The organism is Burkholderia sp. AU45274, assembly GCF_030482505.1.
GTDB lineage: Bacteria > Pseudomonadota > Gammaproteobacteria > Burkholderiales > Burkholderiaceae > Burkholderia.
The window spans coordinates 54,173-165,513 of the sequence record NZ_JAUJQE010000005.1 but is presented as its reverse complement, the minus strand read 5'-3'; the positions used below and the strand labels follow the sequence as shown (position 1 = coordinate 165,513).

At 67.8% G+C, this 111,341-nt stretch carries 105 protein-coding genes (2 of these 105 running past the window's edge); 54 read left to right on the top strand and 51 right to left on the bottom strand.

From position 1 onward, the window contains the following. The 5 genes from QZM35_RS19800 to QZM35_RS19780 all read left to right on the top strand — a co-directional run. Positions 1-442: the end of a sugar ABC transporter substrate-binding protein gene (locus QZM35_RS19800; RefSeq protein ID WP_089426208.1), read on the top strand. It extends 884 nt beyond the left edge of the window; 442 of the gene's 1,326 nt are visible here — the last part of the coding sequence; its start codon lies beyond the left edge, outside the window; its stop codon occupies positions 440-442. A 99-nt stretch (positions 443-541) separates the two neighbouring features. Continuing rightward, complete coding sequence (locus QZM35_RS19795) at positions 542-1,495, top strand: carbohydrate ABC transporter permease (RefSeq protein ID WP_301776660.1); 954 nt, start codon at positions 542-544, stop codon at positions 1,493-1,495. Next, on the top strand, positions 1,492-2,343 hold the full coding sequence (locus tag QZM35_RS19790) for a carbohydrate ABC transporter permease (RefSeq protein WP_011353034.1): 852 nt from the start codon (positions 1,492-1,494) through the stop codon (positions 2,341-2,343). Before QZM35_RS19795 ends, QZM35_RS19790 begins: the two co-directional genes overlap by 4 nt. After that, a complete protein-coding gene (locus QZM35_RS19785) occupies positions 2,340-3,026 on the top strand; it encodes an HAD family phosphatase (RefSeq protein ID WP_301776659.1) in 687 nt (228 codons plus the stop codon). The genes QZM35_RS19790 and QZM35_RS19785 overlap by 4 nt, the downstream gene beginning before the upstream one ends. Before the next feature lie 62 nt (positions 3,027-3,088). After that, complete coding sequence (locus QZM35_RS19780; RefSeq protein ID WP_301776658.1) at positions 3,089-4,201, top strand: ABC transporter ATP-binding protein; 1,113 nt, start codon at positions 3,089-3,091, stop codon at positions 4,199-4,201. Between the two features lie 26 nt (positions 4,202-4,227). Here the strand turns inward: QZM35_RS19780 and QZM35_RS19775 are convergent, their stop codons facing one another. Continuing rightward, a complete protein-coding gene (locus QZM35_RS19775) occupies positions 4,228-5,112 on the bottom strand; it encodes a LysR family transcriptional regulator (RefSeq protein ID WP_301776657.1) in 885 nt (294 codons plus the stop codon). Between the two features lie 113 nt (positions 5,113-5,225). Here QZM35_RS19775 and QZM35_RS19770 point away from each other — a divergent pair, with 113 nt between their 5' ends. Both QZM35_RS19770 and QZM35_RS19765 read left to right on the top strand, forming a co-directional pair. Continuing rightward, complete coding sequence (locus QZM35_RS19770; protein WP_301776656.1) at positions 5,226-6,422, top strand: serine hydrolase; 1,197 nt, start codon at positions 5,226-5,228, stop codon at positions 6,420-6,422. After that, positions 6,419-7,654 carry an MFS transporter gene (locus tag QZM35_RS19765; protein WP_301776655.1) on the top strand — a complete coding sequence of 412 codons (1,236 nt, stop codon included), beginning with the start codon at positions 6,419-6,421 and terminating at the stop codon, positions 7,652-7,654. Before QZM35_RS19770 ends, QZM35_RS19765 begins: the two co-directional genes overlap by 4 nt. Positions 7,655-7,697: 43 nt before the next feature. Here QZM35_RS19765 and QZM35_RS19760 read toward each other — a convergent pair whose 3' ends face one another. From QZM35_RS19760 to QZM35_RS19745, 4 genes are all read right to left on the bottom strand, one after another. After that, positions 7,698-8,711, bottom strand: a complete 1,014-nt coding sequence (locus QZM35_RS19760) for a sugar-binding transcriptional regulator (protein WP_089426201.1) — start codon at positions 8,709-8,711, stop codon at positions 7,698-7,700. 65 nt (positions 8,712-8,776) lie between these two features. Next, on the bottom strand, positions 8,777-10,258 hold the full coding sequence (xylB, locus tag QZM35_RS19755; RefSeq protein ID WP_226273118.1) for a xylulokinase: 1,482 nt from the start codon (positions 10,256-10,258) through the stop codon (positions 8,777-8,779). 83 nt (positions 10,259-10,341) lie between these two features. Further along, positions 10,342-11,736, bottom strand: a complete 1,395-nt coding sequence (gene dalD, locus QZM35_RS19750; protein WP_089426199.1) for a D-arabinitol 4-dehydrogenase — start codon at positions 11,734-11,736, stop codon at positions 10,342-10,344. A 187-nt stretch (positions 11,737-11,923) separates the two neighbouring features. Further along, the gene (locus QZM35_RS19745; protein WP_301776654.1) at positions 11,924-12,835 is read right to left on the bottom strand and encodes a LysR family transcriptional regulator; all 912 of its coding nucleotides are present in this window, start codon (positions 12,833-12,835) and stop codon (positions 11,924-11,926) included. 99 nt (positions 12,836-12,934) lie between these two features. Between QZM35_RS19745 and mdlC the strand changes: the two genes are divergently transcribed. From mdlC to QZM35_RS19725, 4 genes are all read left to right on the top strand, one after another. Then, a complete protein-coding gene (gene mdlC, locus QZM35_RS19740) occupies positions 12,935-14,542 on the top strand; it encodes a benzoylformate decarboxylase (RefSeq protein ID WP_301776653.1) in 1,608 nt (535 codons plus the stop codon). Positions 14,543-14,580: 38 nt separating this feature from the next. After that, positions 14,581-16,032 (top strand): aldehyde dehydrogenase, encoded by a 1,452-nt coding sequence (locus QZM35_RS19735; RefSeq protein WP_089426196.1) that lies wholly within the window; start codon positions 14,581-14,583, stop codon positions 16,030-16,032. 14 nt (positions 16,033-16,046) lie between these two features. Beyond that, positions 16,047-16,991 (top strand): ketopantoate reductase family protein, encoded by a 945-nt coding sequence (locus tag QZM35_RS19730; RefSeq protein WP_301776652.1) that lies wholly within the window; start codon positions 16,047-16,049, stop codon positions 16,989-16,991. 266 nt (positions 16,992-17,257) lie between these two features. Next, positions 17,258-18,655 (top strand): MFS transporter, encoded by a 1,398-nt coding sequence (locus QZM35_RS19725; protein WP_089431621.1) that lies wholly within the window; start codon positions 17,258-17,260, stop codon positions 18,653-18,655. A gap of 35 nt (positions 18,656-18,690) precedes the next feature. Here the strand turns inward: QZM35_RS19725 and kynA are convergent, their stop codons facing one another. The 3 genes from kynA to kynB all read right to left on the bottom strand — a co-directional run bounded on the left by kynA (position 18,691) and on the right by kynB (position 21,622). Continuing rightward, positions 18,691-19,623, bottom strand: coding sequence for a tryptophan 2,3-dioxygenase (gene kynA / locus QZM35_RS19720; protein WP_301776759.1), 933 nt, complete (start codon positions 19,621-19,623; stop codon positions 18,691-18,693). Between the two features lie 78 nt (positions 19,624-19,701). Beyond that, the gene (gene kynU, locus QZM35_RS19715; protein WP_174975993.1) at positions 19,702-20,952 is read right to left on the bottom strand and encodes a kynureninase; all 1,251 of its coding nucleotides are present in this window, start codon (positions 20,950-20,952) and stop codon (positions 19,702-19,704) included. A 28-nt stretch (positions 20,953-20,980) separates the two neighbouring features. After that, the gene (gene kynB / locus QZM35_RS19710) at positions 20,981-21,622 is read right to left on the bottom strand and encodes an arylformamidase (protein ID WP_089426192.1); all 642 of its coding nucleotides are present in this window, start codon (positions 21,620-21,622) and stop codon (positions 20,981-20,983) included. Between the two features lie 130 nt (positions 21,623-21,752). Between kynB and QZM35_RS19705 the strand changes: the two genes are divergently transcribed. Beyond that, complete coding sequence (locus tag QZM35_RS19705; protein WP_006477992.1) at positions 21,753-22,253, top strand: Lrp/AsnC family transcriptional regulator; 501 nt, start codon at positions 21,753-21,755, stop codon at positions 22,251-22,253. Here QZM35_RS19705 and QZM35_RS19700 read toward each other — a convergent pair. The 3 genes from QZM35_RS19700 to QZM35_RS19690 all read right to left on the bottom strand — a co-directional run bounded on the left by QZM35_RS19700 (position 22,240) and on the right by QZM35_RS19690 (position 25,122). Further along, on the bottom strand, positions 22,240-22,749 hold the full coding sequence (locus QZM35_RS19700; protein WP_089426191.1) for a flavin reductase family protein: 510 nt from the start codon (positions 22,747-22,749) through the stop codon (positions 22,240-22,242). The two genes, QZM35_RS19705 and QZM35_RS19700, sit on opposite strands and share 14 nt — an antisense overlap. A gap of 304 nt (positions 22,750-23,053) precedes the next feature. Then, positions 23,054-23,719: a hypothetical protein gene (locus QZM35_RS19695; RefSeq protein WP_089426190.1), complete on the bottom strand. Its 666-nt coding sequence runs from the start codon at positions 23,717-23,719 to the stop codon at positions 23,054-23,056. Then, complete coding sequence (locus QZM35_RS19690) at positions 23,716-25,122, bottom strand: selenium-binding protein SBP56-related protein (RefSeq protein WP_089426189.1); 1,407 nt, start codon at positions 25,120-25,122, stop codon at positions 23,716-23,718. The genes QZM35_RS19695 and QZM35_RS19690 overlap by 4 nt, the downstream gene beginning before the upstream one ends. A 580-nt stretch (positions 25,123-25,702) precedes the next feature. Here QZM35_RS19690 and msrA point away from each other — a divergent pair. Continuing rightward, positions 25,703-26,263, top strand: a complete 561-nt coding sequence (msrA, locus tag QZM35_RS19685) for a peptide-methionine (S)-S-oxide reductase MsrA (protein ID WP_089426188.1) — start codon at positions 25,703-25,705, stop codon at positions 26,261-26,263. 53 nt (positions 26,264-26,316) lie between these two features. Here the strand turns inward: msrA and QZM35_RS19680 are convergent, their stop codons facing one another. From QZM35_RS19680 to pdxH, 3 genes are all read right to left on the bottom strand, one after another. Then, positions 26,317-27,612 (bottom strand): DUF72 domain-containing protein, encoded by a 1,296-nt coding sequence (locus tag QZM35_RS19680; protein WP_301776651.1) that lies wholly within the window; start codon positions 27,610-27,612, stop codon positions 26,317-26,319. A gap of 23 nt (positions 27,613-27,635) precedes the next feature. Continuing rightward, positions 27,636-28,856 (bottom strand): cyclopropane-fatty-acyl-phospholipid synthase family protein, encoded by a 1,221-nt coding sequence (locus tag QZM35_RS19675; protein WP_089426186.1) that lies wholly within the window; start codon positions 28,854-28,856, stop codon positions 27,636-27,638. A 120-nt stretch (positions 28,857-28,976) separates the two neighbouring features. Beyond that, on the bottom strand, positions 28,977-29,621 hold the full coding sequence (gene pdxH, locus QZM35_RS19670; protein ID WP_089426185.1) for a pyridoxamine 5'-phosphate oxidase: 645 nt from the start codon (positions 29,619-29,621) through the stop codon (positions 28,977-28,979). Positions 29,622-29,749: 128 nt separating this feature from the next. Here pdxH and QZM35_RS19665 point away from each other — a divergent pair, with 128 nt between their 5' ends. After that, entirely contained in the window at positions 29,750-30,607 is an 858-nt protein-coding gene (locus QZM35_RS19665; protein ID WP_039368313.1) for a ThiF family adenylyltransferase, read from the top strand. 113 nt (positions 30,608-30,720) lie between these two features. Here QZM35_RS19665 and trxA read toward each other — a convergent pair whose 3' ends face one another. Next, positions 30,721-31,569 (bottom strand): thioredoxin, encoded by an 849-nt coding sequence (gene trxA, locus QZM35_RS19660; RefSeq protein ID WP_301776650.1) that lies wholly within the window; start codon positions 31,567-31,569, stop codon positions 30,721-30,723. Between the two features lie 52 nt (positions 31,570-31,621). Beyond that, the gene (locus tag QZM35_RS19655; protein ID WP_174975973.1) at positions 31,622-32,503 is read right to left on the bottom strand and encodes a pirin family protein; all 882 of its coding nucleotides are present in this window, start codon (positions 32,501-32,503) and stop codon (positions 31,622-31,624) included. 246 nt (positions 32,504-32,749) lie between these two features. Here QZM35_RS19655 and QZM35_RS19650 point away from each other — a divergent pair, with 246 nt between their 5' ends. Then, positions 32,750-33,628: an EamA family transporter gene (locus tag QZM35_RS19650; protein ID WP_179254846.1), complete on the top strand. Its 879-nt coding sequence runs from the start codon at positions 32,750-32,752 to the stop codon at positions 33,626-33,628. A 54-nt stretch (positions 33,629-33,682) separates the two neighbouring features. On the opposite strand, the gene QZM35_RS19645 is transcribed toward QZM35_RS19650, so the two are convergent. Further along, positions 33,683-35,203, bottom strand: coding sequence for an N-acetylmuramoyl-L-alanine amidase (locus QZM35_RS19645; RefSeq protein ID WP_089426182.1), 1,521 nt, complete (start codon positions 35,201-35,203; stop codon positions 33,683-33,685). Beyond that, the gene (gene tsaE, locus QZM35_RS19640) at positions 35,185-35,739 is read right to left on the bottom strand and encodes a tRNA (adenosine(37)-N6)-threonylcarbamoyltransferase complex ATPase subunit type 1 TsaE (protein WP_089426181.1); all 555 of its coding nucleotides are present in this window, start codon (positions 35,737-35,739) and stop codon (positions 35,185-35,187) included. Before tsaE ends, QZM35_RS19645 begins: the two co-directional genes overlap by 19 nt. Positions 35,740-35,756: 17 nt before the next feature. Between tsaE and queG the strand changes: the two genes are divergently transcribed. The 3 genes from queG to xerD all read left to right on the top strand — a co-directional run bounded on the left by queG (position 35,757) and on the right by xerD (position 38,474). Then, positions 35,757-36,992: a tRNA epoxyqueuosine(34) reductase QueG gene (gene queG / locus QZM35_RS19635; protein ID WP_301776649.1), complete on the top strand. Its 1,236-nt coding sequence runs from the start codon at positions 35,757-35,759 to the stop codon at positions 36,990-36,992. Positions 36,993-37,056: 64 nt separating this feature from the next. After that, positions 37,057-37,524, top strand: a complete 468-nt coding sequence (locus QZM35_RS19630) for a methylated-DNA--[protein]-cysteine S-methyltransferase (RefSeq protein WP_089426179.1) — start codon at positions 37,057-37,059, stop codon at positions 37,522-37,524. After that, a complete protein-coding gene (gene xerD / locus QZM35_RS19625; RefSeq protein ID WP_089426178.1) occupies positions 37,524-38,474 on the top strand; it encodes a site-specific tyrosine recombinase XerD in 951 nt (316 codons plus the stop codon). Before QZM35_RS19630 ends, xerD begins: the two co-directional genes overlap by 1 nt. Positions 38,475-38,522: 48 nt before the next feature. Here the strand turns inward: xerD and QZM35_RS19620 are convergent, their stop codons facing one another. Then, on the bottom strand, positions 38,523-40,085 hold the full coding sequence (locus QZM35_RS19620; protein ID WP_089426177.1) for a class I adenylate-forming enzyme family protein: 1,563 nt from the start codon (positions 40,083-40,085) through the stop codon (positions 38,523-38,525). A 245-nt stretch (positions 40,086-40,330) separates the two neighbouring features. On the opposite strand from QZM35_RS19620, the gene ybaK reads away from it, so the two are divergent. Then, positions 40,331-40,822, top strand: coding sequence for a Cys-tRNA(Pro) deacylase (gene ybaK / locus QZM35_RS19615; RefSeq protein ID WP_011353000.1), 492 nt, complete (start codon positions 40,331-40,333; stop codon positions 40,820-40,822). 108 nt (positions 40,823-40,930) lie between these two features. Continuing rightward, positions 40,931-41,569: a glycerol-3-phosphate 1-O-acyltransferase PlsY gene (gene plsY, locus QZM35_RS19610; RefSeq protein WP_089431613.1), complete on the top strand. Its 639-nt coding sequence runs from the start codon at positions 40,931-40,933 to the stop codon at positions 41,567-41,569. Positions 41,570-41,648: 79 nt separating this feature from the next. On the opposite strand, the gene QZM35_RS19605 is transcribed toward plsY, so the two are convergent. After that, positions 41,649-42,134 (bottom strand): YajQ family cyclic di-GMP-binding protein, encoded by a 486-nt coding sequence (locus QZM35_RS19605; protein ID WP_039368282.1) that lies wholly within the window; start codon positions 42,132-42,134, stop codon positions 41,649-41,651. Positions 42,135-42,271: 137 nt separating this feature from the next. Between QZM35_RS19605 and murB the strand changes: the two genes are divergently transcribed. Continuing rightward, positions 42,272-43,321 (top strand): UDP-N-acetylmuramate dehydrogenase, encoded by a 1,050-nt coding sequence (gene murB, locus QZM35_RS19600; protein ID WP_301776648.1) that lies wholly within the window; start codon positions 42,272-42,274, stop codon positions 43,319-43,321. Positions 43,322-43,412: 91 nt separating this feature from the next. Here murB and argF read toward each other — a convergent pair whose 3' ends face one another. Continuing rightward, positions 43,413-44,342 carry an ornithine carbamoyltransferase gene (gene argF, locus QZM35_RS19595; RefSeq protein WP_089426174.1) on the bottom strand — a complete coding sequence of 310 codons (930 nt, stop codon included), beginning with the start codon at positions 44,340-44,342 and terminating at the stop codon, positions 43,413-43,415. A 413-nt stretch (positions 44,343-44,755) separates the two neighbouring features. Between argF and QZM35_RS19590 the strand changes: the two genes are divergently transcribed. Beyond that, positions 44,756-45,076 (top strand): DUF3579 domain-containing protein, encoded by a 321-nt coding sequence (locus QZM35_RS19590; protein ID WP_089426173.1) that lies wholly within the window; start codon positions 44,756-44,758, stop codon positions 45,074-45,076. A 156-nt stretch (positions 45,077-45,232) separates the two neighbouring features. Here QZM35_RS19590 and rpsT read toward each other — a convergent pair whose 3' ends face one another. Further along, positions 45,233-45,505 (bottom strand): 30S ribosomal protein S20, encoded by a 273-nt coding sequence (gene rpsT, locus QZM35_RS19585; RefSeq protein WP_039368270.1) that lies wholly within the window; start codon positions 45,503-45,505, stop codon positions 45,233-45,235. Between the two features lie 304 nt (positions 45,506-45,809). On the opposite strand from rpsT, the gene murJ reads away from it, so the two are divergent. Together murJ and QZM35_RS19575 are read left to right on the top strand one after the other, a co-directional pair. After that, complete coding sequence (gene murJ / locus QZM35_RS19580) at positions 45,810-47,360, top strand: murein biosynthesis integral membrane protein MurJ (protein ID WP_046544567.1); 1,551 nt, start codon at positions 45,810-45,812, stop codon at positions 47,358-47,360. An 8-nt stretch (positions 47,361-47,368) separates the two neighbouring features. After that, positions 47,369-48,211 (top strand): SirB1 family protein, encoded by an 843-nt coding sequence (locus tag QZM35_RS19575; RefSeq protein WP_089426643.1) that lies wholly within the window; start codon positions 47,369-47,371, stop codon positions 48,209-48,211. A gap of 63 nt (positions 48,212-48,274) precedes the next feature. On the opposite strand, the gene QZM35_RS19570 is transcribed toward QZM35_RS19575, so the two are convergent. The 5 genes from QZM35_RS19570 to lpxK form a co-directional block, all read right to left on the bottom strand. Next, positions 48,275-49,033, bottom strand: a complete 759-nt coding sequence (locus QZM35_RS19570; protein ID WP_226207154.1) for an SDR family NAD(P)-dependent oxidoreductase — start codon at positions 49,031-49,033, stop codon at positions 48,275-48,277. Positions 49,034-49,327: 294 nt separating this feature from the next. Next, a complete protein-coding gene (adk, locus tag QZM35_RS19565) occupies positions 49,328-49,990 on the bottom strand; it encodes an adenylate kinase (protein ID WP_011352990.1) in 663 nt (220 codons plus the stop codon). 208 nt (positions 49,991-50,198) lie between these two features. Then, positions 50,199-50,984, bottom strand: coding sequence for a 3-deoxy-manno-octulosonate cytidylyltransferase (gene kdsB / locus QZM35_RS19560; protein ID WP_089426171.1), 786 nt, complete (start codon positions 50,982-50,984; stop codon positions 50,199-50,201). Between the two features lie 110 nt (positions 50,985-51,094). Further along, entirely contained in the window at positions 51,095-51,289 is a 195-nt protein-coding gene (locus tag QZM35_RS19555) for a Trm112 family protein (RefSeq protein WP_010090898.1), read from the bottom strand. Further along, on the bottom strand, positions 51,270-52,298 hold the full coding sequence (gene lpxK, locus QZM35_RS19550; protein WP_089426170.1) for a tetraacyldisaccharide 4'-kinase: 1,029 nt from the start codon (positions 52,296-52,298) through the stop codon (positions 51,270-51,272). Before lpxK ends, QZM35_RS19555 begins: the two co-directional genes overlap by 20 nt. A 450-nt stretch (positions 52,299-52,748) precedes the next feature. Here lpxK and xseA point away from each other — a divergent pair, with 450 nt between their 5' ends. Together xseA and sodB are read left to right on the top strand one after the other, a co-directional pair. Next, the gene (xseA, locus tag QZM35_RS19545) at positions 52,749-54,131 is read left to right on the top strand and encodes an exodeoxyribonuclease VII large subunit (RefSeq protein WP_046544571.1); all 1,383 of its coding nucleotides are present in this window, start codon (positions 52,749-52,751) and stop codon (positions 54,129-54,131) included. A 227-nt stretch (positions 54,132-54,358) separates the two neighbouring features. After that, complete coding sequence (gene sodB / locus QZM35_RS19540) at positions 54,359-54,937, top strand: superoxide dismutase [Fe] (RefSeq protein WP_011352986.1); 579 nt, start codon at positions 54,359-54,361, stop codon at positions 54,935-54,937. 106 nt (positions 54,938-55,043) lie between these two features. On the opposite strand, the gene chrA is transcribed toward sodB, so the two are convergent. Both chrA and QZM35_RS19530 read right to left on the bottom strand, forming a co-directional pair. Next, positions 55,044-56,255 carry a chromate efflux transporter gene (chrA, locus tag QZM35_RS19535; RefSeq protein WP_089426169.1) on the bottom strand — a complete coding sequence of 404 codons (1,212 nt, stop codon included), beginning with the start codon at positions 56,253-56,255 and terminating at the stop codon, positions 55,044-55,046. A gap of 86 nt (positions 56,256-56,341) precedes the next feature. Next, the gene (locus QZM35_RS19530) at positions 56,342-57,049 is read right to left on the bottom strand and encodes a Crp/Fnr family transcriptional regulator (RefSeq protein WP_089426642.1); all 708 of its coding nucleotides are present in this window, start codon (positions 57,047-57,049) and stop codon (positions 56,342-56,344) included. An 81-nt stretch (positions 57,050-57,130) separates the two neighbouring features. Here QZM35_RS19530 and QZM35_RS19525 point away from each other — a divergent pair, with 81 nt between their 5' ends. From QZM35_RS19525 to QZM35_RS19515, 3 genes are all read left to right on the top strand, one after another. Further along, positions 57,131-57,655 (top strand): DUF962 domain-containing protein, encoded by a 525-nt coding sequence (locus QZM35_RS19525; protein WP_089426168.1) that lies wholly within the window; start codon positions 57,131-57,133, stop codon positions 57,653-57,655. Beyond that, positions 57,648-58,694, top strand: coding sequence for a 2-dehydropantoate 2-reductase (locus QZM35_RS19520; RefSeq protein WP_089426167.1), 1,047 nt, complete (start codon positions 57,648-57,650; stop codon positions 58,692-58,694). Before QZM35_RS19525 ends, QZM35_RS19520 begins: the two co-directional genes overlap by 8 nt. 101 nt (positions 58,695-58,795) lie before the next feature. After that, positions 58,796-59,401 (top strand): methyltransferase domain-containing protein, encoded by a 606-nt coding sequence (locus QZM35_RS19515; protein ID WP_089426166.1) that lies wholly within the window; start codon positions 58,796-58,798, stop codon positions 59,399-59,401. 22 nt (positions 59,402-59,423) lie between these two features. Here the strand turns inward: QZM35_RS19515 and QZM35_RS19510 are convergent, their stop codons facing one another. Together QZM35_RS19510 and mdtD are read right to left on the bottom strand one after the other, a co-directional pair. Further along, positions 59,424-60,698: an EAL domain-containing protein gene (locus QZM35_RS19510; protein ID WP_089426165.1), complete on the bottom strand. Its 1,275-nt coding sequence runs from the start codon at positions 60,696-60,698 to the stop codon at positions 59,424-59,426. A 192-nt stretch (positions 60,699-60,890) separates the two neighbouring features. Continuing rightward, positions 60,891-62,327: a multidrug transporter subunit MdtD gene (gene mdtD / locus QZM35_RS19505; protein WP_301776647.1), complete on the bottom strand. Its 1,437-nt coding sequence runs from the start codon at positions 62,325-62,327 to the stop codon at positions 60,891-60,893. A gap of 220 nt (positions 62,328-62,547) precedes the next feature. Here mdtD and QZM35_RS19500 point away from each other — a divergent pair, with 220 nt between their 5' ends. Continuing rightward, positions 62,548-62,871 (top strand): DUF2917 domain-containing protein, encoded by a 324-nt coding sequence (locus QZM35_RS19500; protein ID WP_089426163.1) that lies wholly within the window; start codon positions 62,548-62,550, stop codon positions 62,869-62,871. A 459-nt stretch (positions 62,872-63,330) separates the two neighbouring features. Further along, the gene (locus QZM35_RS19495; RefSeq protein WP_301776646.1) at positions 63,331-64,722 is read left to right on the top strand and encodes a CoA transferase; all 1,392 of its coding nucleotides are present in this window, start codon (positions 63,331-63,333) and stop codon (positions 64,720-64,722) included. Between the two features lie 21 nt (positions 64,723-64,743). Here QZM35_RS19495 and QZM35_RS19490 read toward each other — a convergent pair whose 3' ends face one another. Further along, complete coding sequence (locus tag QZM35_RS19490; RefSeq protein WP_011352976.1) at positions 64,744-65,490, bottom strand: GntR family transcriptional regulator; 747 nt, start codon at positions 65,488-65,490, stop codon at positions 64,744-64,746. A gap of 166 nt (positions 65,491-65,656) precedes the next feature. Here QZM35_RS19490 and QZM35_RS19485 point away from each other — a divergent pair, with 166 nt between their 5' ends. Beyond that, positions 65,657-66,502: an aldo/keto reductase gene (locus tag QZM35_RS19485; RefSeq protein ID WP_089426160.1), complete on the top strand. Its 846-nt coding sequence runs from the start codon at positions 65,657-65,659 to the stop codon at positions 66,500-66,502. 26 nt (positions 66,503-66,528) lie between these two features. Here the strand turns inward: QZM35_RS19485 and QZM35_RS38185 are convergent, their stop codons facing one another. The 6 genes from QZM35_RS38185 to QZM35_RS19455 all read right to left on the bottom strand — a co-directional run bounded on the left by QZM35_RS38185 (position 66,529) and on the right by QZM35_RS19455 (position 73,886). Continuing rightward, the gene (locus QZM35_RS38185; protein ID WP_367620793.1) at positions 66,529-68,355 is read right to left on the bottom strand and encodes a hypothetical protein; all 1,827 of its coding nucleotides are present in this window, start codon (positions 68,353-68,355) and stop codon (positions 66,529-66,531) included. Between the two features lie 289 nt (positions 68,356-68,644). After that, positions 68,645-69,655 carry a HoxN/HupN/NixA family nickel/cobalt transporter gene (locus tag QZM35_RS19475; RefSeq protein WP_174941971.1) on the bottom strand — a complete coding sequence of 337 codons (1,011 nt, stop codon included), beginning with the start codon at positions 69,653-69,655 and terminating at the stop codon, positions 68,645-68,647. Positions 69,656-69,820: 165 nt separating this feature from the next. Beyond that, positions 69,821-71,932 (bottom strand): elongation factor G, encoded by a 2,112-nt coding sequence (gene fusA / locus QZM35_RS19470; RefSeq protein ID WP_089426158.1) that lies wholly within the window; start codon positions 71,930-71,932, stop codon positions 69,821-69,823. Positions 71,933-72,146: 214 nt separating this feature from the next. Next, positions 72,147-72,647 (bottom strand): DUF192 domain-containing protein, encoded by a 501-nt coding sequence (locus tag QZM35_RS19465; protein ID WP_089426157.1) that lies wholly within the window; start codon positions 72,645-72,647, stop codon positions 72,147-72,149. 163 nt (positions 72,648-72,810) lie between these two features. Beyond that, positions 72,811-73,026 carry a hypothetical protein gene (locus QZM35_RS19460; protein ID WP_011352970.1) on the bottom strand — a complete coding sequence of 72 codons (216 nt, stop codon included), beginning with the start codon at positions 73,024-73,026 and terminating at the stop codon, positions 72,811-72,813. Between the two features lie 281 nt (positions 73,027-73,307). Continuing rightward, positions 73,308-73,886 (bottom strand): pseudouridine synthase, encoded by a 579-nt coding sequence (locus QZM35_RS19455; RefSeq protein WP_301776644.1) that lies wholly within the window; start codon positions 73,884-73,886, stop codon positions 73,308-73,310. A gap of 277 nt (positions 73,887-74,163) precedes the next feature. On the opposite strand from QZM35_RS19455, the gene icd reads away from it, so the two are divergent. Both icd and QZM35_RS19445 read left to right on the top strand, forming a co-directional pair. Further along, the gene (icd, locus tag QZM35_RS19450; protein WP_006478026.1) at positions 74,164-75,420 is read left to right on the top strand and encodes an NADP-dependent isocitrate dehydrogenase; all 1,257 of its coding nucleotides are present in this window, start codon (positions 74,164-74,166) and stop codon (positions 75,418-75,420) included. A 282-nt stretch (positions 75,421-75,702) separates the two neighbouring features. Then, positions 75,703-77,931: an NADP-dependent isocitrate dehydrogenase gene (locus tag QZM35_RS19445; RefSeq protein ID WP_089431605.1), complete on the top strand. Its 2,229-nt coding sequence runs from the start codon at positions 75,703-75,705 to the stop codon at positions 77,929-77,931. 122 nt (positions 77,932-78,053) lie between these two features. Here QZM35_RS19445 and QZM35_RS19440 read toward each other — a convergent pair whose 3' ends face one another. After that, complete coding sequence (locus QZM35_RS19440) at positions 78,054-78,278, bottom strand: hypothetical protein (protein WP_089426154.1); 225 nt, start codon at positions 78,276-78,278, stop codon at positions 78,054-78,056. 668 nt (positions 78,279-78,946) lie between these two features. Between QZM35_RS19440 and QZM35_RS19435 the strand changes: the two genes are divergently transcribed. Then, positions 78,947-80,539 carry a multicopper oxidase family protein gene (locus QZM35_RS19435; RefSeq protein ID WP_301776643.1) on the top strand — a complete coding sequence of 531 codons (1,593 nt, stop codon included), beginning with the start codon at positions 78,947-78,949 and terminating at the stop codon, positions 80,537-80,539. Between the two features lie 184 nt (positions 80,540-80,723). Here the strand turns inward: QZM35_RS19435 and QZM35_RS19430 are convergent, their stop codons facing one another. Next, positions 80,724-80,927 carry a cold-shock protein gene (locus QZM35_RS19430; RefSeq protein ID WP_006478030.1) on the bottom strand — a complete coding sequence of 68 codons (204 nt, stop codon included), beginning with the start codon at positions 80,925-80,927 and terminating at the stop codon, positions 80,724-80,726. Between the two features lie 545 nt (positions 80,928-81,472). Here QZM35_RS19430 and clpS point away from each other — a divergent pair. From clpS to QZM35_RS19410, 4 genes are all read left to right on the top strand, one after another. Then, positions 81,473-81,787 carry an ATP-dependent Clp protease adapter ClpS gene (clpS, locus tag QZM35_RS19425; protein WP_006398529.1) on the top strand — a complete coding sequence of 105 codons (315 nt, stop codon included), beginning with the start codon at positions 81,473-81,475 and terminating at the stop codon, positions 81,785-81,787. Beyond that, positions 81,784-84,084: an ATP-dependent Clp protease ATP-binding subunit ClpA gene (gene clpA / locus QZM35_RS19420; RefSeq protein WP_089426153.1), complete on the top strand. Its 2,301-nt coding sequence runs from the start codon at positions 81,784-81,786 to the stop codon at positions 84,082-84,084. The genes clpS and clpA overlap by 4 nt, the downstream gene beginning before the upstream one ends. A 104-nt stretch (positions 84,085-84,188) precedes the next feature. Beyond that, positions 84,189-85,568 carry an amino acid permease gene (locus QZM35_RS19415; protein WP_089431881.1) on the top strand — a complete coding sequence of 460 codons (1,380 nt, stop codon included), beginning with the start codon at positions 84,189-84,191 and terminating at the stop codon, positions 85,566-85,568. A 135-nt stretch (positions 85,569-85,703) separates the two neighbouring features. Continuing rightward, the gene (locus QZM35_RS19410) at positions 85,704-86,474 is read left to right on the top strand and encodes a hypothetical protein (RefSeq protein ID WP_089431604.1); all 771 of its coding nucleotides are present in this window, start codon (positions 85,704-85,706) and stop codon (positions 86,472-86,474) included. Between the two features lie 51 nt (positions 86,475-86,525). Here QZM35_RS19410 and dut read toward each other — a convergent pair whose 3' ends face one another. From dut to QZM35_RS19385, 5 genes are all read right to left on the bottom strand, one after another. Continuing rightward, the gene (gene dut, locus QZM35_RS19405) at positions 86,526-86,972 is read right to left on the bottom strand and encodes a dUTP diphosphatase (RefSeq protein WP_057926079.1); all 447 of its coding nucleotides are present in this window, start codon (positions 86,970-86,972) and stop codon (positions 86,526-86,528) included. A 55-nt stretch (positions 86,973-87,027) separates the two neighbouring features. Further along, entirely contained in the window at positions 87,028-88,239 is a 1,212-nt protein-coding gene (gene coaBC / locus QZM35_RS19400) for a bifunctional phosphopantothenoylcysteine decarboxylase/phosphopantothenate--cysteine ligase CoaBC (RefSeq protein WP_089426151.1), read from the bottom strand. 67 nt (positions 88,240-88,306) lie between these two features. Then, a complete protein-coding gene (lspA, locus tag QZM35_RS19395) occupies positions 88,307-88,807 on the bottom strand; it encodes a signal peptidase II (protein ID WP_069248662.1) in 501 nt (166 codons plus the stop codon). 2 nt (positions 88,808-88,809) lie between these two features. Beyond that, positions 88,810-91,647, bottom strand: a complete 2,838-nt coding sequence (gene ileS, locus QZM35_RS19390; RefSeq protein ID WP_089431603.1) for an isoleucine--tRNA ligase — start codon at positions 91,645-91,647, stop codon at positions 88,810-88,812. A gap of 104 nt (positions 91,648-91,751) precedes the next feature. Next, complete coding sequence (locus tag QZM35_RS19385; protein WP_089431602.1) at positions 91,752-92,744, bottom strand: bifunctional riboflavin kinase/FAD synthetase; 993 nt, start codon at positions 92,742-92,744, stop codon at positions 91,752-91,754. 123 nt (positions 92,745-92,867) lie between these two features. On the opposite strand from QZM35_RS19385, the gene purN reads away from it, so the two are divergent. From purN to nadC, 6 genes are all read left to right on the top strand, one after another. Continuing rightward, positions 92,868-93,530: a phosphoribosylglycinamide formyltransferase gene (purN, locus tag QZM35_RS19380; protein WP_039368183.1), complete on the top strand. Its 663-nt coding sequence runs from the start codon at positions 92,868-92,870 to the stop codon at positions 93,528-93,530. Beyond that, positions 93,527-94,792: an RsmB/NOP family class I SAM-dependent RNA methyltransferase gene (locus QZM35_RS19375; protein ID WP_011352957.1), complete on the top strand. Its 1,266-nt coding sequence runs from the start codon at positions 93,527-93,529 to the stop codon at positions 94,790-94,792. The genes purN and QZM35_RS19375 overlap by 4 nt, the downstream gene beginning before the upstream one ends. An 18-nt stretch (positions 94,793-94,810) precedes the next feature. After that, a complete protein-coding gene (locus QZM35_RS19370) occupies positions 94,811-96,175 on the top strand; it encodes a mechanosensitive ion channel family protein (RefSeq protein ID WP_089431601.1) in 1,365 nt (454 codons plus the stop codon). 221 nt (positions 96,176-96,396) lie between these two features. Then, positions 96,397-97,590, top strand: a complete 1,194-nt coding sequence (locus QZM35_RS19365) for an acyl-CoA desaturase (RefSeq protein WP_089426146.1) — start codon at positions 96,397-96,399, stop codon at positions 97,588-97,590. 255 nt (positions 97,591-97,845) lie between these two features. Further along, positions 97,846-98,982 (top strand): quinolinate synthase NadA, encoded by a 1,137-nt coding sequence (gene nadA, locus QZM35_RS19360; protein WP_301776642.1) that lies wholly within the window; start codon positions 97,846-97,848, stop codon positions 98,980-98,982. Beyond that, positions 98,982-99,947 (top strand): carboxylating nicotinate-nucleotide diphosphorylase, encoded by a 966-nt coding sequence (gene nadC, locus QZM35_RS19355; RefSeq protein WP_301776641.1) that lies wholly within the window; start codon positions 98,982-98,984, stop codon positions 99,945-99,947. Before nadA ends, nadC begins: the two co-directional genes overlap by 1 nt. A gap of 91 nt (positions 99,948-100,038) precedes the next feature. Here nadC and nadB read toward each other — a convergent pair whose 3' ends face one another. The 4 genes from nadB to radC all read right to left on the bottom strand — a co-directional run bounded on the left by nadB (position 100,039) and on the right by radC (position 103,215). Further along, positions 100,039-101,625 carry an L-aspartate oxidase gene (gene nadB, locus QZM35_RS19350; RefSeq protein WP_046544591.1) on the bottom strand — a complete coding sequence of 529 codons (1,587 nt, stop codon included), beginning with the start codon at positions 101,623-101,625 and terminating at the stop codon, positions 100,039-100,041. A gap of 160 nt (positions 101,626-101,785) precedes the next feature. Continuing rightward, positions 101,786-101,953, bottom strand: coding sequence for a 50S ribosomal protein L33 (gene rpmG / locus QZM35_RS19345; RefSeq protein ID WP_006478046.1), 168 nt, complete (start codon positions 101,951-101,953; stop codon positions 101,786-101,788). A gap of 17 nt (positions 101,954-101,970) precedes the next feature. Continuing rightward, positions 101,971-102,204 carry a 50S ribosomal protein L28 gene (gene rpmB / locus QZM35_RS19340; protein ID WP_004186391.1) on the bottom strand — a complete coding sequence of 78 codons (234 nt, stop codon included), beginning with the start codon at positions 102,202-102,204 and terminating at the stop codon, positions 101,971-101,973. A gap of 237 nt (positions 102,205-102,441) precedes the next feature. Then, positions 102,442-103,215, bottom strand: a complete 774-nt coding sequence (gene radC, locus QZM35_RS19335) for a DNA repair protein RadC (protein WP_089431600.1) — start codon at positions 103,213-103,215, stop codon at positions 102,442-102,444. Between radC and QZM35_RS19330 the strand changes: the two genes are divergently transcribed. The 9 genes from QZM35_RS19330 to QZM35_RS19290 all read left to right on the top strand — a co-directional run bounded on the left by QZM35_RS19330 (position 103,214) and on the right by QZM35_RS19290 (position 110,547). Beyond that, on the top strand, positions 103,214-103,339 hold the full coding sequence (locus QZM35_RS19330) for a hypothetical protein (RefSeq protein WP_256093565.1): 126 nt from the start codon (positions 103,214-103,216) through the stop codon (positions 103,337-103,339). The genes radC and QZM35_RS19330 overlap by 2 nt on opposite strands. Before the next feature lie 11 nt (positions 103,340-103,350). Then, positions 103,351-103,806 (top strand): peptidylprolyl isomerase, encoded by a 456-nt coding sequence (locus QZM35_RS19325; protein ID WP_046544593.1) that lies wholly within the window; start codon positions 103,351-103,353, stop codon positions 103,804-103,806. 2 nt (positions 103,807-103,808) lie between these two features. Continuing rightward, complete coding sequence (ispH, locus tag QZM35_RS19320) at positions 103,809-104,789, top strand: 4-hydroxy-3-methylbut-2-enyl diphosphate reductase (RefSeq protein ID WP_011352949.1); 981 nt, start codon at positions 103,809-103,811, stop codon at positions 104,787-104,789. 203 nt (positions 104,790-104,992) lie between these two features. Continuing rightward, positions 104,993-105,736 (top strand): amino acid-binding protein, encoded by a 744-nt coding sequence (locus QZM35_RS19315; RefSeq protein WP_174975958.1) that lies wholly within the window; start codon positions 104,993-104,995, stop codon positions 105,734-105,736. Positions 105,737-105,947: 211 nt separating this feature from the next. After that, positions 105,948-106,898, top strand: coding sequence for a branched-chain amino acid ABC transporter permease (locus QZM35_RS19310; protein ID WP_006488946.1), 951 nt, complete (start codon positions 105,948-105,950; stop codon positions 106,896-106,898). 18 nt (positions 106,899-106,916) lie between these two features. Next, positions 106,917-108,086 carry an ABC transporter ATP-binding protein gene (locus QZM35_RS19305; RefSeq protein ID WP_046544596.1) on the top strand — a complete coding sequence of 390 codons (1,170 nt, stop codon included), beginning with the start codon at positions 106,917-106,919 and terminating at the stop codon, positions 108,084-108,086. Positions 108,087-108,109: 23 nt separating this feature from the next. After that, the gene (locus tag QZM35_RS19300; protein ID WP_069248652.1) at positions 108,110-108,886 is read left to right on the top strand and encodes an ABC transporter ATP-binding protein; all 777 of its coding nucleotides are present in this window, start codon (positions 108,110-108,112) and stop codon (positions 108,884-108,886) included. Next, positions 108,886-109,602, top strand: a complete 717-nt coding sequence (locus QZM35_RS19295) for an ABC transporter ATP-binding protein (protein ID WP_089426143.1) — start codon at positions 108,886-108,888, stop codon at positions 109,600-109,602. The genes QZM35_RS19300 and QZM35_RS19295 overlap by 1 nt, the downstream gene beginning before the upstream one ends. 273 nt (positions 109,603-109,875) lie before the next feature. Continuing rightward, entirely contained in the window at positions 109,876-110,547 is a 672-nt protein-coding gene (locus QZM35_RS19290; RefSeq protein ID WP_069248650.1) for a DUF2278 family protein, read from the top strand. Between the two features lie 24 nt (positions 110,548-110,571). Here the strand turns inward: QZM35_RS19290 and QZM35_RS19285 are convergent, their stop codons facing one another. Then, positions 110,572-111,027: a GNAT family acetyltransferase gene (locus QZM35_RS19285; RefSeq protein WP_089426142.1), complete on the bottom strand. Its 456-nt coding sequence runs from the start codon at positions 111,025-111,027 to the stop codon at positions 110,572-110,574. Positions 111,028-111,040: 13 nt separating this feature from the next. Next, a protein-coding gene (locus QZM35_RS19280) for an acetylornithine transaminase (RefSeq protein ID WP_069248649.1) crosses the window boundary here: on the bottom strand, positions 111,041-111,341 show its 3' end. The gene runs 884 nt beyond the window's last position; only the last 301 of its 1,185 coding nucleotides appear in the window; the start codon falls outside the window, past its right edge; the stop codon is at positions 111,041-111,043.

The following is a 111,341-nucleotide window of genomic DNA, read 5'->3' as shown; positions in this document are numbered from 1 at the left end:
GCCGAAGGGCTCGCACTGGCTGTGGGCGTGGGCGCTGGCCGTGCCGAAGACGTCGAAGCAGCAGGACGCCGCACGCAAGTTCATCGCGTGGGCGACGTCGAAGCAGTACATCGAGATGGTCGGCAAGGACGAGGGCTGGGCGTCGGTGCCGCCGGGCACGCGCACGTCGACGTATCAGCGCCCCGAGTACAAGGCTGCCGCGCCGTTCTCGGACTTCGTGCTGAAGGCGATCGAGACGGCCGACCCGAACGATCCGTCGCTGAAGAAGGTGCCGTACACGGGCGTGCAGTACGTCGGGATTCCTGAATTCCAGTCGTTTGGCACGGTGGTCGGCCAGTCGATCGCGGGTGCGGTCGCGGGCCAGATGTCGGTCGACCAGGCGCTTGCCGCCGGGCAGGCCGCCGCCGACCGCGCGGTGCGGCAGGCCGGCTACAAGAAGTAACGCGGCCCGCACCGTGCGCGGTGGCGCACGGTGCGTGTCGTCGAAGCTGACAGGCGGGCAGGCCTTCGCGCCCGCGCATCAACCGGAGGGACTCCGATCATGCGTCACCTGCGTCTTCCCCTGAGCCACGCTCACGCGCCGTCGGTCGGCGACGCGTCGTCACCGCCCGGCGCGCCGCGCCGCGCGCGCGGCGGCGCGAGCTGGCTCGTCTCGCCGTCCGTCGCGGTGCTGCTGCTGTGGATGTCGATTCCGCTCGCGATGACGATCTGGTATTCGTTCTCGCGCTACAACCTGCTGAACCCGGACGTGAAGGGTTTCGCGGGCATCGACAACTACCGCTTCCTCGCGACCGATCCGTCGTTCCTGCCCGCGATCTGGCACACGCTCGTGCTGATCGGCGCGGTGCTCGCGATCACGGTGATCGGCGGCGTGCTGATGGCCGTGCTGTTCGACCGCAAGTTCTACGGGCAGGGCGTCGCACGCCTGCTCGCGATCGCGCCGTTCTTCGTGATGCCGACGGTGTCCGCGCTGATCTGGAAGAACATGATCCTGCACCCCGTGTACGGGCTCGTCGCGAACGCGATGCGCGCGCTCGGGATGACGCCGGTCGACTGGTTCGCCGATTACCCGCTCACCGCGGTGATCATCATCGTCGCGTGGCAGTGGCTGCCATTCGCGTTCCTGATCCTGTTCACCGCGATCCAGTCGCTCGACCAGGAGCAGAAGGAGGCGGCACGGATCGACGGCGCGGGCCCGATCGCGATGTTCTTCTACATCACGCTGCCGCACCTGAAGCGGGCGATCGCCGTGGTCGTGATGATGGAGACGATCTTCCTGCTGTCGATCTTCGCGGAGATCTACACGACGACCGGCGGCGGCCCCGGCGACGCGACGACCAACCTGTCGTACCTGATCTACGCGCTCGGCCTGCAGCAGTTCGACGTCGGCCTCGCGTCCGCGGGCGGCATCATCGCCGTGGTGGTCGCGAACGTCGTGTCGTTCTTCCTCGTGCGGATGCTCGCGCGCAACCTGAAGGGAGAGTACGACAAATGAGCGACCTGACCTTCGAGGGCCGGCGCGTGCCGGCCGTGTTCGACCTCGTGCGGCGCGCGCTGCCCGGCACGCTCGCGTGGCTGATCGCGCTGCTGCTGTTCTTCCCGATCTTCTGGATGGCGATCACCGCGTTCAAGACCGAGCAGCAGGCGTATGCGTCGACGCTGTTCTTCATCCCGACGCTCGACAGCTTCCGCGAGGTGTTCGCGCGCAGCAACTACTTCGCGTTCGCGTGGAATTCGGTGCTGATCTCGGCGGGCGTCACGGTGATCTCGCTGCTGTTCGCGGTGCCGGCCGCGTACGCGATGGCGTTCTTCCCGAACCACCGCACGCAGAAGGTGCTGCTGTGGATGCTGTCGACCAAGATGATGCCGTCGGTCGGCGTGCTGGTGCCGATCTATCTGCTGTGGAAGAACGCTGGGCTGCTCGATACCGTGTCGGGCCTCGTGATCGTCTACACGCTGATCAACCTGCCGATCGCGGTGTGGATGACCTTCACGTACTTCAACGAGATCCCGAAGGACATCCTCGAAGCCGGGCGGATCGACGGCGCGTCGACGTGGCAGGAGATCGTGTACCTGCTGATGCCGATGGCGCTGCCGGGGCTCGCGTCCACCGCGCTGCTGCTCGTGATCCTGTCGTGGAACGAGGCGTTCTGGAGCATCAACCTGTCGAGCTCGAATGCGGCGCCGCTGACCGTGTTCATCGCGTCGTACTCGAGCCCCGAGGGGCTGTTCTGGGCGAAGCTGTCCGCGGCGTCGCTGCTCGCGGTCGCGCCGATCCTGATCGTCGGCTGGCTGTCGCAGAAGCAGCTCGTGCGCGGGCTCACGTTCGGAGCCGTCAAATGACCGCGACGAACGTCCTGATCTGCGATTGCGACGGCGTGCTGATCGACAGCGAGGCGGTGGCGGCCGACGTGCTCGTGCGCGAACTCGATGCCCGCTGGCCGGGCGCGGATGCGCGGCCGGCCGTGATGCCGCTGCTCGGGCTGCGCATCGAGCGCGTGCTGGCCGGCGCATGCGACGCGCTCGGCCGCACGCTGTCGAACGACGACGTCGTCGAGATCCGCGCCGCGGTCGAGGCGGCGGCCGTCAACGCGCCGATGGTCGACGGCATCGATACGGCGCTGGCCGCGATCGAACTGACGACGGCCTGCGCGAGCAACAGCTACCGCGCGTACGTCGAGGCGGCGCTGACCCGCACGGGCCTCGCGCGCTTCTTCGGCGGCCGGCTGTTCTGCGCGGACGCCGTCGCGCGGCCGAAGCCGGCGCCCGACGTGTATCTCGCGGCGGCGCGCACGCTCGGCGTCGCGCCGGCCCGGTGCCTCGTGGTCGAGGACAGCGTGACCGGCATCACCGCGGCCGCCGCGGCCGGCATGACCGTGCTCGGCTTCGTCGGCGGCGGGCATGCGTCGGCCGCGCAGATCGACGCGTTGCGCGGGATCGGCGCGCGTCACGTCTTCGACGACATGCACGAGCTGCCCGGGTACGTCGCGCGCTGGCAGGCGACCGGTGCGGTGCTGCCGAACTAGCCACCACGAATGATTGCGCGCCGCGTTCGACGCGGCGCATCACGAACGAACGGAGACAGATCATGGCAAGCGTGCTCCTGCGCAACATCGCGAAGCGCTACGACGACACCGAAGTGCTGCGCAACGTGAACCTCGACATCGCCGACGGCGAATTCGTCGTGTTCGTCGGCCCGAGCGGCTGCGGCAAATCCACGCTGATGCGGATGATCGCCGGCCTCGAGGATATTTCGAGCGGCGACCTGCTGATCGACGGCGCGAAGGTCAACGACGTGCCGAGCGCGAAGCGCGGCATCGCGATGGTGTTCCAGTCGTATGCGCTGTACCCGCACATGACGCTGTACGACAACATGGCGTTCGGCCTGAAGCTCGCGGGCGCGAAGAAGCCGGAGATCGACCAGGCGGTGAAGCAGGCCGCGAAGATCCTGCACATCGACCATCTGCTCGACCGCAAGCCGAAGCAGCTGTCGGGCGGCCAGCGGCAGCGCGTCGCGATCGGCCGCGCGATCACGCGCAAGCCGAAGGTGTTCCTGTTCGACGAGCCGCTGTCGAACCTCGACGCGGCGCTGCGCGTGAAGATGCGGCTGGAGTTCGCGCGGCTGCACGACGAGCTGAAGACGACGATGATCTACGTGACGCACGACCAGGTCGAGGCGATGACGCTCGCCGACAAGATCGTCGTGCTGTCGGGCGGCGCGGTGCAGCAGGTCGGCACACCGAACGAGCTGTACCACGCGCCGGCGAACCAGTTCGTCGCGGGCTTCATCGGCTCGCCGAAGATGAACTTCCTGAAGGGCACCGTCGAATCGGTCGACGCGGGCGGCGTGCTCGTGCGTTTCGACAGCGGCGAGACGCAGCGCGTCGCGGTCGAAGCAGCGGGCTTGCAGCGCGGCGCCGCGGTGACGGTCGGCGTGCGGCCCGAGCACCTGCTGGTCGATGCGGCGGCGGCGGCGGGCGTCGCCGCGCGGACGATGGCCGTCGAGTCGCTCGGTGACGCCGCGTATCTGTATGCGGAGTCAGCTGTCGCGCCGGACGGGCTGATCGCGCGGATTCCGCCGCTCGACACGTACCGCACCGGCGACGCGCTGCGCGTGCATGCGCAGGCCGAGCACTGCCATCTGTTCGACGAAAACGGGCAGGCGTTCCGGCGGCTGAGCGTGCACGCGAAGGCGGCGTGACGCGCCGGCACGTGCGCCTGCGGTGCTCAGAGGCGCAGGTGCTCGGCCACGTAGTCGACGAACGCGCGCAGCTTCGGCGTCGGATGGCGGCCTGACGGCCACAGTACGTAGAACGGCGTGCGGCTCTCGACGTGTTCGTCGAGCACCGGGCGCAGCGTGCCGTCGGCCAGCGCGTCGTGTACGAAAAACTCGGGCAGGCAGGCGATGCCGAGCCCGCGCAGCGCGAAGCACAGCCGTGTTTCCGCGTTGTTGCTGACCATCGATACCGGCACCTCCGGCGGCGTGCCGGCGCGCGGCGCGCGCAACGGCCAGGTCTCGAGCCGGCCGCTGCTGGGGAAGCGGTAGTGCAGGCAGCGGTGCCGCACGAGATCGGCCGGCGTGCGCGGCGTGCCATGCCGCTCGAGATAGCCGGGCGACGCGACGAGGTGCTGGCGGAAATGGCCGAGCAGCCGCGACGACAGCCGCGAATCCGACGGCTGGCCGGTGCGCAGCACCGCGTCGAACCCTTCGTCGATCACGTCGACGAGCCGGTCGCTGAAATCGATGTCGAGCTCGATCTCCGGATACGCGGCCATGAAATCGGCGAGCATCGGCAGCAGTAGCGTGCCGATCGTCGGCAGGCTTACGCGCATCCGCCCGCGCGGCGCTTCGGCGCTGTGCGTCAGTTCCTGCTCGGCCGCATCGATCTCCGCGATCACGCGCCGGCACCGTTCGAGAAAGCGCGCGCCTTCGGCCGTCAGCGTGATGCTGCGCGTGCTGCGGTGAAACAGCCGCACGTTCAGGCGTGCTTCCAGGCGCGCGATGCGCTTGCCGATCGCCGACGCCGACAGCCCGAGCGCGCGGCCGGCCGCGACGAAGCTGCGCGTTTCCGCGACCTGAACGAATACGACGAAACCGCCCAGATTTTCCATGCAGGTTCCCGATTGCGGACATCGATGTCCGGAGTGTCCGGAACTCTACCCCGGTTTTTCTTCACGCGTCGGCTCCCTACGATGGGCGTTCCTTCATCGTTCGAGGTCACGCCATGTCATCCCTGCCTGTCACCACCCACCGCGGAGAACCGGACGCCGCGCTGCGCGCGCGGCTCGACGCCGTGCTCGATCGCGCGCTGGCCGACGCGCGCGTGGTCGGCGCGGTCGTGCTGGTCGCCCGCGACGGCGAATTGCGTTATGCACGCGCGGCCGGGCTGGCCGATCGGGAAGCCGGCACGCCGATGCGCGAGGACACGGTGTTCCGGCTCGCGTCGGTGTCGAAGCCGATCGTGACGGCCGCCGCGATGCGGCTGGTTGCGGCAGGCCGCATCGGGCTCGACGAGCCGGTCGCGCGCTGGTTGCCGGCGTTCACGCCGACGCTCGCACGCGGCGCGCCGGTGAACATCACGTTGCGGCATCTGCTGTCGCATACGGCCGGCCTCGGCTATCGCTTCCTCGAAGCGGACGGCGACGGCCCGTATGCGCGTGCAGGCGTATCCGACGGGATGGATCGCGCGAGCCTGTCGCTCGCCGAGAACGTGCGGCGCATCGCCGGCGTGCCGCTGCAGTTCGCACCCGGCACGTCGTGGGGCTACTCGCTCGCGACCGACGTGGCGGGGGCGCTGATCGAAGCGGTCGACGGCCGCCCGCTCGCGCAGGCGGTGGCCGCGCTCGTCACGACGCCGCTCGGGATGACCGATACCGGATTCGTCGCGCCCGACGCCGCGCACGTCGCGACGCCTTACGTGAGCACGCCGGGCGCGCCGCGCCGGATGGCCGACGACGATCTCGTGCCGGTGTTCGACGGCACGGTCGGCATCCGCTTCGAGCCGGCGCGTGCGTTCGATGCCGCCGCGTGGCCGTCGGGCGGCGCGGGCATGGTCGGCACCGCGCACGATTGCCTGACGCTGCTCGATACGCTGCGCACGGGCCTCGACGGCTGGCTCGCACCGCGCTGGATCGACGAGATGGCGCGGGTGCAGCCGGGCGCGCACGACTTGCCGGATGCGCCGGGATTCGGTTTCGGGCTCGGCTTTTCGGTGCTGCGCGATCCGGCGGCCGCGCAGTCGCCGGAGTCGGTCGGCACCTGGCGCTGGGGCGGCGCGTACGGGCATGCGTGGTTCGTCGACCGTGCGGCCGGGCTGACGGTCGTCGCGCTGACCAATACGTTGTACGAAGGGATGTACGGGCGCATCGTCACCGACGTGCGCGATGCGGTGTATGGCGTCGACGACCGGAGCGCGGCATGAGCGAATGCGTATCCGTTTCCGCGTCCTCCGCCGGCCGGGCTGCCGATTCCGCAGCCGGCTCGTCTGCACCGGGCCGCGCGCGCCTGCCCGTCGCGAACCTGCTCGCGCTTGCCACCGCCGGCTTCATCACGGTGCTCACCGAAGCCCTGCCCGCCGGCCTGCTGCCGCTGATGAGCGTCGACCTGCACGTGACCGAGGCGCTGATCGGCCAACTGGTGACCGTCTATGCGCTCGGCTCGATCGTCGCGGCGATTCCGCTCGTCGCCGCGACACGTGCGATGCGCCGGCGCGGCCTGCTGCTCGCGGCGCTCGCCGGGTTCGTCGTGTCGAATGCGGTGACGGCCGCGTCGCCGTACTACGCGCTCACGCTGGCCGCGCGCTTCGTCGCCGGGATGTCGGCCGGGCTGCTGTGGGCGCTGCTGGCGGGCTACGCGAGCCGGCTGGTCGAGCCGTCGCTGCGCGGCCGGGCGATCGCGGTCGCGATGCTCGGCATACCGGCAGCAATGTCGATCGGCATTCCGGCCGGCACCGCGCTCGGCGCGATGTTCGGCTGGCGTGTCGCGTTCGCCGGGATCACGGTCGCGGCGCTGGCGCTGATCGGCTGGATTCGCCTACGCGTGCCCGACTATCCGGGGCAGCAGGCCGGCGCGCGCGAGCCGGTGCTCGGCGTGATGACGCTGCCCGGCGTGCGGCCGGTGCTGACCGTGATGTTCGCGTACGTGCTGGCGCACAACATGCTGTACACGTACGTCGCGCCGTTTCTCGCCGGCGTGCGGATGGGCGCGCAGGTCGATGCGGTGCTGCTGGTGTTCGGTCTCGCGTCGCTGGTCGGCATCGCGCTGACGGGCGCGTGGATCGGCGCCGCGCAGCGACGCCTGACGCTTGCCAGCATCGCGCTGTTCGCGGTCGCGGCGGCGATGCTCGGTGCCGGTTCCGGGATGGCGATCGTCTATGCGGGCGTCGCGTTGTGGGGGCTCGCGTTCGGCGGTGCGCCGACGCTGTTCCAGACCGCCGCCGCGAATGCGGCGGGGGAGGCGGCCGACGTCGCGCAGTCGATGCTCGTGACGGTGTGGAACCTCGCGATCGCGGGCGGCGGCATCGCGGGCGGGATGCTGCTCGGTGCAGCGGGCGCCGGCGCGATTCCGTGGGTGCTCGTCGCGCTCTTGGCGGCTGCGTGGGTCGGCGCGTGGCGTGCGCGCCGGCATGCGTTTCCGGCGCCGCACGCGGCTTGAGCGCTCGACAGCCGCGCGCGGTGGGCCGTGCGCGGCTTCGGCGTCAGGCCGCTTTCGCGGCGAGCGCGGCGCGCGCGCACGCTTCGTCGGTGACGAGCCCCGACAGCCAGCCGCCGCGCAGCGCGGCAATCACCGCGTCGTGTTTCTTCGGGCCGCCGGCGAACGCGATCGTCGGCAGCTTCGGCGGCGTCGCGAGCGCGACGCTCGTCACGCGTGCGCTCGTCGACACGGCGATCTGCGTGCCCTGCGCGTCGATCGGCACGCCGAGCAGCTCGGCCACCGCGCCGAGCGCGGTCATCTCGTCGCGCTCCTGTTCGGTGATGAAGCCGTCTTCATAGAGCGGGCAGTGCGGGCCGATGTTGCCGATCCCGACGAATGCGACATCGGCCTTGCCCGACAGCGCCTCGACGATCCGGTACAGCCGGTGATTGCACCACTGCGCGCGCTCGGCGTCGCTGTCGGCGAACAGCGGCGCGGGCAGCAGGAAGTGCTTGCTGCCGGTTTTCTCGGAGATGTACTGCGCGACGTCGTAGCGGTTCGACGAGCCGTCGGCCGCGATCGCGCCGACCATCGACACGAGCCGGTGCTGCGGGCGGTCGATCTGCGCGATCTGCGCGACCGCGGCCTTCAGCGTCCGGCCGCTGCTGACCGCGATCACCATCGGACGCGTTTCGTTCAGGTAGCGTTCCATCACCTGCGCGCCGGCGACCGCGAGCTTGCGGTCGATCGCGTCGGGCGCATCGGCATCGACGGGCACGACTTCGCACATCGCGAGGCCGTAGCGCTTCGACAGCTGCGCGCCGAGATCGAGGCAGTCGGCGAGCTGGTGGTCGACGCGCACGCGGATCAGGTTCTTCTCGACCGCAAACGCGACGAGACGCTGCGCGACCGGGCGCGACACCTGCAGCTTTTCCGCGATTTCGTTCTGCGTGTCGCCCGCGACGTAATAGAGCCACGCGGCACGCGTGGCGAGATCGAGTTTTTCTGAGGACTTGGACACGATAGCGATTCGGTTCGGATCGGGGGGCCGCCCCGCGGGCCGGTCGGTGGGCCGCATGGCGGCATCCACTGTACCGCATGTCGCGCACGCGGCCGATGGCCGCCACGCGTGACGTGCGGCGCTTATGCAAGCCGTGCGCGCGACGGTTCGTACAGCGGCTGCACGTGACGGTACAGCGCGCGGAACGCATCGAGGCGTTCGCGCAGCAGCGCATGGCGGGCCGCATCCGGCGCGTATTCGGCGCGCACCGGCGGCTTGGTCAGCACCGCATGCGGATCGCCGCCGACGGCCAGCCAGCCGAGCCGCGCCGCGCCGAGCGCCGCGCCGGTTTCGCCGCCGCCGTGCTGGCGCGTGCGCACGTTCAGCGCATCGGCGATCAACTGCGCCCAGAACGCGCTGCGCGCGCCGCCGCCGATCAGCGACAGCTGGTCGGTTTCGACGCCGGCCGCGTGCAGCGCGTCGAGACCGTCGGCGAGGCCGAGCGTCACGCCTTCGAGCACCGCGTAGCCGAGATGCGCGCGTTCGGTCGCATGTGTCATCCCGAAGAACACGCCTTGCGCGTACGGGTCGTTGTGCGGCGTGCGCTCGCCGGACAGGTAAGGCAGGAACAGCGGGGCCGTCGCGAGCGCGTCGGCGTCGAGCGTTTCGATTTCCGCGAGCAGCGCGGGCTCGTCGGTGCCGGTCAGCTTGCAGACCCAGCGCAGGCAGCTCGCGGCCGACAGCACGACGCTCATCAATTGCCAGCGATCGGGAATCGCATGGCAGAACGCATGCACGGCCGACGCGGGGTTCGGCATGAAGCGATCACCGACCACGCTCAGCACGCCGGACGTGCCGAGCGACACGAAGCCGTCGCCTGCATGGATCGCGCCGATGCCGAGCGCGCTCGTCGCGTTGTCGCCGCCGCCGCCGGCCACCACGACGGCCTCCGACAGCCCGAGTTCGCGTGCGATGTCCGCGCGCAGCGTGCCGGATGGCGCGTTGCCTTCGACGATGCGCGGCATCTGCTCACGCGTCATCCCGCACGCGGCGAGCAGCGCATCGGACCAGTCGCGGCGCGCGACGTCGAGCCACAGCGTGCCGGCGGCGTCCGACGGATCGGACACCTTCGCGCCGGTCAGCCGGAACCTCAGGTAGTCCTTCGGCATCAGCACGCAGGCGGTTGCCGCGAACACGTCGGGTTCGTGCTTCGCGACCCACAGCAGTTTCGGCGCGGTGAAGCCCGGCATCGCGAGGTTGCCTGCCAGTGCGTGGAGATCGGGCGCGCGTTCGGTGAGCAGCGCGCATTCGTCGGCGCTGCGCATGTCGTTCCACAGGATCGCGGGGCGCAGCACGCGATCGTCGCGGCCGAGCAGCACGGCGCCGTGCATCTGGCCCGACAGGCCGATGCCGCGCACGGCCGCGAACGCGTCGCGGTGCCGTTCGCGCAACGCCGCGAGCGCGGCGAGCGTGCCTTGCCACCAGTCGTCCGGATGCTGTTCGGCCCAGCGCGGATGCGGCCGCGACACGGTGAACGGCGAGCCGGCGGTGCCGACGACCGTGCCGTCCGGGGCGAGCAGCAGCACCTTCACTTCCGAGGTGCCGAGGTCGATGCCGAGATACATGAGCGATCCGTTCCGTCAGTGGGGAGTCGCTACTTTAGCCGCGCGGCCGCGCCCGTGCCAAGGCAGGTTCGCCCGGATGCACGTCAGCGTGCCGCGAGCCATGTGTCGACACGCGAGAGTCCGCCGCGCAAGGCCTCGAACAGTGCGGCGTTGCCGGCGAGCGAGCCCCACAGCTGCCGGTTCGCGCACAGCGCGACGACCGGGTCGTCGGCCTGGACGATCGCGCGCGCGGCGCTTTCGTCCATCACGCCGTCCTGGTACGCGTACGGCAGCGCGCCGCGCGCCCAGCGCTCGAGAAAGCGCAGGAACAGCGCGGGCAGCACGGCGGTGGCGACCGGCGCCGCGCCGCGTGCGAACGATTCGACGAGCGTCGGCGCGATGAAGCCGGGAATCTTCGAGAAGCCGTCGGCCGCGACGCGCTGGTTCGTGTCGAGCACGTACGGGTTGCCGAAGCGTTCGAGCACGACGTCGCGGTAGCGCGCGAGATCGAGCGGGCTCGGCGTGAGGCAGGGGATCACGTCCTGCGTCACGTAGTCGTGCGCGAAGCGGCGGATCGCCGCGTCATGCGTGCCTTCGTGGATATACGTATGGCCCGCGAGCGTGCCGGCCCACGCGATGCAGCTGTGCGTCGCGTTGAGGATGCGGATCTTCGCTTCCTCGTACGGGTGCACGTCGTCGACGAGTTCGGCGCCGGCCACTTCCCACTTCGGCCGGCCGGCCGCGAAGCGGTCCTCGATCACCCACTGGATGAACGATTCGCCCATCACCGGGCATGCGTCGTCGAAGCCGGTGGCCGCCAGCACACGCTCGCGCACGTCGGCGGTCGGGCGCGGCGTGATGCGGTCGACCATCGCGCTCGGTGTCGCGACGTTCGTATCGAACCAGGCGAGCAGGTCGGCCTGGCCGCGCCGCTCGAGGAATTCGCGCATCCCCGCGCGAAAGCGCGCGCCGTTGTTGCGCAGGTTGTCGCAGCTCTGCAGCGTGAGCGGGCCCGCGCCGCGCTTCACGCGTTCGGCGAGCAGCGCCGCGAGCGCGCCGTACAGCGTCGTGCGCGCGCCCTGCAGGTCGGCCGCGAGATCGGCGTTCGCGAGGTCGAGCCGGTTGTGTTCGTCGAGGTAGTAGCCGCCTTCGGTCACGGTAAACGACACGATCCGGCAGGCCGGGTCGGCGCCGGCGTCGATCAGCGCGGCGAGGTCGATCGACCACGGCAGCACGCGCGTGATCGCGCGGATCGTCTCGTACGCGCGCTCGCCTTGCGGCGTGACGGTTTCGAGCGTGTAGGCGCCGTGCTGCGCGGCGAGTGCGTCCATCGTCGCGTGCATGTCGTCGCGGATGTTGCCGACGGTCAGCGACCAGCGCTCCTCGGCCGGGACGGCCGCGTTCACGCGATGCAGATACCACGCCTGGTGCGCGCGGTGAAACGAGCCCGCGCCGATGTGCAGCAGCACGGGCGTGCGGGCGGAGGGCGATGCGCTCATCCGGTGTCTCCTTTTCGTGCCTGACAGTCCTGCCGAATACGATCATTTGCTCTTTGTGTGAGCGAATGATCGTATTCGGGCGAGCGAAAGTCAAGGCGGGGAAACGGCATTTCGATGGTGCGCTGCGGCGGCGTGCGGGCAGCAGGGTGGGGAGGCCGCGAACGGGCGGCCGGTGCGGAAAGCGCTGTCAGCGTCCTTCGCGCGTCAACGCGACGAGTTCCTCGAGCAGCTTGCCCGCTGGCCCCGGCAGGATGCCGTGGCGGCGCCGGAACGCGGTGAGCGTGCGCACCGCGACGACCTCGCGCACCGGCAGCGTGTCGATCGTGCCGGCGCGCTGCTCGGCGCCGTACATCGGCTCGGCCATCCAGCTCAGGAAGCCGGCATGCGCGACGAGGCTCTTCAATGTAGTAACCGAGCGCGTCTCGACCGCGATGTCGGGCAGCGCCAGCCCGTGCGCGTCGAAGGTCGCGCGCATGTGGTCGAACGGCGCGGTGCCGCGCGGCGGAATCGCCCAGCGCGCGTGCAGCGTGTCGGCGAGCGTCGGCGCGCGGCCGAGCGCGCGCAGCGGATGGTGCTGCGCCGCAACGATGTGGCTGCGATCCTCCCAGCGACACTCGGGAATCGCGACGATCTCGTCGGTATCGGGCCCGTGCGCGGACAGCGCGAGATCGATCTCGTGCTTGTTCAGCCCTTCCGCGAGCCGGTCCCACACGCCTTCGATGATCTCGACGCGCAGGTTCGGCCAGCGGTCGAGCACGCGGCCGACCGCGACCGGCAGCACGAGGCTCGCGATGCTGCCCACCGTGCCGACCTTGATCGTGCCCTTCGCAAACCCGCGCATCGCATCGAGCTCCTCGCGTGCGTGCTCGGCCTCGTGCTGCAGCAGCGTCGCATGCGGCAGCAGCGCCTCGCCGAACGCGGTGAGCTGCACACCCTTCGAGTGGCGCTCGAACAAGGGCGCGCCGACCTGGTCCTCGAGTCGCTTCAGGATCCGGCTCAGCGCCGGCTGCGTCACGTGCAGCGCGTCGGCCGCGCGGCCGAGGCTGCCGCACGCGACGATCGTCGTGAAGGCGCGCAATTGTCGGAGATCGAAAGTCATGTCGGAACGGTATGGCTTATCGCAAAAAATACAGTATCTGAGAATGGCTCGCGCTTCGATACTGTGGAAACCGCCAAGCCATCGAGGAGACGCCCGAGCATGTCCGGCCATACGCCCCCTTCCGCCGCACCGATCACCGTTCGCGATGCGGTGATCGACCTGTTTCGCCAGTTCGGCATCGACCGCGTGTTCGGCAACCCCGGCTCGACCGAGCTGCCGATGTTCCGCGACTTCCCGGACGATTTCCGCTACGTGCTCGGCTTGCATGAAGCTGTCGTGGTCGGGATGGCCGACGGCCACGCGCAGGCGACCGGCAATGCGGCGGTCGTCAACCTGCATTCGGCGGCGGGTGTGGGCAACGCGATGGGCAATCTCTTCACCGCCTTCAAGAACCGCACGCCGCTGATCGTCACCGCGGGCCAGCAGGCGCGCGCGATCCTGCCGTTCGACCCGTTCCTCGGCGCGACGCAGGCCGCCGAGCTGCCGAAGCCGTACGTGAAGTGGAGCATCGAGCCCGCACGCGCGCAGGACGTGCCGGCCGCGATCGCACGTGCGTACCGCATCGCGATGCAGGAACCGCGCGGCCCCGTGTTCGTGTCGATCCCGGTCGACGACTGGGATCAGCCGGCCGAGCTGCTGCCGCGCCGCGACGTCAGCCGTGTCGTGCGGCCCGATCCGGATGCGCTCGCGCGGCTCGGCGATGCGCTCGACGCCGCGCGGCGTCCCGCGTTCGTGGTCGGGGCAGCCGTCGATCGCGCCGGTGCGTGGGACGACGTCGTGCGGCTCGCCGAGCGGCACCGTGCGCGTGTGTACGTCGCGCCGATGTCGGGGCGCTGCAGTTTCCCCGAGGACCATCCGCTGTTCGCCGGCTTCCTGCCCGCGATCCGCGAGAAGATCGTCGCGCGGCTCGACGGGCACGATCTCGTGTTCGCGTTCGGCGCGCCCGCGTTCACCTATCACATCGAGGGCTTCGGCCCGCACGTGCCGCCGGGCGCGACGCTCGTGCAGCTCGTCGACGATCCGGGCCTCGCCGCGTGGACGCCGTCGGGCGATGCGGTCGTCGGCAACCTGCGGCTCGCCGCGCGCGACCTGCTCGCGCGCCCGGCGCCGCCCGAGCGGCCGATGCCCGCGCCGCGGCCGCCGCGTGCGCGCGTCGAACCGCCGGCCGCCGGCGAGCGCATGTCGGTCGCGTTCGCGCTGCAGACGCTCGCCGACGTGCGCGCCGCACACGACATCGTCGTCGAGGAAGCACCGAGCGCGCGGCCCGTGATGCAGGAACACCTGCCGTTCACGCACAGCGGCACGTTCTACACGATGGACAGCGGCGGGCTCGGCTACGGGATGCCGGCCGCCGTCGGCGTCGCGCTCGCGCAGCCGGGCCGGCGCGTGATCGGGCTGATCGGCGACGGGTCGAGCCTGTATTCGATCCAGGCGTTGTGGAGCGCCGCGCAGCTGAAGCTGCCGATCACGTTCGTGATCCTGAACAACCGGCGCTACGCGGCGCTGCAGGATTTCGCGCCGGTGTTCGGCTTCGGCCCGGACGATCCCGTGCAGGGCACCGATCTGCCGAACCTGGATTTCGTCGCGCTCGCGCAAGGGATGGGCTGCCGGGGCGTACGCGTGTCCGATGCCACGCGCCTGCGTGACACGATAACCGACGCGCTGCGTGTGGCGGCGCCGGTCGTCGTCGAAGTCGAGATTGTCTGAATGACGTGATGCGCAGTGCGCGTCCTGCCGGAGATTCCATGCAAACCGTATCGATGCTGATCGGCGGCGAACGCCGTCACTCATCCAGCGGCGCGACCTTCGCGCGCCGCAACCCGCTTGATGGCGAAGTCGCGTCCGAAGCACCCGCGTGTACCGTCGACGATGCGCGCGCGGCGGCCGACGCGGCCGCCCGCGCGTTTCCCGGCTGGGCCGCGCTCGGTCCCGGCGCCCGCCGCGCGCTGCTGCTGAAGGCGGCCACCGCGCTCGAAGCGAAGCACGAGCAGTTCGTCGCCGCGATGGCGGCGGAGACGGGCGCGTCCGCGCTGTGGGCCGGCTTCAACGTGCAGCTTGCCGCGAGCGGGCTCGTCGAGGCCGCGTCGCTGACCACGCAGATCAGTGGCGAGCTGATTCCGTCCGACGTGCCCGGGTCGCTCGCGATGGGCGTGCGGCAGCCGGCCGGCGTCGTGCTCGGCATCGCGCCGTGGAATGCGCCGGTGATCCTCGCGACGCGCGCGCTCGCGCTGCCGCTCGCGTGCGGCAACACCGTCGTGCTGAAGGGCTCGGAGCTGTGTCCCGTCACGCACGGGCTGATCGTCGAGGCGCTGCAGGAGGCCGGGTTGCCGCCGGGCGTCGTCAATTTCGTGACGAACGCGCCCGAGGATGCGGGCACGATCGTCGATGCATTGATCGCGCATCCGGCCGTGCGCCGAGTGAATTTCACGGGCTCGACGCGCGTCGGCCGGATCGTCGCCGAAGCCTGTGCGCGCCACCTGAAGCCGTCGGTGCTGGAGCTCGGCGGCAAGGCGCCGTTCGTCGTGCTCGACGATGCCGATCTCGACGCGGCGGTCGCGGCGGCCGCGTTCGGCGCGTTCGCGAATTCCGGGCAGATCTGCATGTCGACCGAACGCATCGTCGTCGACGCGTCGATTGCCGATGCGTTCGTCGCGAAGCTTGCCGACAAGGCCGCGTCGCTGCCGCTCGGCGATCCGCGCCAGGGGCCCGTCGTGCTCGGTTCGCTGATCGACATGAAGGCCGTCGAGCGCTGCAACGCGCTGATCGACGATGCGCTCGCGCACGGCGCGACGCTCGTGTGCGGCGGCAAGGCCGACAGCACGCTGTTCCCGGCCACGCTGCTCGACCATGTGACGCCGGCGATGCGCATCTATGCGGAGGAGTCGTTCGGGCCGGTGAAAGGCATCGTGCGCGTCGATGGCGAGGACGCCGCGATCCGCTGCGCGAACGACAACGCGTTCGGGCTGTCGTCGGCCGTGTTCAGCCGCGATGTCGCGCGTGCGATGCGCGTCGCGGCCCGCATCGAATCGGGCATCTGCCACGTGAACGGTCCGACCGTGCACGACGAGGCGCAGATGCCGTTCGGCGGCGTGAAGGACAGCGGCTTCGGCCACTTCGGCGGCAAGGCCGGCATCGCGGCGTTCACGGACCTGCGCTGGATCACGGTGCAGACCGCACCGCGCCACTATCCGTTCTGACGAGGCCGACGACGATGAGGATTGCGATTCTGGGCGCCGGCGCGATGGGCTCGCTGTTCGGCGGGCGGCTGGCCGAAAGCGGCGAGGCCGTCACGCTGATCGACGTGAACGATGCGCATCTCGATGCGATTCGCCGCGACGGGTTGCGCATCGATGACGATCGTGGTGAGCGGCGTATCCGGACGTTGCAGGCCGTGCGGCCGGAAGCGGCGAATGCGGCTGCGGCCGCATCGCCCGATACACCGTTCGACCTGCTGATCGTTTTCACGAAATCGTTGCATACGCGTGCCGCACTCGACGGCGTGCGCGCGCTGCTCGAGCGGGACACGCACGTGCTGACGCTGCAGAACGGGCTCGGCAATGTCGAGACGCTGAATGCGTTCGTGCCGCTCGAACGCATCCTGGTCGGCGTGACGACGTGGCCGGCCGACGCGGCGGGGCCGGCGCACGTGCGCTCGCACGGCGCGGGCGCGATCCGCATGATGACGGCCGACGGCGCGGCACGCCCGTTCGCGGCGACGGTGGCCGATACGCTGTCGCGCGCGGGGCTCGCGTGCACGCTGGACGCCGACGTGTGGGCCGCGATCTGGGAGAAGGTCGCGTTCAACGCGGCGCTCAACACGCTGTGCGCGGCGACCAACTGCACGGTCGACCAGCTCGGCAACCATCACGACGGGCCGCGGCTTGCCCTCGCGATTGCAGCCGAGGTGGCCGCCGTCGCCCGCGCGAAGGGCATCGCGGTCGACGGCGAGCGCATCGCGCGCAATGTCGAGCACGCGATCCACGCGCATCGCGGCCATCGCCCGTCGATGCTGCAGGACGTGCTCGCGGGCCGCCGCACGGAAATCGACGCGATCAGCGGCAAGGTCGTCGCGGCCGCGCGCGAAGCGGGCGTCGCGGTGCCGCATGCGGAGACGCTGCTCGCGCTGGTCCGGCTGATCGACGCGCGGGTGAACTGAGCATCAGGCGGGCGGCGCGGCTTGCGCCGCACGACGAGACGAGCGCGTCGCGCGCAGGCGACGGCGCCGGATCGGGACAGGTTGGACGAGACACCGGAGGCGGCGCCGATGCGTCGACGCCGGCCGCCTGCGCAGCACGAGATCCGGGCACGCGCCACCGCGCCAGCCCGGGCAACCGGAGACGCCATGAACGCCATCGAATGCCGTTGTCTTGCCGCGCGCTGCTTGCGCATGTTGCCGCCTGAGCGCGGCGCACGGGAGGTCGCATGAGCACGCGCGACGGATTGTTGCCTGCGTCCGTCGACATCGGCGCGACGCTCGACGACGGGCCGTTCACGACGATGCAGCGCTGCGTGGTGCTGCTCGCCGCGCTCGCGATCGTGCTCGACGGCTTCGACGGCCAGCTGATCGGCTTCGCGATTCCGGTGTTGATCCGCGAATGGGGCATCACGCGCGGCGCGTTCGCGCCGGCGGTGGCGGCCGGGCTGATCGGGATGGGCATCGGCAGTGCGTGCGCGGGGATCGTCGCCGATCGCTTCGGCCGCCGTCAGGCCGTGATCGGCAGCGTGTTCCTGTTCGGCATCGCGACCTGCGCGATCGGCTTCGCACCGGACGTCACGGCGATCGCGGTGCTGCGCTTCGTCGCAGGCCTCGGGATCGGCGGCGCGTTGCCGACGGCCACGACGATGACGGCCGAATACACGCCCGCGCGGCGTCGCACGATGATGGTGACCGCGACGATCGTCTGCGTGCCGCTCGGCGGGATGTTGGCCGGCCTGTTCGCGCACGAGGTGCTGCCGCGCTACGGCTGGCGCGGGCTGTTCTTCGCGGGCGGCGCGTTGCCGCTCGTGCTCGGCTTCGTGCTCGTGCATGCGTTGCCCGAATCGCCGCGCTATCTCGCGCGGCGCCCCGCGCGCTGGCCGGAACTCGGCGCGCTGCTCGCGCGGATGGAGCGGCCCGTCGTGCCGGGCACCGTCTTCACCGACCTGAGGGACGCCCGCGCGGCGGGCGGCCGCGGCGGCTTCGGCGCGCTGTTCGCGAGCGGCCAGGCGCGCGACACGATCGCGCTGTGGTGTGCGTTCTTCATGTGCCTGCTTGCCGTGTATGCGGCGTTCAGCTGGCTGCCGACGATGCTGGCGGCGAGCGGGCTGAGCGTGTCGGTGGCGGGGACGGGGCTCACCGCGTACAACCTCGGCGGCGTGATCGGCGCGCTGTTGTGCGCATGGACGATCGCGCATGCCGGGTCGCGCTGGCCGCTCGTGCTGTGCAGTGTCGGCGGCGCGGCGAGTGCGGTGTGGCTGATGGGTGTCGATGCGAGCCGCCACACGGGCTGGCTGATCGTCGGGCTCGGCCTGCACGGGTTGTTCGTCAACGCGGTGCAGTCGACGATGTATGCGCTCTGCGCGTACATCTACCCGACGGCCGTGCGCGCGACGGGCACCGCGAGCGCGCTCGCGTTCGGCCGGCTCGGCGCGATCCTCAGCGCGTTCGCGGGCGCGGTCGTGATCACCACGGGCGGCGCCACGGCCTATCTGACGATGCTGGCGATTGCGATGGGGGTGGTCTGCGTCGCGCTGCTCGTCGTGCGACGGCACATTCCGCGACTGTCGCGTGCGGCCGTGCAGCCGCGCGAAGGGGAGGAGCTGGCCCGCACGTCGTCGTGACGGCGGGCGGGCCGGGGGCGCGTCGCGCGTTAGCGTTACAGCGTGGTGCGCACGTGCCAGAGCTCGGGGAACAGCACGACGTCGAGCATCTTGCGCAGGTACGGCGCGCCGCTGGTGCCGCCGGTGCCCTGCTTGAAGCCGATGATGCGCTCGACGGTCGTCACATGACGGAAGCGCCACTGGCGGAACGCATCCTCGAGATCGACGAGTTCCTCGGCCATCTCGTAGAGCTCCCAGTGCTGCTGCGGATGACGGTACACCTCGAGCCACGCGGCTTCGACCGTCTCGTCGTGCCGGGTCGGCTGCGTCCAGTCGCGTTCGAGCCGCTCGGCCGCGATCGGGAAGCCCCGCCGCGCGAGCAGGCGCACGACTTCGTCGTAGAACGACGGCGCTTCGAGCGTCGCACGCACCTGTTCGAGGATGTCGGGCCGGTGCGCATGCGGCTGCAGCATCTGCACGTTCTTGTTGCCGAGCAGGAATTCGAGTTGTCGGTACTGGTACGACTGGAAACCCGACGACTGCCCGAGATACGGCCGCATCGCCGAATACTCGGACGGCGTCATCGTCGACAGCACGTTCCAGGCCTGCACGAGTTGCTCGAGAATCCGCGACACGCGGGCGAGCATCTTGAACGCCGGCGGCAGCGCGTCGGTGCGCACCGCGTCGAGGGCGCCGCGCAGCTCGAACAGCGCGAGCTTCATCCACAGCTCGCTCGTCTGATGCTGGATGATGAACAGCATCTCGTTGTGATCGGGCGACAGCGGATGCTGCGCGTCGAGGATCGAATTCAGCGACAGGTAGTCGCCGTAACTCATCGACTTCGAGAAATCGAGCTGCGCGTTGTGCCAGCCGGCATCGCCGGGCACGTGCGACGCTTCGTGCGCGGCCGGGGCTGCTTGGGCCGAATGCGCGGCGCGTGCGCCCGAGAACGGGCAGCGCGCCGGCGCGTCGTCGCCGGGTGGCTGCATATGACCAGAATTCACGACTTTCTCCAGATTTGAATGACGGGGCGCGGCGCGCGGCTCGCGCGCGCCGGGCAAGGCCGATCAGGTCACCGCGCCGCGTTCGGCGAACTCGCGCGCCTTCCACGCGTCGGTGGCGAGGATGTCGCGCAGCGTCTCGACGGCATCCCACACGTCGGCGAAGCGCGTATAGAGCGGCGTGAAGCCGAAGCGCAGCACGTACGGCTCGCGATAGTCGCCGATCACGCCGCGCGCGATCAGCGCCTGCATCACCTCGTAGCCGTGCGGATGCTCGAAGCTCGCCTGCGAGCCGCGCTGGTGATGCGCGCGCGGCGTGACGAGTTTCAGCGACAGGCCCGCGCAACGCGCTTCGACGAGCGCGATGAACGCATCGGTCAGCGCGAGCGACTTGCGGCGGATCGCGTGCATGTCGGTCTGCAGGAACACGTCGAGCCCGCATTCGACCATCGACATCGACACGATCGGCTGCGTGCCGCACAGGAAGCGCGCGATGCCCGGATCGGGCGCGAAGCCCGGCTGCATCGCGAACGGTGCGCGGTGGCCCCACCAGCCGGACAGCGGCTGCGAGAAGTGCGCGTGATGGCGCTGCGGCACCCATACGAAGGCGGGCGAACCGGGGCCGCCGTTCAGGTACTTGTACGTGCAGCCGACCGCGCCGTCCGCGCGCGCGCCGTTCAGGTCGACCGGCACCGCGCCGGCCGAGTGCGCGAGATCCCACAGCATCAGGCCACCCGCGTCGTGCACGAGCTGCGTGACGGCCGGCATGTCGTGCATGTAGCCGGTGCGGTAGTTCACGTGCGTGATCATCGCGACGGCCGTGTCCGCGCCGAGCGCGCCGGGCAGGTCGGCCGGGTCGTCGATCAGGCGCAGTTCGTAGTCGCCGCCGAGCTGCTCGATCAGCCCCTGCGCGATATACAGGTCGGTCGGGAAGTTCGAGCGCTCCGACACGATCACTCGGCGCTCCGGCGCGCGCTCGGCCTGGTGGCGCACCATCGCCGACAGCAGCTTGAACAGGTTGATCGAGATCGTGTCGGTCACGACCGTCTCGTCGGGCACGCCGCCGATCAGCGTCGCGAGCTTGTCGCCGAGACGGCGCGGCAGCGCGAACCAGCCGGCCGTGTTCCAGCTGCGGATCAGGCCTTCACCCCATTCGGCGCCGATCACCTGCTGCGCACGGGCGGCCGATGCGCGCGGCTGTGCGCCGAGCGAGTTGCCGTCGAGGTAGATCACGCCGTCGGGCAGGGAGAACTGGTCGCGCAGCGGGGCGAGCGGATCGTCGCGGTCGAGCGCGAGCGCATCTTCACGGGTCTTGATCATGATGTGGGGTTGTCAGTCGGGGTAATCAGGAAGCACGCGCGGGCAGCGCGCGCAGCACCGCGCGCACGGGGCTCGCGTCGAGCGTCGCGAACTTCAGCGGCAGTGCGATCAGTTCATAGTCGCCGGGCGGCACGTCGTCGAGCACGATGCCTTCCAGGATCGCCATCCGGTGCGCGCGCACGCGGTGATGCGCATCCATCGTCTTCGATTCCTGCGGGTCGAGCGACGGCGTGTCGATGCCGATCAGCTTCACGCCATGCGCGGCGAGCAGGTCGACGGTCTCGGGCGCGACCGCGCAGAAGTGGCTGTCCCACTCATCGACGCTGGCGCGCGCACAGGTGCGCAGCAGCACGCGCGGCGGTACGCCGTCGAGCGCGGCCGCGACATCGGCCGGCTGCACGACCGGCGATGCGCCGATGCAATGGATCACGCGGCACGGGCCGAGGTAGGTGTCGAGCGGCACGGCGCCGATCGGCGCGCCGTCGGCGTCGTAGTGCAGCGGCGCGTCGCAGTGCGCGCCCGTGTGCGGCGACAGCGTCAGGCGCGCGACGTTGACCGGCGAACCGGCCTCCATCCGCCACACGCGTTCGACGGAAACCGGCGTATCGCCCGGCCACACGGGGGTGGCGGGGCTGACGGGCGGCGAGATGTCCCAGAGGGTGTCCATGGCATGACGATTCGGTGAGTCGATCCTTCGAATGATAGGTGGACGCTCGCAGAAAGTGCTTGCGAAATAAACATGGACAATCCGCCGGATTGGCAGATAATTCGACTCAGAGGGAAAACGGGGACCAAAAATGCACGCGATCACGCTCGATGCCACCGACTGCCGGATTCTGGCGGTACTGCAGGAAGAGGGCAGAATCAGCAATCTCGACCTGGCGGAACGGATTTCGCTTTCGCCGTCCGCCTGTCTGCGCCGCATGCGCCTGCTCGAGGAGCAGGGCGTGATCGAGCACTATCGCGCGTGCCTGAGCCGCGAGAAGCTCGGCTTCGAGCTCGAGGCGTTCGTTCAGGTGTCGATGCGCAACGAAGAGAATCAATGGCACGAGCGCTTCGCGGAAGCGCTGCGCGAATGGCCGGAGGTGGTCGGCGCGTTCGTCGTGACGGGCGAGAGCCACTACCTGCTGCGCGTGCTCGCGCACAACCTCAAGCACTATTCGGATTTCGTGCTGAACCGGCTCTACAAGGCGCCGGGCGTGATGGACATCCGTTCCAACATCGTGCTGCAGACGCTGAAGGATGAAGCCGGCGCGCCGGTCGGGCTGGCGCGCACGGGGGCGATCAAAGCGGTGTAAGGCCGTGGAAGCCGCCGCCGTGGAACACGAGCGGCGGTGCCGTGTCCGATTCCATGCGCACGCCGCAGCGCTCCACTTCGCCGACGAAGATCACGTGGTCGCCTTCATCGTAGCGGCTGCGGTTGTGGCATTCGAACCACGCGAGCGCGCCGTCGAGCACGGGCATCCCCGAGTTGCCGGCCGCATGCGCGATCCCTTCGAAGCGGTCACCCTTGTAGGTCGAGAAGCGCTTGCACAGGTCGAGCTGCGAGGCCGCGAGCACGTTCACCACGTAATGGCTGTTGCCGCGAAACACGGGCGTCGACGCCGATTTGTGCGCGAGGCTCCACAGCACGAGCGGCGGATCGAGCGAGACCGAGTTGAACGAGCTGGCGGTGATGCCGATCAGCTGGCCGGACGGCGCGCGCGTCGTGATCACCGTCACGCCTGTGGCGAACTGGCCGAGGGCTTGCCGGAAGGCGGCCGAGTCGAAATCCGGGGGATTGGCGTGACTCATCGCGCGGCCATCCGGAACGAGACGGGCGGGCGCGGCGCGACGCGGGTGGGGCGGGCACGGCGGACGAAAGGCGACAAGGCGGTCGAGGGGGAAGGGGTGCGCATGGCCCGATTTTAGCGGAATCGGGGCCGCCGGGCCCGGCCGGACGGCGCATTGCGGGGGCAGGGTGACGTAGCGAACACTGCGGCGCGCGGCCGGATGCGCGATGGCACGCTGCCGGCACGGCCGTTCCGTCGCGTTTTTTGTGCGGGGCCGCCGCTCCGCCCGGCACCTCTGCTCGACATCGGCCGCAGGTCCCCCCGCACTATCGCGTCGCCGCCAGCCCCAGCGACAACGCGCCCGTCACGATCAGGCTCGACGCCCACACCGCGTCGAGATTGAACCAGCTTCGCGATACGAACTTCAGCCCGAGATAGCGGTACACGAGCCACGCGAGCCCGCCGCCGGCGCCGATCATCGCGATGGCATGCACGGCCGCGACGACGAGCGCCATTCCGAGATGCGCATCGACGAGCGTGGCCGCCGCGCGATGGCCGGCGTCCTGGTCGAGCCCGCACAGCCCGAGGTAGATCGGTACCAGCATCAGCCCCGCGCCATGCGCGATCGCGACCGCGAACGACCACAGGCCGAGCCGGGCAGGCGGAATCCGCGCAAGCGCCCGCGGATGCCGGCGCCGGATCAGCAGCACGGCGCCGAAGCCGATCACGAGCGCGCTCGCGCCGATCCGGATCGCCGTCTGCCACGCAAGCAGCGCGGCGAGCAGCCCGAACGGCAGCATCACCGCGAACACGGCGAGCGCATGGCCGAGCGCGAGATAGCCGAGCGCCGCGACGAGCGCGCCGCCGCGGCGCGTCATCAGCGCGTTCGACACCGCGAGCGGCCAGCCCATCGCGGGGTTGAGCCCGTGATACACCCCGCTCGCGAGCACGGCCGCCCACAGCGCGAACGGGGCGTGAAAGCCGGCGTTCAACGCTTGACCGACGGATAGCAGAACGAGTCGGTCGAGCAGTCGCCGCCTTCGAGCCGGATCTGGTGCGCGCGATAGCCGTCGGGGAACTCGACCCAGTAATCGTCGGCGAGCGTCAGCCCGCCTTCCGGCCCCACGTGCGCGAGCACCTGCGCGCCCGGCACGCCGTCCGGATAAAACTGGTCGTCCCACGTCGAATACAGCGAGTTGGTCCAGTACACGCGCTTTCCGTCGCGGCTGATCTCGACCATCTGCGGGCCGCCCGCGAACGTGCGGCCGTTCGAGTGCGGCGCGCGGCGTGCGATGCCGCCGATGCGGACCGACCCCGCGAGCACCGGGTTGTGCGGGTCCGACACGTCGTACTGGCGCATCTCGCCGGTGCCCCAGCAGGACACGTAGAGGAACCGGTCGTCGAGCGACAGGTCGATGTCGGTCACGAGCGGCGGCACCGCGCCGAATCCCTTGAGCAGCGGCGGCAGTTCGTCGGCCGCGGCCGGCTCGGCCGGGATCGTCGCGGTTTTCTTCACATGGAACTTGCCGCCTTCGCGCCACCAGGTCCAGATCGAGCCTTCGAGATTCGTCGTGTCGACCACGACGCCGACGAACCCGTATTCGCGCGCCGGGTCGTGCGCGGGCCGCACCTCGAGCGCCATCTGGTGCTGCGCGCCGAGATCGATCGTCTGCACGTTGCGCCGTGCGCGCAGGTCCCAGAAATGCAGCCGGTGCCCGTATTTGTTCGCGAGCAGGTCCTCCGGCACGATTCCGTTCTCGAATTGCGGCGGCAGCGCCCATTCGCTCGACACCATGTAGTCGCGCGGCAGGTTCCACCAGAAGTCGTAATGCTTGTCCTGCGGGCCGCGATCGATCTCCCAGCGGCCGAGGACGTCGAAGGTTTCGCAATCCATGATGAAGATGCCGGGCGCGCCGTCGGTGCCGTCCTTGCCTGCGCCGCCGAGCGTGCTCACGTAGATGCCCTCGGGCCCGCAGTGCACGGTGTGCGGCCGCGAATAGCCGGTCTTCGAGAAGATCTCGTCGGGCTCGATGATCTTGTGGATGCGCGCCTGCGTCGGATGCGGCTTCGTGTCGATCACGTAGATGCGCGACGAGCGCAGGCCGGGGATGATCAGGAAGCGGCGTTCGAGGAATGCATGGCCGGTCAGCGGCGACAGCGACGACGAACACGCATTCCAGCCGAAGTGGTGAAACTCGTCGCCGGTGTTCGGCATCGTCACCGTGTGCACGATTTTTCCGTAGGTCGACGAGCCAGGCTTGACGTCGATCACGGCGAGCGCGTCGGGTCTGGAAAAATCGGGGCTCAGCAACAACGTATAGGCAAACTCCTCCGCCGGTGCCTGCATCGCAAGCTCGGGTGAAGCGTGAAACGTCGGGTCAGGCCGCATGCTCATGGTGATGCCCTCTCGATGGTGTCGGATCGGGGTCGCACGGCCGTTCGTTGCGGGCGTGCGAGTCGGGGTTGCCGCACGGCGCGCATCACGCCGGCGGGAGCGATCGGCAGGCGGACGCACGCGTCGATGAGCGTGCGACGCCGTGCATCAGATCGTGAAAGCGGAAAGAAGCGGTGTGCCGGATCGCCGCGCGCGGAGCGAGACGGATGCATGGCAAGGAGGTGATGCAATCGAAGCCGCGGCCCGCGACGCGGCGACGGCCGGACGCGTGACGCGGGCGAGGTCTGTTAAGGCATGCATAGCGAAGTTCCGGCAGATGATGTTTGCATCAGGGTCGGGCATGCATCGGGCACATTGCGCGAGCCAGCGGGTTTGCCGCCGCGCTCGCGCGTGCCTAAGTGTAGTCGAGAAAACGGGCGGCCGGTCGCGCGCGACACCCGTGCAATCTGTCAGGTTCGCGCGCGAGTGAGATACTTGCCGACGTGCCGTTGCGACCCGCACGCGGGTGGGCAGCGGCGAGACGGAACGGTGGCGCCGGCGCATGCGTGCCGGCTGCCGACATCAACGAGGGACTGATTTCATGGTGAACGAGATGCTTGAAACCGCGACATTGGGAGGCGGGTGTTTCTGGTGCACGGAGGCGGTGTTTCTCGACGTCGACGGCGTGACGGCCGTCCAGTCGGGCTATGCGGGCGGCCATACGCGCAATCCCGGCTATCGCGACATCTGCGAAGGCGATACGGGCCACGCGGAAGTCGTCAACGTGACGTTCGATCCGGCGCGCATCGGCTATCGTGAGATCCTCGAGATCTTCTTTGCAACGCACGATCCGACCCAGCTGAACCGGCAGGGCAACGACGTCGGTACGCAGTACCGTTCGGTCGTGTTCACGCATTCGGACGCGCAGCGCGACACGGCGCTCGACGTGATCCGCGAGCTGGAGCGCGAGCAGGTGTTCGGGCAGCCGATCGTCACGCAGGTCGTGCCGCTCGACGACAACTACTGGCCGGCCGAGGATTATCACCAGAACTATTACGCGCGCAACCCGGGGCAGGGCTACTGCTCGGTCGTGATCGGGCCGAAGCTCGCGAAATTCCGGAAGAAGTTCTCGCACCGTCTGAAGTCGCTGCGCGGCGCGTAAGCGTCGTGACCGCGGCCGGCGCAAGTCGGTATCTAGCCGGTATCAAGCGGGTATCAAGCCGCCTCGTTGCGCCACTGCGCGCACGCGGCGGCGATCTCGCGCGCAAGCGCGATGCACGACAGCGGCGCGGAGCCTTCCGCCTTGTTGTTGATCGTGATGATCACCGGCTGCCCGGCCAGCGCATAGCGCGCGGCCAGTTCGGCAAGCGCCGAGCGCGTGGCCGGATCCTCGTCGACGAGCTTGTCGAACGGCTCGTACTTCGCTTTCGCCTGTTCATACTTGAAGCCGCCGTGCAGGCTCCAGCGCACGATCAGCGGGCCCGGCGCGTCGCCGTCGAGCAGCGCGAGCGCGGCCGCCTGGCGCAGCGGGTCGGGCATCCGCGCGTGCAGGCCGACGCAGTAGCGCACGCCGAGCGCGGCGAGCGCGCGGATGAAGCGCGGCGTGAGCAGGCTCGCGTCGCGAATCTCGATCGCATAGCGGGTGCCGTCGGCTTCCGCCGGCAGCGGCGGCAACGCCGCAAAGAACGCGGCCAGCCGGTCGATCAGTTCGGCCGGCCGGGCAAGCAGCGTGTCGGGCAACGGCGAGAACTGGAACACGAGCACCCCGGCTTTCCGGCCGAGCCCTTCGACGCACGGCTGCACGAATTCCCGGGTGGCGAGATCCGCGTCGAGGAAGGTCGGGTTCGGTCCCGACGGTTCGCCGCGCCGGCCGCGGATCACCGCATCGGTCACGGAAGCCGGCGCCTTCACGACGAAGCGGAAATCGTCGGGCACCTGCTGCGCATAGCGCAGGTAGTCGGCCACCGATAGCGGGCCGTAGAACGACCGGTCGAGGCTCACGCTCTTCAGCAGCGGATGCGCGCCGTACGCTTCGAGCCCTTCGCGCGAGAGTTTCGTCTGAGCGAAATCGCCGTCGTAGACGATGCCGTCCCAGCCGGGGAAGTACCACGACGACGTGCCGAGCCGGACGTTCGGCGGCAGGCCGGCCGCCGCATCGGCCACATCCGGTGTGATCGGCGCGGGCAGCACGCCGCGCCGGCGCCGGCCCTTCTTCGGCGGCTCGGCTGGCAGGGACGGCTCGTCCCACAGCAGGCCGGAAGCGGCGGGCGGTGTTTCGTCTGAAGAACGGGGGTGGGTGCGGGTGCGCGGTGCCGGCTGCGCGTCGTCAGGCGCGCCCGGGTTCACATGTTCGTCGGCGTCGGCAGGCGGGCCATCGTTCTCGGGCGACGCGCGTGCAGCATCGGCCGGCACGCCGAACAGGTCGAATTGCCCGTCGGCGTGCGGCGTGTTCGCGTCGTCGTGCTGCTGTCGTTCCGGCGGCGCCTTGCGCCGCGTCCTGCCGTCACCCATGCATGCCCAGCGTGAAGCGCCGCCTAGCGCGGCAGCGTGTGTTCGTACATATAGCGCCGCGACCACGGCAGCGTCTTCGCGCTCTGCCCGGCCTTGCGGCACACGATCTGGAAGATCGACACGTCGTCGTGCTCGAACGCATACGCGCAGCCGGCGAGGTATACGCGCCAGATGCGGAATTTTTCGTCGTCGACGAGTTGTCGCGCGGCGTCGGCCTTCGCCTCGAAGTTTTCCGTCCAGATATCGAGCGTGCGCGCATAGTGCCGGCGCAGGCTTTCGACGTCAATCGCTTCGAGCCCGCCGCGCTGCGCGGCTTCCAGCGCGAGGCTGATGTGCGGCAGCTCGCCGTCCGGGAACACGTAGCGATCGATGAACTCGCCGCCGCCGAGCGCCGTCTCGCCGCTTTCCGCGTCGGTCGACGTGATCCCGTGGTTCATCGCGATGCCGTCGTCGGCGAGCAGGTCATGGATCCGCGAGAAATAGAGCGGCAGGTTCTTGCGCCCGACGTGCTCGAACATCCCGACGCTCGTGATGCGATCGAATTGCCCGTCGATCTCGCGGTAGTCCTGCAGCCGGATCTCGATCTTGTCTTCCAGCCCGGCGGCCTTCACGCGCGCGGTCGCGAGGTCGAACTGGTTCTGCGACAGCGTGACGCCGAGGCACTGCGCGCCGAACTTCTGCGCGGCGCGCAGCACGAGCGCACCCCAGCCGCAGCCGATGTCGAGCAGCCGCTGGCCGGGCTGAAGCCGGATCTTGGTGAGGATGTGGTCGATCTTCTTGATCTGCGCGGTGGCGAGATCCTCGTCGCCGTTCTCGAAGTATGCGCACGAGTACACCATGTTCTCGTCGAGCCACAGCTGGTAGAACTCGTTCGAGACGTCGTAGTGATACTGGATCGCCTTCTTGTCGGTGCTCTTCGAGTGATTGAAGTAGCGCTTCACGCGCGCCAGCTTGCTCGCGCTCGTCACCGTGCTGCGCGCGAGCGAGTAGCCGATGTTGATGATGTCCGACAGCTTGCCTTCGATGTCGATCTTGCCCTTCACGTACGCCTCGCCGAGATTGTCGAGGCTCGGTTCGAGCAGGAGCGGCAACGCCGACGCGCTGTTGACCTTCAGCGTGACCTGCGGCGCGCTGAAGGTGCCGAAATCGAGTTGATCGCCGTTCCACAGCACGAGGCGCGCCGGTATGTTCGCTTTCGCCCGTACTTCGTCCGCCCACTGTGCCAGCTTCTTTTCCCAGAACATTTGGATTCTCCGTTTGTTCGTTGAATCGAATACAGCCAAGTATCTTGACCGGCCCCGCCGCTTGCGAGGCGGGCGCCCGAATGCAACACGAGACACGACCGGCGTGCGCCGGCGCAGCGCTTACGGCGACAGGCGCGAAATCGACCAGCCCGTCGACGTGCCGGCGTCGCGCGTGTAGAGCAGGCGGTCGTGCAGCCGCGACGGGCGGCCCTGCCAGAACTCGATCGAGTCGGGCACGAGACGGTAGCCGCCCCAGTGCGGCGGGCGCGGCGGGTTGTCGCCGTAGCGTTCGCTGACGGCCTTTTCCTGCGCTTCGAGCGTCGCGCGGCTGTCGATCGCCGCACTCTGTTGCGACGCCCATGCGCCGATGCGCGAGCCGAGCGGGCGCGACGCGAAATAGCGGTCACTTTCTTCTGCGCTGGTTTTCTCGATCCGGCCTTCGATGCGCACCTGGCGCTCGAGCTCGATCCAGTAGAACAGCAGCGCGGCCTCTGGGTGCGCGGCAAGATCGCGCCCCTTGCGGCTTTCGTAATTGGTGAAGAAGACGAACCCGCGTTCGTCGACGCCCTTGATGAGCACGATGCGTGCCGATGGCCGGCCGTCGGCGCCGACGGTCGCGAGCGTCATCGTGTTCGGCTCGGGCAGCTTGGCGGCGAGCGCCTCCTTGAACCAGCGGTCGAACTGGACGAAGGGGTCGTGGGCGACGTCGGCCTCGTCGAGCGAAGCACGTGAGTAATTGATGCGGAGATCGGCGAGAGTCGTCATGTTATGCAAACGCTTCAATCTGGAACCATTGTAGCCAACGCGCAAGAAACGTGCGTGCACAGTGGCGCGTGCGAGCGGGGAGTTCAGGCAAAATAGAAGGCTGCACGACTTACGTTTTCCTTGCTGCCATGTCCGTCGCCGACGCTGCCCCGCCCAGTTCCTCTGATCTTACCCCGACCCCGGAAATCCAGCTTGACGTGGATCGCGCGCGGCGTTTCGGCGGTGTTGCGCGCCTGTACGGCGCGCCGGCCGCCGCCGCGTTCGAGCGCGCGCACGTCGCGGTGATCGGGATCGGCGGCGTCGGCTCGTGGGTGGCCGAGGCGCTCGCGCGCAACGCGGTCGGCACGCTGACGCTGATCGATCTCGACAACGTCGCCGAAAGCAATACGAACCGGCAGATCCACGCGCTCGACGGCAATTACGGCAAGCCGAAGGTCGACGCGATGGCCGAGCGGATCGCGCTGATCGATCCCGCGTGCCGCGTGAACCGGATCGAGGATTTCGTCGAGCCCGACAACTTCGACGCGCTGCTCGGCGGCGGCTTCGACTACGTGATCGATGCGATCGACAGCGTGCGCACGAAGGTCGCGCTGATCGCATGGTGCGTCGCGAAGCGCCAGCCGCTCGTCGTGGTCGGCGGCGCGGGCGGCCAGCTCGACCCGACGCGCATCCGGATCGACGATCTCGCGCTGACGATCCAGGATCCGCTGCTGTCGAAGGTGCGCGCGCAGTTGCGCAAGCAGCACGGCTTTCCGCGCGGGCCGAAGGCACGTTTCAAGGTCAGCGCCGTGTATTCGGACGAGCCGCTGATCTATCCGGAAGCGGCCGCCTGCGACCTCGAGGACGGCGCCGAGCCGTCCGCGGCCGCGCACGTCGCGGGGCTCAACTGTGCAGGGTTCGGTTCGAGCGTGTGCGTGACCGCGAGCTTCGGCTTCGCGGCCGCCGCGCATGCGCTGCGCGCGATCGCGGCGCAGGCCGCCGGCTGAGCCGCTGCGAATCGCGGTCGTCGAGGCATGGCGGCGCGTGACGCGCGCCGTCGGCCGTCATGCGGGGCGATCCCGCAGCCGGGCCGTTGCGGCCCGGCCGGTCATCCATCCGTTCAGTTGAGCGCCATGCTCAGCCTGCGCCGCCACCCGGCGACGAGGTCCGGGCGATCGCCGGCCAGTTCGAACACCGAGATCAGCGTGCGGCGGCCGAGATCGTCGCCGTACGCGCGGTCGCGCGTGACGATTTCCAGCAACTGCTCCACCGCGCCTTCGTACGCGCGCCGCGCGATCAGGCTCTGCGCGAGGTCGAAGCGCGCGTCGAGGTCGGCCGGGTTCGCCGCGATGCGCGCTTCGAGCGCGTCGGTCGGCGGCAGGTCGGCCGTCGCGTCGAGTGCGTCGAAACGGGTCTTGATCGCCTGGTAGCGCGGATCGCCGTTCTGCACGGTTTGCGGCGACAGGCGTTCGGTCTCGGCGCGTGCGGCGTCGACCTGGTTGTTCGCGAGCAGCAGTTCGATCAGATCGAGGCGGGCGTCGTCGAAGCCCGGGTTCAGCGCGAGCGCCGCTTCGAGGTGCGTGAGCGCGTCGTCGTAGCGCGACTCGGCCATCGCATACTGCGCGGCACGCCGTTCGGCTTCCTCGGGCGCCGGCAGGAGCCGGTCGAGGAAGGCGCGCAGCTGGCCTTCGGGCAGCACGCCGACGAACTGGTCGACCGGGCGCCCGTCGGCGAACGCGATCACGTGCGGGATGCTGCGCGTCTGGAAGTGCGCGGCGAGTTCCTGGTTCTCGTCGACGTTGACCTTCACGAGCTTCCAGCGGCCTTCATAGTCGCCTTCGAGCTTTTCCAGCAGCGGGCCGAGCGTCTTGCAGGGGCCGCACCACGGCGCCCAGAAGTCGACCAGCACGGGTGCGTCCAGCGACGCCTCGATGACGTCTTTCTCGAATGTGGCAAGCGTGGTGTCCATGTCGTTCTCTTCCGTTCGAATGTCGTCAGGATGGGGGCGGCGCGCCCCTTTTTCAACGCGGCTTCGACTCGGGCAGCGGAATCCACTCCGTCTCGCCCGGCACCTTGCCCATTTCCTGGCGCGTCCAGGCTTCTTTCGCGCGCTCGATCGCTTCGCGGCTGCTGGCGACGAAATTCCATTCGATGAAGCGCTCGCCGTCGATCTTGTCGCCGCCGAGCAGCATCGCACGCGCGCCGCTGCCGCTCGTCAGCGTGACCGCGGCGCCGGGCGCGAGCACGGCCATCTGCTCGGCCGGCACCGGCGTGCCGTCGATCGCGAGCTCGCCGTCGACCACGTAGACCGCGCGCTCCTCGTGCGACGCGTCGAGTGCGAGACGGCCACCGGCCGCGAATTCGGCCGCGACGTACAGCGTGCGCGAGAACGTCGTGACCGGCGAGCGCAGCCCGAACGCATCGCCGGCGATCACCGTCAGCGCGACGCCGTCTTCGTCACGCTTCGGCAGCGTGTCGGCCGCATGGTGCTCGAACGACGGCTCGGTCGTCTCGTGCGCGCGCGGCAGCGCGACCCAGGTCTGGATCCCGTGCACGGTGTGGCCGTGTTCGCGCTGCGCGTCGGGCGTGCGTTCGGAGTGGACGATCCCGCGGCCGGCCGTCATCCAGTTCACGTCGCCCGGCACGATCTCCTGCAGCGAGCCGAGGCTGTCGCGGTGCAGGATCGCGCCGTCGAACAGGTAGGTGACGGTGGCGAGGCCGATATGCGGGTGCGGGCGTACGTCGAGGCCCGTGCCGGGCGGCAGCGCGGCGGGCCCCATGTGATCGAAGAAGATGAACGGGCCGACGAGGCGGGCGGCGAGTGCGGGCAGCGTGCGGCGCACCTGCAGGTTGCCGATGTCGCGCACGTGCGGCTTCAGCAGGGCTTTGATCGGAGCGGTCATGACGGATCCTGTGGGGCGGCGGGGGATGCCGGTCATTGTACTGGCCTCCGCCGCCGATTCCATGCGCGCCGCGCGGGTATCGGGCCGGGGGCTGAAACCCGGTAGACTGACCGGCTTCCCAGAGGAAAACACCGGGCCGCGCCGGGCTTTCCGCCTCGAAGGCAGTCTTCTCGGGGCGCCCGGCGCAAAGCGACAGGGCCTGAGCGCACCGTGCACGACCATTCGACAATCGAGGAGACGCCGATGATGGCCCCGAAGGACTTGCTGCTTGCGCTGGTCGTGATCCTGGCGTGGGGCGTGAACTTCGTCGTGATCAAGGTCGGCCTGCACGGCATGCCGCCGATGCTGCTCGGCGCGCTGCGCTTCACGCTCGCGGCCGTGCCCGCGGTGTTCTTCGTGCGCCGGCCGCAGATTCCATGGCGTCTGCTGGTGCTGTACGGCGCGACGATCCAGCTCGGCCAGTTCGTGTTCCTGTTCACCGGCATGTACGTCGGCATGCCGGCCGGCCTCGCGTCGCTCGTGCTGCAGTCGCAGGCATTCTTCACGCTCGTGTTCGCGATGCTGTTCCTCGGCGAGCGGCTGCGCGTGCAGAACCTGCTCGGGCTCGCGATCGCCGCGGGCGGGCTCGTCGTGATCGCGGCGCAGGGCGGCCGCGCGATGACGCTCGCGGGCTTCCTGCTGACGATCTGCTCGGCCGCGATGTGGGCGTTCGGCAACATCGTCACGAAGAAGGTCGGCCGTGCGAACCTCGTGTCGCTCGTCGTGTGGGCCAGCCTCGTGCCGCCCGTGCCGTTCTTCCTGCTGTCGCTGTGGTTCGAAGGGCCGCAGCGGATCGCGACCGCGCTCGCCGGGCTGAACGGTGCGTCGATCTTCGCGGTCGTCTATCTCGCGTTCGTCGCGACGCTGCTCGGCTACGGGCTGTGGAGCCGCCTGCTGTCGCGCTATCCGGCCGCGCAGGTCGCGCAGTTCTCGCTGCTGGTGCCGATCGTCGGTCTCGCGTCGTCGGCGCTGCTGCTCGACGAGCATCTGACGCGCACGCAGCTGATCGGCACCGCGCTCGTGATGGGCGGGCTCGCGGTGAACGTGTTCGGCGGGAAACTGATGCGCCGCTTCGCGGCGTCGTGACGCGCCGGCACGCGCTGCGTGCCGGCGGCGGGGCGGGGTGGCCGGGTACGGGCGTCAGGCCATCCGGCTCTTCGCGAGCGGCGGATTCGCGGCGAAATAACGCTTGATGCCGCGGAAGATCGCGTCGGCCATCTGGTCGCGATAGCCGTCGTCGTTCAGCCGGCTCTCTTCTTCCGGGTTGCTGATGAAGGCCGTCTCGACGAGGATCGACGGAATGTCGGGCGCCTTCAGCACCGCGAACCCGGCCTGCTCGACCGAGCCCTTGTGCAGCTTGTTGATGCCGCCGACTTCCTTCAGCACGTAGTTGCCGTAGCGCAGCGAATCGCGGATCTGCGCGGTCGTCGACATGTCGAACAGCGCGCGGTTCACGGCCGCGTCCGCCGTCTTGATGTTGATGCCGCCGATCAGGTCGGACGAGTTCTCCTTGTTCGCCATCCAGCGCGCCGCGGCGCTCGTCGCGCCGTGGTCGGACAGCGCGAACACCGACGAGCCGCGCGCGGACGGCGTCGTGAATGCATCGGCGTGGATCGACACGAACAGGTCGGCGCCCACGCGGCGCGCTTTCTGCACGCGCACGTTCAGCGGCACGAAGAAGTCGGCGTCGCGCGTCATCATCGCGCGCATGTTCGGCGCGCCGTCGATCTTCGCGCGCAGCTTCTTCGCGATGTCGAGCGCGATGTGCTTCTCGTACGTGCCGCCGCCGCCGATCGCGCCCGGATCCTCGCCGCCATGGCCCGGATCGATCGCCACCGTCAGCAGGCGGACGGTGCTGCCCTTGCCGGATTTCGGTGCGGTGAACTTGTAGGTGTCGCCATCGTCGTCGCTGTCGTCGCGGCGTGCGATGACGGGCGGCGGCTTGACGGCCGGCTTCGCGGGCGTCGAAGGCGTGGCGGGTGGCGTGTGCGGCGTGGCCGGCGTGTTCTGCGCGAAGCGCTGGAAGAACGCGTCGCTGTTGTCACCCGCGGCGGGCGGCGGGGTACCCGGGCCGGCCAGCGTGGACGGCGGCTGCATCTGCTGCGCGCGCGCGTTGTCGTTGAGCGCCTGTTCCTTGCGTTCCGTCTGCGCGATCAGGTCGGACAGCGGATCGGGCGCGACGGCCGGATACAGGTCGAACACGAGCCGGTACTTATAGGTGCCGACCGGCGGCAGCGTGAACACCTGCGGCTTCACCGAACCTTTCAGGTCGAATACCATCCGCACGACGTGCGGCTGATACTGGCCGACACGCACCGACTGGATCTGCGGATCGTTCGGCGCGATCTTCGACACGAGGTCGCGCAGCGCCTGGTCGAGGTCGAGGCCGGTCAGGTCGACGACGAGACGGTCGGGACCCTGCAGCAGCTGTTGGCTATTCTGCAGCGGCTGGTCGGATTCGATCGTGACGCGCGTGTAATCGCGAGCGGGCCACACGCGCACGCCGAGCACCGACGACGCGCGCGCGAGCCGCGGGGCGACGAGACCGAGCACCAGCGTCGACGCGCCCGCGCACAGGATCTGGCGGCGGCGCCAGTTGTGCGTCGCGGTGGCCGCCGATTCGATCGAGCGGAACGGTTTGATCAACATCTTTCGAGACATGCCTTTCCTGAAGCGCTGTACGCCCGGACGGTGAGGGCGCGGCCGTCGCCGTCCACGTCGAGCGAGAAAACCAGATCGGGTACGCCGAGCAGCGTGCCTGCCTGTTGTGGCCATTCGACGAGGCAGATCGCGCTGGAATTGAAATATTCGCGAAAGCCTGCGTCGGACCATTCGGCCGGATCGTTGAAACGATACAGATCGAAGTGATAGACCTCGAGTTCCCCATCGTCGCGTTCGAGCGCGTACGGCTCGACGAGCGTATAGGTCGGGCTGCGCACGCGCCCCGTGTGGCCGAGGCCACGCAGGATCGCGCGGACGAGGGACGTCTTGCCCGCGCCGAGATCGCCGACCAGCTGGATCTGCAGCCCGTCGAACGCATGCGCGCGGGCAAGCTCGGTGCGCGCCGCGTCGAGCGCGTGCGCGAAGCGGGTGCCGAAGGCCTCGGTCGCCGCTTCGTCGGCGAGCGCGATCACGCGCTCCGCGAGCGGGGCGGGCAGCATGGCGTCGTGAGGCGGATGGCTGGGCGTGGCTGGCATTCTCGTAAAATAGTGCGATGAACCGATTACCGGAACTCGCCGCATCCGACAGACCTTCGACTCGTGCCGAAGGCGCGGCACCGTGCGCGCTCGACGATGCGGCGTTGACTGCGCTCGCCGCGCGCATCAGGGCGTGGGGGCGCGAATTGGGTTTCGGGGCGATCGGCATCAGCGATACCGATCTCTCGGATGCCGAAGCAGGCCTCGCCGCCTGGCTGGAAGCCGGATACCACGGCGAAATGGATTATATGGCGAAACATGGGATGAAACGCGCGCGTCCGGCCGAACTTGTGGCCGGTACGCGACGCGTGATCTCCGCCCGGCTCGCCTATCTGCCGGCCCAAACGCTCGCCGCCGACGCGGCTGAAAGCGAGCCGGGCGCGCTCGCACTGCACGACTGGCGTGCGCGCGAACGGGCGCGGCTCGACGATCCGCAGGCGGCCGTCGTGTCGATCTACGCACGCGGGCGCGACTATCACAAGGTGCTGCGCAACCGCCTGCAGACGCTCGCCGAGCGCATCGAGCAGGAGATCGGCGCGTTCGGCTACCGCGTGTTCACCGATTCGGCGCCCGTGCTCGAGGTCGAGCTCGCGCAGAAGGCGGGCGTCGGCTGGCGCGGCAAGCACACGCTGCTGCTGCAGCGCGATGCGGGCTCGCTGTTTTTCCTCGGCGAGATCTACGTCGACGTTCCGCTGCCGACCGATGCGCACACTTCCCCCGACACCGCGCCCGAGACGCCCGGCGCACACTGCGGCAGTTGCACGCGCTGCATCGACGCCTGCCCGACCGGCGCGATCGTCGAGCCGTACCGCGTCGACGCGCGCCGCTGCATCTCGTATCTGACGATCGAACTGAAAGGCAGCATCCCCGAGCCGCTGCGGCCGATGATCGGCAATCGCGTGTACGGCTGCGACGACTGCCAGCTCGTGTGCCCGTGGAACAAGTTCGCGCAGGCCGCGCCCGTCGCCGATTTCGACGTGCGGCACGGCCTCGATCGCGCGACGCTCGTCGAGCTGTTTGCATGGGACGCGGACGCGTTCGATACGCAGATGCAGGGCAGTGCGATCCGGCGCATCGGCTACGAAAGCTGGCTGCGCAATCTCGCGGTCGGGCTCGGCAATGCGCTGCGCGCGGACGCGGGCCGGCTCACGCCGCAGGCGCGCGACGCGATCGTCGCCGCGTTGCGCGCGCGGGCCGACGACCCGTCGCCGGTCGTGCGCGAGCATGTCGAATGGGCGCTGCGTGCTGCGTGAAGGCGGCGTAAAGTGTCGTCGGCGCGCGGTGGTGCCGCGCGCATCCATCGGTCAGGAGAGGGCCATGTTCAATGCAGTCATCGACGCGCCGTTCGGCAAGGTCGGCATCCGCACGGATGCCGCGGTGGTGCGCGAGATCGTCTATCTGCCCGAATCGGTGAAGTCGGTCGATCCGGATTCGCCGCTCGCGCAGCGTGCGGTCAAGCAGATCGAACGTTATTTCGAGCGCGCGTCGGCGCGCTTCGACCTGCCGCTCGCCGAAGTCGGCAGCGCGTTCCAGCACCGCGTGTGGGACGTGATCAGCGATATTCCGCCCGGCACGGTGCTGACCTACGGCCAGGTCGCGAAGCGGATCGGCAGCGCGCCGCGCGCGGTGGGCCAGGCATGCGGCGCGAACTACTTCCCGCTCGTGATTCCGTGTCATCGCGTCGTCGCGGCGGGCGGACTCGGCGGCTTCGCGAACCACGACGACAACGGTTATTACCAGAAAGTGAAGCGCTGGCTGCTGGCGCACGAAGGCGTGCCGTACTGATGAGTGAATCGCTGATGTCCCCCGAAGTCGACGGCGATGCCGTCGAGGCGTCCCCCGCGCTGCTCGCGAGCCGCGCGTCGATCGACGTGTTTTGCGATGCGCTGTGGCTCGAGCACGGGCTGGCGCGCAACACGCTCGATGCGTACCGGCGCGATCTGGTGCTGTTTTCACAATGGCTGGCCGAGACGCACGACGCGTCGCTCGATTCCGCCGACGAAGCGATGGTGACGGGCTACATCGCCGCGCGCAGCGACGGCAAGGCAACGTCGTCGAACCGGCGGCTGTCCGTGTTCCGGCGCTATTACGGCTGGGCCGTGCGCGAGCATCGCGCGAGCGCCGACCCGACGCTGCGGATCACGTCCGCGAAGCAGGCGGCCCGGTTTCCGTCGACGTTGTCGGAGGCGCAGGTCGAGGCGCTGCTCGGTGCGCCCGACATCGGCACGCCGCTCGGCCTGCGCGATCGTACGATGCTCGAGCTGATGTATGCGAGCGGGCTGCGCGTGAGCGAGCTCGTGACGCTGAAGACCGTCGAGGTCGGGCTCAACGAGGGCGTCGTGCGCGTGATGGGCAAGGGCTCGAAGGAGCGGCTCGTGCCGTTCGGCGAAGTCGCGCAAGGGTGGATCGAGCGCTACCTGCGCGAGGCGCGGCCGGCGCTGCTCGGTGCGCGCGCGGCCGACGCGCTGTTCGTGACCGCGCGCGGCGACGGGATGACGCGCCAGCAGTTCTGGAACATCATCAAGCGCCACGCACAGCACGCGGACGTACGCGCGCACCTGTCGCCGCATACGCTGCGGCACGCGTTCGCGACGCACCTGCTGAACCATGGCGCCGACCTGCGCGTCGTGCAACTGCTGCTCGGCCACAGCGATATCTCGACCACGCAGATCTATACGCACGTTGCACGCGAGCGCTTGAAGACGCTGCATGCGCAACACCACCCGCGCGGTTAGCGCATCCGGTGCGGAGCAGGCAGTGTCACGCGCCGCGGCCGGTTCAAGTCAGACCAGCTCGCGCAACTTGTGCTTCAGGACCTTGCCCGTCGATGCGGCCGGCAGCGCGTCGAGTACGCGGATGTGTGCGGGGCGTTTGTAAGGCGCGAGCCGCTCCGCACACCAGGCGTGCAACGCCGCTTCGTCGGCCGTCGCGCCGGGCACTAGTTCGACGAACGCGAGCACTTCCTCGTTGCCTTCGACCGCGCGGCCGATGACGGCCGCCTGCACGACGTCCGGATGCGCGTTCAGCACCTGCTCGACTTCGACCGGATAGACGTTGAAGCCCGACCGGATGATCAGTTCCTTGCTGCGGCCCGCGATCGTTACCGCACCGTCCGCCTCCTGCCGCGCGAGATCGCCGGTGCTCAGCCAGCCGTCCGGCGACACGGCCGCGTGCGTGGCGTCCGCGTTGCGGTAGTAGCCGAGCATCACGTTCGGCCCGCGCACGCGGATCTCGCCGACTTCGCCCGGCGGCACGTCGGTGCCGTCCGGCGCGACGATCCGCATCTCCACGCCGGGAATCGGCACGCCGACCGAGCTGTCGGTGCGCGGTGCGTCGAGCGGCGTCTGCGTGATCGTCGGGCTGCTTTCGGTCATCCCGTAGCCGTTGTGCAGCGGCACGCCGTACAGGCGCTCGACGCGCGCCTTCAGGTTCGCGTCGAGCGGCGAGCCGCCCGAATACGCGAAGCGCAGGCGCGGCGCGCACCACGCATGGCCGTGCGTGTGCAGGTGTTCGAGCAGCTTCGCGTGCATCGCGGGCACGCCCTGGAAGATCGTGACGCCTTCGTCGGCGAGCGCGACGCGCACGGCTTCCGGCGAGAAGCGCGGCGCGAGCCGCAGCGTCGCGCCCGCGTACAGGCTGCCGAGGCAGACCGACGCGAGCCCGTACACGTGCGATACGGGCAGCACCGTGTAGACGACGTCGTCGGGCGACACGCGGCGCAGCGTGCTCGACGTCGCCGCGATGAACAGCAGGTTGCGATGCGACAGCATCACGCCCTTCGGCGTGCCGGTCGTGCCGGTCGTGTAGATCAGCGCCGCGCATTGCGCGGCACCGTCGGCGGCGACCGGTTCGCCCGGCGCGCTCGCGTCGACGTGGTACGACCATGCACCGACGTCGACCGGCAGCGTGCCGGCGGGTGTCGCACCGTGCCGTTCGGCATGCGTGCGCGCGTCGGGCGAGGCGTCGGTGGTGAACGCGATCAGCTTCGGCCGCGCGTGCGCGGCGATCGCGTCGAGCTCGCTGGCGGACAAGCGCGCGTTCGACACGAGCGCCCACGCGTCGAGGCGGGCGGCCGCGAACAGCAGCACGATCTGCGCGACGCAGTTTTCGGCGACGATCATCACGCGGTCGCCGCCTTGCACGCCGAGGTCGGCGAGCAGCGCGGCGGCGGCATCGACGGCCCGCGACAGGTCGCCGTACGACAGGCGGCGCGCGTCCTCGATCAGCGCCGGATGCGCGGGCGCCAGCGCGGCCCAGCGTGCGGGCACGTCGGCGATGCGGCGCGGCAGCGCGGCGAGCAGTGCGTCGACGTCGAGCGGCTCGGATGAACGGAGGGACGAGGACATGGCGTCTCCAGAAAAGGGGCGGGCGGCGGCCGACGAGGTTGGCGAACGATCGTGCCATGACGGCGCGCGCGCCACAATCGGCCATTCGGGCAATAGCGCTTCGCGATGTCCGCAATGATGATGGACGGAATCGTTGCGGCGACGCAGCAGGCCGCCCGGCGAAAAACGGGCCGCGAGTATACCGTCGGTGGGGGCGCGCGGGCGTGATCGCGCGCGCGCCGGTCGTTCACCCTTAAAATGCCGCCATGAGCAAATCCAGGCATGTGTCCGAAACCCCCGCGACCCAGTTGCTGCGCCGCCACGGCGTTGCGTTCGGCGAGCATCCGTACGACTACGTCGAGCACGGCGGCACCGGCGAATCGGCGCGCCAGCTCGGCGTCGACGAGCACAGCGTCGTGAAGACGCTCGTGATGGAAGACGAGCACGCGAAGCCGCTGATCGTGCTGATGCACGGCGACCGCACGGTGTCGACGAAGAACCTCGCGCGGCAGATCGGCGCGAAGCGCGTCGAACCGTGCAAGCCCGAGGTCGCGAACCGCCATTCGGGCTATCTCGTCGGCGGCACGTCGCCGTTCGGCACGCGCAAGGCGATGCCCGTCTACGTCGAGGCGACCATCCTCGAGCTGCCGACGATCTACCTGAACGGCGGGCGTCGCGGCTACCTCGTCAGCCTCGCGCCGGCCGTGCTTACGTCACTGCTCGGCGCGCAGCCCGTGCAGTGCGCCAGTGTCGACTGAGGGTTTCACCTTCGTGGCAGGCGGCGCGCGTTCGGTAGAATGGGCGCCGTTTCGGCGTGCCGCGCGCAGCCGTCCCTTTACCGATACGTTGAAAGAAGAGTCCTCCGCATGCAGATCCTGCTCGCCGCCCTCGTTGCCTACCTGATCGGTTCGGTGTCATTCGCCGTCGTCGTCAGTGGCGCGATGGGCCTGGCCGACCCGCGTTCGTACGGGTCGAAGAATCCCGGCGCGACCAACGTGCTGCGCAGCGGCAACAAGAAGGCCGCGATCCTGACGCTCGTCGGCGATGCATTCAAGGGCTGGATTGCCGTCTGGCTCGCCCGGCGCTTCGGCCTGCCGGACGTCGCGGTCGCATGGGTCGCGATCGCCGTGTTCCTCGGCCACCTCTATCCGGTGTTCTTCCGCTTCCAGGGCGGCAAGGGCGTCGCGACCGCGGCCGGCGTGCTGCTCGCGGTGCACCCGGTGCTCGGGCTCGCGACCGCGCTGACCTGGCTGATCGTCGCGTTCTTCTTCCGCTATTCGTCGCTCGCGGCGCTGGTGGCGGCCGTGTTCGCGCCGGTGTTCGACGTGTTCCTGTTCGGCACGAGCCACAACCCGGTCGCATGGGCCGTGCTCGCGATGAGCGTGCTGCTCGTGTGGCGTCACCGCGGCAACATTGCGAAGCTGCTCGCGGGGCAGGAGAGCCGGATCGGCGACAAGAAGAAGGCGGCCGCGGATGGCGGCGCGCAGGACGGCGGGAAGGCCTGAGGAAGCGCGGCGCCTGGCCGCAGCCGGGCGCGCCGCGTGTGCGGGGCCCGGCGGGGTGACGTGACGGATCGCCCGGCGATCAGTCGCGGAAGTTGTTGAAGTCGAGCGGCGTGTCGGTCACGTCCTTGCGCAGCATCGCGATCACGCTCTGCAGGTCGTCGCGCTTGGTGCCGTTCACGCGCACGGCGTCGCCCTGGATGCTCGCCTGCACCTTGATCTTGCTGTCCTTCACGAGGCGCACGATCTTCTTCGCGAGATCGCCGGTCACGCCTTTCTTCACGGTGACGATCTGCTTGACCTTGTCGCCGCCGATCTTCTCGACCTTGCCGTAGTCGAGGAAGCGCACGTCGACGTTGCGCTTGGCCAGCTTGCCGATCAGCACGTCCTTGACCTGGCCGAGCTTGAAATCGTCATCGGCGAACAGCGTCAGCTCGCGTTCCTTCTGCTCGACGCGCGCGTCGGAGCCCTTGAAGTCGAAGCGCGTCGAAATTTCCTTGTTCGACTGCTCGATGGCGTTCTTCACTTCGATCATGTTCGCTTCGGAAACGACGTCGAACGATGGCATGGCATTCCTCCCTTGAGATGCGGGCACCCGGCTCGCGCGCGGGCACTCGCTATAATTGCGGACTGTTTGCCATTTTACCGATGCCCCTCCGTTTGCCCAAGGCCGGCCATGCGCCGCCCGGGCGGACGTGACCGCGAATGCCGATGCCTTCTGACGATTCCGCCCTGTCGCTGCTTCCCGACTATCCGCTCGCCGCGCACAACACGTTCGGCATCGCCGCGACCGCGCGCTTTGCCGCGCGCATCACGCATGCGTCGCAGTTCGAGGCGCTCCATCGCGACCCGCGCGTCGCGAACCTGCCGCAACTCGTGCTCGGCGGCGGCAGCAACGTCGTGTTCACGCGCGACTTCGACGGCGTCGTGCTGCTCGACGAGATCGCGGGCCGCCGCGTCGTGCGCGAGGACGACGACGCGTGGTACGTCGAGGCCGGCGGCGGCGAGAACTGGCACGCATTCGTCGCATGGACGCTCGAGCACGGGATGGCGGGCCTCGAGAACCTCTCGTTGATTCCGGGCACCGTCGGCGCCGCGCCGATCCAGAACATCGGCGCATACGGCCTCGAGATGAAGGCGTATTTCGACTCGCTGGTCGCGGTCGAGCTGGCGACGGGGCGCAGCGAGCGTTTCGACGCCGCGCGCTGCGCGTTCGGCTATCGCGACAGCTTCTTCAAGCGGGAAGGGCGCGGCCGGTTCGCGATCGTGTCGGTGACGTTCCGGTTGCCGAAGCAGTGGGCACCGCGGCTCGGCTACGCGGACGTCACGCGCGAACTCGACGCCCGAGGCATTGCATCCGATGCGGCCACGGCGCGCGACGTGTTCGACGCGGTCGTCGCGATCCGCCGCGCGAAGCTGCCCGATCCGCTCGTCCTCGGCAACGCGGGCAGTTTCTTCAAGAATCCGGTGATCGATGCCGCGCAGTTCGATGTGCTGCGCGCCCGCGCGCCGGAAGTCGTGTCATATCCGCAGCCGGACGGGCAGGTCAAGCTCGCGGCTGGCTGGCTGATCGACCGCTGCGGCTGGAAGGGGCGCGCGCTGGGCGCGGCGGCCGTGCACGACCGCCAGGCGCTCGTGCTCGTCAATCGCGGCGGCGCGACGGGGGGCGACGTGCTCGCGCTGGCGCAGGCGATCCAGGCCGACGTGCGCGCCCGTTTCGGCGTCGAACTCGAGCCCGAACCGGTCTGCCTGTAACGCGGGTTCAGCACCGCTTTTCCCGCGCCCAAACAAAAAGCGCCGATCGTCGATCGGCGCTTTTTTCATGAGCTGGCGGGTTGCCGGCGCGTCAGTGCTTGAGGCGGCCGAGCAGCAGGAATTCCATCAGCGCCTTCTGCACGTGCAGGCGGTTTTCCGCTTCATCCCACACGACGCTCTGCGGGCCGTCGATCACGCCGGCCGTCACTTCCTCGCCGCGGTGCGCGGGCAGGCAGTGCATGAAGAGGGCGTCCGGGTTCGCGTGCCCCATCATTTCCTCGTCGACGCACCAGTCGGCGAACGCCTGCTTGCGGGCCTCGTTCTCGGCCTCGAAGCCCATGCTCGTCCACACGTCGGTGGTGACGAGGTCGGCGCCCTTGCATGCTTCGTTCGGATCGTCGAACACCTCGTAGAACGGCGCGCTGTCGGGCGACACGAGCTTCATGTCGAGCGCGTAGCCGGGCGGCGTGGACAGGCGCAGCTTGAAGCCGAGGATCTGCGCGGCTTCGATCCACGTGTAGAGCATGTTGTTCGCATCGCCGACCCACGCGACGGTCTTGCCGGCGATCGGGCCGCGGTGCTCGTAATACGTGAAGATGTCGGCGAGCACCTGGCACGGGTGGTACTCGTTCGTCAGGCCGTTGATCACCGGCACGCGGGAATTGTCCGCGAAGCGCTTGATGACGTCCTGCTCGAACGTGCGGATCATGATGATGTCGACCATTCGCGAGATGACCTGCGCGGAATCCTCGACGGGTTCGCCGCGGCCGAGCTGCGTGTCGCGCGTGCTCATGAAGACGGCGTGGCCTCCGAGCTGGAAGATCCCGGCTTCGAACGACAGGCGCGTGCGAGTCGAGCTCTTCTCGAAGATCATCGCGAGCGTGCGGTCGTGCAGCGGGTGATAGGTCTCGTAGTTCTTGAACTTGCGCTTCAGGATACCCGTGCGTTCGAGCACGTACTCGTAGTCTTCCAGCGAGAAATCCTTGAACTGCAGGTAGTGACGAATGGTTTTGGTGGTCATGAAGCGAAATACGGCGGGTTGCACCCGGCAGCAAGGCCGGACGGCGCCGCCGTCGGGTGTGGATAACTCAAAGCAGCATAAAGGATTTTCTGTGCTTTGACGAGCCGCGGAGAGAAGCGGGGCACGATCGCCGCGCGCGGCAAGCGACGTAGGAGAAGGGGTGGCGGGACGGCGCGCGATGGCGCGCTGCGGTATAATTCAAAAGTTTTCTCCAGCCCGGCAGGCAAGCCTCTTCGCGCTCTGCCGGACACAAGCCGTGCGCTGCACAAATCCGGTGCAGTCCGCCGGTGGCGCGCACCGACGTCCCGTTTTCGGGATATCGGAATGCTTGTGCCGCCGTCCGTTTCAGCTTTGTGTTCGCGTATCCAGGCGCCGTTGCCTGGACATCGCCGGGCCGTCACTTGGGTAACCACATGGCTGAAACCCCTCCGACCGAATTCTTCATCCAGGGCATCACGAAAGACGGGAAAAAGTTTCGCCCGAGCGACTGGTCGGAACGTCTGGCCGGTGTGATGGCCTGCTTCGGGCCGGGGGCGAGCGGGCGGAACGCGCGTCTCCAGTATTCGCTCTACGTGCGTCCGACGATGCTCGGCGACCTGAAATGCGTGATCCTCGATTCCCGGCTGCGCGACGTCGAGCCGATGGCGTTCGATTTCGTGCTGAATTTCGCGAAGGACAACAACCTCGTCGTGACCGAGGCGTGCGAACTGCCGGACTACGACGCGAAGAAGTGATGCCGGCGCGGGCGAGGGCGCTTGCCGCGCCCGCCCTCGTGGCAACTGTCACCGGCCAGCAGCATGCGCTGGCGACAGGCGACAAAAAGCCCGCCTAGGCGGGCTTTTTTGCGATCGCAGGAAACAGGAACGCCCGCGTGAGCGGGCGCACCGGATTTACGCTGCTGCCTGCAGACCCTTGACGGCTGCGGCCAGGCGGCTCTTGCTGCGAGCGGCCTTGTTCTTGTGAACGATCTTCTTGTCGGCGATCGTGTCGATCGTCTTGACGGCAGACTTGAACAGCTCTGCAGCCTTTGCTTGATCGCCGGCGTCGACAGCCTTGCGAACAGCCTTGATCGCGGTACGGAATTTCGAGCGCAGCGCCGAGTTGTGCGAATTTGCCTTCGCGGCCTGGCGGGCGCGCTTGCGTGCTTGTGCGGAGTTAGCCATGACGGTTCCTTATCCTGTCCTGTTTCCAGAGCTTGGAGCCTAGACGGCCAAGCGCTGCTTTTCGATCCGTCCCCTGAGAGCGATTGCCCAGGGGCGCATAAAAAACGGTGATTTTAACCGAGGCAGGGACATGAAAACGGCAGTTGCCGTGCATGTACGAGCCTAGAAACCGGCGATTATAGCAACGAAATCAAGCGCGTGGCAAGTTCAACGTGACACCCGCCGAGGACGGCGCCGAACGCGTTCGCGCTTTTCGGCATCGGCCGCTGGCCGGGCCACGCAACGTCCGTATAATAAGCGCCCCATGAATCTATTCCGAGCCCTGCTGACGGTCAGCGGCTTCACGCTGCTGTCGCGCGTGACCGGACTGGCCCGCGAGACGCTGATCGCCCGTGCGTTCGGCGCCAGTCAATACACCGACGCGTTCTACGTCGCCTTCCGTATCCCGAACCTGCTGCGCCGCCTGTCTGCCGAAGGCGCGTTCTCGCAGGCGTTCGTGCCGATCCTCGCCGAGTTCAAGAACCAGCAGGGGCATGACGCGACGAAAGCGCTCGTCGACGCGATGTCCACCGTGCTGGCGTGGGCGCTTGCCGTGCTGTCGGTGGTCGGGATCGCCGGCGCATCGTGGGTCGTGTTCGCCGTCGCGTCCGGCCTGCACACCGACGGGCAGGCGTTCCCGCTCGCGGTCACGATGACGCAGATCATGTTCCCGTACATCGTGTTCATCTCGTTGACGACGCTCGCCTCCGGCGTGCTGAACACGTACAAGAGCTTCTCGCTGCCCGCGTTCGCGCCGGTGCTGCTCAACGTCGCGTTCATCGCCGCGGCGGTGTTCGTCGCGCCGCACCTGAAGGTGCCGGTGTTCGCGCTCGCATGGGCCGTCATCGTCGGCGGCGTGCTGCAGTTCCTCGTGCAGTTGCCGGGCCTGAAGAAGATCGACATGGTGCCGCTGATCGGCCTCAACCCGCTGCGCGCGCTGCGCCACCCGGGCGTGAAGCGCGTGCTCGCGAAGATGGTGCCCGCGACGTTCGCGGTGTCGGTCGCGCAACTGTCGCTGATCATCAACACCAACATCGCGTCGCGGCTCGGGCAGGGCGCCGTGTCGTGGATCAACTACGCCGACCGCCTGATGGAATTCCCGACGGCGCTGCTCGGCGTCGCGCTCGGCACGATCCTGCTGCCGAGCCTGTCGAAGGCGCACGTCGATGCCGATTCGCACGAGTATTCGGCGCTGCTCGACTGGGGCCTGCGCGTCACGTTCCTGCTCGCGGCACCGAGCGCGCTCGCGCTGTTCTTCTTCGCGACACCGCTCACCGCGACCCTGTTCAACTACGGCAAGTTCGACGCGCACACCGTCACGATGGTCGCGCGCGCGCTGGCGACTTACGGGATCGGCCTCGTCGGCATCATCCTGATCAAGATCCTCGCGCCGGGCTTCTATGCGAAGCAGGACATCAAGACGCCCGTGAAGATCGCGATCGGCGTGCTGATCGTCACGCAGATCTCGAACTACGTGTTCGTGCCGCTGATCGGCCACGCGGGCCTGACGCTGAGCATCGGCGTCGGCGCGTGCCTGAACTCGCTGCTGCTGTTCATCGGGCTGCGCAAGCGCGGCATCTACCAGCCGTCGCCGGGCTGGCTGCGCTTCTTCGTGCAGCTGATCGGCGCGGCGCTCGTGCTCGCCGGCCTGATGCACTGGCTGTCGATCAGCTTCGACTGGACCGGGATGCGTACGCAGCCGCTCGATCGCATCGCGCTGATGGCCGCGTGCCTCGTGCTGTTCGCTGCACTATATTTCGGTATGTTGTGGGTGATGGGCTTCAAATACGCTTATTTCAGAAGGCGCGCCAAGTGACGACCGCAATGACCCGCGTCCTCGACTACTTCAGCACGCTCGTGGCAGACGACGACAGTCTGCCCGTCACGGAAGCGGCGCTGTCGCTGGCGCAGGACGCGTATCCCGACCTCGACCTGCAGGGCACGCTGGCCGAACTCGACATGCTGGCGGCGCGGTTGCGCCGGCGGCTCACGGACGATGCGGACCTGAAGGGCCGCGTCGCCGCGCTGAACGATTTCTTCTTCCGCGAGCTCGGCTTCGCGTGCAATCACAACGACTACTACGACCCCGATAACAGCCACCTGAACGCCGTGCTGAAGCGGCGGCGCGGGATCCCGATCTCGCTGTCGGTGCTGTACCTGGAGCTCGCCGAGCAGATCGGCGTGCCGGCGCGCGGCGTGTCGTTCCCCGGCCACTTCCTGCTGCGCGTCACGCTGCCGGACGGCGACCTGATCATCGATCCGGCCAACGGCCATTCGCTGTCCGAAGCCGAGATGGTCGAGATGCTCGAGCCGTACGTCGCGCGGGCGGCCGGCGCGGTCGACAGCGCGTTGCGCGCGCTGCTGCAGCCGGCGACGAGCCGCGAGATCATCGCGCGGATGCTGCGCAACCTGAAGACGATCTATCTTCAGACGGAACGCTGGCAGCGGCTGCTCGCGGTGCAGCAGCGGCTCGTGATCCTGCTGCCCGAGCACCTCGACGAAGTCCGCGACCGCGGGTTCGCGTATGCGCGGCTCGATTACCTGCGGCCCGCGCTCGAGGATCTCGAACTGTATCTCGGCGAGCGGCCGGACGCGGACGACGCCACCGTCGTCGAGTCGCAGGTGACCGAATTGCGGCAGCGGATGCAGCGCGACGGCGAGGACTGAGCCGCCGCCACGCTGCCGGAACCCTGAATGAGAAAACGCCCGCATCGCGGGCGTTTTTTGTGCCTATTTCGGCTGCATCCGGATCGCACCGTCGAGGCGGATCACCTCGCCGTTGAGCATCGGATTCTCGACGATCTGGCGCACCAGCAGCGCGTATTCGGCCGGTTTGCCGAGCCGCGGCGGGAACGGCACCATCGCGCCGAGCGCGTCCTGCACGTCCTGCGGCATGCCGAGCAGCATCGGCGTCTCGAACAGGCCGGGCGCGATCGTCATCACGCGGATGCCGCTGCGCGACAGGTCGCGCGCGATCGGCAGCGTCATGCCCGCGACGCCGGCTTTCGACGCCGCGTACGCGGCCTGGCCGATCTGCCCGTCGAACGCGGCGACCGACGCGGTGCTGACGATCACGCCGCGCTCGCCGTCCGCGGTCGGCGCGGTGGCCGCCATCGCGGCGGCCGCGAGCCGGATCATGTTGAACGTGCCGACGAGGTTCACGTTGATCGTCTTCGCGAACACGTCGAGCGGATGCGCGCCGTCCTTGCCGACGGTCTTCGCGGCGGGCGCGATGCCCGCGCAGTTCACGAGGCCGCGCAGCGTGCCGGCTTGCGTCGCCGCGCTGACGGCGGCCTGGGCGTCGGCTTCGCTCGACACGTCGCAGTGCACGAAGCGGCCGCCCAGTTCGGTCGCGAGCGCGGTGCCCGCCGCGTCGTTCAGGTCGGCGAGCACGACCGTGCCGCCTGCCTGCGCGAGCATCCGCGCGGTGCCGGCGCCGAGGCCCGATGCGCCGCCCGTGATCAGAAACACGTTGCCGCGAATTTCCATGACTGTCTCCGTTGTTGAGCGCCCGTGGCGCTTCAGCGCTCAGGGCGCGGCCGTCCAATGTGGTCACCGCTATCGGCGCTTCGGCGCGGGTTGCGGTTCCGCGCCAAGCGGTTGCCTGGTTCAATGCCGCGCGATGGGTTGAAATGCCGGCGCCCGGGTCACGCGAGCGCCCGCACCCGACCGATTGTACGGGGCACGCTCGCGCGACAGCGGGACCAGAACGGTCGTGCCAATTCCGGCCGGGCAAAAAAAAGCCGCCCGGAAAGGGCGGCTTGCGGGTGCGCGATGCGCTGCTTACTTCAGTGCGCCAAACGCGCGCTCGCGGATTTCCTCGACGCTGCCGAGGCCCGAGATCTTGCGGTACTGCGGTGCCTTCAGGCCGTTTTCCTCGCCGCGCTGCGCCCAGTCGCCGTAGTACGTGATCAGCGGCTTGGTCTGCGCTTCGTACACTTCGAGACGCTTCTTGACGGTTTCTTCCTTGTCGTCGTCACGCTGGATCAGCGGCTCGCCCGTCACGTCGTCATGGCCTTCCACCTTCGGCGGGTTGAACTTGACGTGGTACGTGCGGCCCGATGCCGGGTGCGTGCGGCGGCCGCTCATGCGCTCGATGATTTCCGAGAACGGCACGTCGATCTCGAGCACGTAGTCGATCGCGACGCCGGCTTCCTTCATCGCGTCAGCCTGCGCGATCGTGCGCGGGAAACCGTCGAACAGATAGCCGTTCGCGCAGTCGGATTCCTTCAGGCGCTCCTTGACGAGGCCGATGATCAGCGCGTCCGGCACGAGCTTGCCCGCGTCCATGTAGCCCTTCGCCTCGACGCCGAGCGGCGTGCCGGCCTTCACGGCCGCGCGCAGCATGTCGCCCGTCGAGATTTGCGGGATGCCGAATTTTTCCTTGATGAAGTTTGCCTGGGTGCCCTTTCCCGCGCCGGGCGCGCCCAACAGGATCAAACGCATGGTGATATCTCCAGTATGTAGATTCGTGTGGCGAGACGAAAAAAGCGCCGGCGACGGTGTGCGCGGGGCTTGCCTGGCGCGTGGCGGACCGGTCTGATGCGGCGCGTCGGGTTGGGCGACGCGCGGCTGCCGGCAGGGCCGCGGGCGGGGTCAAGCGAGGACGCGCTGGTCGCGGACGGCTCGCACAATCGCCTGATTATGCCACGGGTTATTTTGATGACGGCTGAAAAAGGGCCTGCACGCGTGCGAGATCGGCCGGTGTGTCGATGCCGGCTTCCGGTGCGGACGCGGTGATCAGCACTGCGATGCGCTCGCCGTGCCAGAGCGCGCGCAGCTGCTCGAGCTGCTCGGCCTGTTCGATCGGCGCCTGCGCGAGCGTCGGATAGGTGCGCAGGAAACGCGCGCGATACGCATAGAGGCCGATGTGCCGGTAGACCGGGAAGGCCGGTGCTGGCATGGCCGCGACGTCGGGCCAGTGCGGCTGGTACGCGTCCCGGCTCCACGGAATCGGCGCGCGCGAGAAGTACAGCGCGACGCTCTGCGCGTCGAGCGCGACCTTCACCACGTTCGGGTTGAACACGTCGGCCGCGTCGTGGATCGGGTGGGCTGCCGTCGCAATCGCGCAGGCCGGATGCGCGGCGAGGTGCGACGCTACGTCGCGCACGAGCACCGGGTCGATCAGCGGCTCGTCACCCTGCACGTTGACGACGACGGTGTCGTCGCTCCACCCGAACGTCGCCGCGACTTCCGCGAGCCGGTCGGTGCCGGACGGATGGTCGGCGCGCGTCAGCACCGCTTCGAAACCGTGATCGCGGGCCGCATCGAGCACGCTCTGCGCGTCGGACGCGACCAGCACCTGCTGCGCGCCCGCTTCGCGCGCGCGTTCGGCGACGCGCACGACCATCGGCTTGCCGCCGAGATCGGCGAGCGGCTTGTTCGGGAGCCGCGTCGACGCGAGCCGGGCGGGAATGACGGCGATGAAGGGTTGAGTCATCGGGGAGGACGGTGAGAAGAACGGAGCGGGCAGCGCGTCGGGTGCGGGCCGCCCGGCGGGTTCGGCGCCCTCGCCGCGGACGGGCCGCTACGAGGGGCGGGTCGGGCGGCTTAGCGGCCGGCCGGGTCGACCGGCGTGCCTTCGACGGTCTGGCGCGCCTCGTCGACCAGCATCACGGGGATGCCGTCGCGGATCGGGTAGGCGAGCTTGTCCGCGTTGCAGATCAGCTCCTGCGCGGCACGGTCATAGTGGAGCGGGCCTTTGCAGATAGGGCACACAAGGATTTCAAGCAGGCGAGCGTCCACGGAGTTTCTCCACAACGAGGGCAATGAGGCGAGGGTCGAGCGCGGCTTCGACGGGGACAACCCACAGTCGGGCGTCGCGCCAGGAAGCGCCCAATTTTACTGCATCCTTCTCGGTGATCAGGATCGCATCGACGGCGTCGTCGACGAACGGATTGTCGGTGAACGCGTAGTGGTCGGGCAGCGCGCGCGTCGCGGGCGCGAGACCGGCCGCGCGCAGCGTCGCGAAGAAGCGTTCCGGCGCGCCGATGCCGGCCGCGGCGAGCACGCGCTCGTTCGCGAATTGCGACAGCGGGCGGCGCAGCGCGGGCTGGTCGAGGTGCCACGCGGCGCCCGGCGTGAGCGCGAGCGAATAGGTGTCGGGCCACGGCGGCAGCGCGCCGCTGTACGGATCGTTGACGAGCGTGGCGTCGCGGTGCCGCGACAGCGGCTCGCGCAACGGCCCGGCCGGCAGCAGGAAGCCGTTGCCGCCGAGCCGGTGGTCGAACACGACGAGCTCGACCGTGCGCGCGAGGCGGTAGTGCTGCAGGCCATCGTCGCTGACGATCACGTCGACGTCCGGATGCGCGGCGCGCAGCGCCTGCGCGGCCGCGACGCGATCCGGGCAGACCCAGACGGGCGCACCGGTGCGGCGTGCGATCAGGAGCGGTTCGTCGCCGCCCGCGCCGGCGCGCGACGCGGGTGTGACGGCGGTCGGCGCCTTCACGTTCGCACCGTAGCCGCGCGATACGATGCCGGGCGTGAAGCCGGCCGCGCGCAACGCGTCGACGAGTGCGATCACGGTCGGCGTCTTGCCGGTGCCGCCGACGGTCACGTTGCCGACCACGACGACGGGCACGCCGACGTCGACCGGCTTCTTCCAGCCTTGCGCGTAGGCGGTGCGCCGCAGCGCCGCGCACAGGCCGAACACGCACGCGAACGGCGTGAGCGCCCACGCGAGCGCGCCGCGGCGCTGCCATTCGCGCGTCAGGCGGGCTTCGAGCCGGGCGAGCGGGCCGTCGGGCGCGCTCATCGGGCCGGGCGCGGCAGGTCGTGCGCCGCGGCGTGGGACGGATTCGTCAAGGCGGATTCTCCGTTGGGCGGCGCATGCCGCGGGGTCTGCGGAAGGCGGCACTCTAGCGCGCCGCGGGCGGGCGCGGCAAGCGCGACCGGCGGCCGCAGCTCGCGGGGCCGGATCGCGGCGGCTTGTGGATAACTCTGTGAAGAACTCCCTCCTCGATGGCGTCAAACGCCCGCCGGGTGGGCTTCGAATCGGATGAGAATCATTCAGAAAGATTTAAAAATATATAAAAATCAATGTGTTAGAGAGAATTGTCTGGATTTTTCCGCGGTTTTCACGTGTTTTAGGCCGATGATTGCCAAAGTGTGGACACCTTCCGAACGTCACGGTACATGCGCCCGGCGCTGGACGTCGCGTGCGTGTCGGACTATCGTGTCGCCGCCAGCATTCATTCGACCGTCCATGCCTTCCGACTCCCCATTTGCCGCACCGGGCGCGACCCGCGGCGGCGACGAAGTGATTCCCGTTTCGGCGCTCAATCGCGCGATTTCGACGATGCTCGAGCGCTCGTTTCCGCTGCTGTGGATTTCGGGCGAAGTGTCGAATTTCACGCGCGCCGCGAGCGGCCACTGGTATTTCTCGATCAAGGACCAGCAGGCGCAGATGCGCTGCGTGATGTTCCGCGGCCGCGCGCAGTACGCGGAGTTCACGCCGCGCGAAGGTGACCGGATCGAGGTGCGCGCGGTCGTCACGATGTACGAGCCGCGCGGCGAAGTGCAGCTCAACGTCGAGGCCGTGCGGCGCACCGGGCAGGGGCGCCTGTACGAGGCGTTCCTGCGGCTGAAGGCGCAGCTCGAGAGCGAGGGACTGTTCGCGCCCGAACGCAAGCGGCCGCTGCCGGCCCATCCGCGCGCGATCGGCATCGTCACGTCGCTGCAGGCGGCGGCGCTGCGCGACGTGCTGACCACGCTCGCCCGCCGTGCGCCGCACATTCCGGTGATCGTCTATCCGGCGCCCGTGCAGGGTGCGGGTTCCGCCGAAAAGCTCGTCGCGGCCGTCGAGACCGCGAATGCGCGCCGCGAGGTCGACGTGCTGCTGGTCTGTCGCGGCGGCGGCTCGATCGAGGATCTGTGGTCGTTCAACGACGAGGCGCTGGCGCGTGCGATCGCGGCGAGCGAACTGCCGGTCGTCAGCGGCGTCGGGCACGAAACCGATTTCACGATCGCGGACTTCGCGGCCGACGTACGTGCGCCGACGCCGACCGGCGCGGCCGAGCTGGCGAGCCCGCAGCGCGCGCTGCTGCTGCGCGAGGTCGGCGAGCGCCAGCGGGCGCTCGCGCGCGGCATGGAACGCCGGCTCGAACAGCGCGCGCAGCAGCTCGACTGGCTCGCGCGCCGGCTGGTGAGCCCGGCCGAGCGGCTGCAGCGGCAGCGCACGCACGTCGAGCAGCTCGCGGTGCGGCTGGCGTCGGCGGCGTCGCGGCCGGTGCGCGACGCGCGTGCGCGGTTCGCGCTCGCGCAGCTGCGCTGGCAGCGCGCACGGCCTGATCCGTCGCAGGCGCGCCAGGCGCTCGCGGGACTGTCGCAGCGTCTTGCGCTGGCCTTGCAGCGCCGTCACGAACGCGACACGGCTCGCGTGTCAGCCTGTGCGGCACGGCTCGAGGTGCTGAGCCCGCAGCGCACGCTCGAGCGCGGCTATGCGGCGCTGATCGATGCGCAGACGGGCCGCGCGGTGCGCACGCCGAACGCGCTGAAGCCGCAGCGCCGCCTGACCGTGCATCTCGCGGAAGGCTCGGCCGACGTGTCGATCGCCGACGTGCAGCCGCGGCTGACCGATACGATCTGACGTAACGGGTGCAAGCGAAGCGAAGGTTGTCGCAACGGACGCATCGTGCACGGGAACGGATGCTGCTCATCGTCGGGTTCGTCCTGCCGGACGTTGCGCAAACATCGCTTTTCCGCATACCGCGGATAAATGGCCCGTGAGTTTGCGGGGTTATTCGTCCTCGCCTACAATCGGACGCTCGGCAGCATCCAACACAGCCTCCCTACATACTCAACGAAGGAATCGCCATGGCTCATACGCTCCCGCCGCTCCCGTACGCTGAAGACGCACTCGCGCCGACCATCTCGCTCGAGACGATCCAGTACCACTACGGCAAGCACCATCAGGCTTATGTGACGAACCTGAACAATCTGATCCCGGGCACGGAATTCGAAAACCTGTCGCTGGAAGAGATCGTGAAGAAGTCGTCGGGCGGCATCTTCAACAACGCCGCGCAAATCTGGAACCACACGTTCTTCTGGAACAGCCTGTCGCCGAACGGCGGCGGCGCACCGACGGGCGCGCTGGGCGACGCGATCAACGCGAAGTGGGGTTCGTACGACGCATTCAAGGAAGCGTTCACGAAGGCTGCAGTCGGCACGTTCGGCTCGGGCTGGGCATGGCTCGTGAAGAAGGCTGACGGTTCGCTCGACATCGTGTCGACGAGCAACGCAGCAACGCCGCTGACGACCGCCGACAAGGCACTGCTGACGATCGACGTGTGGGAACACGCGTACTACATCGACTACCGCAACGCACGTCCGAAGTTCGTCGAAGCGTTCTGGAACATCGTGAATTGGGACTTCGCAGCGAAGAACTTCGCGTAAGGTCCGGCGCCTGCGCGCCGCTGCGGCGCGCGGCACCCAGCAAAAAAGCCCTCGAAACGAGGGCTTTTTTGTTTTTGACGCGGTGAAACGTGTCGCGCGCACCTGGTCAGGCCGGGAGGCCGAGCCCCCAGCCGAGCGCGGCGCTCGCGATCACGACGGCCCACGGCGGCACGCGCCAGAACACCAGCGCGACGAACGCGACGAGCGCGGCGGCCAGATCGCGCGGCGCCACGATCGTGTCGGTCCAGACCGGGTGATAGAGCGCGGCGAGCAGCAGCCCGACGACGGCCGCGTTCACGCCGGCGAGCGCGGCCTGCATCCACGTGCTGCGGCGCAGGCGTTCCCAGAACGGCGCGGTGCCGGCCACCAGCAGGAACGACGGCGCGAAGATCGACACCAGCGCGATCGTGCCGCCGAGCCAGCCGTTCGGCGCAGTGCGCAGCGACGCGCCGAGGAACGCCGAGAACGTGAACAGCGGCCCCGGCACGGCCTGCGCGACGCCATATCCGGCCAGGAACGCCGCATCGCCGACCCAGCCGGGCGCGACCACGGCCGCCTGCAGCAGCGGCAGCACCACGTGACCGCCGCCGAACACGAGCGCGCCCGTGCGGAAGAACGCATCGACGACGGCAAGCGTATCGGAGCGCAGCGCGTGGGCAGCGAACGGCAGGACGACGAGGAGCGCCGCGAACAGCGCGAGCCACAGCACGCCCGCGCGAGGCGACACGTGCAGCGGCAACGGATCGTGCGCGCCACGTGGCGGCTGCGGCAGCAACACGAGGCCGGCCAACCCGGCCGCGACGATCACCGCGACCTGGGTCCACGCGGCCGGTGCGAGCAGCGCAACGCAGGCGGCCGCGGCCATCAGCGTGACGCGGCGCGCATCCGGGCACAGCGTGCGCGCCATGCCCCATACGGCTTGCGCGATCACGGCGACCGACACGATGCGCAGCCCGTGCAGTGCGCCGGCTTCGATCGGCTCGCCCGTTGCATGCACGCCGAGCGCGAACAGCATCATCAGCAGCGCCGACGGCAGCGTGAAGCCGAGCCACGCGGCGAGCATGCCCGCGTAGCCGGCGCGCGCGAGGCCGATCGCCATCCCGACCTGGCTGCTTGCGGGCCCGGGCAGGAACTGGCATAGCCCGACGAGATCCGCGTATGTGCGCTCGGTGAGCCAGCCGCGCCGCGTGACGAATTCGGTGCGGAAGTAGCCGAGATGCGCGACCGGGCCGCCGAACGACGTGAGGCCGAGCCGCAGGAACGCGATGAACACAGGCCACGGATGGCGGGACGGAGCGGAGGCGGTCGACGTGCTCAAGGCGAGGCGGGCGGATGAACGGACGAGCCGCCACGATAGCGCAACGCGGTGACGGCGGGGAGGCCGCGTGGCGGTGGTGCGGAACCTCAGCGCATGCCGTCGGGCAACCCGCTCGCGCGCCGCAGCGCATCGACGTCGACGAGCTCGATCTCGCCGACGTGCAACCGCACGACGCCGTCGGCCTGCAGCGCCTTCAGCAACTGGTTGGTGGTCTGCCGCGTCAGCGACAGCATCGCCGCGAGCTTTTCCTGCGACAGCCGGATGCGGGTGCGGCCGGCGCTGATCCCGCCGTAGCCGTCGGCGATCATCAGCAGCCGGGCGGCGAGCCGCTGCGCGGCCGGCATCACGCTCATCGATTCGACGGTCAGGAAGCTCAGGCGCAGTTTCTGCGCCATCAGCAGCGCGAATTGCCGCCAGTATTGCGGCGTCGCATCGAGGATCGCGAGCAGCGCGGCCTGCGGGACGTGCAGCAGCAGCGCGTCGTCGAGCGCGATCGCGTCGTGCGTGCGCGGCTGGCCGTCGAACAGCGCGATTTCGCCGAACCAGGTGACGGGCTCGGCCACCGTCAGCAGCGCTTCCTTGCCCTGCGGGTCGACCGCACCTATCGTGAGTGAACCGGCCAGTACCGCGTACAGCCCGCACGGCGGGTCGCCGCGCCGGAACAGCGCCTGGCCGGCAGGCAGCCGGCGCAGCGCCGCGCGGGCGAGCAGATCCGCGCGCAACGCGGGCGGCAGCGCGGCGAACCACGGGTTCGCTTCGATCTGCGGCAGGTACGGGGCGAGCGAAGAGGGTATGGGCACGCGATGTCGGGTAGCTGACAGAGGTTCTCGGGCGTGACGCGCATCATAGCGCTCAACCATGGACCAGGAGACGCGATGAAGACACTCGAAGACCATCTTGCCCAGTATGCGGCGTACCACCGCGACGCGCGCAACATCGCGACGCATCTGGTCGGCATTCCGATGATCGTGTTCGCGGTCGAGGTGCTGCTGTCGCGGCCGGTGCTCGGGGTGCTGGCCGGCATTGCGCTGTCGCCGGCGCTGCTGCTGGCCGTCGCGTTCGCGCTGTTCTACCTGCGTCTCGACCTGCGGTTCGGGATCGTGATGACCGCGCTGTTCGCGCTCGGCCTGTGGGCCGCGCAGGCGCTCGCGTTGCTGCCGACCGCGCAATGGCTCGCGATCGGCATCGGCGCGTTCGTCGTCGGCTGGATCGTGCAGTTCGTCGGGCACTGGTTCGAGGGGCGCAAACCCGCGTTCGTCGACGATCTGGTCGGCCTGATGGTCGGGCCGCTGTTCGTCGTCGCCGAGGTCGCGTTCTTCGCGGGGCTGCGCGGCGACGTGCGCCGCGAAGTCGAGCGTCGGGCCGGCCCCGTGCACGGCGGCGCGCATTCGCATGTCTGACGCCGCGGTCTGCATGTTCGGCGCGGGCGCGGTCGGCTGCTATCTCGGTGGACGGCTTGCGGCGGCCGGCGCGAATGTGACGCTCGTCGGCCGCGCGCGGATCGGTGACGCGATCCATCGGCACGGGTTGACGCTGACCGACCAGCGTGGCTACCGTGCGACGCTCGCGCCGGCCGACGTCGTGTTCGAGTCCGATCCTGCGGCTGCGGCCACCGCGCGGCTCGTGCTCGTGGCGGTGAAATCGGCCGCGACGCGTGAGGCCGCGGCGCAGCTTGCCGGCGTGCTGCGGCCCGGCACGGTCGTGGTCAGTTTCCAGAATGGCCTGCACAACGCCGACGTGCTGCGCGAAGCGCTACCGCAAGCCACCGTACTGGCCGGCCTGGTGCCGTTCAACGTGATCGAGCGCGCGCCCGGTGCGTTTCATCAGGGATCGGCCGGCGCGCTGGCGGCCGAAACCTCCCCCGCGCTGACGCCGTTCGCCGGCGCATTCGCGCGTGCCGGGCTGCCGCTCGCGCTGCATCGCGACATGCGGGCCGTGCAATGGGCGAAGCTGCTGCTCAACCTGAACAACGCGGTCAACGCGCTCGCGAACCTGCCGCTGCGCGACGAACTCGCGCAACGTGCGTACCGGCGCTGCGTCGCGCTTGCGCAGCGCGAAGCGCTGCACTGGCTGGCGCGGGCCGCGATCCGGCCCGCGCGGCTGACGCCGTTGCCGGCCGGGTGGCTCCCGGCCGTGCTCGACTTGCCCGATCCGGCGTTTCGCGCGCTGGGCGGCCGGATGCTCGCGATCGACCCGCTCGCGCGTTCGTCGATGTCCGACGATCTTGCTGCGGGGCGGGCGACGGAAGTCGAGTGGATCAACGGCGAGGTCGTGCGGCTGGCCGCGCACTTCGGCGGGCAGGCGCCCGTCAATGCGCGACTGTGCGCGCTCGTGCACGACGCGGAACGCGCGGCGGCACGCCCGGCCTGGCGCGGCGATGCGCTGTGGGCCGAGCTGACCGCGCAGGCGCCGCGCGCGGGCGAGGTGCGGGCTGCGTAGGGGCTGCACGGCTCGCCGCATGGGCGTGCGCGATGCCGCACGGAGTGTGCAACGGCTAAGATGCGGAGTGCGTCATGCGACGCCTATGCGGAGCCGTCACCATGGTGGATCGCCCGACTCTCGATGCCTACGACGCCCACGCCGCGCAATACGCGCAGGACTGGCTCGACCAGGCTGCGCCCGACGACATGTACGCGTTGCTGGAGCAGCATTTTTCGCCGGGGCCGACCGCGGACGTCGGCTGCGGGGCCGGGCGCGATACGGCCTGGCTTGCGTCGCGCGGCTTCGACGTGCGCGGCTACGACGCGAGCGCCGCGCTGCTCGACGAGGCGCGGCGCCGCCATCCGGATCTCACCTTCGAGCTGGCCGCGCTGCCGGCGCTGGCCGGCGTGCCGTCCGGCGCGTTTCGCAACGTGCTGTGCGAAACGGTCGTCATGCATCTCGAACAGGCGGAGGCGGCCGCTGCCGCCGCGCGACTGGCCGAGCTGCTGATGCCGGGCGGCACGTTGTACATGAGCTGGCGGGTGGCTGGAAATGGCGCGTTGCGTGACGAGCGCGGCCGCCTCTACACGCCGCTCGATTCGGCGCGGATGCGCTCGGCGCTGGGCGCCGGCACGCAAGTGATCGACGAGCACGAGGTCGTCAGCGCCTCGTCCGGCAAGCGCGTGCACCGGCTGATCGTACGCAAGGCTGCCGCCGCCGCATAAGTGGGGCGGCGCGGCGGCGCGTTCATTCGCGGTTGAGTGCCGCTTCCCAGTTGATGTCGACGCAGAGCACCTGCATGCCGGTCGCGACCGGCGCGGCGATCGACGCCGTCACGCACAGGTGCGCCTCGTTGATCGACAGGTAGGGTGCCGTCAGGTGCACACGGCCCGGCGCGCGCATCGCATCGATGAAGTACGGACGGCGTTCCCAGCTCGCCCCTTCCGAATGCAGCAGCGGCCGGAAGCGCTTCGCGCGCTGCGAGACGCTGCCGCGCGCGAGCACGTTGTCGCCGATCTGGCGCCCCGATGCGTCGAGCAGGAAGCAGCGTGCGGTCTCGGGCAGCCCGAGTACGGCTGCGGCCGCGTCGGTCAGCGATTCTCCCGCGACGAGCTTCTGGCTCGCTTCCTCGAGCGCCGCGACGTACGGCGCGAGCCGTTCCGCCTGCGTGCGCTCGCGTTTCGCGACGCGCAGCCGCAACGCGGCCGACAGCGTATCCATGCAGCCCGCGGCGGCCTGCGGCTGCACCGGTTCGACGCTCGGCCCCGCGAAGTACTGGCCCTGCACGAAATCGACGTCGCACTCCAGTGCGATCAGCGCGTCGCGCTCGGTCGCGAGCCCGCCCATCAGCACAAGCTGCCCGGATTCGTGCAGCAGCGACACGAGCCCCGGCAGCACGCGTTCGAGATGTGAGTGCTCGCTCGCCTGCGCGAGGATGCCGCGGTCGAGCGTGACGATGTCGGGATGCAGGTGCCACACGCGGTCGATGTTCGAATGCTTCGCGCCGAACCCGACGAGCGCGATCAGGAAGCCGGCCTTGCGCAGCCCGTCGACGATCGCCGCATAGCGCGGCGTCTCACCGCCCGCCTGTTCGGGCACCTCGAGCACGACGCGATGCGGCGGCAGCCCGAGCGCCTTCAGGTTCGCGAGCAGCGCGTCGCTGTAGACGGTGTCCATCAGCGCGGCCGGATGCAGGCTCAGGAAGAGCCATTCGTCATGGCTGTCGAATGCGTGGAAGTTGCCGAGATGCAGCGATTCGGCGAGCCGGCCGAGCTCGAGCAGGTCGCCGCGCCGCGCCGCCTGCGTGAACACCTCGTGCGACGCCACCTGGCGGCTTTCCTCGTCGTGCGCACGCAGCGACGCGTGATAGCCGATCGCGCGGCGGTGCGACACCGAGAAAACGGGCTGGAACACGCTGAACACGGTGTAGCCGCCGTACAGCACGGTGCGCCGGTTCCCGTCGTCGCCGGCGATGGGGCGGGGCGGCTGAAAGCCGGGGGGATCGATTTCGATCATGCTCATGATGTCGGCCGAAGGAAGACTGCCAGTTTACCTAGAGAATAGGCGAGCAAGAAGCGTGCACGGCATCGTACCCCGTGCGGCGGCGCGTCGCGGCCGAGCCCCGCGGGGCATTGCCGGTGTTTCGGATGTGCATCGCGGGGCCGCGCTGCACCGTGATGGTGCGCGCCGACCCGGTTCGGCGCGCGCCACGCATCACGCGCGCTCGGACGGGTCGGTCTTGCGCGCGGTGCTGCGGATCTCGGGCGCGAGCTGCGCGAAGATCCACGCGGAAGCCGCCGTGATGATCCCGACGCAGACGAACGTCGCATGGAACGCCGGCAGCGTGTTGCTCGGCGTCACGGTGCGCAGCATGCCCGTGAACGTCGCGAGCAGCGCGCCCGCGACCGTGACGCCGAGGCTCATCGACAGCATCTGCACGAGCGAGAACAGGCTGTTGCCGCTGCTCGCGCCGCCCGTGCCGAGATCCTTCAGCGTCAGCGTGTTCATCGCGGTGAACTGCATCGAGTTGAAGCCGCCGAACAGCGCGAGATGCACGACCTTCACCCAGACGGGCACCGTGTCGCGCATCAGCGCGAAGCTCGCCATCATCACGCCGACCATGATCGTGTTCGCGAGCAGCACCTTGCGATAGCCGTGCCGCGTGATCAGGCCCGTGATGATCCGCTTCGAGAACATCCCGGCGGCGGCCACCGGCAGCATCATCAGCCCGGCCTCGAACGCCGAGTAGCCGAGGCTCACCTGCAGCAGCAGCGGGATCAGGTACGGCATCGCGCCGCTGCCGATCCGCGCGAACAGGTTGCCGAGCAGCCCGACGCTGAACGTATGGATCCGGAACAGCTCGAGCGAGAAGATCGGTTGCGGCGCGCGCACCGCATACAGCCCGTACGCGACGAAGCACGCGAGGCTCAGGATCAGCAGCACGAGCACGGCCGCGTGCTGCATCCCGAGATCGGCGAGCCCGTCGAGCGACAGCGAGATCGCGACCATGCCGATCGTCAGCAGCAGATAGCCCTTCAGGTCGAAGCGGCCGACGGCCGGGTTGCGCGAATCGGGCATCGAATAGAAGGTCGCGATGCAGCCCGCGACGCCGACCGGCACGTTGATCAGGAAGATCCAGTGCCACGACGCGATCTTCACGAGCCAGCCGCCGAGCGTCGGCCCGATCAGCGGACCGATCAGGCCGGGAATCGCGACGAACGACAGCGCGGCCAGGTAGCGCTCGGCCGGAAAGGTACGCAGCACCGCGAGCCGTCCGACCGGCAGCAGCATCGCGCCGCCGACCCCCTGCACGACGCGGAACGCGACAAGTTGCGTGAGCGAATGCGCATTCGCGCACAGCAGCGAGCCGAGCGAGAACACCAGGATCGCGCTGAAGAACACACGCCGCGTGCCGAAGGTATCGGCGAGCCAGCCCGAGACCGGGATCATTACCGCCATCGTCAGCGAGTACGCGATCACGACCGACTGCATCCGCAGCGGCGATTCGCCGAGGCTCGCGGCCATCGACGGCAGCGCCGTGTTCACGATGGTCGCATCGAGCGTCTGCATGAAGAAGCCCGTTGCGACGAGCCAGAGCATCACGGTGAGGTTCTTTTCGCCGGGAGCGGCGGCAGGCGGGCGCTGGAACATGGGGGCGGAAGGGGGGCGCGGGACAGCCGACATTGTAGGGAAAGCCGTCGCGTCGTGCCGGTTCGGCGCAAGGACGGCGCGCAGTCCCGGCCGGCGGGTGCCCCGTCTCCGTCGATCGACCAGTACAGTTCAGCCAAAAGTGTCTGCATCCGTATCTGTCCGCGTGCTGCCACTGTCCGAAATACTGATGCCATCGGATCCGTGCGACCAGGAGGCTGCCATGCGCGAACTGCGACTTTATGTGATCGATGGCGACGAGCCGGCCGGTCGCTGGCGGATCGTCGATCGCACCTCGCTGGAGGTGGCCGACGGCGAGATCTGGGTGACGATCGAGGGCTTGCCCGACGATCACTGGCTTGGTGCCGGGGATTCGTTGATGCTGACGCGCGGCATGCGCGTATGGGTCAGCGCGGGGTCGCTGGGTGCGACGTTTGCGTTCGGTCCGCTCGAGGTGCCGGCGAGGCGCGCCGCGCAGGCGTGGTGGAGGCCGCTCGTCGCGTGGCGCGACGGCCGGCGTCACGCGCCCGCGTCGTTGCCGACGTAGCGCGCCCGGGGCGGGATCAGCGCTCCGTCTGTGCATTGTTCGAACGCATGCGTGATCCAGCCGGCCGTGTGGTCATGCGGCGATCTGCGTGATCTGCGTGATCTGCGAGTCCGGCTCCGGTACGTCCCGGTCGAGCGAACGTTCGACGCTCGCGCGGGAGCGTTTCGCGTCGGCACGGCAGCGTGCGGGCAGCCGCGCTCGATTCGCGTGAGGCTAGCGGTACCCTGTTGCGCGATCCGGTAGTGAGCGCAGCAGGTCGCGGTTCACACGTGCAGGGGTTCACACCGGTATCGAGGATACCGGCAGGTTTCTTGCGCACTGGAAGGGGTGAGGTCGGCCGTTTCTGCCGGAACGCAGGGGATACGACCGTGCGTGATGTGCGGATTCATGCAATCAGGATTGCTCGCGGTTGCCGCCGATCCTAGACTCGATGTTGTCTTTCTCACCGCCCATTCCGCCATGACCCCCGAACTTGCTTTGGCGCATCTGTGGCGGCTCGCACACGGCGACCCCGGCGCGCTGGCCCGTGCGACCGTAACAGGGCAGGACCCGACGCTGCCGTCGACCTTCCGGGTCGGCACGCTGGCCGCGGCGACGATCGCGGCAGCCGGGCTCGCGGCGGCCGAATGCCACCGGCTTCGCACGGGTGTTGCGCAATCCGTCGACGTGTCGGTGCGCGACGCGCTCGTCGCATTCCGCAGCGAACGCTACCTGCGCGTGGACGATGGTCCGCCGCCGGAGTTGCGTCATCCGGTGACGGGCTTCTTCGAGACGGGCGACAGACGCTGGATCCAGTTGCACGCGAACTTCCCGCATCACCTGAGCGGCATTCTCGACGTGCTTGGCTGCGGCGCGCAGCGGGACGATGTCGCCGCGGCGATCCGCACGTGGGACGGTGCGACACTCGATACCGCGCTGGCCGACGCCGGGCTGTGTGCCGCATTGATCAGAACACCTGACGAGTGGGCGTCACTCGAGCAGGCGCGCGCGATCGCGTCGCTGCCGCTGTTCGAGATCGAGCGGATCGGCGATGCACCGGTCGAGCCGATCGGTCGAGGCGAAGCCGCCCAGCCGCTCACGGGTGTGCGTGTGCTCGATCTCACGCGCATCATCGCGGGGCCGGTCGCGGGCCGCACGCTGGCGTCGCACGGCGCGCAGACGCTGCTCGTCAACGGTCCGCACCTGCCGAACATCGCGCCGCTCGTGATCGACAACGGGCGCGGCAAGCGTTCGACGTGGATCGACTTGCGCGATGCGGCGGGCATCGATACGCTGCACGCGCTCGCACACGACGCGGATGTGTTCCTGCAGTCGTACCGGCCGGGCGCGCTCGCGGCGCGCGGCTTCGCGCCGCACGCACTGGCGATGCGGCGCCCAGGCATCGTGTACGTGTCGATATCTGCGTACGGGCATGCGGGGCCGTGGGCGCAGCGGCGCGGCTTCGACAGCCTCGTGCAGTCGGCGAGCGGGATCGCGTGGCAGGAGCAGCAGGCCGCGCATGCGGACGCGCCGCGCCACCTGCCGTGCCAGGCGCTCGATCACGCAACGGGTTATCTCGCGGCGTTCGGCGCGATGATCGCGCTCGCGCGCCGGGCGCGCGAAGGGGGAAGCTGGCACGTGCGGCTGTCGCTCGCGCAGACGGGACGCTGGCTGCAGTCGTTCGGCATCGTGCCGGCCGGCCTGCAGGCACCCGATCTCGCGCATACCGACGTGCGCGACCGGATCGAGCGCATCGCGTCGCCGTTCGGCACGCTCGACGCGGTGCGGCCGGCCGAGCGGTTGTCGGCGACCCCGCCGTCGCTTGCGCGCCCGCCCGTGCCGCTCGGTACCGACGAGGCGCGCTGGCTGTGAGCGCCGGCGGCGCGGCGGGCGTTACTTGCGCAGCTCGACGACGAAGTCGTAGTAGTCGTTGCGGCAGTAGGTGTCGGTCAGTTCGATCGCGCGCTGGTCCGACGTATAGCCGATCCGCGTGATCAGCAGCAGCGCGTCGTGCGGCGCGATGCCCATCTGCTCGGCGATCTCGTCGGTCGCGTTGACCGCGCGGAAATGCTGCAGCGCGCGCACGATCGGCGTGCCGCGCGCTTCGAGATAGCTGTACAGCGAGCCGCCGATCGCCTGCGGATCGGGGATCAGCGTCGCGGGGAACGTCGAATTCTCGACGGCCATCACGATGCCGTCGGCGAGTCGCAGGCGCTTCAGGCGCGTGACCGATGCGGCCGGCGACAGCCCGAGCTGGATCACTTCGTCGCGGTTCGCCGGCTGGATCTCGCGCGCGAGCCATTGCGAGCTCGGCTTGAAGCCGCGCCGTTCGAGCATTTCGCTGAAGCTCGACAGCCGCGACAGCGGATCTTCGTAGCGCGGCTGGATGAAATTGCCGGCGCCCTGCGTGCGGCGAATCAGGCCTTGCTCGACGAGCAGCGCGATCGCCTTGCGCGCGGTGATGCGCGAGACGCCGAGCGCATCGGACAGCACGCGCTCGGAGGGCAATGCCTCGCCGGCCGTCCAGCGGTTGTCGTGGATCGCATCGCCGAGCTTGCGGGCGAGCTGCAGGTAGAGCGGCGTGTCGTTGTCGGGGTCGGGGCGCAGGTCCTGCCAGCGGTCGTCCGTGGATGCCTTCATGGAGTGGGTATCGATCTGATTGCGGCCATTCTAAGTCATCACGTGGCGCCGTTATAGCCGGTTTTTGTCGTGCAATAGGTGAATGGCGCGCCGATTGACTACACTGATGCGTCGTATTCCATGGCTGGGCCGCGGTGCGCGGCCACGAATCCGCAACGAGGAACGCATGACAGACACGATCGCCACGGTCGTCCTGCCGGACGGCGAGACGATTCCGAAGCTTGGCCTGGGCACGTGGGAAATGGGCGAACGGCCGGGCCGGCGCGCAGACGAGATCGCGGCGCTGCGCGAAGGCGTCGCGCTCGGGATGACGCTGGTCGATACGGCGGAGATGTACGGTGACGGCGCGACCGAGGAGCTGGTGGGCGAAGCACTCGCGGGCTTGCGCGACGACGTGTTCCTCGTCAGCAAGGTCTATCCGCACCATGCGAGCCGGCGCGGCGTCGTCGCCGCGTGCGATGCGAGCCTCGAGCGCCTGCGTACCGATCGCCTCGACCTGTACCTGCTCCACTGGCGCGGCTCGGTGCCGCTCGAGGAGACGGTCGAAGGCTTCGAGGCGCTGCGGCGCGCGGGCAAGATCCGTCACTGGGGCGTCAGCAATTTCGATACGGCCGACATGGCCGAGCTCGTCGATGAAGCCGGTGGCGGTGCGTGCGCGACCAACCAGATCCTTTACAACATCGCGCGGCGCGGCCCCGAGTTCGACCTGCTGCCGTGGCTTGCCGAGCACCGGATGCCGGCGATGGCCTACAGTCCGGTCGATCACGGGCGGCTGCCGAAGCACTCGCCGCTCGACGAGATCGCGCGGCAGCGCGGCGTGTCGGTGATGCGCGTCGCGCTCGCGTGGGTGCTCGCGCAGCCGGGGGTGTTCGCGATCCCGAAGGCATCGCGGCTCGAACACGTGCGCGACAACCGGGCCGCGCTCGATTTCGTGCTCAGCGATGACGAGCGCGCGCAGCTTGACGCTTACTTCCGTCCGCCACGCAGCAAGCGCGCGCTCGAGATGCTCTGACGATACCCGCGGATCAACGCAGCAGGTCAGTGGTGGCCTCCTGACGATCCGCCGTTGCCGTGACCGCCGCCGTTGCCGTTCCCGGTGCCATGGCCGTTGCCGACACCGTTGGCCCCGCCATTGCCGGCGCCGCCACTGCCGTTTCCATTGCCGTTGCCACCGCCATTGCCGTGGCCGCCGTTGCTGCCGGTACCGCCGCCGTTGCCCGAGCCGCTGCTGCCGCCGGCGCCATTGCCATTGCCGCGACCGTTGCCGACACCGTTGGCCCCGCCATTGCCGGCGCCGCCACTGCCGTTTCCGTTGCCGTTGCCACCGCCGTTACCGTTGCTGCCGGTACCGCCGCCGTTGCCCGAGCCGCTGTTGCCGCCGGCGCCATTGCCATTGCCGCGACCGTTGCCGACACCGTTGGCCCCGCCATTGCCGGCGCCGCCACTGCCGTTTCCATTGCCGTTGCCACCACCGTTACCGTGGCCACCGCCGTCGCCATGGCCACCGCCGTTGCCGTGGCCGCCGCCACCGCCGTCACCATGGCCACCACCGTTGCCGTGGCCGCCGCCACCGCCGTCACCATGGCCACTACCGTTGCCGTGGCCGCCGCCACCGCCGTCGCCGTCGCCATGGCCACCACCGTTGCCGTGACCACCGCCATCGCCGTCGCCATGGCCACCACCGTTGCCGTGACCACCGCCATCGCCGTCGCCATGGCCGCCACCGTTGCCGTGACCACCGCCACCGCCGTCGCCATGGCCACCACCGTTGCCGTGGCCGCCGCCACCGCCGTCACCATGGCCACCACCGTTGCCGTGACCACCGCCATCGCCGTCGCCATGGCCGCCACCGTTGCCGTGACCGCCGCCGTCACCGTTCCCATGGCCGCCATTGCCGTGACCGCCGCCGTCACCGTTGCCCTGGCCACCGCTGCCGTGACCGCCACCATCACCGTCCCCGTGGCCGCCGTTGCCGTGACCGCCGCCATCACCGTCACCACCACCACCGCCATGGCCACCATGTCCGCCGTGACCTCCGCCGCCTGAAGTTCCACCACCGGAAGTGCCGCCTCCCGAGGTACCGCCACCGGAGGTACCGCCGCCCGAAGTACCGCCACCGGAGGTGCCGCCACCCGAAGTGCCGCCACCGGAAGTACCGCCACCCGAGGTACCGCCACCGGCGGTGCCGCCGCCGGAAGTGCCACCACCGGAAGTACCGCCGCCGGAAGTACCGCCACCCGAAGTACCGCCACCGGCGGTGCCGCCGCCGGAAGTGCCACCACCGGAAGTACCGCCGCCGGAAGTACCGCCACCCGAAGTACCGCCACCCGAAGTACCGCCACCCGAAGTGCCGCCACCCGAAGTGCCACCACCCGAAGTGCCACCACCCGAAGTGCCACCACCGGAAGAACCACCACCCGAACCCCCGCTGCCGGACGCATTGCCTCCGCGGCCCGAGCCACCTGAACCACTCGTGCCGCCGGATGTTCCGCTTGTCGTTCCGCCGACACCAGCAGGCCCGACGGTACCGTTCCCGTTGTTGCCGCTACCGCCGCCGTTCCCGTTCCCGTTTCCGCTACCGGGGCTGCCGCCGCTGCCATTGCCGCCCGAGCCTGCGCCATTTCCGCCCACGCGCCCGCCGGCGAAGACGTGCACCGCGCACGCCGCCGGATTGGCTGCGCAAGGCGAAGCATCGTCGACCAGCGTCATGATGACGTCCGCGCTGGCAACTGCATCGGCCGCGGCGTCCGGTGTCGCATCCTGTGCGACGGCATACGAGCAGCAGCACGCGAACGCGGCTGCGGCGAACAAGGTTGCGCGATAGCGCCGTCCCGGCGTACGGAACGGTTGTTTCTTCTTGAGCATCATGGCCTCCCCATGCGCGCGATGCCTCGTCGCCGCGCGGCTATCTAGGTGTGGTGCAGGGGGCCGGTAAAGATTCGTAGTCCTGTCGGCAGCCGATCGCGTCCGGGCGGGCGCTGGACGCCAGCCGCGAGCGCGGAACGGTATGCGGGCCCGCCGTGCGAATCCCTATCTGCGAGATCCGTGCCACCGGCCGCTTGCGCCCGTCGCGCAAGGCGCACGCGAGTGCGCGACGGCGCCTGCAACGCCTTGGGGGGAGTTTTGTTTCCGGAATGAAACGTCTGAGCTATGTTCAGCGTGCAGGCGCATCGGCCGCACGCTGCCAGCGGTGGAACAGGATCGACGCGATCCAGCAGACGAGGAACAGGGCGACGATGCCGTAGCCGATCGAGCCGAAGCGTTCGCCGAGCGCATCGAGCGCGTCGCGCACGGGGCCCGTCAGCGACAGCTTGTCGGCCAGCAGGCCGGCTGCCTCGATCCCGCCGATCGCCAGTGCGACGGCCGCCGACACGAACGTGATGCTCGCGTTGTAGAGCAGCTTGCGCTGCGGATCGTCCATCGCCCAGCCGTACGCGTGAATCATCAGCACGTTGTCGGTCGAGTCGATCAGCGTCATGCCGGCGGTGAACAGCGCGGGAAACAGCATGACCGTATAGACCGGCAGCCCCTGGCTCGCCTGTGCGGCGGCGATCGCGAGCAGGCCGATTTCGGTTGCAGTATCGAAACCGAGCCCGAACAGCACGCCGACCGGATACATGTGCCAGCTCTTCGACACGAACCGGAACAGCGGTCGCAGCAGCCGGGACACGAGCCCGGCGGGGCGGTGCACATGCGCGGCATCGTGCGCATGCCCGTGCGTGCCGCGATAGCGCCGCCAGACGTCGCGCAGGATCACCAGGTTCACGCACGCGAGCACGAGCAGGAAGGTGGCCGACACCGCCGTGCCGATCGTGCCGCCGATCTCGCGGAATGCGTCGAACCGGTCGCGCAGCGCGAACGCGGTCAGCGCGATGCCGAGCGTCGCAGCGATCACGATCGTCGAATGACCGAGCGAGAAGAACAGCCCGACGCTCACCGGACGCTGGCCTTCCTGCATCAGCTTGCGCGTTGCAACGTCGATCGCGGCGATGTGATCGGCGTCGACCGCATGACGCAGCCCGAGCCCGTATGCGATCGCCGCGGTGCCGAGCAGCAGCGGATGATCGCGCAACACGGCGAGCGCCCACAGCCAGACGGCGGCGTTCGCGGCGATCAGGCCGGCATAGAGGATCAGCAGGCGGCGCAGGGCAGGGGTGGGCGGCATCGGGATGGTTCCATCTGATGAATCGCGATGCATTGTGGCACGCGAAAAAAAACCGGGACGTGCCGATCAAAAAAGGCCGTGTGTGCGGTGCGCGCGAATGAAAAAAGGCCCGTCCGGAACCGGACGGGCCTTGCCTGCAAGCAGCAGCGCGCGAGCGCGCCGCGCTTACTTCACTTTCGCGTTGATCACGCCTTCCGATACGTTGGCCGGCGTTTCCGCGTACTGCTTGAACTCCATCGTGTAGGTCGCGCGGCCCTGCGTGGCCGAACGCAGCGACGTCGAATAGCCGAACATTTCCGCGAGCGGCACTTCGGCTCGCACGAGCTTGCCGCCGCCACCCGCGATGTCTTCCATCCCCTGCACGATGCCGCGACGGCTCGACAGGTCGCCCATCACGTTGCCCATGAAGTCCTCGGGCGTTTCCACCTCGACGGCCATCATCGGCTCAAGCAGCACGGGCTTCGCGCGGCGCATCGCTTCCTTGAACGCCATCGAGCCGGCCATCCGGAACGCGTTTTCGTTCGAGTCGACGTCGTGGTACGAGCCGAACGTCAGGTGCACCTTCACGTCGACGACCGGATAGCCCGCGAGCACGCCGCTCTTCAGCGTCTCGGTGATGCCCTTGTCGACGGCCGGGATGAATTCGCGCGGAATCACGCCGCCCTTGATCTCGTCGAGGAACTCGTAGCCCTTGCCGGGGTTCGGCTCGAGCGTGATCACCGCGTGGCCGTACTGGCCGCGACCACCCGACTGCTTGACGAACTTGCCCTCGACGTCGGACGCCGTCGTGCGCACCGTCTCGCGATATGCGACCTGCGGCTTGCCGACCGTTGCCTCGACGCCGAATTCGCGCTTCATCCGGTCGACCAGGATTTCGAGGTGAAGCTCGCCCATCCCCGAAATGATCGTCTGGCCGGATTCTTCGTCGGTCTGCACGCGGAACGACGGATCTTCCTGCGCGAGGCGGTTCAGCGCCAGGCCCATCTTTTCCTGGTCGGCCTTCGTCTTCGGCTCGACGGCCTGCGAGATCACCGGCTCCGGGAATTCCATCTTCTCGAGGATGATCGGCTTCGCCGGATCGCACAGCGTGTCGCCGGTGGTCGCTTCCTTCAGCCCGACGGCCGCCGCGATGTCGCCCGCGCGCACCTCCTTGATTTCCTTGCGCTCGTTCGCGTGCATCTGCAGGATCCGGCCGAGCCGTTCCTTCTTGTCCTTGGTCGCGTTGAGCACCGTGTCGCCCGATTCGACGACGCCCGAATACACGCGGAAGAAGATCAACTGGCCGACGAACGGGTCGGTCATGATCTTGAACGCGAGCGACGAGAACGGCTCGTCATCGCTCGGATGGCGTTCCGCCGGCTTTTCCGGATCGGCGAAGTCGTGGCCGAGGATGGCCGGCACGTCGACCGGCGACGGCAGGTAGTCGATCACCGCGTCGAGCATCGCCTGCACGCCCTTGTTCTTGAACGCGCTGCCGCACAGCATCGGCACGATCTCGTTCGCGATCGTGCGCTTGCGCAGCGCGGCCTTGATCTCGTCCTCGGTCAGCGATTCATGGTCGTGCAGGTACTTCTCGAGCAGTTCCTCGCTCGCTTCCGCCGCGGCCTCGACCATCTTCTCGCGCCATTCGTGCGCGAGCTCGACGAGGTTCGCCGGGATGTCCTCGTACGAGAACTTCACGCCCTGGCTTTCGTCGTCCCACACGATCGCCTTCATCTTCACGAGATCGACGACGCCCTGGAAATGATCTTCCGCGCCGATCGGAATCTGGATCGGCACGGCGACGCCTTTCAGGCGCTCGCCGATCTGCTTCTGCACGCGGAAGAAATCGGCGCCGATGCGGTCCATCTTGTTGACGAACGCGATGCGCGGCACCTTGTACTTGTTGGCCTGGCGCCAGACGGTCTCGGACTGCGGCTGCACGCCGCCGACCGAGTCGTAGACCATGCACGCGCCGTCGAGCACGCGCATCGAGCGCTCGACTTCAATGGTGAAGTCGACGTGCCCGGGCGTGTCGATGATGTTGATCCGGTGCTCGGGATAGTTGCCGGCCATGCCCTTCCAGAAGGCCGTGGTCGCGGCCGACGTGATCGTGATGCCGCGTTCCTGCTCCTGCTCCATCCAGTCCATCGTGGCCGCGCCGTCGTGCACTTCACCGATCTTGTGGCTCACGCCGGTGTAAAACAGGATGCGCTCGGTCGTCGTGGTTTTGCCGGCATCGATGTGAGCGCTGATCCCGATATTTCGATAGCGCTCGATGGGGGTTTTGCGGGGCACGTGAACCTCCTTAGGTTCGGATGTAAGCGGGCCGACAGCGGCGGCCCGGGCTGGACAAGCGAGACTTAAAGCATAGCGCTTGCGCGTGGCTTTTGCAGATGCGGCCGGCGGCGGAATCAAGCCGGGTGCCACCGCCGGCGGGCGAAAAAAAAGCCGGCGCGCAACGGGCGGCCGGCTTCGGTCGGTGCGCGGCGCGGTGCCGCGGCAATGGCCGTTACTGGGCCTTCGGCAGGCCTTCGAGCTTCATTCCGGGCTTGATGCCCTTCGTCGCGAACCAGCCCTTGCTCATTTCGAGCGCATAGACGCCGTTGTTGCGCGGGCAGTGGTTGTCGGTCGTCTCGGCCTTCATCTCGTCGATGTCGGTGATCGTGCCGTCCGCGCGGATGAACGCGATCGACAGCGGGATCAGCGTGTTCTTCATCCAGAAGCAATGCACCGCGTTCTCGTTGAACACGAACAGCATGCCTTCGTTCGGCGCGAGCTGCGAACGGTACATCAGCCCCTGTTCGCGGTCGGGGTCGTTCGCGGCGACGGCTGCGTCGATCACGTACATGCCGGCGCGCAGCTTCACGCGCGGGAATTCGCTCGGCTGCTTGGCGCCGGGCGGCACTTGCGCGCTGGCGGCCTGCATGCCGAACGCCATGACGGCGAGCGCGGCGGGAAACACGGCGGCGCGCGCAAGGCGGCCGAGCGACGAGCGCAGGGAGAATTGCACAGCAAGGCTCCTATCTGGAAAACGAGACCCGCATGGTACGCGATGCGCGTCGTCGGGCACAAAAAGAAAAAGGCAGATCGCCTTGCGGTGATCTGCCTTTCAACGCCGTAAGAACGGCAAGACTGCGTGTTCTTGACTGCGTTATTTATTACAGCAAGCTTACTTAGTTCGAAGCAGCTGCCGGTGCTGCTGCGTCGCTCGCTGCAGCCTTCTTCGATGCCTTGTGGTGCTTCTTAGCTGCGTGGTGCTTCTTAGCAGCGTGCTTTGCCGGTGCCGAAGCAGCTTCAGCAGCAGCCGGAGCAGCTTCCGGAGCCGATGCTTGTGCGAATGCAGCCGTTGCGAAGAGACCAGCGACCAGAGCAGCGATCAGTTTGTTCATGTTGTGTTCCTCAGCTTTAGTTAATTAACCAAATGACCCGGCAATAGGAGTCATGTCGTCTAACGGTGCCATCCACCTTTCGGTTGACAGACGCTTCGAGAAATTTCTCATTGCGCTGCGGGCGCCGAATCGTATTCGATAAAAACGTCGCTTTCGTGACGCAAACACGGGTTCGGCTGCCAATGCCGGATAGCTAAGGTTGGCATCTGCGTGGTTTAACGCGCGATCTTCGCAGCCGGTTGACGAAAAAGATGACGAAAAATTCGCCTATCCCGAATTCGTCATCCGGCGGGCGCGAAACCCTCCCACGGTGCGCGTGGCGGCAGTGCGATTGTTTCTCCCGGTGCAATGCTGAGCGCGAATATATCCAGGGCGCCGATGCCGACACGCACCAGGCGCAACGTCGGGAAGCCGACGGCCGCCGTCATCCGGCGTACCTGCCGGTTCTTGCCCTCGGTGATTGCAAGCTCGATCCACGTCGTCGGGATCGCGGCGCGGTAGCGGATCGGCGGAGTGCGCGGCCACAGGGTGTCGGGCGGTTCGATGAACTCGGCGCGGCATGGACGCGTCACGTAGTCGCCGAGGTCGACGCCGCGCGCGAGCGCCTTCAGGTCGGCGGTGCCGGGCGCGCCCTCGACCTGCGCCCAGTAGCGCTTGACGAGCTTGTGGCGCGGCTCGGCGATGCGCGCCTGCAGCGCGCCGTCGTCGGTGAGCAGCAGCAGCCCCTCGCTGTCCGCGTCCAGCCGGCCGGCCGCGTAGACGCCGGGCGTTTTGACCCAGTCGCCGAGCGACGGGCGCGTCTCGTGCGCGGAAAACTGGCAAATCGTGCCGAACGGCTTGTTGAGGGCGATCAGGTTCATGGCGGGGCGTCCGCCCGGCGCGCCGCGGGAAGCGGGGGCGGGCGGTCTATGGCAAATGGCGGAATCTTAATGCATAATACGGAACGGCAAGTCCTCTGTCTTATATAAGACATAAGTGGGGTCTTGATACGCAGTGCCGCGCTTCATGCCGAAGTGCCCGGTTGGGGCGCTAGAATAGCGGCTCGCTGTTGCCGTCACGGGGTGGCCATGCCGCGCCCCCGCCGCGCGCGCAGCTTCGACCAGCATCACCTGCTCAGCCACGTCACTGGAGTCGATCATGCCGTATCAGCACATCAAGGTTCCGGAAGGCGGTGACAAGATCACCGTCAACAAGGACTTCTCGCTCAACGTTTCCGATCAGCCGATCATTCCCTATATCGAAGGCGACGGTACGGGCTTCGATATCACGCCGGTCATGATCAAGGTCGTCGACGCGGCGGTCGCGCATGCCTACAAGGGCAAGCGCAAGATCCACTGGATGGAGATTTTCGCGGGCGAGAAGGCGACGAAGGTGTACGGTCCGGACGTGTGGCTCCCGGACGAAACGCTGCAGGTGCTGAAGGAATACGTGGTGTCGATCAAGGGGCCGCTCACGACCCCGGTCGGCGGCGGGATCCGTTCGCTGAACGTCGCGCTGCGCCAGGAACTCGACCTGTACGTGTGCCTGCGCCCGGTGCAGTACTTCAAGGGCGTGCCGTCGCCGGTGCGCGAGCCGCAAAAGATCGACATGGTGATTTTCCGCGAGAACTCGGAAGACATCTACGCAGGCATCGAATGGGCCGCGGGCTCCGAGCAGGCGAAGAAGGTGATCAAGTTCCTGCAGGACGAGATGGGCGTGAAGAAGATCCGCTTCCCGGAAACCTCGGGGATCGGCGTCAAGCCCGTGTCGACCGAAGGCACCGAGCGTCTCGTGCGCAAGGCGATCCAGTATGCGATCGACAACGATCGCAAGTCGGTCACGCTGGTGCACAAGGGCAACATCATGAAGTTCACGGAAGGCCTGTTCCGTGACGCCGGCTACGCGCTCGCGCAGAAGGAATTCGGCGGCGAGCTGATCGACGGCGGCCCGTGGATGCGCGTGAAGAACCCGAAGACGGGCAACGAGATCGTGATCAAGGATTCGATCGCCGATGCGTTCCTGCAGCAGATCCTGCTGCGCCCGGCCGAATACGACGTGATCGCCACGCTGAACCTGAACGGCGACTACATCTCCGACGCGCTGGCCGCGCAGGTCGGCGGCATCGGGATCGCGCCGGGCGCGAACCTGTCGGATTCGGTCGCGATGTTCGAAGCGACGCACGGCACCGCGCCGAAGTACGCGGGCAAGGATTACGTGAACCCGGGTTCCGAGATCCTGTCGGCAGAAATGATGCTGCGCCACCTCGGCTGGACGGAAGCAGCCGACACGATCATCGCCGCGATGGAGAAGTCGATCCTGCAGAAGCGCGTCACCTACGACTTCGCGCGCCTGATGGAAGGTGCGACGCAGGTGTCGTGCTCGGGCTTCGGTGAAGTGCTGATCGAGAACATGTAAGACCCCTTCCGGGGTGGGCCGGCAGGTTGCCGGCCGCCCCGGCGCCTACTGCCGGCGCCGGAGCGTTTCGTGGATGGCAGGTTTGTTGGCAGGGCGGTCCGGCATGCGGGCCGCGGCGCCGCGATGCGGCCCGGAGCCCCTGCAAGGTAGAACATGACGGCCCTCGCAACACCACCGCCCGGCTAAGCCGGCGCGCCCCTTTCGCGACCGACCCGGTCGCTCCCCGCCGGTTACCCGCCGGCGCTCCCTGTTCAACAATCACGTAGCAATGCTTTGACCACCATGTCCACTTCGCCCAAGATCATCTACACCCTCACCGACGAAGCGCCCGCGCTCGCGACCTATTCGCTGCTGCCGATCGTCAAGGCCTTCACGCGCTCGTCCGGCGTTGCCGTCGAAACGCGCGACATCTCGCTCGCCGGCCGCATCATCGCCGCATTCGCGGACGTCCTGCCGCCCGAGCAGAAGGGTTCCGACGATCTGGCCGAACTGGGCCAGCTCACGCTGAAGCCGGAAGCGAACATCATCAAGCTGCCGAACATCAGCGCATCGGTGCCGCAGCTCAAGGCCGCGATCGCCGAACTGCAGGCGCAGGGCTACAAGCTGCCGGCCTACCCGGAAGATCCGTCGACGGACGAAGAGAAGGCGGTCAAGGCCCGCTACGACAAGATCAAGGGCAGCGCGGTGAACCCGGTGCTGCGCGAAGGCAACTCCGACCGCCGCGCGCCGCTGTCGGTCAAGAACTACGCACGCAAGCATCCGCACAAGATGGGCGCGTGGAAGGCGACGTCGAAGGCCCACGTCGCGCACATGAGCGAAGGCGACTTCTACGGCAGCGAGAAGTCGGCGCTGATCGCCGATGCCGGCAGCGTGAAGATCGAACTCACGACGACCGACGGCGCGAAGAAGGTGCTGAAGGAAAAGACGGCCGTGAAGGCCGGTGAAGTGATCGACGCATCGGTGATGAGCCGCAATGCGCTGCGCAGCTTCATCGAAGCGCAGATCGCCGACGCGAAGGCGCAGGACGTGCTGTTCTCGGTGCACCTGAAGGCGACCATGATGAAGGTCTCGGACCCGATCCTGTTCGGTCACTTCGTGTCGGTGTTCTACCGCGACGCGCTCGCGAAGCACGCGGACGTGCTGGCGAAGGTCGGCTTCAACCCGAACAACGGCATCGGCGACCTGTACGCGCGCCTGAAGGACCTGCCGGCCGACACGCGCGAAGCGATCGAAGCCGACGTCAAGGCTGAGTACGCAGTGCGTCCGCGCCTGGCGATGGTCAACTCGGACAAGGGCATCACGAACCTGCACGTGCCGAGCGACGTGATCGTCGACGCATCGATGCCGGCAATGATCCGCGATTCGGGCGGCATGTGGGGCCCGGACGGCCAGCTGTACGACGCGAAGGCCGTGATTCCGGATCGCTGCTACGCCGGTGTCTACCAGGCCGTGATCGAGGACTGCAAGCAGCATGGCGCGTTCGATCCGGTCACGATGGGCAGCGTGCCGAACGTCGGCCTGATGGCGCAGGCGGCTGAAGAATACGGTTCGCACGACAAGACGTTCCAGATCCCGGCGGACGGCGTCGTGCGCGTCACCGACGAAGCGGGCAACGTGCTGCTCGAGCATGCCGTGGAAGCGGGCGACATCTGGCGCATGTGCCAGACGAAGGACGCACCGGTGCAGGACTGGGTCAAGCTCGCGGTCAACCGCGCACGCGCGACCGGCGCACCGGCCGTGTTCTGGCTCGATCCGGCTCGCGCACACGACGCGCAGATCATCGCGAAGGTCGAGCGTTACCTGAAGGATCACGATACGAACGGCCTCGACATCCGCATCATGACGCCGGTCGAAGCCACGCGTTTCTCGCTCGAGCGCATCCGTGCGGGCAAGGACACGATCTCGGTGACCGGCAACGTGCTGCGCGACTACCTGACCGACCTGTTCCCGATCATGGAACTCGGCACCAGCGCGAAGATGCTGTCGATCGTGCCGCTGATGGCCGGCGGCGGGATGTTCGAAACGGGTGCAGGCGGCTCCGCGCCGAAGCACGTGCAGCAGTTCGTCGAGGAAGGCTTCCTGCGCTGGGATTCGCTCGGCGAATTCCTCGCGCTGGCCGCGTCGCTCGAACATCTCGGCAACGCATACCAGAACCCGAAGGCGGTCGTGCTCGCGAAGACGCTCGACCAGGCGACCGGCAAGTTCCTGGACGAGAACAAGTCGCCGGCGCGCAAGGTCGGCGGCCTCGACAACCGCGGCAGCCACTTCTACCTGTGCCTGTACTGGGCGCAGGCGCTGGCCGAGCAGACCGAGGACGCGGCGCTGAAGGCGCAGTTCGAAGGCGTGGCGAAGGCGCTGTCCGACAGCGAAGCGCGCATCCTGGAAGAGCTGGCGGCCGCGCAGGGCAACGCGCAAGCTATCGGCGGCTACTACCGTCCGAACGTCGACCTGACGAGCCAGGCCATGCGCCCGAGCGCGACGCTGAACGGCATCGTCGACGCGGTCGCCTGACGCAGGCCGCGCGATCGCGCGGGCCCAGGCATGGGCCGGTGCGGCGGATTGAGCCGTTCGCTGCCCGGCATTAAGACAAACGCCCCGGTCGCCCGGGGCGTTTGTCGTTGCAGATGTGCCATTCAGACGTGAACGATTTCCCACTCGGCGATTTCGTCCGGCACTTCGAGCGTCGCCGTGTCCAGTTCGGACGGTTGCGCGCAGTCGCCGCGGGAGATGCGGTCGGCCGCGATTTCCGGGCACGAGAACGCGCCGAGCGAGGCGTTGCCGAACGTCGCTTCCCAGCCGCCGTTTGCCGGCAGGATGTAGAACGACCCGAGCGCTGAACCAAAGCGAAATCCCTTCATTTCCGTTCTCCCTTTCTGATCACAAGCGATTCTGGTGTGCCGCCCGCCGGCTTGGCCGGCTGTGGCCCGACTGGCTGCTTGCGCCGGGTTCCGTATCGAACGTCGCGGCGAAGCGTCAGTGCATGGAACAAAGTCTACGTCCGCGGCCCGCTCGGATGGTGCATGTAGAACGGCTTCGCTAAACAAAAATTCTCTTTTAAAAACAAATAATTATTTCCATCGTTTTGTATTGCGGAACGTTTTTTGGCATCGCGAAACGGGGATTTTGTGCCCTGCACCACGAATTTTTATAACGCAGAGACTTGTTCCGCATCATGAAATATTGGCGGGTTTACGGATCGGCGAAGTGACCGGCGCCGTGGTGGAGCCGAACGGCAGGCGCGAGGCGACCGCCTGGAACTGCCCGGGGCAGGGTTGAGTGGCGCTTCGGCCGTGAGCGAAGAGCCGTGGATCGCCGATCGACGCTGCGTGCCGAATCGGGTGCGGCGTTGTCGAGCCCTGCGGCGTATCGCCGCCCGGCCGGCCGCGGCGCGTCTCGATTTTGGCCTGCGGTTATGATGACGCGGGCATCAGGATTTGCGTCGCGCATCGGCGCATCGGCGCTTCGGCCGGCCGGCGCGGGCGTCGCGGCGGCCGCGCGACCCAGCATGGATAACGAGGAACGATTGATGATACGGAGAACCTTCCTGTCGCGCGCCATCGGTGTCGCGGCCGCGTCACTGTTCGCGCGCGTCGCGTGGGCGCAGCATGCCGGCCACGCCGGCATGGCCGGCATGGCCGGCATGGACTCGATGGACGACATGCCCGGCATGTCAGGGATGGCGGGTCACGGGCAGCACGGCAAGTCCGCACCGGCTGCGCTCGCGGCCGCCGGCGCGCCGCTCGCGGCGCTGCGCACGCTCGCGAACGAAGGCCGCGAGCCCGGCACGTTCCGGGCCACGCTGGTGGCGCAGCCCGTGGCGCGCCCGATGCTGCACGGTGCACGGCCGACCACGTTCTGGCAGTTCGGCGCGGGCACGCAGGGCCCCGTCGTCGGTCCTCTGATCGACGTGCGCGAGGGCGACACGGTCGAGATCAAGTTCGTGAACAAGCTGCCGCAGCCTTCGACCATCCACTGGCACGGCCTGCCGGTGCCGCCTGACCAGGACGGCAATCCTTCCGATCCCGTCGCGCCCGGCGCGTCGCGCGTGTACCGCTTCACGTTGCCGAAGGGGAGTGCCGGCACCTACTGGTACCACCCGCATCCGCACATGATGACGGCCGAACAGGTCTTCCGCGGGCTGGCCGGCCCGTTCGTCGTGCGCGCCGCGGACGATCCGCTGGCGGGCTGGCCCGAGCGCAACCTGTTCGTGTCGGACCTGAAGCTTGCGCGCGACGGCACGATTGCACCGAACGACATGATGGACTGGATGAACGGCCGCGAGGGCCAGTTCGTGCTGGTCAACGGCGCCCGCCGGCCGCGGATCGACGTCGCGGGCGACGAGCGCTGGCGTGTGTGGAACGCGTGCAGCGCGCGCTATTTGCGCGTCGCGTTCGACGACGGTCGTACGTTCGAGCATGCGGGCACCGACGGCGGGCTGTTCGACGCGCCGCGCCGCGTCACGTCGCTGTTGATCGCGCCGGGCGAACGGGCGGAGCTGCTGGTCCGCGCCGGCGACCGGGCGTCGCGCGCCGTGCTGCAGGCGGCTGAATACGACCGCCGCAAGATGTCGATGTCGCACGATGACGGACACGGCAGCCTGCCGCCCGATCCGGCGCTGGCGCTGGCCGACGTCGCATTCGCGCCGGCCGCCGCACGTGCGCTGCCGGCGACCCTGCGCACGGTGCCGCCGCTGGGCGAGCCGGTCGCGCACAAGACGGTCGAGTTCGGCGAAGAGATGGACATGGACGCGATGATGAAGGGCGCGGCGCACGGCCGTCCGGCCGGCATGCGCTTCACGATCAACGGCGACACTTACGCGCCGCATCGCGCGACGTTGACGAGCCGCCGTGGCGACGTCGAGCGCTGGACGATCCGCAACGGCACCGACATGGATCACCCGTTCCACCTGCATGGCACGCAGTTCCAGGTGATCGAACGCGAATCGGGCGGTTCGCGCACGAGCGAACCGTTCCGTGCATGGCGCGATACGGTGAACGTGCGCAGCGGCGAAACCGTGACGATTCTCGTCACGCAAGACATGCCCGGAGAGCGCATGTTTCATTGCCACATTCTCGAACACGAGGATCTCGGCATGATGGGCACGCTGAAGGTCGTGTAACGAGGCGGTGATTATGTTTCACGCGCGGGATGAGTATCCGATCTGCGCGCGTGACAAGACAATGTATGTTCAATTATCGGGATTGAACGAAAAGGCCGGCCAATCGATTATCGATTGGCCGGCCTCAAATAAAGAAACCCGGCGCAAACCATGCGCCGGGTTTCTTCGTCTGATATCCGGTGCCTTATGCGGCCTGGATGTTCGACGCTTGCTTGCCCTTCGGTCCTTGAACGACGTCAAAGCTCACCTTCTGGCCTTCCTTCAGCGTCTTGAAGCCATTCATGGTGATAGCCGAGAAGTGCGCAAACAGATCCTCACCGCCCTCATCGGGAGTGATGAAACCGAAGCCCTTCGCGTCGTTGAACCACTTAACGATACCAGTTGCCATTTCCTACTTCCCCTGTCACACAGTCGCTGCTACTTACCACGAGCACGCTCGAAAAGCTAAACGACCTGAAAAACGCAGCCGTTCCCCCCTCACAAGCTCACCTCGGCCTCTTTCATTTTGCCAACCGGCAAATTGAAAAAAGTGCCAGCTTGATTGTTGGCGCTCTTTATTGGAGTGTCAAGTGGAATTTTTAGACGTTTAGAGGGACGTTGTAAAGAACCCATTTTCAGGGTTTTTCCGGCTTTGCTTGGCAGCACGCGGCCAAGCGCGAGGTCTTGAAAAGCCGCATAATCGGCTCATATACCAGGCTCGAGTGACACGCGTTCGAGTCGTCCCGGCTTGTGGGATACTGGATGCGGACACGACGTTCCGGTGCGGTTCCCCTGACGGTTCGTGTTCCGCGCCACGCGTGAAAGCCGGCACCGCAGCCGGCTTTCGTATGGCGCGAAGAAGATCGCGTGTTCCGGGATTCCGGGGAGGGCGCCGGCCGGTCGGTCGGGTAATGGCAGGATTGCGGGCCTGTCCGAGTTGTTTAGAATGGGTGTATGGCGATTATCCCGGACAAGCAGGACAGCACCGTCCTGGAACGCAAGCAGCAGAAGCTCAAGCCGCCTTCGATGTACAAGGTGGTGCTGCTGAACGACGACTTCACGCCGATGGAATTCGTCGTGATGGTGGTCCAGGAGTATTTCAAGAAGGATCGCGAGACGGCCACGCAGATCATGCTGAAGGTCCATCGCGAAGGGCGAGGGGTTTGTGGGGTCTATACGCGGGACATCGCGTCGACCAAGGTTGAGCAAGTCGTTACCCATGCGCGGCAGGCCGGGCATCCGCTGCAGTGCGTGATGGAGGAAGCATGATTGCCCAGGAATTGGAAGTCAGCCTGCACATGGCGTTCATGGAAGCACGCCAGGCGCGCCATGAGTTCATTACGGTCGAGCATTTGCTGCTGGCTCTGCTGGATAATCCGACGGCAGCCGAGGTGTTGCGCGCGTGCGCGGCAAACATCGAGGACTTGCGTCAGAACCTGCGCAATTTCATCCACGACAACACACCTACCGTCCCGGGTACCGACGATGTCGATACCCAGCCGACGCTCGGTTTCCAGCGCGTGATCCAGCGCGCGATCATGCACGTCCAGTCGACGTCGAACGGCAAGAAGGAAGTGACCGGCGCGAACGTGCTGGTCGCGATCTTCGGCGAGAAGGATTCGCATGCCGTGTACTACCTGCAGCAGCAGGGCGTCACGCGCCTCGACGTCGTGAACTTCATTTCGCACGGCATCGCGAAGACGAACAACGGCGAAGCCGCGAAGTCGGCCGACGCGAACGCGGAAGGCGAAGACGCGAATGCGCAGAAGGAAACCCCGCTCGCGCAATTCACGCAGAACCTGAACCAGATGGCGAAGGACGGCCGCATCGATCCGCTGATCGGTCGCGAGCCCGAGGTCGAGCGCGTGGTCCAGGTGCTGTGCCGCCGCCGCAAGAACAATCCGCTGCTCGTCGGCGAGGCCGGCGTCGGCAAGACCGCGATCGCGGAAGGGCTCGCGTATCGCATCACGCGTGGCGAAGTGCCGGACATCCTCGCGAACGCGCAGGTCTACTCGCTCGACATGGGCGCGTTGCTCGCGGGCACCAAGTACCGCGGCGACTTCGAGCAACGTCTGAAGACGGTGCTGAAGGAGCTGAAGGAGCGTCCGCACGCGATCCTGTTCATCGACGAGATCCACACGCTGATCGGCGCGGGCGCCGCGTCGGGCGGCACGCTCGATGCGTCGAACCTGCTGAAGCCGGCGCTGTCGTCGGGCGTGCTCAAGTGCATCGGCGCGACCACGTTCACCGAGTATCGCGGCATCTTCGAGAAGGACGCGGCCCTGTCGCGGCGCTTCCAGAAGGTCGACGTGACGGAGCCGACCGTCGAGCAGACGGTCGCGATCCTGCGCGGGCTGAAGTCGCGCTTCGAGGAGCATCACGGCGTCAAGTATTCGTCGGGTGCGCTGTCGGCCGCGGCCGAACTGTCGGCGCGCTTCATCACCGACCGTCACCTGCCGGACAAGGCGATCGACGTGATCGACGAAGCGGGCGCGGCCCAGCGCATCCTGCCGAAGTCGAAGCAGAAGAAGACGATCGGCAAGAGCGAGATCGAGGAAATCATCTCGAAGATCGCGCGCGTGCCGCCGCAGAGCGTATCGCAGGACGATCGCAGCAAGCTGCAGACGCTCGACCGCGACCTGAAGAGCGTCGTGTTCGGCCAGGATCCGGCGATCGATGCGCTCGCAGCCTCGATCAAGATGGCGCGCGCGGGCCTCGGCAAGATGGACAAGCCGATCGGCGCGTTCCTGTTCTCCGGCCCGACGGGCGTCGGCAAGACCGAAGTGGCGCGCCAGCTCGCGTTCACGCTCGGCATCGAGCTGATCCGCTTCGACATGTCGGAATACATGGAGCGTCACGCGGTGAGCCGCCTGATCGGCGCGCCGCCGGGCTACGTCGGGTTCGACCAGGGCGGCCTGCTGACCGAAGCCGTCACGAAGAAGCCGCACTGCGTGCTGCTGCTCGACGAAATCGAGAAGGCGCATCCGGACATCTTCAACGTGCTGCTGCAGGTGATGGATCACGGCACGCTGACGGACAACAACGGCCGCAAGGCGGATTTCCGCAACGTCATCATCATCATGACGACGAACGCGGGCGCCGAGTCGATGCAGAAGGCGACCATCGGCTTCACGACGCGCCGTGAAACGGGCGACGAGATGACCGACATCAAGCGCCTGTTTACGCCGGAGTTCCGCAACCGCCTGGATTCGATCATCAGCTTCCGCTCGCTCGATGAGGAAATCATCATGCGCGTGGTCGACAAGTTCCTGATCCAGCTCGAGGAACAGCTGCACGAGAAGAAGGTCGACGCGCTCTTCACCGACGCGTTGCGCAAGCATCTCGCGAAGCACGGCTTCGATCCGCTGATGGGCGCGCGACCGATGCAGCGGCTGATCCAGGACACGATCCGCCGTGCGCTGGCCGACGAACTGCTGTTCGGCAAGCTGCTGAACGGCGGTCACGTGACGGTCGACGTCGACGAAGGCGACAAGGTGCAGTTGTCGTTCGACAAGCTCGGGAACCCGCCGCACAAGCCGAACGAAGAGGCGGTCGAAGTCGAGTAAGCGATAATCGGGTAGTTCATGCGAACGGCGCGGGAGGTTTTCCGCGCCGTTTCGTTTTATCTGGCGCCGGCGGCGCGATGGTGGTGCAGGGGAGTGGCAACGCAGTGACACAACAACAACGGACGTTCGACGACATCGTCGCGCGCGAACAGGGTTTGCGCCACGCGCTGACGTCTGGGCAGATGGCGATGATCGCGATCGGCGGCGCGATCGGCACGGGGCTGTTCCTCGGCAGCGGGTTCGCGATCGGGCTCGCCGGCCCGAGCGTGCTGGTCTCGTATGCGATCGGCGCGCTGATCGCGCTGCTGCTGATGGGCGCGCTCGCGGAAATGACGGTCGCCCATCCGACGGCCGGCTCGTTCGGCGCGTATGCCGAGCATTATGTCGGCCCGCTGGCGGGTTTCCTGGTGCGCTATGCGTACTGGTTCGCGGTCGTGTTCGCGATCGGCACCGAGATCAGCGCGATCGCCGTGTTCATGAAGTACTGGTTCCCGGCGGTGCCCGGCTGGTACTGGGTGATCGGCTTCTCCGCGCTGCTGATCGCCGTGAACCTCGCGAGCGTCACGCTGTACGGCACGGTCGAATACGCGTTCTCGCTGCTGAAGATCGCGGCGATCGTCGTGTTCATCGTGCTCGGCGCCTATCTCGTGTGGTCGGCGCCGGCCGCATCGGGCGTCGGTTTCGCGAACTACACCGCGCACGGCGGCTTCATGCCGAAGGGGCCGTGGGGCACCTGGGTCGCGGTGATCGTCGCGATCTTCAGCTACATGAGCATCGAAGCCGTCGCGATCGCGGCCGGCGAGGCGCGCGATCCGCAGCACGCGGTCACGCGCGCGTTCCGTTCGACCGTGTTCCGGCTCGTGCTGTTCTACCTGCTGACGCTGTCGCTGATGCTCGCGATCGTGCCGTGGACGCAGGCCGGCACCGACGAAAGCCCGTTCGTGAAGGTGATGGCCGCGACTCATGTGCCGTACGCGGCAGGCGTGATCAACTTCGTGCTGTTGATCGCGGCGCTGTCGGCGATGAACAGCCAGCTTTACGTGACGACACGGATGATGTTCAGCCTGTCGCGTGCGCGGCTCGCGCCCGCGGTGTTCGGCCGGCTCGGCACGAACGGCGTGCCGCGCGCGGCGCTGTGGATCTCGACGAGCGGCGTCGCGGTTGCGGCCGTGCTGGTCGCGCTGGCGCCCGACACCGCGTTCACCGTGATGATGGCGATCGCGATGTTCGGCGCACTGTTCACGTGGCTGATGATCTTCGTCACGCACCTGCGCTTCCGTGCGCGCTATCGCGGCCCCGCGCTCGCGTTCCGGATGTGGGGGCATCCGTTCGGCAGCCTGCTCGGCGCGGGCCTCGTCGCGGCGATTCTGTTCACGACCGCGTTCACGCGCGAATTCCGGATGACGATGGTGGTCGGCGTCGTGTTCGTCGTGCTGCTCACGCTCGCGTACGCGCTGCATTACCGGCACCAGCACGCGCGTTGAGGGTCACGGCGCGGCCGCCCGCACCGATTCCCCGTTCGCTAAGGTTGCGTTAAGCCTGCGGCGACTACATTCGATCCTGTCTGCAAGGCGGGCCGGCACGCGCCGGCCCGCCGCTTTCCTGCAAAAGGGGTTCGAATGAACAAACTTCCCGAAATCACGCTCGCGTTCTGGATCATGAAGATCTGCGCGACGACGCTCGGCGAAACCGGCGGCGACCTGCTGTCGATGACGCTGAACGTCGGCTACGCGGTGAGCTCCATCCTGCTGTTCGGCTTCTTTCTCGTGACGCTGGGCGCGCAGCTCAGGACGACACGCTATCGCCCGGCGATCTACTGGGCCGTGATCGTCGCGACGAGCACGGCCGGCACGACGATGTCCGACTTCATGGACCGCACGCTCGGCCTCGGCTATGCGGCCGGCTCGTCGATTCTCGTCGCGATCCTGCTGGCGATCTTCGCCGTGTGGCGCCTGAGCGGCGAATCGCTGTCGGTCGACCTGATCCGCACGCGCAAGGTCGAGCTGCTGTACTGGATCGCGATCCTGTTCTCCAACACGCTCGGCACGGCCCTCGGTGACTTCCTCGCGGACAGTTCAGGGCTCGGCTTCGGTGGCGGCGCGCTGCTGATCGGCGGGCTGCTCGCGGTGATCGTGCTGGCGCACTATTTCACGCGGATCTCCGGCGTGCTGCTGTTCTGGGCCGCGTTCGTGCTCACGCGCCCGTTCGGCGCGACGGTCGGCGACCTGTTGACGAAGCCGGTGGCGAAGGGCGGCCTCGCGCTCGGCACGATCGGCTCGTCGGCCGTGCTGCTCGGCGTGCTGGTCGCGATGGTGATCTATGCGATCGTGGCTCAATCGCGGCAGCGCGACCTGGCGCCCGCGCGGATCGCACAACCCGTCGAGGAATGACGGCGAAGGAATGAAAAAAAGGGGCCGCGGCCCCTTTTTTCGTTGCGTCGTTCAGTGACGGCCGGTGCTGCCGAAGCCGCCCTCGCCACGATCGCTTTGCGCGAAGTCGTCGACGATGTTGAACTGCGCCTGCACGACCGGCACGATCACGAGCTGGGCGAGCCGCTCGAACGGATTCAGCACGAACTCGGTCTGGCCGCGGTTCCACGTCGAGACCATCAGCTGGCCCTGGTAGTCGGAATCGATCAGGCCGACGAGGTTGCCGAGCACGATGCCGTGCTTGTGGCCGAGCCCCGAGCGCGGCAGGATCAGCGCCGCGTAGCCGGGATCGGCGAGATGGATCGCGAGGCCGGTCGGCACGAGCGTGGTCTCGCCCGGCTGCAGCGTGACCGGTGCATCGAGGCACGCGCGCAGGTCGAGGCCCGCGCTGCCGGTGGTTGCGTAGGCGGGCAGGTAGTCGCGCATGCGCGCGTCGAGGATCTTCAGGTCGAGTTTCATGCGGTCGTCGGATGAGTCGGGAAGGGCGCGGCGGCAACGGCCGCCGCGCGGGAGATCAGATCAGGCGGTTGTCGGGCAGGCGCTTCGCGATTTCCGCGACGAGCGTGTGCGCGAGTTCGTCCTTCGGTGCGCGCGGCAGGCGCGTGAGGCCGGCGGCCTCGAACAGCACGACTTCGTTGTCGTCGCGACCGAACGTCAGCGGGCCGAGGTTGCCGACCAGCAGCGGCACGTTCTTGCGCTTGCGCTTCTCGTCGCCGTGCACGTCGAGGTCGCCGCTTTCGGCCGCGAAGCCGACGCAGAACGGCGGATCGGGCAGCGCCGCGACCGACGCGAGGATGTCGGGGTTCTCGACGAACGCGAGCTCGGGCATCTTGCGGTCGGCCGTCTTCTTCATCTTGTGCTCGGCCGGCTGGGCGACGCGCCAGTCGGCGACGGCAGCCACCGCGATGAAGATATCGGCATCGGCGACCGCATGCATGACCGCGTCGTACATCTGCTGCGCCGTCTGCACGTCCTGACGGTAGACGCCCCACGGCGTGTCGAGCGCCACCGGCCCCGCGACGAGATGCACGTCGGCGCCGGCCTGCTGCGCGGCGCGCGCGAGCGCGAAGCCCATCTTGCCGCTCGAGCGGTTCGTGAGGCCGCGCACCGGGTCGAGCGGTTCGAACGTCGGGCCGGCCGTGATCAGCACGCGCCGGTGCGCGAGCACCTTCGGCGCGAAGTGCGCGACGATCGCTTCGTAGATCGCCTCGGGCTCGAGCATGCGGCCGTCGCCGACTTCGCCGCACGCCTGCGCACCCGAATCCGGGCCGAGCACCGACACGCCGTCCGCGCGCAGTTGCGCGGCGTTGCGCTGCGTGGCCGGGTTCTGCCACATCTGGCGGTTCATCGCGGGAACGACGAGCAGCGGGCAATCGCGCGCGACGCATAGCGTCGACAGCAGATCGTCCGCGAATCCGTGCGCGAGCTTCGCGAGGAAATCCGTCGACGCGGGCGCGATCACGATCGCATCGGCTTCGCGCGACAGGTCGATGTGCGCCATGTTGTTGTCGACGCGCGCGTCCCACTGGCTCGTGTAGACGGGGCGGCCCGACAGCGCCTGCATCGTGACGGGCGTGATGAACTGGGTGGCGGCTTCGGTCATCGCGACCTGCACGGTCGCGCCGGCCTTCACGAGCAGCCGCGTGAGCTCGGCGATCTTGTAGCAGGCGATGCCGCCCGTCAGGCCGAGAACGAGGTGTTTTCCTGCGAGTTCTGCGTGTGCCAACTCAGGCCTCCAAGGGTCAAACGGAACGGCCGGCGCGAAGCCGGCCGTCGACGCCGAGTATGCGCGTTTAGCGCGAGCCGCGCACGCGACGCAGTTCGTCGTAGATCAGCAGCACCGCGCCGACCGTGATCGCGGAATCGGCGAGGTTGAACGCCGGGAAGTGCCAGGCGCCGAGATGGAAATCGAGGAAGTCGATCACGTGGCCGTAGACGAGCCGGTCGATCACGTTGCCGAGGGCGCCGCCGAGGATCATCGCGAGCGACAGGCTGAACAGCCGCTGCTGGCCGTGACGCTTCAGCAGGAAGCAGATCACGAGCGTCGCGGCGATGCCGAGCGCGGTGAACGCCCAGCGCTGCCAGCCGCCTGCGGTCGACAGGAAGCCGAACGCGGCGCCGCGGTTGTACACCAGCACGAGGTTGAAGAACGACGTCAGCTCGTGCTGCGCGCCGTACGCGAACGTCTTCAGGATCGCGATCTTCGACAGCTGGTCGAACAGGATCACGATCAGCGAAATGCCGAGCCAGGGCGCAAGCGCGCCGCTGGCCGGTTTCGACAGGGTTTTCGCCATAGTTACGCAGCGCTCCGGATTTCGCCGTTTTCGAACAGGTTGGAGAAGCAGCGGCCGCACAGCGTCGGATGATCGGCATGCGCGCCGACATCTTCACGGTAATGCCAGCAGCGCTCGCACTTCTGGTACTTCGACGCAGCCACGTCGACGCTTTCCTGTGCTTCGTCGTCGACCTTGACGACCGTCGCGGCCGACGTGATCAGCACGAACTTCAGATCGTCGCCGAGGCTCGTGAGCGCGTCGTAGCGTGCGCCGCTCGCGTGCACCGCGACTTCGGCCTGCAGCGACGAACCGATGCGGTTCGCGGTGCGTGCTTCCTCGAGCGCTTTCGTGACGTTGCCGCGTACCTCGCGCAGCAGCGCCCACTTCTCGATCAGCGCGGCCGAGCCGTCGACTTCCGGATACGCGTAGTAGGTTTCCGTGAAGATCGTATCGCTGGCCGGCTGGAACACCTTCCACGCTTCTTCCGCCGTGAACGACAGGAACGGCGCGAGCACGCGCAGCAGGCCGTGCGTCAGGTGGTACAGCGCGGTCTGCGCGGAGCGGCGTGCGCGCGAATCGGCCGCGCTCGTGTACAGGCGGTCCTTCAGCACGTCGAGGTAGAAGCCGCCGAGATCTTCCGAGCAGTACGTCTGCAGCTTCGCGACGACCGGGTGGAATTCGTACTTCTCGTAGTGGCCGAGCAGCTCCGTCTGCAACTGCTGCGAGAACGCGACCGCATAGCGGTCGATCTCGAGCCATTCGTCGACGGGCACCGCGTGCTGCGCGAAGTCGAAGTCCGACAGGTTCGCGAGCAGGAAACGCAGCGTGTTGCGGATGCGGCGATAGCCTTCGGTCACGCGCTTCAGGATTTCCTCGGAGATGGCGAGCTCGCCCGAGTAGTCGGTCGACGCGATCCACAGGCGGATGATTTCCGCGCCGAGACGGTTCGCGACTTCGTGCGGGTCGATGCCGTTGCCGAGCGACTTGCTCATCTTGCGGCCTTCGCCGTCGACCGTGAAGCCGTGCGTGAGCAGGCCCTTGTACGGCGCGCGGCCGTCGATCATCGACGCCGTGAGCAGCGACGAGTGGAACCAGCCGCGGTGCTGGTCGGAGCCTTCGAGGTAGAGGTCGGCCGGGAACTGCAGCTGATCCTTGTGCGAGCCGCGCAGCACGTGCCAGTGCGTCGTGCCCGAATCGAACCACACGTCGAGCGTGTCGCGGTTCTTTTCGTACAGGTTTGCGTCGTCGCCGATCAGCTCGCGCGGGTCGAGCGTCTGCCACGCCTCGATGCCCGACTGCTCGACGCGCTTCGCGACTTCCTCGAGCAGCTCGAGCGTGCGCGGATGCAGCTCGCCGGTTTCCTTGTGCACGAAGAACGCCATCGGCACGCCCCACTGGCGCTGGCGCGACAGCGTCCAGTCAGGACGGTTCGCGATCATGCTGAACAGGCGCTGCTTGCCCCACGACGGGTAGAACGCGGTCGCGTCGATGCCTTCCAGCGCGGTTTCGCGCAGCGTCTTGCCGCCGTCGCGCGGCGTCACGTCCATGCCGGCGAACCACTGCGACGTCGCGCGGTAGATGATCGCCGTCTTGTGGCGCCAGCAGTGCATGTAGCTGTGCTTGTAGTGCTCGCTGCGCAGCAGCGAGCCGGCCGCGTTCAGCGCGTCGACGACCTTCGGGTTCGCGTCCCAGATCGACAGGCCGCCGAACAGCGGCAGCGATTCGATGTAGCGGCCGTCGCCCATCACCGGGTTGATGATGTCCGAGTCGGTCATCCCGTGCGCCTTGCACGACACGAAGTCCTCGATACCGTACGCGGGCGACGAGTGCACGACGCCGGTACCCGTGTCGGTCGTCACGTAGTCGCCGAGGTACACGGGCGCGGTGCGCTTGTAGCCGGGGTGAGCCGACGCGAGCGGGTGGTGGAAGCGCAGGCCCGCGAGCTTCACGCCCGGCGCGGTCGCCACGACGCGGCCGGTCAGCTTGAAGTCGGTCATGCAAGCTTCGACGCGCTCTTCCGCGATGATCAGCAGACCGCGCTCGGTGTCGACCAGCGCGTAGACGATTTCCGGATGGAGGTTCAGCGCCTGGTTCGCGGGGATCGTCCACGGCGTGGTGGTCCAGATCACGATGCCGCCTTCGGCGCGCGGCAGGGCCGGCAGGCCGAACGCCTGCGCGGTCTTTTCCGGTTCCGCGAACGCGAACATCACGTCGATCGTCGGATCGGTGCGGTCCTTGTACTCGACTTCCGCTTCCGCGAGCGCCGAGCCGCAGTCGAAGCACCAGTTCACCGGCTTCAGCCCGCGATACACGTAGCCCTTCTCGATGATCTTGCCGAGCGCGCGGAGCTCTTCCGCCTCGTTGACGAAGTTCATCGTCTTGTACGGGTTGGCCCAGTCGCCGAGCACGCCCAGACGCTTGAAGCCGACCTTCTGCTTCTCGATCTGCTCGGTCGCGTACGTGCGCGCCTTGCTCATCACTTCGGCCGCCGGCAGCGACTTGCCGAACTGCTTCTCGATCTGGATCTCGATCGGCATCCCGTGGCAATCCCAGCCCGGCACGTACGGCGCGTCGAAGCCGGCCATGTTGCGCGACTTGACGACGATGTCCTTCAGGATCTTGTTGACGGCGTGGCCGAGGTGGATGTCGCCGTTCGCATACGGCGGGCCGTCATGCAGGATGAACTTCGGCCGGCCGGCGCTGGCCGCGCGGATCTTCTCGTAGATGCCGCGCTCTTCCCATTCCTTGACCCACTGCGGCTCGCGCTTGGGCAGGTCGCCGCGCATCGGGAACGGCGTGTCGAGCAGGTTGACCGGATACTTGGCCTGCGGTTTCGAATCGGCTTTCTTGTTGCTCATGATGGAATCGCTATCTCAATCTCGGGGGACGCGCGAGCGTCGTGAATCGGGGATGCGCGCAAGGGAGCGGCGCGAGGGTGCGGCGCGGGGCGCCGCCGTCCGGATCAGCTAATTCGGTCGGTGGCCGACGTCGCGAAGCCCGTGGCGCGGCTGCCCGGCGCACGGTCGCGCTCGATGAAGTACGCACGCGCATTCGCGACGTCCAGCGCGATCGCGCGCGACAGCGCCTCGAGATCGTCGAATTTCGCCTCGTCGCGCAGCTTCTTCAGGAATTCGACGCGGATGAGCTTGCCATAGGCATCGCCGTGCCAGTCGAGCAGGTGGACTTCGAGCAGCACGCGGCCCGAATCGTCGACGGTCGGGCGCAGGCCGAGGCTCGCGACGCCCGGCAGCGGGGCGGGGCCGAGGCCATGCACCTGCACGACGAAGATGCCCGAGAGCGCCGGCCGCTTGTGTGCGATCGGCAGGTTCAGCGTCGGGAAGCCGAGGTCGCGGCCGAGCTTCAGCCCGTGCGCGACGTGGCCGCTGATCGCATAGCCATGGCCGAGCGCCTGCGCGGCCGCATCGAGATCGCCGGCCGTGAGCGCGGCGCGCACGCCCGAACTCGAGATGCGCGTGCCGTCGCTGCCGGCCACCGTACCCATCTGCTCGACCTCGAAGCCGTACTGCGCGCCGGCTGCCTGCAGCGTGTCGAAGGTGCCCGCGCGTTTCGCGCCGTAGCAGAAATCGTCGCCGACCATCATCCAGCGCGTGTGCAGCCCGTTCACCAGCGTGCGTTCGACGAACGCCTGCGGCGACTGGCTCGCGAACGTGTGGTTGAAGTGCTCGACGACCACGCGGTCGACGCCGTGATCGCGCAGCGCCTCGAGCTTGTCGCGCAGCATCGCGATGCGCGGCGGCGCGCCGGCCGGATTGAAGAATTCGCGCGGGTGCGGTTCGAACGTCATCACGCACACGGGCAGGCCGCGTGCGTCCGCTGCCGCGCGCACGCGCGCGAGCAGGGCCTGGTGGCCGCGATGGACACCGTCGAAGTTGCCGATCGTCAGCGCGCACGGGGCGCGGCTCTCGGCGTTGGGCAGGCCGCGGAAGACTTTCACGATAGCGGATGCAGCGTCGGGGGAATGGGCGGTGGGATGCCGCAAAGCAGAAGATTATAAACGTTCGGGCGGGCCGGCGGCCGAGAAGGGGGGAAACGCGGGGGCGAATGGTAAAATTCGCGGATGAAAAAACTCGTGATCCTGATTTCCGGTCGCGGCAGCAACATGGAGGCCATCGTCCGCGCGTGCGCGCAGGAACGCTGGCCGGCCGAGGTTGCGGCCGTGATCGCCAACCGGCCCGACGCGGCCGGCCTGGCATTTGCCGCGTCGCACGGGGTGGCGACGGCGGTGGTCGACCACCGGTCGTTCGACGGCCGCGACAGCTTCGACGCGGCGCTTGCCGCCGAGATCGACCGATTCGCGCCCGATCTCGTGGTCCTCGCCGGCTTCATGCGCATTCTCACGCCCGCATTCGTCAGACGATACGAAGGCCGGCTGCTGAACATCCATCCGTCGCTGCTGCCGAGCTTCAAGGGCATCCACACGCACCAGCAGGCGCTCGACGCGGGGGTCGCGCTACATGGCGCGAGCGTGCATTTCGTCATTCCCGAACTCGACAGCGGCGCGATCGTCGCGCAGGGCGCGGTGCCCGTGCGCGCGGGCGACGACGCGGCCGCGCTCGCGCAGCGTGTGCTGACGGTCGAGCATGTGCTGTATCCGCGCGCGGTGCGCTGGTTCATCGAGGGGCGTCTGCGCCTCGAGAACGGCCGTGCAGTGGTGGCGCCGGAAGAGGCGCGCTGGATTTTCGCGGATCAACCGCATACCGAAACGAGTGAGGGCGTATGAAACTGCACGGATTCCTGATCGGCCAGACCGAGACTTTGTTAGCCGAGGTGCTGAAGTTCGCCGGCCCCGCCGATGCGACGACGAGCCGGTTCTTCCGCGCGCATCCGAAGCTCGGGCATGCCGAGCGCGGCGTGATCGCCGAGGCCGTGTTCGCGGTGCTGCGCCGCAAGATGGAGTTTTCGCATCTCGCCGAGAGCGGCACGGGCACGCCCGCGCGACGCCTCACGCTGCTCGGCCTGATGCAGACGGCTGGCCGCAATGCGCTGAAGCCGTTCCTGTCCGACACCGAGTCCGCATGGCTCGAGCACGTGTCGAAGATCGATCCGGCGAGCCTGCCGGTGCGCATCCGCACGAACCTGCCCGACTGGATCCACCAGGCATTGTCGGCCCGTTTCGACGCCGACGAGCTCGCGCAGCTCGCAGCCGCGCTGAACTACCCGGCGCCGCTCGACCTGCGCGCCAACGTGCAGAAGGCCAGCCGTGACCAGGTCATCGACGGGCTGCGCGCGGAAGGCATCGATGCGGGCGCGACGCCGTTTTCACCGTTCGGCGTGCGCGTGGTCGGCAAGCCGGCGCTGACGCGCCTGAGGCTGTTCGAGGAAGGCGCGATCGAGGTGCAGGACGAAGGCAGCCAGCTGCTGTGCTCGCTGGTCGCGCCGCGCCGCGGCGAGATGGTCGTCGATTTCTGCGCGGGCGCGGGCGGCAAGACGCTCGCGCTGGGCGCGATGATGCGCTCGACCGGGCGCCTCTACGCGTTCGACGTGTCGGAGAAGCGCCTGGCGAAGCTGAAGCCGCGCCTCGCGCGCAGCGGGCTGTCGAACGTGAACCCGGTGCTGATCGACAGCGAACACGACGCGAAGATCAAGCGGCTCGCCGGCAAGATCGACCGCGTGCTGGTCGATGCGCCGTGCAGCGGCCTCGGCACGCTGCGCCGCAACCCGGACCTGAAGTGGCGCCAGACGCGCACCGCGATCGACGAGCTGACGCCGAAGCAGGCGTCGATCCTCGCGAGCGCCGCGCGCCTGGTGAAGAAGGGCGGCCGGCTCGTCTACGCGACCTGCAGCGTGCTCGACGCCGAGAACGAACGCATCGTCGAACAGTTCCTGGCCGACCATCCCGAGTTCGTGCTGGTGCCGGCGCAGAAGGTGCTGGACGACCAGCGCATCGAGCTCGAGACGGGCGACTACCTGTCGCTGTGGCCGCATCGCCACGCGACCGACGGCTTCTTCGCCGCGGTGCTCGAACGGCGCGCTGCGCAGTAACGGCGGGCTGGACGGACGATGGAGAATCTGCAGAGCCGCCTGCTGTCGCACCGGCTGGCATTGGTCATCCGCGATTTCCACCAGCCGGTGATGATCTGGCAGGCGGCGATCCTCATCGGCGCGCTGTGCTTCGCATGGGTGGCCGCGCGCTTCGTGCACGGCCGGATCGACGCGCGCCGCCGGGCGGCCGGACGTGCGCCCGGCGCGGGCGCGCAAAGCCTGAAGCGCGCGTTGTTCCCGCTGTTCGGCGGCCTGTTCGTGGGCGGCGCGCAACTCGCGTTCGACCCGTTCATGTCGACGTCGCTGCTGTCGCTCGCGCTCGTGCCGCTGTTCGGCATCGGGCTGATCTACGTGCTGTTCTTCTTTGCGCGGCGCGTGTTCGCGCGCGACGGCCACACGCATGCATGGCTGTCGATCGTCGAGAAGATCGTGTCGACCGTCGTGTGGGCCGCGATGGTGCTGACCGTGCTCGGCATCCAGCGTGACGTGCTCGGCTGGCTCGACAGCGTGCAGTTCCGCGTCGCCAATGCGCATCTCACGCTGCTGTCGGTGATCTCCGGCGCGCTGTGGGTGTGCGTGACGCTGATGGTCGCGATGTGGCTCGGCTCGGTGCTCGAGGATCGCCTCACACGTGCGAGCACGCTCGACGCGAACCTGAAGGTCGTGCTGTCGCGGGTCGGCCGCGCGCTGCTCGTGTTCGCGGCGATCCTGATCGGGCTGTCGCTGGTCGGCATCGACGTGACCGTGCTCGGCGTGTTCGGCGGCGCGGTGGGTGTCGGCCTCGGTTTCGGGCTGCAGAAGATCGCCAGCAACTACGTGTCGGGCTTCATCATCCTGCTCGACCGCTCGCTGCGGCTCGGCGACGCGATCAGCGTCGGCGGCCTGCAGGGCGTCGTCACGCAGATCCGCACGCGCTACACGGTCGTGCGCGGCCTCGACGGCAACGAGACGCTGATCCCGAACGAAAAGCTGATCACCGACGTCGTGCAGAACCAGTCGTCGTACCTGACGCGCGGCTACGCGAAGGTCGCCGTGCAGGTCGCGTACACGAGTGACGTCGAGCACGCGCTCACGCTGCTCGCCGATGCGGCCAAGGGCGTGCCGCGCGTGCTGGCTGAGCCTGCTCCGACCCCGTATCTGGTGAGTTTCGGAGCGGACGGGATCGACCTGGAGCTCGGTTTCTGGATCGAGGATTCGGCGAAAGGCACGTCCGGCGTGCGTTCGAGCGTGAACCGGAACATCTGGCGCCTGTTCAGCGAGCACGGGATTTCGATTCCGTTCCCGCAGCGCGAAGTGCGCGTCGTCGGGTTGCCCGACGCCTTTCCCGCCACGGGTGTGACGGCCGGCAACGGCGCCGTGGACGGGCACGCACCGGCGGCATGACGCGCGCCGGTCGTCAATCGTACTGACCCCGCGGCCGGAACCGGATCGCGGGCCCTTCCAAGTCCGCCCATGGACTGGGTTTGTTGCGTCAGGGCAAGAAAATGTTCATTTTTTACAAAGACTTGGAACGGTTGAAGTAAAATTCTGGTCTACACGCGGTATGCTTTCATTTTTCTGACGCTCGGCGCGTGCCGGCGTCGCTCTCATCACAGGTAACTGCCTTGTTGAATTCCCTGCTCGATTTTCTTTCCCACGGGCTCCTGCATTTTTCGTGGTGGCAGGTCGCGTTGTTCGCGCTCGCCGTCACGCACGTCACGATCATCGGCGTGACGGTCTACCTGCACCGCTGCCAGGCGCACCGCGCGCTTGAGCTGCATCCGATCGCGAGCCACTTCTTCCGCCTCTGGCTGTGGATGACGACCGGCATGCTGACCGGCCAGTGGGCCGCGATTCACCGCAAGCACCACGCGAAGTGCGAGACCGAGGAAGATCCGCACAGCCCGCAGACGCGCGGCATCTGGAAGGTGTTCCTCGAAGGCGCCGAGCTGTATCGCGCGGAAGCGAAGAACGAAGAGACGATGCGCAAGTTCGGCCACGGCACGCCGAGCGACTGGGTCGAGCGCAATGTCTATTCGAAGTACCCGATTCTTGGCATCAGCCTGATGATGGTGATCGACGTCGCGCTGTTCGGCGTGATCGGCCTGACCGTGTGGGCCGTGCAGATGGTCTGGATTCCGTTCTGGGCGGCTGGCGTCGTCAACGGCTTCGGTCACTTCTGGGGCTATCGCAACTTCAACTCGGCCGACGCGAGCACGAACCTGTTCCCGTGGGGCATCGTGATCGGCGGCGAAGAACTGCACAACAACCACCACACGTTCGCGACGTCGGCGAAGCTGTCGAACAAGTGGTACGAGTTCGACATCGGCTGGATGTACATCCGCATCATGTCGGCGTTCGGTCTCGCGAAGGTGAAGAAGGTCGCGCCGACGCCGCGCCTGAACAAGCCGAAGACGGTGCTCGACCAGGAAACGCTGCAGGCCGTGCTGTCGAACCGCTACGAAGTGATGGCGCGCTACGGCAAGGCCGTGAAGCGTGCGTACCGCCAGGAGCTCGCGCACCTGAAGGAAATCGGCGGCGAGAAGTACCAGATGATGCGCGGCGCGCGCAAGTGGTTCCACAAGGACGCCGACGGCCTCGACGAGCCGCAGAAGAAGCTGCTGCCGGAAATCTTCGCGAACAGCCAGAAGCTGCAAACCTACTTCCAGCTGCGCCAGGATCTCGCCGCGATCTGGGATCGTTCGACCGCATCGCGCGAACAGCTTCTCGCGCAATTGCAGGATTGGTGCCATCGCGCAGAACAAAGCGGCATCAAGGCGCTGCAGGAATTTGCGACGCGCCTGCGCCGCTACGCCTGATTCGAAATCGATTAGAATCTAAGGACGTCAAAAACCCCGCGTTGGCGGGGTTTTTTATTTGGTCCGCCGGTTTTTGAATGGTGGTCGGCAGGGCCGGATTGGTATGAGGCTTGGGGCAACGTGGAAGTGTTGCTCCGGGGCGAACGCAGGGGATGGGATCGGAGTTGGCGTTGAAGCGCTAACTCTGATCGACCGCGAAGCATGGGACCAGCGTAAGCGCTAAAGCGCTAACGCTGGTCGACAGGAGATATGGAGATGCAATCGACGATCAAACCCGTCGAGTACGACCGGCCCGTTGCAGCAGGGACCGTGTGCGGTGTGGGGCAGGCATGGGCCAAGGTGCCCGATGCACCGTCCGCCGAAGAGCGGGCCGCGCTGAAAGCGCGCATCAAGGCATTGCTCGTGCGTGAAAAGGCCGTGCTGGTCGCGCACTACTACGTCGACGCCGAGTTGCAGGAACTCGCCGACGAAACCGGCGGCTGTGTCGCCGATTCGCTCGAAATGGCCCGCTTCGGCCGTGACCACGACGCGCAGACGCTGGTCGTCGCCGGCGTGCGCTTCATGGGCGAAACCGCGAAGATCCTGAGCCCGAACAAACGCATCCTGATGCCCGATCTCGACGCGACCTGCTCGCTCGACCTCGGCTGCCCCGTCGACGAATTCTCGGCGTTCTGCGATGCGCATCCCGACCGTACCGTCGTCGTCTACGCGAATACCAGCGCCGCCGTGAAGGCGCGCGCGGACTGGATGGTTACGTCGTCGATCGGCCTCGAGATCGTGGCCGACATGCACGCGCGCGGCGAGAAGATCATCTGGGCGCCGGATCGCCATCTCGGCAGCTACATCCAGAAGAAAACCGGCGCGGACATGCTGCTGTGGCAAGGCTCGTGCCTCGTTCACGACGAATTCAAGGGCATCGAACTCGACCTGCTGCGCGCCGAGTATCCGGACGCGAAGGTGCTCGTCCACCCGGAATCGCCGGAAAACGTCGTCGCGCAGGCCGATGTGGTCGGCTCGACCACGCAGCTGATCGATGCGGCGGTCAAGCTCGACGCGACGCACTTCATCGTCGCGACCGATCTCGGCATCCTGCACAAGATGCAGCTTGCGGCGCCCGGCAAGACCTTCATCGCCGCGCCGACCGCCGGCAACAGCGCCACCTGCAAGAGCTGCGCGCACTGCCCGTGGATGGCGATGAACGGCCTCGCGAACCTGGCCGACGTGCTCGAACGCGGTCACAACGAGATCTTCGTCGATCCCGCGATCGGCGAGCGCGCACGCCTGCCGATCGACCGGATGCTCGATTTCGCAGCCGCGCACAAGAAGCGCGTGCAGGCGAGCGGCGATCTGCAGCGTGACCAGCAACTGTTCGCGAAAGTGGGGGCTGCGTAATGAATAGCCCCCACGCTCACATTCGTTCACTGCCCCCCGAGGGGGCGGCCACCTTCCTTGGGGGCGGCCCGGCGGAAGGCGGCGCGAGTTCCGCAGTATCCCCGCTCTTCAACATCGTCCGCGAGCAGTACGGCGCGGCATTCGACGATGCGATCGCGCGCAATGTGGCCGATGCGATCGCGGAAGACGTCGGCACCGGCGACCAGACCGGGCGGCTCGTACCGGCCGGCGGGCGTCGCCGTGCACGCATCATCGTCCGCGAGGAAGCCGTGCTGTGCGGCGTGCCGTGGTTCGAGGCCGTGATTGCCCGGATCGACCCGGCGATCGTCGTGCAGTGGCGTTATCGCGAAGGCGATCGTATGTCGCCCGATTCGACCGTCTGCGAACTCGAAGGGCTGGCGCGCGCGCTGCTGACGGCCGAGCGCAACGGGCTGAACTTCCTGCAACTGCTGTCGGGCGTCGCGACCGCGACGCGTCGTTACGTCGATCGCGTCGAAGGCACGCGCGCGAAGATCCTCGATACGCGCAAGACGCTGCCGGGCCTGCGGCTCGCGCAAAAGTATGCGGTGCGCGTCGGCGGCGGCGAGAACCAGCGTCTCGCGCTGTATGACGGCATCCTGATCAAGGAAAACCACATCGCGGCGGCAGGCGGTGTCGGCGAGGCGCTCGACGCGGCATTTGCGCTGGAGTCGGGCGTGCCCGTGCAGGTCGAAGTCGAGACGCTTGCGCAACTCGATACGGCGCTCGCACATCGCGCGCAGTCGGTGCTGCTCGACAACTTCACGCTCGACATGATGCGTGAAGCGGTGCGCGTGGCGAACGGCAAGGCCGTGCTCGAAGTGTCGGGCGGCGTCAATTTCGATACGGTGCGTGCGTTCGCGGAAACGGGGGTCGATCGCATCTCGATCGGCGCGCTGACGAAGGACGTGCGCGCGACGGACTATTCGATGCGGATCGTCGACTGACCGAACGCCTTCGATCAGACAAAAAAGCCGTTGGCGCGCAAACGCCAACGGCTTTTTTCCTGTGCGGCCGCAGCCGGGAAGGGCGCGCCGCTCAGCGACGCGCGCGCGGCGTGAGCACGCTCGGCAGCGCCTTCGGCAGCGAGTTCGGCCAGTCGCGGCTGTAGTGGAGCCCGCGGCTTTCGCGGCGCGAGTGCGCGCTCTTCACGATCAGCGTCGCCACGTCGACGAGGTTGCGCAGTTCGAGCAGGTCGCGCGTCACGCGGAAGTTCGCGTAGTACTCCTGGATCTCGTCGCGCAGCAGCGACAGCCGGTGCTTCGCGCGTTCGAGGCGCTTGTCGGTACGCACGATGCCGACGTAGTTCCACATCAGGCGGCGCAGCTCGTCCCAGTTGTGCGCGACGACGACTTCCTCGTCCGCATCCGACACGCGGCTTTCGTCCCACGCGGGCAGCGTGGCCGGCGTTTCGGCATCGAAGCCGGCCGCTTCGATCGCCTCGGCCGCCGCGCGGCCGATCACGAGGCATTCGAGCAGCGAGTTGCTCGCGAGCCGGTTCGCGCCGTGGAGCCCCGTGTACGACGTTTCGCCGACCGCATACAGGCCCGCGAGATCGGTGCGCCCGGCGAGGTCGGTGACGACGCCGCCGCACGTGTAGTGTGCGGCCGGCACGACGGGAATCGGCTCTTTCGCGATGTCGATGCCGAATTCGAGGCAGCGCGCGTGGATCGTCGGGAAGTGTTCGCGCAGGAACGCTTCCGGCTGGTGGCTGATGTCGAGATACACGCAGTCGATCCCGCGCTTCTTGATCTCGAAGTCGATCGCGCGCGCGACGATGTCGCGCGGCGCGAGTTCGGCGCGCGGATCGTGCGCGGGCATGAAGCGCGTGCCGTCGGGCAGCTTCAGCAGGCCGCCTTCGCCGCGCACGGCTTCGGAAATCAGGAACGACTTCGCATACGGATGGAACAGGCAGGTCGGGTGGAACTGGATGAATTCCATGTTCGACACGCGGCAACCTGCGCGCCACGCCATCGCGATGCCGTCGCCGGTCGCGGTGTCGGGGTTCGTCGTGTACAGGTAGACCTTGCCGGCGCCGCCCGTTGCGAGCACCGTATGCGGCGCCTCGATCGTGATCGTGCGGTCGTTGTCGACGTCGAGCGCGTACAGGCCGTGACAGCGGCGGCCGGGCAGGCCGAGCCGGTCCGACGTGATCAGGTCGATCGCGTGGTGGTTTTCGAAGAACGTGATGTTCGGATGCTGGCGTGCACGGGCCGACAGCGTGGCGAGCACCGCATGGCCGGTCGCGTCGGCCGCGTGGATGATCCGGCGGTGGCTGTGGCCGCCTTCACGCGTGAGGTGGAAGCCGAGCTCGGCCGCGTCGTCCTTCGTGAACGGCACGCCCTGCGAGATCAGCCATTCGATCGCTTCGCGGCCGTGCTCGACGATATAGCGCGTCGCGCCTTCGTCGCACAAGCCGCCACCGGCGACCAGCGTGTCGTCGACGTGGTTCTCGATGCTGTCCGCCGAATCGAGGACTGCCGCGATGCCGCCTTGCGCGTTATCGCTCGCGCCCTCCATCATCGACCGTTTCGCAATCAGCGCGACACGTCGCGTGCTGGCCAGGTTGAGTGCGACCGACAGCCCTGCCAGGCCGCTGCCGACGATCGCCACGTCGAATTTCATGCTGCATCTCCATCGTTACGCTTTTGATCTTGTGCGTTCCGGCAGCCGTGGCCGCGGAAAGGGGAGAGCATACCGCGTCGCGCCGGAGCGTGCGCGCAAAACAAAAAGCCCCGCATGTGCGGGGCTTTTCGGTCGCCGTCAGGCTAGCAGAAACCGGAGATTACTTGATCTTGGTTTCTTTGTATTCCACATGCTTGCGGACGACGGGATCGAACTTCTTGATCGCCATCTTTTCCGGCATGTTGCGCTTGTTCTTCGTGGTCGTGTAGAAGTGACCCGTACCAGCGGTCGACTCGAGCTTGATCTTGTCGCGTGCGCCTTTTGCCATGATTGTGCTCCTTGGGCTTAGGCTTCGCCGCGTGCGCGCAGGTCAGCGAGCACGGAATCGATGCCGTTCTTGTCGATCAGGCGCAGGCCGGCGTTCGAGACGCGCAGGCGCACCCAGCGGTTTTCGCTCTCTACCCAGAACCGGCGGTTTTGCAGGTTCGGCAGGAAGCGGCGCTTCGTCTTGTTGTTGGCGTGGGAAACGTTGTTGCCGCTCATCGGCGCTTTCCCAGTTACTTGGCATACGCGTGCCATGAGAGCACTCCTAATACGCTAAATTCGGGGTTCGATCGCCGATGAAGGTTCCATCGTACCGCCACGTGATCCATGGCTGCACTCAGAACGCCGAAGCCCTTACAGACAAGGCCCTTCGATGGCTAGAACTGGTTGGAAAAAAGACAGACGGCGATTCTAGCAGAAAAAGTTCAGAAAAATCAAACCTAATTTCGCATCACCGTTGCGGCGCCGTTGGGCGGGCCGCAACCGCACAGTCTACATCCAACCGGCCCGTGCGAACGAAAAAGTATCACTGGTGCCGATCACGACGTGATCGAGCAGCCTGACATCGACGAGCGCGAGCGCGTCGTGCAGCACGCGGGTCAGGCGGCGATCTTCCGCGCTCGGCTGCACCGCGCCCGACGGATGGTTATGGGCAACGATCAGTGCCGCGGCGTTGTATGCGATCGCGCGGCGCACGATCTCGCGCGGGTAGACGGCCATGCGCGTCAGCGAGCCGCGCGTGATTTCCTCCATGTCGATCAGGCTGTGGCGCGCGTCGAGGTAGACCGCGGCGAACACTTCGTACGGACGCGCGCCGATCTTCAGCCGCAGATAGTCCTCGACCGCGCCGGGCGAATCGATCGGCTGCTTCTCGTGCGCTTTCTCCTTCAGCATGCGACGCGCGATCTCGATGACGGCGACCAGCCGCGCGGCGCGCGCGGGGCCGATGCCGGGGTGTGCCTCGAAATCGTCGGTGGTCGCCTCGAGCAACCCGTGCAACGACTTGAACTGCTTGACCAGGGCGCGGGCGGTGGTGAACACGTCGTGCCCGGGCTTGCCCGTGCCGAGCAGCAGGGCGACCAGTTCGTCGTCGGTCAGCGCCGCCGGCCCGCGCTCCAGCAGTCGCTCGCGTGGCCGCTCGGGCCGCCAGCCGCGCAGGCGGTGCTTGCGCCGGTGGATCGGGATGACGCGGCCGGGCGGATCGGCCGGCAGATCGGTGCTGTCGCGGCATTCGACTGGCGGCAAGGCTGGGCAGGGTGACAGCATGCTTGAAACTCCATTGGCGGCGGGCAGTGTGCGCGACGTCGTCGCACTTTCCGCCTTGCGCGCTCAGGTGACTTACAATATTGGTTTTGCGCCGGGCCTTTCGGCCGTATCGGGCGCCGACTGAACGAGTAATTCATGAGCCTCATCGATCTATCCGAAGTGAAGCCCGGTTCCCACGTCACGTTGCATTACCGGCTGGCACTCGCCGACGGCGCCGATATCGTCAACACCTTCACCGACAAGCCGGCCACGCTGCTGCTCGGCGCGGGGCAACTGGCGCCGTCGCTGGAACAGATTCTGATCGGCCTCAGGGTCGGCGACCATTCGACTTTTCAGCTAGCCCCCGAACAGGGGTTCGGTCCCCGGAATCCCGACATGCTCCAGCGCGTGACGCTGTCGACGCTGCGCGAGAACGGGATGGTCGGCGACGATTTCACGCCGGGCGAGCTGATCGAGTTCAACGCGCCGGACGGCGGCCGATACGCGGGGGTGCTGAAGGAAGTCAGCGAAACCTCGGCACTGTTCGACTTCAATCATCCGCTCGCGGGCCAAGCGCTCACGTTCGAAGTGAAAATCATCGGAATCCTGTAATCATGAGCACCACCGATACGCTGTCCGGGCAGACCGTCGCCGCCGATGCCGAAATCCTGCTGGCCCAGCCGCGCGGTTTCTGCGCGGGCGTCGATCGCGCGATCGAGATCGTCGAGCGCGCCATCGCGATGCACGGTGCGCCGATCTACGTCCGTCACGAGATCGTCCACAACAAGTACGTGGTCGAGGATCTGAAGAAGAAAGGCGCGATCTTCGTCGAGGAACTCGAGGAAGTGCCGGCCGGCAATACCGTGATCTTCAGCGCGCACGGCGTGTCGAAGGCCGTGCGCGACGAGGCCGACGTGCGCGGGTTGCGCATTTACGACGCAACCTGCCCGCTCGTCACGAAGGTGCACGTCGAAGTGGCGAAGATGCGCCAGGACGGCGTCGACATCGTCATGATCGGGCACAAGGGCCATCCGGAAGTCGAAGGCACGATGGGGCAGGTCGAGCGCGGCATGCATCTCGTCGAGAGCGTCGAGGACGTGCAGAAGCTCGAGCTCGCCGATCCCGAACGCATCGCGCTCGTCACGCAGACGACGCTGTCCGTCGACGACGCAGCCGAGATCATCGGCGCGTTGAAGGCCAAGTATCCGAAGATCCGCGAGCCGAAGAAGCAGGACATCTGCTACGCGACGCAGAACCGCCAGGACGCCGTGAAGTTCATGGCGCCGCAGTGCGATGTCGTGATCGTCGTCGGCAGCCCGAACAGCTCGAATTCGAGCCGCCTGCGTGAAGTGGCCGAGAAGCGCGGCGTGGACGCGTACATGGTCGATGCACCCGACCAGATCGATCCGGCATGGGTCGCAGGCAAGCGTCGCATCGGCGTGACGGCCGGCGCGTCGGCCCCCGAAGTGCTCGCCCAGGCCGTGATCGCGCGGCTGCGCGAACTCGGTGTGCGCAATGTGCGCGCGCTCGACGGCATCGAGGAAAACGTGTCGTTTCCGCTGCCGCGCGGGTTGAACCTGCCGCCCGCCGCCTGATTGCCGCATCGCACCCGCGGAACACCGAAGCGCGCCTGACGGCGCGCTTTTTTTTGCCCGTCGAAATCGCAATCGCAACCATTATTCGGATTAATGGTGCAACCGGGTTGCTCTGCGCGCTTCCAAGCGTCTCTCAAAATTGGTTGCAATGCAGGAAAACCCCATCGAATCAGGATTATTGGCGTCCTATAAATGGAGTTACAATGCGCCCGTTTTCAGGCCTGAATGGCTTTGAAATCGGATTTTGGCAAGGCGCGGGAGACCACTCGATGCATGTGAAGTTGGCTTACGCCATGTCCGTCGCCGCACCGGTTGCAATGCTTGCCGGCTGCAGCAAAAAGAGCGACGACGAGGCGGGGAGGGAGGCTGCGGCGTTCGCGGCACCGCCGGCCAGCGGCGTGCGCGTCGCCGGAACCGGTCGTGCGGCACCGTTCGCGTGCCGCACCGCGCAATTGGGCAAGGACAAGGAAAACGGGGCACGTTTGGCGATCGAGGAAATCAACGCGCTTGGCCTGGCGAACGGCCAGGCAGCGGGCACGCAGGTTGCAGCACAGCAGGCCGCCGGTCGTGGCGTGACAGCGACCGTGCGCGCCGATCGACGCAGGCCGGCCCGGGTGCCCGGCGATGCGGGCAGCGTGCCGATGTCGCCGGTCCCCTTTCATTTCGATTCGACGAAACAGCGCGTTGCCGCGAGCAATGAGGTCGCGGCGCGCGGTCTGGTTCGTACGATGGATTCCGACGCAGTCCTGACGAATGTCGGGCGCGGCGTTCGCGGTGCCTCGCGAGGCACCGGGGCACGGAATCCAATCCGCCCGGGTGCGGGGCTTGCCTCGCACCGGACGGGACAAGGCACGGATGCCGGGCAACCGGACGATGGCCGTCTCGGCATGCTGCCCTACGACTTCAAGGAGGCCACGAACACCGTCCTCGATGTCGTGACGATTTAGCGACGGGACTCATGACGGCACCGGAACAGTGCGGTGCCGTTTTTGTATCCGCTCCGGCGGCAGGTTCGGCCGTACAGGCCGGGCGGCGCGCGCCGGGACGATCCACCCTTACCGGTATCGACTAGTACCCGCAGTGTCGCCGAGAAGGCGCGATTCCTCGCTTACCCGCGGGGCGCAACGTCCTCCGGCAGCACGGGCCAAGGAGCTTTAAATGGATATTTTCGTCCAGCAGGTTCTCAACGGGCTGGTGCTCGGCAGTGTCTACGCCATCATCGCGTTGGGTTACACGATGGTGTACGGCATTCTCGGCATCATCAACTTCGCGCATGGCGACGTGCTGATGATCGGCGCGATGGTCGCCCTGTCGGCCATCACCGTGCTGCAGAACCATTTCCCCGGACTCGGCAACGTCGCGACGCTGACGATCGGCCTGGGCATCGCCGCAGTCGTCTGTGCATTCGTCGGCTTCACGATCGAACGGGTCGCCTACCGGCCGCTGCGTCGCGCTCCGCGCCTCGCCCCGCTGATCACCGCGATCGGCGTGTCGATCCTGCTGCAGACCGCTGCGATGATCATCTGGTCGCGCAACCCGCTGCCGTTCCCGCAATTGCTGCCGACCGATCCGATCAACGTGATCAAGGCCACCGACACGACGCCTGGCGCCGTGATCTCGGTGACTGAAATCGTGATCATCGCGGTGGCGTTCATCGTGATGGGCGGCCTGCTGCTGCTCGTGCACAAGACCAAGCTCGGCCGCGCGATGCGCGCGATCGCCGAAAGCCCGAACACCGCGAGCCTGATGGGCGTGAACCCGAACTTCGTGATCTCGGCGACGTTCATGATCGGCTCCGCGCTCGCCGCGCTGGCCGGCGTGATGATCGCATCCGAATACGGCAACGTGCACTTCTACATGGGCTTCATCCCCGGCATGAAGGCATTCACGGCCGCGGTGCTGGGCGGGATCGGCAACCTCGGCGGCGCGATGGTCGGCGGCGTGCTGCTCGGCCTGATCGAGCAGCTCGGGGCCGGCTACATCGGCAACCTCACGGGCGGCGTATTCGGCAGTAACTACCAGGACGTGTTCGCCTTCATCGTGCTGATCATCGTGCTGGTGTTCCGTCCGTCCGGCCTGCTGGGCGAACGTGTCGCGGATCGCGCGTAACGGAAGGGAGCAAACAACATGACATCCATTCAACCGATCGAATCCTCGACGTCGCTCGTCGAAGAGCGCAACACCACCAAGACGGTCATCATCGGCCTCCTGACCGCGGTCTTCGTGATCGCGGCGCCGATCATCATCGGCTCGGCCGGCGGCAACTACTGGGTCCGCGTGCTCGACTTCGCGATGCTGTACGTGATGCTCGCGCTGGGCCTGAACGTGGTGGTCGGCTTCGCCGGCCTGCTCGACCTGGGTTACATCGCGTTCTACGCGGTGGGTGCGTACACGGCGGCATTGTTGAGCTCGCCGCACCTGACCTCGCAATTCGAGTGGATCGCGGCGCTCGCGCCGAACGGGCTGCACATCCCGTTCCTGATCATCGTGCCGATCGCGATGGCGCTGGCGGCGACCTTCGGGATCCTGCTCGGCGCGCCGACGCTGCGCCTGCGCGGCGACTACCTGGCGATCGTGACGCTCGGCTTCGGTGAAATCGTCCGGATCTTCATGAACAACCTCGACCGTCCGGTGAACATCACCAACGGGCCGAAGGGGATCACGGGCATCGATCCGGTGCACATCGGCGACTTCAGCCTCGCGCAGACGCACTCGCTGTTCGGGATCCAGCTGCCGTCGGTCTACATGTACTACTACCTGTTCGTGCTGTGCTCGCTGCTGGTGATCTGGGTGTGTACGCGCCTGCAGCACTCGCGTATCGGTCGCGCATGGGCGGCGATCCGCGAAGACGAGATCGCGGCGAAGGCGATGGGCATCAACACCCGCAACGTGAAGCTGCTCGCATTCGCGATGGGTGCGTCGTTCGGCGGCCTGTCGGGTGCGATGTTCGGTTCGTTCCAGGGCTTCGTGTCGCCGGAATCGTTCACGTTCTGGGAATCGATCGTCGTGCTGGCCTGCGTGGTGCTCGGCGGCATGGGCCACATCCCGGGCGTGATCCTGGGCGCGGTACTGCTCGCGATCTTCCCGGAATTCCTGCGCTCGACGATGAGCCCGCTGCAGCACGCGCTGTTCGGTCATGACATCGTCGATACGGAAGTGATCCGTCAGGCGCTGTACGGCCTCGCGATGGTCGTCATCATGCTGTATCGCTCGGAAGGCCTGTGGCCCGCGCCGAAGCATGAGGACAAGATCGCGAAACTGGCGAAGCGCGCCAGCAAGAAGCCGGTGCGCGCTTAATCGACGGACAAGGGGATACACACATGAGCGACAAACAAATCCGACTGTCCGTGCAGGGCGTGAACAAGCGCTTCGGCGGCCTGCAGGCGCTGTCCGATGTCGGTCTGCAGATCAGGGAAGGCGAGATCTACGGCCTGATCGGCCCGAACGGCGCCGGCAAGACGACGTTCTTCAACGTGATCACGGGCCTCTACACGCCGGACTCCGGCGAGTTTAAGCTCGACGGCACGGAATACAAGCCGACCGCGGTGCATCAGGTCGCGAAGACGGGCATCGCGCGCACGTTCCAGAACATCCGCCTGTTCGGCGGGATGACGGCGCTCGAGAACGTGATGGTGGGCCGCCACGTGCGCACCAAGCACGGGCTGCTCGGCGCGGTGTTCCAGACGCCGGCCGAACGCCAGGAAGAGCGCGAGATCAAGGAGCGCGCGATCGAGCTGCTCGAATACGTCGGCGTGCTGCAGTACGCGGACTACACGTCGCGCAACCTGTCGTACGGCCACCAGCGCCGCCTCGAGATCGCGCGCGCGCTGGCCACCGACCCGAAGCTGCTCGCGCTCGACGAGCCGGCGGCCGGGATGAACGCGACCGAGAAGGTCGAACTCACGCGCCTGCTCGACAAGATCCGCTCGGACGGCCGCACGATTCTCCTGATCGAGCACGACGTGAAGCTCGTGATGGGGCTGTGCAACCGGATGACGGTGCTCGATTACGGCAAGGTGATCGCCGAGGGTCTGCCGCAGGACGTGCAGAAGAATCCGAAGGTGATTGAGGCATATCTCGGCGCAGGGGTGCACTGATGGCAGCGGCAATGTTGAAAATCAAGGGCTTGCAGGTCAACTACGGCGGCATCCAGGCCGTCAAGGGCGTTGACATGGAAGTCCGTCAGGGCGAGCTCGTGACGCTGATCGGCGCGAACGGCGCGGGCAAGACCACGACGATGAAGGCGATCACGGGTCTGAAGGCGTATTCGGCCGGCGACATCGAGTACGAGGGCAAGTCGATCAAGGGCATCCCGACGCACGAGTTGCTCAAGCGCGGCCTCGCGATGGTGCCGGAAGGCCGCGGGATCTTCGCGCGGATGTCGATCGTCGAGAACATGCAGATGGGCGCGTACCTGCGCAACGACGGCGAGCAGATCAAGAAGGACGTCGACCGCATGTTCGGCTTCTTCCCGCGCCTGAAGGAGCGTGCGACGCAGCTCGCGGGCACGCTTTCGGGCGGCGAGCAGCAGATGCTGGCGATGTCGCGCGCGATCCTCTCGAAGCCGAAGCTGCTGCTGCTCGACGAGCCGTCGATGGGCCTGTCGCCGATCATGGTCGAGAAGATCTTCGAAGTGGTGCGTGAAATCTCGAAGGAGGGCATCACGGTGCTGCTCGTCGAGCAGAACGCGCGCCTCGCGCTGCAGGCGGCCGACCGTGGCTACGTGATGGACTCGGGCACGGTCACGATGGAAGGCGATGCGAAGCAGATGCTCGACGATCCGAAGGTGCGTGCCGCGTACCTGGGTGAATGAGTGAGTGAATGAGCGGGCCCGGTGGCGCGCGGCGGCAGATGCCGGCCGCGTCGCATACGGGCTTTCGAAAGGCTGTCACGGGATGCCGTGACAGCCTTTTTTTTCGTGTGTTGCGATTCCGGCCGAACTTGTGCGTGCGTGCGCGACTCCATTCGACTGTCGCGCCGCGCACGCGGCGCGGGAACGATGGGGCGGCCGCTCGTTGCCGGTCGCCTGCCAACCGTCACACGGGCCGCGTAGCATCGACGGCCCATCGGCACACGGAGAGCACGCATGAGTCTGGACTACGGTTTCGTGAAGGCGAAGGTGACATCGGTGGCGAAGCTGAAGGGCTCGCCGCATGGCAGCGAGATCCAGTATCACATCCACCTGACGCTGGCGTTGCCCGGCGGCGACTGGGACGTCGCGATCAACGTCGGCACCAACGACGCGGACGACCTGCTGAACTACAAGCTCGTCTACGATTTCCACCACCCGATCACGCAGACGCTCGCGGCCGCGGCCGAGGGCTACACGGACCTGACGGGGCAGGCGGCATTGCCCGCGCTCGACTACCTGCGCAGCGACATCCTGAACGAAACGGGCGCGTGGCGCCCGAGCGCCGTGATGGACGGCACGGAGAATCAGGAGCCGATCCCGTCGCTGCTGCGGCTCGTGAACGCCGCGCAGTCGCAGGGGCTCGACGTCGTCGTGTTCGGCCGCTCGTATGCGGAAGGCAACGGCATCCACGACACGCACATGAACCAGGGTTCGACCGGCTCGAACTACCTGCACCGCGCGGGCGACGACCACAACGACCACAACGACATCTGGCAGGACGGCGCGCTGATCGTGCGCGTGAGCGATACGCAGTGGGCCGCGTATTTCGCCGCGTTCGAGCAGCAGGCCGTGCCGACCGACGCGCTCGGCAATCCGCTGCCGGGCGCGGGGCCGATCACGCGCTGAAGTGGCGGGCTGCCGGCCTTTGCGTCACGCGGCCGGCAGCGTCTTGCCGAACGAGATGCGTTCCTCGACGCGATAGCCGAGCGCCGCGTAGAAGCGGCACGCATCGTCGTTGCCGGGCAGCACCTGCAGGTTGATCTTCAGGCAGCCGCGCGCGGCGAGCGCGCGTTCCGCATGCGCGATCAGCGCGCGGCCGATGCCGAGCCGGCGTGCGTCGTTCGATACGCCGAACGAGTAGAGCCAGCCGCGATGCCCGTCGAAACCCGCCATCAGCGTGCCGACCACGCGCGCGCGGCTGGTCGCGACGAAGAACAGTTCCGGCTGCGTCGCGAGCTTCAGCTCGATCGATCGCAGCGGATCGCGGTGCGGCGGCGCATCCGCGTCTTCGTACTGCGGGAACGCGTCGCGCCATACCGCGAGCACGGCATCGGTGTCGGCGCGTTCGAACGGGCGGATCACAACGGCATCGGCGGCGGCATCCATCGGCGGGCTCTCCTTAGAGCGTGTCGAGCACCGACCGCAGCATCGCCATCATCTGGTCGATTTCCTCGGTCGTCACGTTCAGTGCGGGCATGAAGCGCAGCAGGTTCGGCCGCGCGGCGTTCAGCAGCAGGCCGTCGGGCTGCATGTCGCGCGCCTTCTCGACGATCTGCGGGCCGATGTCCTTGCCGAGCAGCAGCGCGCGCAGCAGGCCTTCGCCGCGTTCGCCTTCGAAGCCGCGCTCTTCCGACAGCTCGAGCAGCTTGCGCTTCAGGTATTCGCTGCGCGCACGCACGCCTTCGAGGAAGCCCGGTGCG

Excerpts from the sequence above, each read along its gene's own strand:
- QZM35_RS19795 (WP_301776660.1), top strand. The coding sequence starts at position 542 with ATGCGTCACCTGCGTCTTCCCCTGAGCCACGCTCACGCGCCGTCGGTC.
- QZM35_RS19790 (WP_011353034.1), top strand. The coding sequence starts at position 1,492 with ATGAGCGACCTGACCTTCGAGGGCCGGCGCGTGCCGGCCGTGTTCGAC.
- QZM35_RS19785 (WP_301776659.1), top strand. The coding sequence starts at position 2,340 with ATGACCGCGACGAACGTCCTGATCTGCGATTGCGACGGCGTGCTGATC.
- QZM35_RS19780 (WP_301776658.1), top strand. The coding sequence starts at position 3,089 with ATGGCAAGCGTGCTCCTGCGCAACATCGCGAAGCGCTACGACGACACC.
- QZM35_RS19775 (WP_301776657.1), bottom strand. The coding sequence starts at position 5,112 with ATGGAAAATCTGGGCGGTTTCGTCGTATTCGTTCAGGTCGCGGAAACG.
- QZM35_RS19770 (WP_301776656.1), top strand. The coding sequence starts at position 5,226 with ATGTCATCCCTGCCTGTCACCACCCACCGCGGAGAACCGGACGCCGCG.
- QZM35_RS19765 (WP_301776655.1), top strand. The coding sequence starts at position 6,419 with ATGAGCGAATGCGTATCCGTTTCCGCGTCCTCCGCCGGCCGGGCTGCC.
- QZM35_RS19760 (WP_089426201.1), bottom strand. The coding sequence starts at position 8,711 with ATGCGGCCCACCGACCGGCCCGCGGGGCGGCCCCCCGATCCGAACCGA.
- xylB (WP_226273118.1), bottom strand. The coding sequence starts at position 10,258 with ATGTATCTCGGCATCGACCTCGGCACCTCGGAAGTGAAGGTGCTGCTG.
- dalD (WP_089426199.1), bottom strand. The coding sequence starts at position 11,736 with ATGAGCGCATCGCCCTCCGCCCGCACGCCCGTGCTGCTGCACATCGGC.
- QZM35_RS19745 (WP_301776654.1), bottom strand. The coding sequence starts at position 12,835 with ATGACTTTCGATCTCCGACAATTGCGCGCCTTCACGACGATCGTCGCG.
- mdlC (WP_301776653.1), top strand. The coding sequence starts at position 12,935 with ATGTCCGGCCATACGCCCCCTTCCGCCGCACCGATCACCGTTCGCGAT.
- QZM35_RS19735 (WP_089426196.1), top strand. The coding sequence starts at position 14,581 with ATGCAAACCGTATCGATGCTGATCGGCGGCGAACGCCGTCACTCATCC.
- QZM35_RS19730 (WP_301776652.1), top strand. The coding sequence starts at position 16,047 with ATGAGGATTGCGATTCTGGGCGCCGGCGCGATGGGCTCGCTGTTCGGC.
- QZM35_RS19725 (WP_089431621.1), top strand. The coding sequence starts at position 17,258 with ATGAGCACGCGCGACGGATTGTTGCCTGCGTCCGTCGACATCGGCGCG.
- kynA (WP_301776759.1), bottom strand. The coding sequence starts at position 19,623 with ATGCAGCCACCCGGCGACGACGCGCCGGCGCGCTGCCCGTTCTCGGGC.
- kynB (WP_089426192.1), bottom strand. The coding sequence starts at position 21,622 with ATGGACACCCTCTGGGACATCTCGCCGCCCGTCAGCCCCGCCACCCCC.
- QZM35_RS19705 (WP_006477992.1), top strand. The coding sequence starts at position 21,753 with ATGCACGCGATCACGCTCGATGCCACCGACTGCCGGATTCTGGCGGTA.
- QZM35_RS19700 (WP_089426191.1), bottom strand. The coding sequence starts at position 22,749 with ATGAGTCACGCCAATCCCCCGGATTTCGACTCGGCCGCCTTCCGGCAA.
- QZM35_RS19690 (WP_089426189.1), bottom strand. The coding sequence starts at position 25,122 with ATGAGCATGCGGCCTGACCCGACGTTTCACGCTTCACCCGAGCTTGCG.
- msrA (WP_089426188.1), top strand. The coding sequence starts at position 25,703 with ATGGTGAACGAGATGCTTGAAACCGCGACATTGGGAGGCGGGTGTTTC.
- QZM35_RS19680 (WP_301776651.1), bottom strand. The coding sequence starts at position 27,612 with ATGGGTGACGGCAGGACGCGGCGCAAGGCGCCGCCGGAACGACAGCAG.
- QZM35_RS19675 (WP_089426186.1), bottom strand. The coding sequence starts at position 28,856 with ATGTTCTGGGAAAAGAAGCTGGCACAGTGGGCGGACGAAGTACGGGCG.
- pdxH (WP_089426185.1), bottom strand. The coding sequence starts at position 29,621 with ATGACGACTCTCGCCGATCTCCGCATCAATTACTCACGTGCTTCGCTC.
- QZM35_RS19665 (WP_039368313.1), top strand. The coding sequence starts at position 29,750 with ATGTCCGTCGCCGACGCTGCCCCGCCCAGTTCCTCTGATCTTACCCCG.
- trxA (WP_301776650.1), bottom strand. The coding sequence starts at position 31,569 with ATGGACACCACGCTTGCCACATTCGAGAAAGACGTCATCGAGGCGTCG.
- QZM35_RS19655 (WP_174975973.1), bottom strand. The coding sequence starts at position 32,503 with ATGACCGCTCCGATCAAAGCCCTGCTGAAGCCGCACGTGCGCGACATC.
- QZM35_RS19650 (WP_179254846.1), top strand. The coding sequence starts at position 32,750 with ATGGCCCCGAAGGACTTGCTGCTTGCGCTGGTCGTGATCCTGGCGTGG.
- QZM35_RS19645 (WP_089426182.1), bottom strand. The coding sequence starts at position 35,203 with ATGTCTCGAAAGATGTTGATCAAACCGTTCCGCTCGATCGAATCGGCG.
- tsaE (WP_089426181.1), bottom strand. The coding sequence starts at position 35,739 with ATGCCAGCCACGCCCAGCCATCCGCCTCACGACGCCATGCTGCCCGCC.
- queG (WP_301776649.1), top strand. The coding sequence starts at position 35,757 with ATGAACCGATTACCGGAACTCGCCGCATCCGACAGACCTTCGACTCGT.
- QZM35_RS19630 (WP_089426179.1), top strand. The coding sequence starts at position 37,057 with ATGTTCAATGCAGTCATCGACGCGCCGTTCGGCAAGGTCGGCATCCGC.
- xerD (WP_089426178.1), top strand. The coding sequence starts at position 37,524 with ATGAGTGAATCGCTGATGTCCCCCGAAGTCGACGGCGATGCCGTCGAG.
- QZM35_RS19620 (WP_089426177.1), bottom strand. The coding sequence starts at position 40,085 with ATGTCCTCGTCCCTCCGTTCATCCGAGCCGCTCGACGTCGACGCACTG.
- ybaK (WP_011353000.1), top strand. The coding sequence starts at position 40,331 with ATGAGCAAATCCAGGCATGTGTCCGAAACCCCCGCGACCCAGTTGCTG.
- plsY (WP_089431613.1), top strand. The coding sequence starts at position 40,931 with ATGCAGATCCTGCTCGCCGCCCTCGTTGCCTACCTGATCGGTTCGGTG.
- QZM35_RS19605 (WP_039368282.1), bottom strand. The coding sequence starts at position 42,134 with ATGCCATCGTTCGACGTCGTTTCCGAAGCGAACATGATCGAAGTGAAG.
- murB (WP_301776648.1), top strand. The coding sequence starts at position 42,272 with ATGCCGATGCCTTCTGACGATTCCGCCCTGTCGCTGCTTCCCGACTAT.
- argF (WP_089426174.1), bottom strand. The coding sequence starts at position 44,342 with ATGACCACCAAAACCATTCGTCACTACCTGCAGTTCAAGGATTTCTCG.
- QZM35_RS19590 (WP_089426173.1), top strand. The coding sequence starts at position 44,756 with ATGGCTGAAACCCCTCCGACCGAATTCTTCATCCAGGGCATCACGAAA.
- rpsT (WP_039368270.1), bottom strand. The coding sequence starts at position 45,505 with ATGGCTAACTCCGCACAAGCACGCAAGCGCGCCCGCCAGGCCGCGAAG.
- murJ (WP_046544567.1), top strand. The coding sequence starts at position 45,810 with ATGAATCTATTCCGAGCCCTGCTGACGGTCAGCGGCTTCACGCTGCTG.
- QZM35_RS19575 (WP_089426643.1), top strand. The coding sequence starts at position 47,369 with ATGACCCGCGTCCTCGACTACTTCAGCACGCTCGTGGCAGACGACGAC.
- QZM35_RS19570 (WP_226207154.1), bottom strand. The coding sequence starts at position 49,033 with ATGGAAATTCGCGGCAACGTGTTTCTGATCACGGGCGGCGCATCGGGC.
- adk (WP_011352990.1), bottom strand. The coding sequence starts at position 49,990 with ATGCGTTTGATCCTGTTGGGCGCGCCCGGCGCGGGAAAGGGCACCCAG.
- kdsB (WP_089426171.1), bottom strand. The coding sequence starts at position 50,984 with ATGACTCAACCCTTCATCGCCGTCATTCCCGCCCGGCTCGCGTCGACG.
- lpxK (WP_089426170.1), bottom strand. The coding sequence starts at position 52,298 with ATGAGCGCGCCCGACGGCCCGCTCGCCCGGCTCGAAGCCCGCCTGACG.
- xseA (WP_046544571.1), top strand. The coding sequence starts at position 52,749 with ATGCCTTCCGACTCCCCATTTGCCGCACCGGGCGCGACCCGCGGCGGC.
- sodB (WP_011352986.1), top strand. The coding sequence starts at position 54,359 with ATGGCTCATACGCTCCCGCCGCTCCCGTACGCTGAAGACGCACTCGCG.
- QZM35_RS19525 (WP_089426168.1), top strand. The coding sequence starts at position 57,131 with ATGAAGACACTCGAAGACCATCTTGCCCAGTATGCGGCGTACCACCGC.
- QZM35_RS19520 (WP_089426167.1), top strand. The coding sequence starts at position 57,648 with ATGTCTGACGCCGCGGTCTGCATGTTCGGCGCGGGCGCGGTCGGCTGC.
- QZM35_RS19515 (WP_089426166.1), top strand. The coding sequence starts at position 58,796 with ATGGTGGATCGCCCGACTCTCGATGCCTACGACGCCCACGCCGCGCAA.
- QZM35_RS19510 (WP_089426165.1), bottom strand. The coding sequence starts at position 60,698 with ATGAGCATGATCGAAATCGATCCCCCCGGCTTTCAGCCGCCCCGCCCC.
- mdtD (WP_301776647.1), bottom strand. The coding sequence starts at position 62,327 with ATGTTCCAGCGCCCGCCTGCCGCCGCTCCCGGCGAAAAGAACCTCACC.
- QZM35_RS19500 (WP_089426163.1), top strand. The coding sequence starts at position 62,548 with ATGCGCGAACTGCGACTTTATGTGATCGATGGCGACGAGCCGGCCGGT.
- QZM35_RS19495 (WP_301776646.1), top strand. The coding sequence starts at position 63,331 with ATGACCCCCGAACTTGCTTTGGCGCATCTGTGGCGGCTCGCACACGGC.
- QZM35_RS19490 (WP_011352976.1), bottom strand. The coding sequence starts at position 65,490 with ATGAAGGCATCCACGGACGACCGCTGGCAGGACCTGCGCCCCGACCCC.
- QZM35_RS19485 (WP_089426160.1), top strand. The coding sequence starts at position 65,657 with ATGACAGACACGATCGCCACGGTCGTCCTGCCGGACGGCGAGACGATT.
- QZM35_RS38185 (WP_367620793.1), bottom strand. The coding sequence starts at position 68,355 with ATGCTCAAGAAGAAACAACCGTTCCGTACGCCGGGACGGCGCTATCGC.
- QZM35_RS19475 (WP_174941971.1), bottom strand. The coding sequence starts at position 69,655 with ATGCCGCCCACCCCTGCCCTGCGCCGCCTGCTGATCCTCTATGCCGGC.
- QZM35_RS19460 (WP_011352970.1), bottom strand. The coding sequence starts at position 73,026 with ATGAACAAACTGATCGCTGCTCTGGTCGCTGGTCTCTTCGCAACGGCT.
- QZM35_RS19455 (WP_301776644.1), bottom strand. The coding sequence starts at position 73,886 with ATGAACCTGATCGCCCTCAACAAGCCGTTCGGCACGATTTGCCAGTTT.
- icd (WP_006478026.1), top strand. The coding sequence starts at position 74,164 with ATGCCGTATCAGCACATCAAGGTTCCGGAAGGCGGTGACAAGATCACC.
- QZM35_RS19445 (WP_089431605.1), top strand. The coding sequence starts at position 75,703 with ATGTCCACTTCGCCCAAGATCATCTACACCCTCACCGACGAAGCGCCC.
- QZM35_RS19440 (WP_089426154.1), bottom strand. The coding sequence starts at position 78,278 with ATGAAGGGATTTCGCTTTGGTTCAGCGCTCGGGTCGTTCTACATCCTG.
- QZM35_RS19435 (WP_301776643.1), top strand. The coding sequence starts at position 78,947 with ATGATACGGAGAACCTTCCTGTCGCGCGCCATCGGTGTCGCGGCCGCG.
- QZM35_RS19430 (WP_006478030.1), bottom strand. The coding sequence starts at position 80,927 with ATGGCAACTGGTATCGTTAAGTGGTTCAACGACGCGAAGGGCTTCGGT.
- clpS (WP_006398529.1), top strand. The coding sequence starts at position 81,473 with ATGGCGATTATCCCGGACAAGCAGGACAGCACCGTCCTGGAACGCAAG.
- clpA (WP_089426153.1), top strand. The coding sequence starts at position 81,784 with ATGATTGCCCAGGAATTGGAAGTCAGCCTGCACATGGCGTTCATGGAA.
- QZM35_RS19410 (WP_089431604.1), top strand. The coding sequence starts at position 85,704 with ATGAACAAACTTCCCGAAATCACGCTCGCGTTCTGGATCATGAAGATC.
- dut (WP_057926079.1), bottom strand. The coding sequence starts at position 86,972 with ATGAAACTCGACCTGAAGATCCTCGACGCGCGCATGCGCGACTACCTG.
- lspA (WP_069248662.1), bottom strand. The coding sequence starts at position 88,807 with ATGGCGAAAACCCTGTCGAAACCGGCCAGCGGCGCGCTTGCGCCCTGG.
- ileS (WP_089431603.1), bottom strand. The coding sequence starts at position 91,647 with ATGAGCAACAAGAAAGCCGATTCGAAACCGCAGGCCAAGTATCCGGTC.
- purN (WP_039368183.1), top strand. The coding sequence starts at position 92,868 with ATGAAAAAACTCGTGATCCTGATTTCCGGTCGCGGCAGCAACATGGAG.
- QZM35_RS19375 (WP_011352957.1), top strand. The coding sequence starts at position 93,527 with ATGAAACTGCACGGATTCCTGATCGGCCAGACCGAGACTTTGTTAGCC.
- QZM35_RS19370 (WP_089431601.1), top strand. The coding sequence starts at position 94,811 with ATGGAGAATCTGCAGAGCCGCCTGCTGTCGCACCGGCTGGCATTGGTC.
- nadA (WP_301776642.1), top strand. The coding sequence starts at position 97,846 with ATGCAATCGACGATCAAACCCGTCGAGTACGACCGGCCCGTTGCAGCA.
- nadC (WP_301776641.1), top strand. The coding sequence starts at position 98,982 with ATGAATAGCCCCCACGCTCACATTCGTTCACTGCCCCCCGAGGGGGCG.
- nadB (WP_046544591.1), bottom strand. The coding sequence starts at position 101,625 with ATGAAATTCGACGTGGCGATCGTCGGCAGCGGCCTGGCAGGGCTGTCG.
- rpmG (WP_006478046.1), bottom strand. The coding sequence starts at position 101,953 with ATGGCAAAAGGCGCACGCGACAAGATCAAGCTCGAGTCGACCGCTGGT.
- rpmB (WP_004186391.1), bottom strand. The coding sequence starts at position 102,204 with ATGGCACGCGTATGCCAAGTAACTGGGAAAGCGCCGATGAGCGGCAAC.
- QZM35_RS19330 (WP_256093565.1), top strand. The coding sequence starts at position 103,214 with ATGCTTGAAACTCCATTGGCGGCGGGCAGTGTGCGCGACGTCGTCGCA.
- radC (WP_089431600.1), bottom strand. The coding sequence starts at position 103,215 with ATGCTGTCACCCTGCCCAGCCTTGCCGCCAGTCGAATGCCGCGACAGC.
- QZM35_RS19325 (WP_046544593.1), top strand. The coding sequence starts at position 103,351 with ATGAGCCTCATCGATCTATCCGAAGTGAAGCCCGGTTCCCACGTCACG.
- ispH (WP_011352949.1), top strand. The coding sequence starts at position 103,809 with ATGAGCACCACCGATACGCTGTCCGGGCAGACCGTCGCCGCCGATGCC.
- QZM35_RS19315 (WP_174975958.1), top strand. The coding sequence starts at position 104,993 with ATGCGCCCGTTTTCAGGCCTGAATGGCTTTGAAATCGGATTTTGGCAA.
- QZM35_RS19310 (WP_006488946.1), top strand. The coding sequence starts at position 105,948 with ATGGATATTTTCGTCCAGCAGGTTCTCAACGGGCTGGTGCTCGGCAGT.
- QZM35_RS19305 (WP_046544596.1), top strand. The coding sequence starts at position 106,917 with ATGACATCCATTCAACCGATCGAATCCTCGACGTCGCTCGTCGAAGAG.
- QZM35_RS19300 (WP_069248652.1), top strand. The coding sequence starts at position 108,110 with ATGAGCGACAAACAAATCCGACTGTCCGTGCAGGGCGTGAACAAGCGC.
- QZM35_RS19295 (WP_089426143.1), top strand. The coding sequence starts at position 108,886 with ATGGCAGCGGCAATGTTGAAAATCAAGGGCTTGCAGGTCAACTACGGC.
- QZM35_RS19290 (WP_069248650.1), top strand. The coding sequence starts at position 109,876 with ATGAGTCTGGACTACGGTTTCGTGAAGGCGAAGGTGACATCGGTGGCG.
- QZM35_RS19285 (WP_089426142.1), bottom strand. The coding sequence starts at position 111,027 with ATGGATGCCGCCGCCGATGCCGTTGTGATCCGCCCGTTCGAACGCGCC.